Raw genomic sequence first — 115,343 nt, forward strand, 5'->3', positions numbered from 1 at the left:
CAGGGGGTCGTCGAGGTCGCCGAAGAGCGCGTCGACGCGCTGGCCGTCCCGGAACCAGGCCTCTTGGATCTGGGCGGGGGTGAGCCGGGAACCGTGCCCGGGCAGTTCCTGGCCACCGGAGTGCGCGGTGTCCTGGTGCGGCGCCGGCGTGGTCTCCGCAGTGCCGCGGACCGGGCTCGGGACCGGGGTGTCCGGAGGGGAGCCGGGGTGGACCGGGCTCGGCAGCTCCTTGCCCCAGGACGTCGGTGTGGGGAGGGAGCTGAGCAGTTCGTTGTTGTGCAGGACGTGGCCGCGCAGGTCGGCGGCGAGGTCGTTGAACCCGGTGCCGCTCCACTCTCTGGTGAAGGTGCGCTCGCCGCCGGTGATGGTGACGGAGACGGCGTTGTCGTCCACCTTGTGGGTGACGGTGACGGTCATCTCGTCCGCGTAGCCGGGCCGGCCCACGGTGAACGTCTTCACGTTCGGGCCGTCATCGCCCTCCCGTACGATCGCGTCGCCGATGCCCTCCCAGCGGCGCATCGCGTCCTGCCCGAAGGCGCGGCCGAAGTCCTCGAACGCCTCGCCCGAGGGCAGCCCGGACCACTTCTCGTTGATCAGGTTGTCGAGCTGGCCCTCCGGGATCTGCTCGGCACGCACCGGCACGATCGTGATGCCGTCCTCGACCCGGGCGGGGCCGGTCCGCACCAGCCGGGTCGGCGAGAGGGTGACCTCGCGCTGATCCTGGTTGAGGGCGATGGCGTCGTCGGCGGACTTCTCGTACCCCGGCGGATAGGCCATGGAGAACTTGCCGTGGTCGGCCGGAACATCGATCTCGAAGACGACCCGGTTGCTGTTGACGCCGTTCTTCGCCCATTCCGCCTGGAAGGTGAAGTCGTTGGAGGTCGAGGCGGGCAGCCGCTCCACGAACACGTCGGCCTGGGCGGCCCGCGGGTCCATGGACACGCCCCGCCACACCGTCATGCGCTGGTTGGGACCCTCGAACATCAGCTCGCCGGCGACCTTGTTGAACTGCTTGACCTTGCCGGCCAGGCCGCCTTCCAGGGCGCTCGGGTTGACGAAGCCGCCGTAGCCCTTCTTCGAGGTGAAGGCGCCGCCGATGACGCCCTGCATGAACAGCTTGACGTCGTTGTCGGCAGCGGCCCTGGCCATGTGGCCGCGGGTCGCACGGGCGGCGGAGTCCCAGCTGTCCGCGGCCGGCCCGGTGAGGCCTTCGGGGCGCGGGGGCAGCGGGACGTCCGGGGCGGAGTGCAGCAGTTCGCCGGTGGACCGGCTGTACACGTGGCTGCCGGAGGCGGAGGCGACGACGATCTCGTCCTCACCGCCCAGTTTCGCCGGCCAGGTTCCGGCGCCGTCGGACACGGAGTCCACGGACTTGCCCGCGACCTTGACGCTCACCCCGCCGAACGGGCCGTCGCCGAACCGCACGGTCTCCTCGGCGAGGCGAAGGCCGCCGAGCCGCTTGAAGGTCCAGCTGTGCACCACGGCCCCGCCGGCGACGTCCAGCTGCCGTACGACGAAGCCCGTGCCCAGCTTCTCCACGGTGAACAGGCCCGACTCTACGGCGCCGCCGTGGAGTTCGGGGGTCCCACCGCGCGGCGCCTTGACCGCGAGCTCGTGGTTGCCCGGGACCTTGACGACGTTCGGCTCCTTGAGCAGGTCGTCGAAGGCGGCGGTGGTGTCGGCGGTGTGCGCGCCCGGTGCGGGAGAGGAGTGACCCGGCAGCGGGGTGTGGGTCCCGGGCGGGGTGGGCGCGATGTGGGCCGGCAGGGTCTCGGGGACGTGTGCCGAGGTGCCGTTCGCCGATCCGGCCAGGCCCTTGTCGGTGTCCGTGTGGGCGGGCGTGCCGGCGAAGGCGGGGCTGTCGGTGGGCCGGGCGCTGCGGCCGGTGTCGACGAGGTCGAGGGCGGCGCTGTTGCCGTGCCCGTCCGGGTGTCCGGAACCGCCGGGGGAGAGGGGCGCCGGGTCGTGCGGGGCACCGTTGCCGGTGAACCGGTCGGGGGTGCCCGCGTTCCCGGGGCCGGTCGTGAGCCGGTCCGGAGTCGTGACGGTCGCCGGGTTCGCGGTGAGCCGCTCCGGGCCGGCCGGGGGCGTGGTCGGCGAGTTGGGCAGCAGCTGCTGCGGGCTGCCGGGGTGCGGGGAACGGGGGCTCTGGACCAGTTCGTCCAGGTGCAGTCGGGTCTGGTTGGCGGACAGGGCGCTGGTGGTGCGGTCCGCCAGCGCGTTGCCGGTACCGGGGGCCACCGCGGTGTTCGGCGTGCCGTGGCGGCTGCCCGCGAGGAGGTCGAAGGCCGAGATCCCGGTGTCGAGACTGCCGGGTCCGCCGTGCCCGAGCCCGGCCGGGGACGGGTGGGTCACGGTGGCGGGGCCGGTGAGCAGGCTGTTGGGGGCGGTCACGTCGTGCGGGGCGCCGGGCGTCGGGGCCGAGTTCGAGGCGGTGTGCGACACGCTGGTACCGGGGGTGCCGGTCAGGGTCGTGTGGGCGGTGCCGATGCCGGGTGTGCCGGGCGCGTGGACGGTACCGACGCCGGGGTTGCCGGTGAGCGCGGAGTGCAGGGTGCCCGCGGACGGGTTCGCGGTGGACAGATCGCCGAGGGTGGCGGTGACCGGCGGCGGGGTGGCGTGGGTGCCGGTGAGGACGGTCGTACCCGGCGCGTGGGTGGCGTTGTGCGCGCCGCCCGGCAGCAGTACGTCGGCGCTGGACGTCAGGTTCGCCGGCGTCGCGTGCAGCCCGGTGAGCGTGGTGTGGGCACCGCCGGTGACGCCTGTGACCGGGGTGTTGGTGAGTCCCTGCGTGGCGCCGGGGACACCGGCCGACGCGGGCACGTGCAGGCCGGAGGCGGTGGTGACGGTCGGTGTGACGGCGCTCACTCCGATCTCCGAACGGCCGCCCAGCGCACCGAAGTTCTCCACGTGGACGTTGCCGAGCTGCACATGGGGCATGTCGACCAGGGCGTCCACCGTACGTGCCGCGTGCACACCGAAGTTGCCGCGGTGGGCGATGGCCCCCACGTCCCCCAGGTTCAGGGACGGCGGCCGCAGGGTGGAGGTGAGGTCCAGATGGGTGCTGGGCAGGTTGAGGTCGAGGTTGCGGATGCTGCTCTGACCCGAACCCGCCCCGAAACGTACTTCGTTCAGCTGGATGCGCGGCATGTCGACCAGGGCGTCGACGGTACGGGGGTCGACCGGGACCGAGCTGATCGTGCGGCCGATGCTGCTGGTGATCGGGGCGCCGAAGACGTGCTGGCCGAGCACGCCGCGGTCGAAGAGGCTGATCCGCAGGGCGCGCGCGAAGCCGTACTCGCCGATCTCGGCCGCGTCCACCGGCAGGAAGATCCGCAGCCACTTGGTGCCGCCGAACTCCTGACCCACCCAGGTCTTGGTGGCCTGCCAGCCCTTGGAGAAGGTCGCGGGCAGCCCGCGTACGAACCCGGGGATCCCCTTGATGCCCTGCACGATCGTCAGGCCGGCCGAGTTGACCCCACGGCCGATGACACCGGGCAGGTTGTGGATGCCGTCCAGCACCCACAGGCCGCCCTTGTAGACCCAGGTGCTGCCCAGCTTGACCAGGTCCCTGAGGCCGAGCAGCAGGGTGGTGGGACGGAAGCCGTTGGTGAACAGGTTCCGCAGGGCCTGGAACGTGCCGCGGGCGATGTTGGCGAAGCCCTTGGCGAAGGCGGTCGTACCGACGCCCTTGATGATCTGGAAGATCGGCAGCGCCTTGGTGGTGGGCGCCAGGATGCCGAGCCCGGCGAGGAAGAGGTCCAGGAAGCTGGCGTCACCGTTGGCGAAGTCGACGATCGTCTTGATGAAGAGCGTCAGGTTCACGCCGAGGGCGAGCAGCGCGATCGGGCCGCCGAAGATCAGCGCGGGCACGATCAGGATGATCGCCAGCCACTGGAACGCTTCCCAGAACAGCTGGCACTTGGAGATCGGCAGCTGGATGTTGGAGACGCCGGAGATGCTGCCTGCCGCCGCCGAGGCGCCCTCGCCGTGCTCGGTGCCGGCCTGCCGGGCCGTGGAGGCGTAGGTCTCGCGGTCCGGGTCGTCCTCGGACAGGCCACGGCCCGAGTTGAGGGCGCCGTCCGCGCGTGACTGGAGGTCGACGAGCTTGTCCGCCCAGGTGGTGAGTGCCGTCGCCGCGCTCTCGAAGGACTGCGCCACGTCCTCGATGTGCCCGCGCAGCCGGTCGTTGACCTTGGCGCGCAGGGCGTTGGCGGCCTCACCGACGAAGACGCTGTCCCCGGCGGTGTTCATGACCGCGTCGATGGCCGTGCTGATGCGGCGGGCCTCCGAGCCCAGGTTGTTCAGCTCGGTGGACAGCGTCCGGATCTGGTCGGGGTCACCGGGTGTGGGGTCGCTGTCGAGCCCGATCGCGTTCCAGTCGGTCGGGCGTGGCATACGGGTTCCTCCCGGAAGCTGCGGGGCTCGGGGCGGTCACTCCCCAACTGACCACGCCACAGCACCCGCCGTGGTTCACGTGATCTGGGTTACACCCGCCGTCGGCGGTGAACCGGCGGGCCGCGTGCGGCGTGGTCCAACTGACCGGAGTCTCGACTGGGAGGCCCTCGCATGGCCGATAGCCTGAAAATCGAATACAACGTCCTCAACGACGCCAAACGGGACCTGGAGAGCCTGGCCGGAGACATCGGCCCGCTGCTCGACAACAGTCTCTTCTCCCAGGTGGGGCAGCGGGACTACGACGGGTACACCTCCAGCGACGCCTTCACCATCCTCGGGGACCAGACCCTCGCCGACGCCGTCGCGGGCTTCTACGACAACGCCAGCAGCACCATGAGCCACGCGGACAAGGGCCTCAAGGAGCTGGCCGGCGCCTTCGGGTCGGTGGGCGAGGCGTTCCTGTCCTTCGACTCGGAACTGGCCCAGGGCATGGGCATCACCGGCAGCAACCTGGGTCTGCAGAACTACTTCCGGGACAAGGACCTGTGGGACTACAAGCAGTCCCACCTCGACCAGTGCGTGCCCGGCCCGGACGGCACGATGCCGGACTTCTGCTCCGCCACCGACCCGGGCGACCCGCCGCTGGACCAGACGATCAACACCGAGCGGGGCAGCGTCCACACGCACCTCACGCTCGACGACCAGCATCATGTGATCAAGGAGGAGTCCACCGTCACCTACGACGGCAAGACGTACACCTCGGTCACCAACTACTCGAGCGACGGCAACCACTACACCACGGACACCTCCTACCCGGACGGCTCCACCGTCCACTCGGAGACCAACCTCAACTCCGACGGCAGCGGCACGATGGTCACCACCGGCAGTGACGGCGACCGCACGGAGTACACCCGTGGGCCCAAGGACGCCAACGGCAACCAGCCGGACTGGCAGCAGGTCGGCGGCAACACGGACGACGACGGCGGTTCGGGCGGCGGCGGTTCCGGCGGTGGCGGCTCGGGCCACGGCTCGGGCGGCGGCACCCGGCCCGTCATGTAGCCCGACCACCCCCCTCAGAGAACGACCCCTTCGAGAGCGACAGGAACGAAATGGCCAGCTACAACGGCATCAACCTCGACTACCACAAGATCGAGGAGGTCGTGAGCCTGCTGCACGACGCCCACGAGAACCTCCTGCCGGTCCTCAGCAACCTGCGCAACCGGGTCAACACCCTGGTCGACGACGGCATGGTGTTCCAGCAGTCCAGCGAGGTCATCCGGACGACCTACAACAACTTCGACACCAGCCTGCTGGCCGCCGTGAAGGGCATCAACGACTTCTCGGAGATGTTCAACGGCATCAAGGAGAACGCGATCCAGTTCGACCAGGGCATCAGCAGCAGCCTGCAGAACAACTCGTAGCTCCCGCACGGAGACGTACGCAGAGGGCCTCCCCGGAATCTCCGGGGAGGCCCTCTGCCTGTGCTCGCCGGTGCCGGTCAGGTGCGCAGCGGCGTCAGCGGCACCTGGACGGCCAGCAGGGTGCCGCCGGGGCCGGCCGTCCAGGCCCGTCCCGGATGCGTGGCCGCCCGCACCACGCTGGGCAGCAGGCGCAGCCCGACCAGGTCACCCTCGGACAGGTTCTTCGGCGCGAGCAGCAGACCGCTCCGGGCCCGCCGGGCGGCCAGCGTCCAGCCGCTCATGCCGCTCTGGAAGCCCTCCGCCGAGGCCGCGTAGACCAGGCCGAGACCCTGGTCGCGACCGGAGACGGCGAGGTCCTTGAGGAGCTTGTCGGCCGCCGAGTTGGTGAGCAGGTCGGCGTCGTCGATCATCACCACCTTCGGTCCGGGCAGCGCGTCCAGCGCCGCCCGCACGGTGTCGGCCGAGGGGTCGCTCTCGGTGAGCACCGTGGCGGTGGCATGCCTGTCCAGGGCGCGCAGCGGCGACTCACGCGGGGTGAGCACCACCAGCGAGGTGCCGCCGGCCAGCAGCGACACGGCGATCGACGCGAGGGTGTTGCTGCGCCCGGACCCGGCCGGGCCGAACACCCCGAACGCCGAGGCGGTGCCGGCCAGGTCCGTGCCGACCGCGCCGCCGTCGTCGCCGCCGACGCCGAGCAGACCCCACAGCGGCCGCCGCCGGTCCGCCTGCACCTTCTTGTAGGCCTCGGCGAACTCCACCGAGCGCGGCAGCACGGCCACCTGGAACGGCCGCCGCGCCTCGGGCACCTGGGCGTCCCGCTTGCGGGCGTTCTCGCCGATCGAGCGCAGCGCCTCCGCCTGCTCGGTGCCGCCGCCGGTGGCCAGCAGCGCCACCTGGGTCTCGGTGCCGCTGAGGACGTGCCAGCCACGGCCGGGCGGGATGTCGGCCGGGATCTTGTTCGGCATCATGCCGACGGCCTGGTAGTCGCTGCGGTCGCCCTGGCGGAGCAGCAGCTTGTGGTCGTTGTGCGCGGCCATCCGCCCGCCCAGCAGTGAACGTTCCGAGGTGGCGACGACATGGATGCCGGCGGCGGCACCCTCGCGCATCAGCCGGACCACCTCCTGGAGCAGCTGGCCGTGGTCGTGCTCGTCGAGGAGGATCTGCAGGGAGTCCCAGCCGTCGATCAACAGCATGATGTGGGCCGGCCGTTCGGCCTTCGGCAGCAGCCGGCGCAGCTCCGCGATACCGGTCGCGCTGTGCGTCTGGGCCAGGTCCTGCCGTTCGGTCAGTTCCCGGTTCAGCCGGCGCAGCATCCGGCCGAGGCGCTCCAGGTCGTGCCGGGAGACCACCCCGCCGCAGTGCGGGAGCGCGCCGACCGCGGTGAGGCCGCCGCCGCCCGCGTCGATGCCGTACAGGTGCACGTCGGCGCTGCTCGCCACCCGGGCCGCCGAACCGGCGATGGTGCGCAGCACCTGGGTACGTCCGGAGCGCGGCGCGCCGATGATGTACAGGTGCCCGAAGGTGGTGAGGTCGGCGACGGCGACCCGGCGCTGCTGGAGCTGCGGGACGTCCTCCAGGGCGTAGGGGACGACCAGGCGGCCGTCGCGGGTGGCGCCGAGCTCGTCCAGGTCGTCCAGGACCAGCTGGCGCTGGAGCGGCGGGAGCCAGGGGCTGGGCTGCTGGGTGAAGTCGTCGAGCAGGTCGGCCGCGGAGCGGACCTCCTCGACGAGGACCTGGAGGTCGGTCGGCGCCGGGCCCTGCGGGGCCGGGGCCGACACCGTCCGGGTCTCCGCGGGGAGTCCGGCGGGCCGGCCGAGGGCGTCCCAGCCGATGTCCAGCGACCGCACGGGCTTGCGCGGACCGGCCTCCGCCTCGGTGGCCGCCGCGGCCGGGTTCTCCCGGGGGCGTTCGGCACCCACCCAGGCGGTCTGGAACGGATCCGCCTGCCGCGGTCCGCGCCGCACCAGGGCCCGGCCGGGCGTCGCCGAGGAGATGTCGACGGCGTCCTTGACGTCGATGATGTCCTGGCTCTCGGTCTGGTCGGTGACCCGCAGCGCGATCCGCAGGTTGGTGTTGGCGCGGATGTCACCGGTGACCACACCGGCCGGACGCTGCGTGGCCAGGATCAGGTGGATGCCGAGCGAGCGGCCCCGCTGGGCGATGCTGATCAGGCCGGGGACGAAGTCGGGGACCTCGCGGACCAGGGTGGCGAACTCGTCGATGACCAGCAACAGCCGGGGCAGCGGCGCCAGCGAGGGATCGGCGGCCCGCTTGGCCCGGTACTCCGGGTGGTCCTTGGCGTCGGCCGCGGCCAGCACCTGCTCCCGGCGCCGGAGTTCGGCGGCCAGCGACTCCAGGGCACGCTCCACGAGGTGCGCGTCGAGGTCGGTGACCATGCCGAGGGTGTGCGGCAGGTTGGCGCACTCCTTGAAGGCGCTGCCGCCCTTGTAGTCGACCAGCACGAAGGTGAGTTCGTCGGGCCGGTTGGCGGCGGCCAGCGAGGCCACGAACGTCTGCAGCAGCTCCGACTTGCCGGAACCGGTCGTACCGGCGACCAGGCCGTGCGGACCGTCCTGCACGAGGTCCAGGGAGAGCGGCCCGTCGAAGCCGGTGCCGATGAGGAACGAGGTGCTCGCGGGCTGGCGCTGCCAGCGCTCCAGCAGGCCCTCGGCGTTGGGCGGTTCCTGGTCCAGCAGATCCAGGAGGCGGACCCGCTGGGGGAGTCCGGCGTCGTGCTCGGGGCTGACGTCCCGGATCGGGGCCAGCGACCGGGCCAGCTGCTCGCACCACTCGGGGGAGACCCGGTCGGCACGGACGGCGGGCAGGTCGGGCGCGCCGGGACGCTTCACGGTCAGCCGGCCGTCGGCGGCGAGGACCACACCGGTGCTCTCCTCGGGCAGCAGCCGCTCCTGCTCGTCCAGGCAGACGCTGAAGATCCGCACCCGCGGGCCCTCGGTGAGCACCTGGACCATGCCGGGCACGTCCCGCAGCCGCCGGGCGCCGTCCGCGATCACCAGCACGTCGGGGTCGGTGAAGACCACGTCACGGTCGTTGCCGGCCTGCCGGCGGCGTGCCTGCACCTGTGAGACCAGCTCGCTCATCCGGGCCGCGGTGGACTCGGGGTCGTTGCCGATCAGTACCATCGGGCCGCCGGCCGTGCCGGGCTTGAGATGCGGCAGCCAGCGCGTCCACGCCCAGTCCGTCACCCGGTCCGGCTCGGTCAGGATGACGATCCTCAGGTCGCGCGGGCTGTGCAGCACACCCGCCTGCGCCACCAGCCAGCGGGCCAGCGGCTGCACCTCGGCCGCCGGACCGGCGACGCCGACCACACCGTGCGCGGTGATGTCCACGCCGATCGGGGTGTCGGGGATGTTCCAGCGGATCGAGCGGTGGTTCTCGTCCCGTGCCGGGTCCTCCAGCTCCCGTACCGACGGCTGGTCGACCGTGCCCAGGCGCAGCACCAGGTGGTCGGGGTCGCGGCGGCGCCGCTCCCACAGCCGGCCGCCCGGGCCGGTCGCGATGAGGGCGACGGCCGCCGGGTCCGGACCGGTCTTGTCGCGGACCCGCCGCTCGCCGACGACCGCGTCCCGGACCTGCCTCTCCATGACGTCACGGCGCTGTTCGTAGGCCCGCTCGGACTCCAGGAACTGCTTGCGGGCCGCACGCCGGCCGGTCGCCCAGTTCGACAGCATCATCATCGGGCTGAGGAACAGGAACACCAGGAAGTAGTACGACTTGAAGATGCTGACCATGAACAGGCCGAGGACGATCGGGGAGATCATCATCACGGTCGGGAACGGCCGTTTCTGCGGCGGTGACGGCGGCTGCGGCAGCCGGACCCGCTCGGCGTCCAGGTGCGGGGCGATCCGGGGTGGCCGGTTGTAGTCCACGCCGTACCCATCGGCGGACGGGGTCACGGCCGCGTCCGCCTCGACAGGCGCGCTCATCCGCAGCAGCACCGGACCGACCGTCAGATCCTCACCGGCCGGCCAGGGCACCGGGCCCGGCCCCGCCGGGCGCTCCCGCGGCGGCTGGGGGCGCGGCCTGCGCAGCTGGGTGATGGCGTCGTCGGGCGGCGGCGAGGCGAGCCGGGCCCGGACGGTCGCCTCGGGCTCGTCGTCGATGCGGAGCCAGGCGGCCGAGCCGTCCGCGCCGACCGTCACCCACAGGCCGCGCTCGGGCACCCCGGTGCCGGCGTCGAGGCGCAGGGCGCACAGCGGGTCGGTGCCGATCTCGTGGCTGCCGGCCCCGAGCCGCCAGGTGCGCCCCGCGCCCGGCCCGGAGACGATGTGCACCTCGGCGAGGACACCGTCCTGTTCGCCGTCGTCGTGCACCCGGACCAGGTCGGCCGGGCGGGCCGGGCCGCCGAGCCCGAGCAGCCCGCCGTCGCGGATGCCGCTGCCGGAGACCCGGGCGGCGGGGTCGAGCCGGTGGCCGTCGGCGTAGAGGTTGCGGGCCTGCGGGGCGCCGGCCGTGGCCCAGTCGGCGCCGCCGGCGGCGGCCTCGTCCTGGGTCAGGGCGGCGGCGAGATCGCCGACGGTCGCGTTCGAGGGCAGCCGGACCTGGTGGTCGCGGCGCTGTCCGTCCGTGGCGTCCACGGTGGTGATGGTGAGGTTCACGGCTCCCAGCCGGGCGGTCGTTCGTGCGGAATCAGGGGACGGGTACGGCGGTTACGGCGCCGGTGGCGAGCTCGCGGAGACACCGGCCGCACCGGAGGTGCTCGGTTCCGCGAAGTCGTCGTCGCTCTCGGCCGCCGGGGCCGGAACGGGCACCGGCGCGGGCTCGGGTCCGGCGACCGGCCGGGTGGCCGAGACGCCGGTGGGCTCGGCCACCGGCAGCGCGCCGGCGTCGAGGCCGGGCTCGTCCGGCAGCAGGTCGGGGTCGGGGTCGGAGGAGGCGTCGTGCGGCCGCACGACCTCGTCGCCCGGGCGGTCGGGGCACGGCGGCAGCGCGGTCAGGGTCCGGGCCACCGCCCGAGACAGCGGCAGTACGTCGACCCGGGCGGCGGCGGGCGCACCGTGCACCGTGAGGGTCGAGTCGGGCGCGATCTCCAGCAGCCGGGTCCGGCCCCGGGCCACCCCGAGGCTCAGCAGCCGCACACCGGAGGGCAGCGGCCGCTCCAGCGGGTCGGCGCACACCGCCACCTCGATGCCGGGCTGTCCGACGGTCGCGGTGGCCGTCGCCCCCGGATGCCGGGGATGCACCCCGCCGGCGATGGCGACCCGGCCGTCGGGCAGCCGGGCGTCCACCTGGGCGGCGAGCGCCTGGAGCACGGCGCGTGCGGTACGGGCGGCGCGCGGCGGCCCGTACACGGACAGCGCGGGCGGCCCGGAGCGCACGTCGAGGAGCACCGCGTGCCCCATGTCGTGCCCCACGCACACCAGCAGCGGTGCGGCCGGGGCGTCGGCGTCGTCCGTCAGATCGCTGCGGTCGATCCACCACAGCCGCGGGTCGGTCTCGTCGGCCGCCCACGGCTCCGGCGGCTCGCGCAGCGCGTCGCCGTCGGCCGCGACCAGCACGGCCATCCACTCGGGCCCGGCCAGCACGCCGTAGGGACGGACCCCGGGGCGGACGCCCGCGGCCATGGCCGCGGCCCGCTCGGCGTCGGCCCACACGGCCGGCTCGCGCAGCAGCCGGACCAGCAGCCGCAGCCCGCGCCGGTAGCGCAGTTCGGTGCGGACCGGACCGGTGAACGCCCGCACGGTGAGGGTGGTCTCCCGCCGGAGGCGGCGCCACAGGGCCTTCCAGCCGCCGCCGCGCCGCACCAGCCAGCTGGTGACGGCGAGGACGAGGACCAGCAGGCCGACCAGGCCGAGCAGGGTGGTGATGGTGTCGGAGGTCATCGCGTCTCTCCCCGGAGTTTCTCTGCTCCGGCCGGGTGGCAGCCGTGGGATTCGAGGGTGGTGCGCAGGGCGCGGACGCCGTGGTGGGTACGGGATTTGACCGTGCCCGGCGGCAGCCCGAGCTGGCGGGCCACGTCGTCGCCTGCCTGGCCCAGCAGATGGACCCGGGCGACGGCTTCGCGGTGGGCGGGGTTGAGGGTGCGCAGCGCGGAGACCAGCATCCGGCGGTCACCGACCTGTTCGGCGTGGTCCGGCACGTGCGCGGGTACGGCGCTGCCGAAGTCCGTCGCGAAGACCCCCACCGGCACGGTCCGGTCCCGGCGCCGGGCGTCGACCACGAGATTGCGGGCGACCCGGAACAGCCACATGCGGATGGGCCGGTCGCGCCAGTCCAGCCGGCCGGCCGACTGCCAGGCCCGCAACAGGGTTTCCTGGACGACGTCCTCCACGCCGTGGGGGTCGCGCCCCATCATGCCGGTCACGAAGCGGCGCAGGCTGTCGCGCTCCGCGAGCAGGAGGCCGAGCGTCCGGTCCGCGCCGTCGGCGCGGTTATGGTCGATGAGGCTCAATGCCTCCGCCTTCCGGTGTCGGGTGTTGCTGTTGTGCTGTCGTGCGGTGTTGCTCTGTGTCACTGTGAAACGCCTCAGGCACGAACGCTAGCGCGAAAAACTGAACTTCCCGAAGCCACCATTGCTGCGAACTTCAACAACTTGGTCACAGGCAATCGGGTATAGGTGGACGGAAGGTGTCGTTCGGCAGGATCTTCGTGGGCGGGCGTCCGGAGCTGGGCCCCGCCTTGGTTACTGTTCCGGTGTCCCGCTCGTTCCGGGCGTTCCGAGAACTTCACGAGACCTTCAGGAGACGACGTGCCGCCCCTTCGCAAACCCCGGCCCTCGGCGGAACGGCCCGGCAGTCCGGCGGGACGTTTCAGTGACACCTTCGCCCATCGCCCCGCCATGCCCCGCCGCGGGCTGGTGCCGGGGGTACGGGTGTGGGCCACCGTCGGCGCGGCGGCCGGACTGACCGTCGTCGCGGCCCTGGCCGTACCGCTGCTCAGCCGCGTCGACCTCTTCCCGGACCCGGACACCACACCGGCCGCGGCGGTGGCGCCGGGGGAGCCGACAACGCTGTCCAGCACGTCGCAGTCGCCGTCCCCGTCCTCGTCGTCGATGCCGTCCCTCAACCCCTCCCACAAACCCGCCAGGACGGATCCGGGCGGCGGCTCCGGGTCCGGCGGCGGCACGGGTGCCGGCACCGGCTCGACCGGGCAGCAGTCCGGCGGCGGATCCGTCGGCTCCGGCTCGGACCCGAACCCCGGCACGACCTCGGGGTCCACCTCGTCCGGTTCGAAGTCGGGCGGCACCAAGTCGTCGTCCTCGGGTGGGAAGACCTCCTCCGGCGGCTCCTCCTCCGGCGGGGGCACCAAGACGACCACCGTCCCCGGGGTGGCGCTGATCGGCAACGCGTCCGGCCGCTGTGTGGATGTCACCAACGCGGGCGGGGACGGCACCCGGCTGGAGATCCTGGACTGCTCGGGAGCGGCCAAGCAGAAGTGGGTCTTCCAGTCGGACGGCACCATCCGCTCGCTCAACCTGTGCATGGACCTGGCCTGGGGCAACACCTCGAACGGCACCGCCATCCAGGTCGCCAAGTGCAGCGGGAACCGCGCCCAGCTGTTCTACCTCAGCACGGCCGGGGACCTGGTCAGCTCCCTGGCCGACAAGTGCGTGGACGTCGTCGACAAGGGCACGGGCAACGGCACCAAGCTCCAGCTGTGGACCTGCGCCGGCACTTCCAACCAGAAGTGGCACAAGGGCTGAGCCGCCCGTCCCCTCATCCGTCGGCCGCGCCCGGTCACGCTCTGCGCCGGACTGGGCGGTGCCGTCTGAGTGCCGACGCCGTCGCCGACGGCGGCCTCGCCGGGCGGCACCAGCCGCTACCGCTGAGCACGCGCCGCTCCGCGGCGGGCACCCAGTACCAGTCCGAGGGTGCCCACCGTGGACGGTGACGCCGAGCCGCGCAGCACGTCCGTGCCGGGCGCGAGGACGGCGTCGGCGGTGAGCAGTTCGATCTCGATCAGCGTGCCGACGAGCGGGCGGTGGGCGGCCGGGATCAGTTCGAGCAGTTCCCGGGCCGACCGCAGGTCGGTCCGGGCGGTCTCGGCCTCGTGCGCCACGAGCGAGCGCAGACCGGGCGAGGCCTGGCCCGCCGCGAGGTCCTCGGCCGTGACGGAGAAACGCTTCAGGGTCTCCTCGGGGATGCCCGGTCGGCCCTCCCGCAGGTCCTCGGCGAGGTCGTTGACGAAGTCCAGCCGCTGGCTGCCGTCGATGAGCCTGCGGCAGCCGGCCAGGAACCGTCCGCCGGGATCGGTCTCGGGGCCCAGTAGCGCGCCTATCAGCAGGAAGGCCGGCATCGAGTAGGCGTCGAGATAGTCCTGGTAGTCGGCCTCGGTCGCGAAACCGGTGAACTCCAGCTCGGTGGCGACGGTGTCGAGATAGGCCGCCACGACCTGCCGGTGCCGGGGGCGGGCGGTGACCGTGTGCAGGAGGGCACGGACCAGGGGATCGTCACTGGTCCCCGTCTCCAGCCCCGCACGCACCCGCCGCTCCCAGTCGGCCCAGGCCCGCGCCCGGCCCGCCTCGGGACCGCTGTCCAGCAGGTCGTCCCCGTGGTGCATCACGGCCGTCGCGGCCACCACATGGGGCTGCACGGCGGGCGGAAGCAGCATCCTGCAGGCCAGATAGGCGCTCCGGCGGTACCGGCGGACCGTACGCCGTTGGGCGCTGTAGTCGCGCCGCAGCTCGGGATCCCGGATCCCGGCCGCGGTCAGGCTCTGATTCCACGCGCTCACGAGAAGATCGTAGAGGCAGCCGCGGAGAGCGGAGCCCGACCGTGCCTCGGCGCTCAGGAAAGGGACGTGAGGAAGTCGACGAGCGCCGCGTTCACCTCGTGGGGGCGCTCCTGCTGGGTCCAGTGGCCGCAGCCCGCCAGCTCGACGGGCTTACGCACCAGGTTGGGCATCAGGGCGGGGAGCCGCTCGATGAGTTCGGGCGTGCCGGGGAAGGCCGGGACCACGTCACGGTCGCCGTAGACGTACAGCGCGGGCGAGGTGACCCTGGCACCCTGCCAGGGCGCCGTCAGTTCCCAGTTGCGGTCGAGATTGCGGTACCAGTTGAGCGCCCCGGTGAACCCCTGGGAGAAGCTCTCGGTGAGGGCGTCCAGGTCCTGCTCGGTGAACCACTCGGGCAGCCGCTCGGGATCCGGCATGTCGGCGAGCCAGCCGCGCTCGGGGTCCACCAGGGGCTGCCCGGCCGAACCGCCCTCACCGGAGGCCGAGAAGAAGAACTTCCGCAGCGTGGTGCGCGTGTCGCGGGCGAACTCGGCGTCCGCGACACCCGGCCGGTTGAAGTAGTTCCAGTAGAAGCGGCCGCCGAACATCTCGTCCATGGCCCGCAGCGGCGGCCTGGTCCCCCGGAACGGCGGCGGCACGCTCAGCCCGGCCACCCCGCGCACCAGATCCGGGCGGAACAGCGCGGTGTGCCAGGCCACCGGCGCACCCCAGTCGTGCCCGACGACGAACGCCTGCCGCGCACCCAACTCCCCGATCAGCCCGACGACATCGCCGACCAGGTGGAAGATGCTGTACGCGTCGACGTCCTCGGGGTGGTCGCTGCTCCCGTACCCCCGCTGGTCCGGGGCGACCACGTGGAAGCCGGCCGCGGCCAGCGGGCCGAACTGGTGCTGCCAGGAGTGCCATGACTCGGGGAAGCCGTGCAGCAGCACGACCAGCGGGCCGGAACCCTCTTCGGCGATGTGCAGCCGGATTCCGTTCACGTCGATCATTCGATGCTGGACCATGCGCACGAGCGTACGCGCAGCGATCTTCGGCCACCGTGATCCGGTGAACCGGTTCGGTGATCCGGTGGCCGACGGGCGTTCAGGTCGCTCTGCCGGGGGCCATGCCGGTGGTGTCGAAGGCGTGTGTGATCTCCGGCTCGGTGCCGGGCAGCAGCAGGGACCGGGCCCTCGTCTCGAAACGGCGGTCGGTCTCGGTCAGCCGGGTGTGGTGCTGGGCGAGGTGCTCCGCCCAGGAGCCGATGAGGTAGTTCTCGATGAAGCGGCCGGCTGCGTTGCCGTCCTCGTAGAGGCCCCAGGTGAGTGCCCCGGTGCGGCGCCGGGAGCGGGCCACGTCCGCCATGGCCGCGGTGAAGGCGGCGCGGTCGGCGGGGGCGACGTGGTAGACGACGGAGACGAGGACCGGTCCGTCGGCCGGGCCGGGCTCGTAGACCAGGGGCGGGACGGGCCAGTGGTCGGACGGGGTCGGGTCGATGCGGGCGGCGTCGTACAGCGGCCACAGCCGGACGCTCGCCGCGGCGAGCAGCAGCAGCGCCGCCGCGATCAGCAGGGCGGTGGTCAGCCCGAGCCACTGGGCGAGCGCGCCCCACAGCGGTGCGGCCAGCGCCTGCCCGCCCTGGAAGACCAGGAGATAGACGGCCAGGCCCCGGGCCCGCACCCACCCGGGCAGCCGGGTCTGGGTGGCGGCGCTGAGGGTGGACAGGACCCCGATCCAGGCCAGCCCGGCGGGCAGCAGGGCGAGCGCCACGACCCAGCTGACGTGGACGGTGGCCAGGACGGCCAGCACCACCGCGAACGCGGCGGCTCCGGCGGCGAGCGTGCCGTTGGCACCGAGCAGCCTGCGCATCCGGGGCAGCAGGAAGGCCCCGCTGACCGCGCCCACGCCCACGGCGGCCAGGAGCAGGCCGTAACCGCCGGAACCCAGGCCGAGCGAGTCGCCGGCGACCAGTGGCAGCAGCGACCACACGGCGGCCGCGCCGGGGATGAACAGGGCGGTGCGCAGCAGGACACGACGGACGCCGGGAGCGTTCCACACGTAACGGCGGGCCGCGTACAGGGCGGTGAGGAACCGTTCGCGTTCGGCGGCCGGGACGGGCTTGGCCGGCGGCCGTTTCCACAGCAGCAGGACGATCACGATGCCGAGGAACGAGACCGCGTTGAAGGCGAATGTCCAGCCCGCGCCCGCCGCCGCGACCAGCACACCGCCGGCGGCCGGGCCGATGGCCCGGGCCAGGTTCATGTTGACCGCGCCCAGCGCGGACGCCTCCGCCAGCTGGCTGCGCGCGACCAGTTCCGGCTGGATCGCCTGCCAGGCCGGCCCCATCAGGGCGGTGCCACAGCCGAGCAGGAACGTCAGGGCGAGCAGCGGTCCGGGGGACAGCGTGCCGCCGAAGGCCAGCACGGCGAGGACGGTGGCCACCGCGCACATCGCCAGCTGGGCGACCACCAGCAGCCGGCGCCGGTCGAAGCGGTCGGCGAGCACCCCGGAGGGCAGCGCCAGCAGGACGACCGGCAGGCTGGAGGCGGTCTGGACGAGGGTGACCAGGGTGGCCCCGTGGCCGAGGAGCAGCCACTGGGCGCCCACGGTCTGCATCCAGGTGCCCACGTTCGACACGAACTGCGCGATCCACAGGGCCCGGAAGACCGGGAGGGCCAGGGGCGCCCAGGACGACTCCGACCCGGAGGAACCGCCGCCAGGGCCGGGTTTCGTGCTCACTGCCATGTCACCGTTCCGCGAGAGTTGGTCCCGGTCGCCCGGCCCACGCGCGCCGCCGGCGGACCGGAACGGCGTAAGCCTGTCAGAAGCCGCTCCGTAGATCATCCGTCCAATGACCGGGAACTCACCAGGCCGCCGCTCGGCATCGGCAAGACGCATGAATTGACCTCGACCGATCGTTGCGGAAGATTGACGTTCATGGAGCTGCGGCATCTGAGGTACTTCCTGGCGGTGGCCGAGACCCACAACTTCACCCAGGCCGCGGCGCGTTGTTACGTGGCGCAGTCGGCGCTGAGCCAGCAGGTCGCCCGGTTGGAGAAGGACGTCGGCGCCCCGCTGTTCAGCCGCACGAGCCGGTCGGTACGGCTGACCGCCGCCGGCGAACTGCTGGAGCCGCTGGCCCGGCGCATCCTCGCCGACGTCGACAACGCCCAGGCCGCCCTCGACGCGCTGGCGGGGCTGCGCCGGGGCCGGCTGCGGCTCGGCCTGGTGCAGACGATGGCCGTTCCCTTCGACATGGTGGAGGTGCTGGCCGACTACCGGGTCCGCCATCCGGGCGTGGACCTGCGTGTGTCCAACGCGCCCAGCTCCCGGATGGCCGACGCCGTCCTGGCCGGCACCCTCGACCTCGCGGTGGTCGGACTCGACGCGCGGCAGGCGCCGCAGGGGCTGGACCGCCGGACGCTGGGCAGCGCCCCGCTGGTCGTCGTCGTACCGCGCGAGCACGCACTCGCGGACCGGGACGCCGTCGATCTCGCCGAGCTGCCGGACAGCCACCCGCTGATCCAGTTCAGCCGGGGCAGCGGCCTGCGCCGCCAGGTCGAGGCGGCCTTCACGCGGGCGGGAGCCGAAGCGGGCCTGCACTTCGAGGTGGGCCAGATCCGCGACATGATCCGGCTGGCCGCGCGCGGGGTGGGCGTCACGGTCGTGCCCCGTTCCGCGGTCGTCGGTCCCGGTTCCGTGGTGGGCTTCGACACCGCCGACGACCTGCCCCACGGCGCGCGGATGCTCCGCCTGACGGATGCCGAGGCCGTGCACCACATCTGTGTCGTGTACGACGGCACGCGCCTGGCGCCGGCCGCCGAGGCGTTTCTCGACGTCCTCGACCGTCATGGCGGCGATCGATCGGCCTGAGCGATCGCTGCGCCCGGATCCATATGTTGGACAGGGGAGCCGGGGCGGCCGGAAGCTGGAATGGAGGCGGCGCACGAGGTGCGGTCTCCTGCCAGTCCCGAAGGGGCAGCCATGTCGATCAAGAATGCCGTCCACCCCGTGTTCCGCGAAGCTCGGGCGACCGTGCTGCCCCACCCGGCGGACCGCCATGGCCCCCTGCCTCCGCTGATGCTCGCCCTGACGGTCGTCACCGGCCTCGTGGACTCCTTCAGCTACCTGGTGCTCGGCCATGTCTTCGTCGCCAACATGACCGGCAACGTGGTCTTCGCCGGGTTCGCGATCGCGGGCGCCGCGGGCTTCTCCCTGGCCGCCTCGCTGGCAGCGCTGGCCGCCTTCGGCGTGGGCGCCCTGCTGGGCGGCCGGATCGCGCACCGGGCGCGCGCCCACCGTGGCCGCGTCCTGCATCTGACGCTCGTCGTGGAGACGGTCCTGTTCCTGGCGGCCTACGTCCTCGCCCGGTACGGCGCTCCCCTGGACGACACCGCGACCCGCTACCAGCTGATCGGGCTGCTCGGCCTCGCGATGGGCATCCAGAACGCCACCGCCCGCGCTCTGGCCGTACCCGACCTCACCACCACCGTCCTGACCCTGACCATCACCGGCATGGCCTCCGACAGCAGGGCCGCGGGAGGCAGCGGGGGCAGGACCGGCCGGCGTGCCCTCGCGGTGCTGGCGATGTTCGGCGGCGCCCTCGTCGGCGCCTTCGCGGTCCGCCACGGCAGCCCCGCCCTGCCGCTGCTGCTCGCCACCGTGCTCCTCGCGGGCAGCGCGCTCGACGCGTTCGCCCTGACCCGCTCGGACGCCCGCTGGACCGCCCCGCTGTGACCTGCGCCGCCGACGGCAGCCCCCGTCCCGGCCGTGCGGGAAGCGTCCGTCCGGCCGTCGGCCGGGGGACCCGGTGCGCTCGTGGGGCATCCGCCGTCCCGCGGTGGGTACCCGGAGCCGATGTACATGACTCATGAACGACTGGCCGCCGCCGGTTCGGCGGCGGGGATGATCGTGATCGTCGTCTGCGGTCTGCTCGTCGCGGCCGCGCTGGTGGGGGCGGTCCGGCTCGGTATCGGGGTACGGCGGCGGGAGTCCGCGCCGCCCCGGCGCTCCGACCACCCCACCCTGCCGCGCACCGGACCGGTGCGCGAGGAGCGCGAGATGCGCGAGCCGGACGAGGTGCCGCAGGCCGGGAGCGACGGTGACCGTCTCACCCCCCACCAGCTCGGCAACGCGCCCAGCAAGCCCAGTGAGGACCAGTCCCGCCGCCGCTGGTAGCCCTTCGTCCGCGGCTGCTTCCGGACGGCCGACGACCCCGGTCCCGGGACCGGGGTCGTACGACTGCGCTCGGGGGTCTCGGCCGATTCCTCAGAGAGGTGAGCCGGGATCGCCGGGGCGGATGCGGCCGCGCCAGGCACCGCTCTCGCCGCCGTGCTGCTCGATGTAGTCCTTGAAGCGCCCGAGGTCCCCGTCGACGCGGCGGTCGATCAGCCCGAGCGCGTCGGCACCCTTCTCCGCCATACCGCTCGGCTCGATGTCCATCGTGAGCTCGACCCGGGTGTGCGTCTCGTCCAGCGGCTCGAAGCGGACCGATCCACGCTGCCGGGTGCCGCCCTCGATCGCCCGCCAGGTGATCCGGTCGTCCGGCAGCTGGTCGACGATCTCGGTGTCGAACTCGCGCCGCACCCCGCCGATCCTGGTGGTCCAGTGGGTGTGCCGGTCGTCGAGCTGCCTGACCTCCTCGACCCCCTCCATGAAGTTCGGGAAGTCCTCGAACTGGGTCCACTGGTTGTAGGCCGTGTGGACCGGGACGGCGACGTCGACGGCTTTCCTGACCGTGCTCATCTGTTCCTCCTCGTCGGAAACGGCTCATCACCGGGATGCTGTCGGGGTCCCGACTCACGCTCCCGTGGCCGCCGGGTACCCGGTCCCACCGGGCACACCCGTCTTCGCGGGCCTGGGCTTGGCCCGGTGGCGGTCCGGTAGCGTGCCGGACCCCGCCTCCCCGTGACGGGCCTCTGTGAAAGTCGTCGTCTCCGGCGCGTCCGGCATGGTCGGACAAGGCGTCCTGCGCCGTCGCGGACCGGCGGACCGGTCTGGACGCCCGCTTCTACTGCCTCGGTGTCTCCTGCGCGGGCATGAGCGAGGCCGACTGCACCCGCGTCACCCTCGCGGCCGCCCGCGCGCCGGTCGCCGCCGGCCCCGGACCGACCTTCACCTGTGTCTCGGGCGAGGGCACCGACAGCACCGAACCGTGCCCACCATGTGGGCACGGGCGAAGGGACGCACCGAGAACGCGCTGCCGGCGATGGAGATGAACGCGTACATGTTCCGCCCGGGCTGCATCCAGCCCCGCCACGGAGCGGTCTCCCGGACCCGCTCGTACCGCGTCATGTACTTCCTCGCGTCCTGGCTCTGCCCGCCGCCGCACCGCCTCGTACCCGCCCATACGACGACCACCGGCCACCTCACCCGCGCCGGCCCGCCCCGGCGTGGCCGAGAGCCGGGTCCTGTCCAGCAAGCACATCGACCGCCTGGGCGCCTGACGGTCACCGGCCCGGCGGGAGCCGACGAGCCGGTGGAACCCAGGGGCCGTAAACCCGGTGGACGGGCCGGGCTCCGGTGCGTAGCGTCCGTGGGGCCGTGACGTCGTACGAGGAGGTGAGACCCATGAACGCTGTAGCAGAGTGGGTGCTCCCCCTCCCCGTCACGGTCGGGCGATCGACGTAGGTGTCGCCGGGAGCGCCTGTACGAGAAGGCCCTTCCGAAAGGCAACCACCCATGCAGTCTCTCCGTTTCACCGCCGGGACGACGTCGGAGGGCGTAGTCGAACGCGACTTCACCCTGGGCGAGATCCCCGGGGTGCTCTGGTCACCCGAGTCCGGCCCCGGTCGCGCACCCCTGGTGCTGATGGGCCACGGCGGCGGCACCCACAAGAAGTGGCCCGCGATGACGGGCCGGGCCCGCCTGCTGGTGACCGGCTGCGGCTTCCACGTCGCCTGTATCGACTCGCCCGGTCACGGTGACCGGCCGCGCACCGCCCACGACGAGCGGGAGATCGCCGAGTTGTACCGGGCGAGGGCGGCGGGCGAGCCGGAGGGTCCCGTCGTCGTCCGCTACAACGCCCACCTCGCCGAACGCGCCGTGCCCGAGTGGCAGGCGACCCTCGACGCCCTCCAGGAGCTTGCGGAGATCGGCGCCGGGGGACCGGTCGGCTACTACGGCCTGAACATGGGCACCGCGATCGGGGTGCCGTTGACGGCGGCCGAACCCAGGATCACCGCCGCGGTCTTCGGCCTGCACTGGCCCGACGCCCTGGCCGAACCGGCCCGGCGGATCACCGTCCCGGTCGAGTTCGCGCTCCAGTGGGACGACGAGCACATCCCGCGTGCGGCCGGGCTGGCGCTGTTCGACGCCTTCGCCTCGAAGGAGAAGACGTTGCACGTCAACACGGGCCGGCACAAGGAACTGCCCAGGTTCGAGGCCGACAGCGCGGTCCGATTCTTCGCGCGGCATCTGGTCCCGGCCCCCGTGCCGCCCGCCCTGACCTGACGGACCGCCGGTGCCCGGCCGTCCCTGCCGTACCCGTGACCACCGGTCGGCCGCACGGCCCGGGCGCCGGCACCGCCTGGCCCCGAAACCCTTTCTTCACGCCTTGACTTAACCTCAGGGACATTGCTTGGATCTCAACTCGGCGTCTTCTGTGGTCCGTTGGTGACGCAGCGGCCACGCGCCTGCGGTTCGGCACGGCAACACCCCCCGACCCACCAGAGTCCAGGAGCAGCTGTGAGACGTACGCTCACCACGATCGCCGCCGTGGCTGTCATGACACTGCCACTCATCGGTGCGGGCCCGACCGCGCGGGCCGGGCACGGCCAGGTCGTGACCGGTACCTACGCCTCCGACGGCGTGCGGGCCTGGCGCCCGCTGCCCGTCGTCAGGACGGGCACGGACACCGGCGGTCCCGTCGACGCCACCGTGGTCGCCGACCCCAGCGCCCTGCGGCAGGAGTACACGGGCATCGGCTTCTCCCTGGACGAGACGAGCGTCTCCAACCTGTGGAAGCTCACCCCCGGCGAACGTGCCAGAGCCGTCCGGCTCCTTGTCGACCCCGAGCACGGCGCCGGACTCGACCGTTTCCGGCTGACCATCGGCAGCCCCGACCTCATCGAGCACCTGCCGTTCTGGTCGGAGGACGACCTGCCCGCCGGAGTCACCGAGGACTTCGGCCTGAAGCACTTCTCCATCCGGCGCGACCTCGACCTGCACATCGTCGACACCATCAAGCTCATCCAGCGCTACAACCCCCGTGCCACGTTCTTCGCGTCGGCGTGGAGCGCGCCGGCCTGGATGAAGACGAACAACCGGTTCCTCGGCGAGGTCGCCCTCAAGCCGGGGAGCAGCACGGACTACTACCAGGCCGGCAAGTTGCGGGACGACTGCATCGAGGTGTTCGCCCGGTACTACGTCAAGTTCGTTCAGGCGTACGCCCGTCAGGGCATCCGCGTCGACGCGCTGACCCTGCTGAACGAGCCCGGCATGGACGTCGTCTACCCGGCGATGGACATCAGCGTCGCGCAGCAGCAGAAGCTCGCACTGGCGATCAAGCGTGAGCTCCGCGACGCCCGTCTGGGCACCCGGCTCTATGTGCACGACTTCAACTTCTGGGACTGGCGCGACCCCAACAGCACGGCGACGAAGAACTACCACCGCATCTTCGATGACGCACCGGACGGCTCGGTGACCGGCGCCCAGGTCCGCAGGGCGGCGGACGCCATCGCCTTCCACCCCTACTGGGGCGACCCGACCGTCATGCGCGACGCCTACGAGCAGACCGGGAAGCCGGTCCAGCTCACCGAGACGAGCGACCTGTCGCCCTCGACCGTCCTCGACGACTTCCGCCTCGACGCCGGTTCCTACATCCTGTGGGCCCAGACCACCGACCAGGACGGCGGCACCCTGCACTGGACGCCGTCGCGGGACAACGACATCGACTGGGACCAGGTCGCGGCCACCACCAAGTGGCCCGACCGGCTGGTCACGGTGAACACCGCCACCAAGCGGTTCACCGTCCGCGACGAGCTCTACCGGCTGGGCCAGTTCGCGAAGTACCTGGCACCCGGAGACGTACGCCTGGAGTCCAGCGCGGCCGCCGACGGCGTCAGCAACGTGGTCTACCGGACCCGCGACGGCGGCTACGTGGCGGTCCTCGGCAACGGCGCCGGGTCCGACCGCAGGGTCCGGGTGGCCGTCGGCGACCAGACGTTCGTGGTGACCGTACCTGCGGGCTCCTTCGCCACCTACCGGTGGCAGGGCAAGGCCCGCACGGACTCCCGCGACCACGCCCCGGTGCTCGCGCCCGCCGCCGACGTGGTCGCCGACCAGTACGGCACCGCACAGGTGCCGCTGAAGGCCACCGACCGGGACGGCGACCGGCTCTCCTACTACGCGACCGAACTGCCCGACGGCGTCACCCTCGACCCCGGAACCGGCCTGGTCACCATCCGTCCGACGGCCACCGGTGAGCGGGACCTGACCTTCTACGTCACCGACGGCCGGGCGCACGACCAGGTGACCTTCCACCTGACCGTCCGCCCGCACGCGGCCCCCGTGGGCGAGCCGATCGAGGCCGAGGGCTACACGGGCCAGCACGGCTGGCCCGCCGACGGCGCCGACTTCATCGAGAGCAACCCGGCCGCCAGCGGCGGCAGGAACGTGGGCTGGACCGCCGCCGGCAACTGGCTGACGTACCGCGTCGAGGTGGCGCGGTCCGGTTCGTACGATCTCGAACTGCGCGTCGCCAACGGCACGGGCACCACCGCCGCGAACGCCGTGTCCTTCCGCGACGACAACGGCACCACCCTGGCGACGGCGTCCGTGCCGCCCACGGGCGGCTGGGCGAGCTACCGGTCGGTGCACGTACCCGTCGCCCTCCGGGCCGGGGAGCAGACGGTCACCGTGTACTGCGAGACCGGCGGCTTCAACCTCGACTACCTGCGCCTGAGCGCCTCCTGACAGCGCTCACGACAGCCCCGTCCCCGGCGCCGGGCCGGCCGTGTGCCCCCGGCCCGGGGTACGGCCGACCCCACGCCGTGGCCACCGGCCCGCCGGATGGTCGCGACCGGTTACACCCACGAAGCTGACAGGAGTCGCCGAACAACCACAGCCCCAAAGGCCCGCCTTGCTCACTCGCCGCGCCGCGGTCCTGTCGGCCGTCGCCGCCGTCCCCCTGTCCGCCGTCGGCACGCGCGCGGCGCCCTCGGCGACGCCACGCAGAGCCGTGCCGGCCCGGCTGGGACTGCCCGCGCCCAGTGGTCCGCACCCGGTGGGGTCGGCCGCCCTGCACCTCGTCGACACCTCACGTGCCGATCCCTGGGTCACCACCCGGCCGTACCGGGAACTGATGATCGGCATCCGCTACCCGGCACGTGCCGTCCGTGGGCACCCGAGGGCGCCGCAGATGCTCCCCGGGGAGGCCGCGGGGTTCGCCGCCGTCAACAACCTCGCCCAGGTGCCCGGCGACAAGGTCGACTGGGCCGCCACCCGCACCCATGCGCACGGGGGCGCCCCGGCCGTCCAGTTCCCCGGCGGCCGGGTCGAACGCACCGTGCTGCCGGCCGAGTTCGACAAGGCGTACCCGGACCCGGTCCGCATCAGGGCCCTGCTCAGAAAGACGACGGCCGTCCGGGTCGCCGACACCCGTTTCCTGCTCGACGCGCTGCCCGACGGGCTCCCCGAGGAACTGCACAGCCTGCCGGACTGGCACCGGCTCGGCATGTTCGGCGACTCGGCCGGCGGAGTACCGCGTGCCGTCCCCCCGGACCGATGACTCACCGCACTCCTCGCACTGCTCTCGGTCCCGGGCGGCGGGGGGCCCGGGGGCCCGGGGCGCACGGTCCGAGCGGACGATCCGCCTCCGGGGGTTGCAGCGCCTGCGGGACCGGCGTCCACTGGAAGTGTCCGATGGTGAAACACGAGCGCCTAGGGCTGCGGCATGGACCGGGGGCCCCGTTTGGACCTGTTTCTCCTGGCCGGAGCCTCGGTCTGTGCGGTCCGTCGTCGTGTCCCGGCGTTCGACGCGGAGGTGAACCAGGTGAAAGCCGTTGTGTACGAGAAGCCCTTCAGCGTCGCTGTCAGGGACGTCGACGATCCACGCATCGAGCATCCGAACGACGTGCTGGTACGTGTCACGTCGACCGCCATCTGCGGGTCCGACCTGCACATGTACGAGGGCCGTACGGCCGCTGAGTCGGGCATCGTCTTCGGACACGAGAACCTCGGCATAGTCGAGGAGATCGGCAGCGGCGTGACCTCGTTGTCCCAGGGCGACCGCGTGGTCATGCCGTTCAACGTCGCCTGCGGATTCTGCAAGAACTGCCTGGCCGGCAAGACCGGCTTCTGCCTCACGGTCAATCCGGGCTTCGCCGGCGGAGCCTACGGCTATGTGGCCATGGGCCCCTACGAGGGCGGGCAGGCGGAGCTGCTGCGGGTGCCGTTCGCCGACTTCAACTGTCTGAAGCTGCCGCCGGGCGAGGAGTTCGAGACCGACTTCGTACTGCTCGCCGACATCTTCCCGACCGGCTACCACGGCTGTGAGCTGGCCAAGGTGATCCCCGGCGAGAGCGTGGCCGTCTTCGGCGCCGGCCCGGTCGGCCTCATGGCCGCGTACTCCGCGCTGCTGCGCGGCGCCGCCAAGGTGTTCTCGGTCGACCGGGTGCCCGAGCGGCTCGCCAAGGCCGAGGAGATCGGGGCGATACCGATCGACTTCTCCAAGGGCGACCCGGTCGAGCAGATCAAGGAACAGACCGGAGGTGAGGGCACCGACAAGGGCGTCGACGCCGTCGGCTACCAGGCCCAGTCGCCCGACGCCAGCCACGAGGAACCCGCCGTCGTCCTCAACACCCTCGTCGAGACGGTACGGCCGACCGGCATGCTCGGCATACCGGGTCTGTACGTCCCGTCCGATCCGGGCGGACCCGACGAGCACGCAAAGCACGGCCAGCTGCTGGTCTCCATCGGCAGGATGTTCGAAAAGGGTCAGCAGATGGGCACCGGGCAGTGCAACGTCAAGCAGTACAACCGCCAGCTGCGTGACCTGATCATCGCGGGGCGGGCCAAGCCCAGCTTCGTGGTCTCCCACGAACTGCCGCTGGAGGACGCCCCGGGCGCGTACCAGAAGTTCGACCAGCGGATCGAGGGCTACACCAAGGTGGTCCTGCATCCCGGTCACGCCCTCGCGGCGTAGCACCGCCCCGCGGGGGTTCCCGGCGGTGACAGGACCCACTCCCAGGCGCGGCGGGCCGGCTCCCGTGACCGGCCCGCCGCGCACCACGCCGCGTCGGCCCGGTGGCCGGGACGGACGCGGTATCCCGCATCCTGCACGGCCGTCATGCAGCGTCGACGCGTCGGCCGTGGTGGTGCCCGAGGAGCAATGCTCAGGACCTGTGGATCAGTTCCGGAGGGCACACGAAGGGCGTACCTTCCCGAATGATCCTTTGATGGTCACCGAGTAGGCTGGCATTGCGAGTGCCGGTCGGCAAGGTGCGCCCGTGCTCACCGTAGTGAATGACGATGCCTCCATGCGAGACGGCTCCCTGATCGATGAGATCGTGCGCGAGGGCGCCCGCCGGATGTTGGCTGCGGCGCTTGAGGCGGAAGTCAACCAGTACATAGCCGAGTTGGCTGCCGAGCGAGACGAGCGCGGGCACCGCATGGTGGTTCGCAACGGCCATCACCGGGCTCGCACCGTGGTCACCGCGGCCGGGCCGGTGGAGGTCACCGCGCCCCGGGTCAACGACCGGCGTGTGGACGAGGCGACCGGGGAACGCCAGCGGGGTTCTCCTCGAAGATTCTGGCCCCGTGGTGCCGCAAGTCGCCGAAGATCTCCGAGGTGCTGCCCCTGCTCTACCTGCACGGACTGTCGTCGGGGGACTTCGTGCCCGCGCTGGAGCAGTTCCTCGGCTCGGCGGCCGGCCTGTCGCCGGCAACCGTGACCCGCCTGACCCGGCAGTGGCAGGACGACCACACCGCCTTCCAGGACCGGGACCTGTCGGAGCGCGACTTCGTCTACGTGTGGGCCGATGGAGTACACCCCAAAGTCCGGCTCGGCCAGGCACACAGCTGCGTGCTGGTCCTGCTCGGGGTGCGCCTGGACGGCACCAAGGAACTGATCGCACTCGCCGAGGGCCTGCGGGAATCCACCGAATCGTGGGCCGACCTGCTGCGCGACTGCCACCGCCGGGGCATGCGCGACCCGGAACTGGTGGTCGGTGACGGAGCGATGGGCCTGTGGAAGGCACTGGCCGAGGTATTCCCAGCAGCTCGGCATCAGAGGTGCTGGGTTCACAAGGCCCGCAATGTCTCGAATGCCATACCGAAGTCCGCACAGCCGGGCGCGACGAAGGCGATGCAGGAGATCTGCAACGCCGAGGACCGCGCTCATGCCGAGCGGGCGATCGAGGCGTTCGTGAAGACCTACAACGCCAAGTGGCCCAAGGCCGTCGCGAAGATCACCGACGACCGGGACGAGTTGCTGGCGTTCTACGACTTCCCGGCAGAGCACTGGATTCACCTGCGGACCACCAACCCCATCGAGTCGACGTTCTCCACGGTCAAGCTGCGGACCAAGGTCACGCGCGGCGCTGGCAGCCCAGCCGCAGCCCTCGCCATGGTGTTCAAGCTGGTCGAGTCCGCCCAGGAACGCTGGCGCGCGATCAAAGGCGCCCACCTGGTCCCCCTGGTCCGCGCCGGCGCCAGATTCGAAAGCGGCGTCCTCGTCGAGCGACAGGAACAGGCAGCATGAACCACCAGGACACACCGCAGGAAGGGCCGGCCGAGCACCTTCGCTTCTGGGCCTACCTGAGGATGCTGGAACAGGTCACCGATGCCGACGAGGCCGACATCGTCAGCGAAGTTCTCACCGACTCGGACCAGAACGTGGGCCAGTCCGCGGTCCTGCGGCACCTTGACCGCCGAGCCGACGAACTTCACCCCCAACCGGCTTACGAGCCCTGGGCCGAGATGATGACGGGGGTCACGATCCGCTACCCGTTCCTGATCCAGCACCTGCGAGAGTGGGACCTCTTCCGAGCCGTCACGCTCGGGCAGCCTTGGAATCCGGACGCCTTGCTCGAGTCATCCAACTGGCTCCAGCTCAAAACTGCCGGAGCATCGGCTGCCGCCGCCCTCGAGATTCTCGTCGACAGCGGTCGCACCAAGCGGATCCGGAACACCGCCAAGACCAATATTCAGCACCACGGCTCACCGTGAGTCGCAGCTCAACTCATTCACAAGTCTTGACTATTGCTCACATCAGCGCCATCGGCGAGGCTGTCGCGAGGCAAGGTGGGCCGACTGTGGGGGCCGATCCCGGCGAGCTGGAACGGCTGATCGGCCACCGGCCGCGAACCATGGCTGAGTTCGTACGCGAGCAGCGTCAGCTGTTCGAACCCGTCCGCGGGGCTGCGGGAGCCTGAGGACCCTGGTCGGGCAGCGCTCCCGGAGGAGTAATAGGCGTTGATCGAGCCGGTGATCACCGCGTGGAAGGGCTTCCGGGCTGGGGTCGCGGGTCGGCGTTCCCGGCATGGCGGACTACGCGGCCTCGAAGGCGGGCGTTGTGAGGTACACCATGGGCGTCGCCCGTGACCTCGGGTCCCGCGGCATCACCGCCAACGTCGTCGAAGCCGGACTGATGGACACCGGCATGGCCCCGGACCCCGAGCCCCTCAAGGGCCTGGTCAGTTCGCTGTCGCTGCAGCGCATGGGCCGGACCGAGGAGGTCGCCGCGGCGATCTGGTTCCTGGCGAGTCCCGCCGCGTCGTACGCGGGGAAGCTTCAGCTTCCTCGTACCGCCCCTGCCCATTCAGGCTGCGCACCAGGCCGCAGTGCCACCCGGCCAGGCCAGGCCACCCTCCAAGGCGAAGGCCTCGGCGCATGGGTCCAAGCACAACGGCTCGGCTGGGACCAGCTCCTGCCCGCACAGGCCTGGATGCTGGAGAATCAGACGGGGTTGGACGAAGCGTTCTCGGCGAAGACGGACAAGGCGACCTGGTATGTCTCGAAGGCGCGGGCCGCTCCTGCGTAGACGGCGAGATGGATGAAGAGGTCGACGATCTCGTCTTGAGTGACGCCGTTGTTGAGCGCGATGCGCAGCTGCCCGCGCAGCGGTTCGAACGCGCCCAGCGTCGCGGCGATGGCGACGGAGACCAGGGATCGGTCGTGCGTCGACAGTGCGGTACGGGTCCATGAGTCCCCGAACGTGTGCACAGTCGCGACCTTGCGAAAGTCGGCTCCGGAGGCCGGTTCGCCGGGGCTCATCGGGAGTTCCAGGCGCTGTCCCAGGAGTTCGCTTGCGGTGTCCAGCGCCTGCTCGTAGACGTCGTCAGTACTCATCTCTGCTCCTTGTCGGTCGGTCGTGCGGGGTGGTGGGCTGGCGGTCCTGGCCACCACGCGCCGTTCAGGGTTCGGATGCGGGTCAGGGTGGTTCCCCACTCGCTGGGGTTGCTGCTCGCCGGGCCGGCGGGACGGCTGTTCGTCGCACGAGGCTGATTTCCACGCTCGCACCGTGTGCAATTGGTCTGCTCGGTCGGGTGAACCGTCCGGGCTACAGGGCGTGGATCGAATGTCCCGTCCGGACTGCGACGGCGGGGATCCCCCATGGTCTTCGAGCGGCCCCTGGGTCGTGGGCGGATCGGGGAGCCGTGCGGGACGGGCCCTTCGTTCTCCGGCAGTCCGTCCCGCTGGGGTGTGACTACCGGGTGCGGGTGATCGACTTGTGCTCGACGTAGCCGGTCAGACCGGCCTTGCCGTACTCACGGCCGAGGCCGCTGGCCTTGTAGCCGCCGAAGGGGCCGTCGAAGCTGATCGGCGATCCGTTCAGCGTGACGGTGCCGGTGCGCAGCCGGCGGGCGGTGGCCAGGGCGCGGTCGGGATCAGAGGTCCAGATACCGCCGGACAGGCCGTACTGGGAGTCGTTGGCGATGCGGACGGCGTCGTCATCGTCGTTGTAGGCGATGACGACCAGGACCGGGCCGAAGATCTCCTCCTGCGCGATGCGCATGCTGTTGTCGACGTCGGCGAACACGGTGGGGGTGACGTAGTTGCCCTTCTCCAGGCCCTCGGGGACGTGCGGGCCGCCGGTCACCAGGCGCGCGCCGTCCTCGATACCGATGTTGATGTAGTCGATGACGCGCTGCTGCTGGTCGCGGCGGATCATCGGGCCGATGAAGGTGTCGGGAGCGGAGGGGTCGCCGACCTTCAGCGACTCGACCATTTCCTTCACCGCGGCTACGACCTCCTCGTAACGGCTGAGGGGTGCCAGGATGCGGGTCTGCAGGATGCACGCCTCGCCGTTGTTGCCCAGGGAGCCGAACCGCAGACCTTGCATAGCGGCCGTAAGGTCCGCGTCGTCCAGGATGAGTGCGGCAGACTTGCCGCCCAGCTCCAGACCCACCCGTTTCAGCTGCTCGCCGGCGATGGAGGCGATACGGCGGCCGGCCCGCGTCGAACCGGTGAAGGAGATCTTGTCCACCCCGGCGTGCGAGACGAGGTACTCGCTGGTCTGACGGTCTGCCGGAAGGACGCTGAGCACGCCCTCGGGCACGCCGGCCTCGTGCCAGAGGTCCGCCAGCAGGGCCATGCTCAGCGAGTTCTCCGGGGAGACCTTCAGCACGACGGTGTTGCCGGCCAGCAAGGCCGGGATCAGCTTGGCGGTGGCGGCGGAGAAAGGCGAGTTCCAGGGTATGACCGCGGCGACCACACCGATCGCCTCACGGCGGACGATGGTGTCGAAGGCCACCGACGGGTCGGACGGCGCGACGACCTCTTCCCAGCCGAACTCCTCGGCCGCTTTGAGGTAGGCGTTCACCTGGCGGGTCAGGAAGGGCTGGCCGACCTTGGTGAACCAGCCGGCTGAACCGTTCTCCGCGGAGATCGCCGCGGCGATCTCGTCGGCGCGGGCGGTACGCAGCGCGTCGTAACGACGCACGACTTCCTGACGTTCTGCCGGCGTGGTGTGTGGCCACGGACCGTGGTCGAAGGCGGCGCGGGCCGCGGCGACGGCCTTGTCCACGTCGGCCGGTGCGGCCTGCGCCACGCGGCCGAGCACCGACTGGTCGTGCGGGGAGAGGATGTCGAGCGTCAGCTCCGGGGCGCTGGGAGCGACCCAGGAACCACCGATATACAGACGGTCACGCACAGTCATGTCTGTCATTCCTTCAAGTTCAGTGTCGGGTGAGGAAGGGGGAGGGATATGGGGAGGCGCGCAACGCAGGTGCGCGCCCCGATCGGTGCTGCGCCGGCAGACGAGCTGCGGGTGCGGCCGGGGAATACGCTGCCATTGGCCGTGGCCGCACGCTCTGGGGCGTGCGCCCGGCAGCTCGCGGAAGTTCGTCGTGGTGATGTCGCCGGCAGGCGGGCAGGGGCTGACGCGGCCCGGTATCGGGCTGGCAGGCGGATCGCTCCCGGTCAGCCCTTCTTGGGCGGGCGGACCATCTGGGCGACCGCGGAGTCGGCGAAATCATCGAGTCCGTCGCGGTCGGTGGACACGCTGAGCTCATGCCACTCCGCGTCCTCCACAGCGCGTGCCCGGGCGATCTGCGGGGCGAGCCAGGCCGCGTCGGAGCCCAGAAGAAGCCGCGTCGGCGGGGCCGGCTCCTCGGTGAGACGCAGGATCACGGCGGCCATCTTGGTCGGGTCACCACGCTGCACGTCGGGGTTGTTGTTGTAGGTTCGAGCGAAGGCGCCGACTGTTTCCTCGTACTCGTCGTGGATGTCCGGTACCGGCATCGGGGCGGCTGCCCAGGGGGTGCGGATGCCGCCCGGCTCCACCAGCGTGACGCGGATCCCGATGGGGCCGACCTCACGCGCGAGGATCTCGGTGAACCCGCCCAGCGCCCACTTCGACGACTGGTAGGCGCCCAGACCGGGCTGGTTGCGCCGACCTCCGATGGTGGAGAGGTTGATGATGCTGCCCGAACGACGCGGGCGCATCACCGGAAGCACGGCGCGGACCGTGTTGACCGCGCCGAAAAAATTGACGTTCACATCGCGGTGGAACTCGTCCTCGGGCATGTCCTCGATCGAGCCGACACTTCGGGCGCCGGCGCTGTTCACGAGCACGTCGACGGCTCCGAACTCGGCGACCGCGTGGGCGACCGCGTCACGCGCGGAGGCCGGGTCGGTCACGTCCAGGGCGCGTACGCGCAGCCGGTCACGGTGCTCCTGGGGGACGGGCACCGCGTCGGGCGCCAGGTCGGTCGCCACCACGTTGTGGCCGGCGGCGAGCGCCACCGTGACGACACGGCCGCCCAGGCCCCCGGCGGCACCGGCTATCAGAAAGGTCTTGGTCATTGTTTCTCGCTCCTCCTGGAATCGGTGGCCGGCGGGGCGGGGCGGGGCGGTCGGTCGGCGCGGGCGGCCCGGGGATCCGGTGCTTCGACCGGCCCGCTGCCGCGCCCGCACAGTGCCGTCAGGTGGTGGGGTAGTCCGTGGAACGGCTGACCTCGGCCCACTTGCTGGCCTCGGCCAGACGGCCTTCCTCCGAGCTGATCGCGATCCCCAGGGCGTCGCTGCCGAGCAGCAGCCGGCGCGGGGGCTCCTCGGCGTCCACGGCGCCGATGATCGCGCGGGCCATGCGGTCCGGGTCACCGGGCTCGTTGCCGGCGTAGTCCGCGAACCGGGCCAGCCACAGGCCCACGGTCTCCTCGTAGTCGGGGGTCACGGGACCGGAAGGCTCCGCGGCACCCGCGGCCCAGCCGGTGCGGATACCGCCCGGCTCGACGATGGTGACCTTGACACCGAACGGTGCCACCTCTTTCGCCAATGCCTCGGAGAACCCCTCGACGGCGAACTTCGCGGTCTGGTAGGCGCTCAGACCCGGCGTACCACCCACACGTCCGCCGATTGAGGAGATCTGCACGATGTGCCCGGACCGCTGGCGGCGCATGACGGGAAGGACCGCCCGGGTCATGTTGACCACGCCGTACAAGTTGGTATCGACCTGCGCGCGGAACTCGTCCTCGGGAAAGTCCTCGATCGAGCCGCTGGTGGCGTAGCCAGCGTTGTTGACGACGACGTCAACTGATCCGAACCGCTCCACCGCCGCGGCCACCACGCCCCGGGACTGGAACGCGGAGGTGACGTCCAGCGCCACCGCTTCCAGCTGGTCCGGGTGCTCGGTCCTCAGGGAGGCCAGCGCCTCCGGCTTGCGGGAAGTCACCACAACGTTGTCGCCGGCCTCCAGGGCCGCGAGCATCAGGGCTCTGCCCAGGCCCTGCGAGCCCCCCGTGATCAGCCAGGTTCGTGCCATGACGCGTGCCTCGTTTCGTCACCTGCTTCACCGCCCCGAACGGGACAGCAACTTCAGCGTAGACAAAATTGGCCTAATTGCAACAGCGATGATGCAGTAATCACCGGTGTCACATCTCGCATCGGGATGTTAGTCAGACAAGTGAAGCCCACGCGTAGAATGGCGGCATCATGAGAGCTGACGCCGCGCGTAACCTGACTGCCGTCCTCCATGCCGGAGCTCGACTCCTGGCGGAGGACCCGGGCGCCTCCATGGCGGCCATCGCCGGCGCCGCCGGAGTGGACCGGACGACCATCCACCGTCGCTTCGCAAACCGTGAAGCCCTGCTCAGCGCCGTTTTCCAGGCCAAGCTCGACTCCGCCGAACGCGTTCTGGACGAAGCCCGCCTTGTCGAGTCCCCCCTGCCGGTCGCCCTCCACCGCTACCTGGAGGGGATCATCCCCGTCAGCCGCGAATGGCCGGTCGACATGCGCCTGATGATGCAGAAAGACCCCGCCGCCCGGGCCCGCCGGGAGGAGCAGAGTGCGCGCCTCGACGCCTTCATCCGCCGCGCGCTAGACGAGGGCTACCTGCGAGCAGGCATCGACGCGGCCTGGGCACGGACGATCTTGGACGAACTCGTCGACACCGTCGCCCACCGGTTCCCCGACCTGGAACCCCCGCAGGCCGCCGATCTTGTCGCCGCCACCCTCCTGAACGGCCTCGGCGCGACCTGACACCATCACCCACCGCGGAACAGGACAGGCCCGACGACCGCGACACCAGCATGCGGCTCCCCGCGTCCGACGGCGGCGTCGACCACCCCCGGATCATCGATCCCGAAGAGGCCCGTGCCGTCCTCCCGACTGAAACCCGGGCCGGAGGGTCGCCCGCACCGCGTGCCCGCCAACGGCGGCATGCCCGCGAACGGGTATGCCGCCCGTGCCCTGGATGAGCGGCACGCTGCCACGCCGCAACACGGTGGCCGTCGTGCCGCTTGGCAGGCCTACAGCTCAGCAAGAAGTGCGTGGCGAGGTGCGGCATCAAGGTTTGTTGCCGGCGGCCTGGATGAAGGCGTCGGTGACCAAGTCGGCGCCGGGGCCCGGAGGTGATCGGCACCGACGGCGATGTGGCCGTGACCCGGGCCAGGCGGCCTCGGCGAAGCGCGCAACACGGTGTGCCGCGCCCGCCTCACCCGAAGCCGAACCCGGACACGGACCCGGACACGGACACGGGCACCGGAACGTGAACGGGAAAGGGCCGCCGGGCCACATCGGCCCGGCGGCCCGCACCGTCGCGGCGCCGCTAGCCGTGGCGCCCGGCGGCCTGGTACTCGTCGTCCTCCGCCGCGGGAGAGGAGCCGGTGTCCGATCCCGGCTCCGCCCGGTCGGCGTGGCCCGGCCACCAGGCGGCGTGACCGATGAGCGCGGTGAGGCTCGGGGTGAAGAACATCGCCATGACGAACGCGGCGACCGCGATACCGAAGGAGACCGCGAAGCCCATCTCGGTGAGCAGCGCGTTGCCCGCCAGCATCATCGTGGCGAAGGTCGCCGCCAGGATGAAGCCCGCCGCGGCCACCGTCGGCCCGGCGTGCCGCAGCGCCATCCCGGCCGCCTCGCGCGGCTCACGGCCCTCACGTGCCTCCTCGCGGAGCCGGGCGATCATGAGGATGTTGTAGTCCGTGCCGATGGCGACCACGAAGAGATACATGATCACCGGGAGCATGAACATCAGCCCGGGCTTGTTCTGTGCCTCCTGGAAGATCCAGACCGTGGCACCGAGCGTGGCACCGAAGCCCAGCCCCACCGAGGCGATCAGGTACCAGGGTGCGACCACACTGCGCAGCAGCAGCCCCAGGATCACCATGATCAGCAGGGCGGCGACGGGGAACACCGTCCGGTAGTCGTGGTTGACCGCGGAGTCGATGTCCTTGTAGATCGAGGACATGCCGCCCACGACCGCCTCGGTGCCCTCGGGGGCGCCGGCGTGCGCGACGTCCCGGACCCGGCCCACGGCCTCGATCGCCTTGTCCGTGGACGCCTCGTACTTGAGCGTGACGGTGAAGTCCGCGGTGGTGCCGGCCTTGTTCACCTGACTCATCCGGGCGTTCGCGACCCCGTCCACGGCCCCGAGCCTGGCCGCGTAGGTGTCGAACGCGGACGTGTCCAGCGGCTTGCCGTCGGTGCTGGAGAGGTAGACGTCGGTGGGCGCGGCGGCACCCGCCGAGTACGCCGTCTGCATCTGGTCCTGGACGACCATGGACTCCTTGGTCTTGGGCATCGAGCCCGACGCCAGGTCGAACGTGGCCTTGAAGTTGAGCATGCCGAGCGAGAGCACGACCAGGACGAGTCCGGAGACCGCCGCGGTCAGCGCCGGACGGCGCTGCACACCCCGGCCCAGCGCCGCGAAGCGCGCGTTGGACGGCTCCTGCTGCCAGGACTTCGAGGGCCAGAACACCTTCGGGCCGATCAGCGAGACCACGGCCGGGATCAGGGTCAGCCCCGCGATCAGGGTGACCGTGACCGAGATGGCCAGTGCCGGGCCCATCTGCTTCAGGAAGCCCAGCGTGGACAGCACCAGCGCGAGGAAGGCGATGATCACCGCGCCGGCGGCCGAGGCGATGGCCTCGCCGACCCGGTCGACCGCGTTGATCATGGCCTGCTTCGGCTCGTCACCCGCGCGCAGGCGTTCGCGGTAACGGAACATCAGGAACAGGAAGTAGTCCGTGCCCACGCCGAAGAGCACGACGATCAGGATCGAGGACACCGAACTGTTGGCCTGCAGACCGAACAGCTTGGTGGCGTACGCGATCAGCCCGTTGGCGATGGCCGAGACCACACCGATCAGCAGCAGGGGCAGGAACGCCAGGATCGGCGCCCGGAAGATGATCAGCAGGGTGACCAGGATGATCACGAAGGTGCCGATGCCGATCAGCGCCTCACCGCGCTTGGACGAGTCCTGCTGGTCCAGGGCCTGGGCCGCCGAGCCGCCGAGCTTGACCTCCAGGTCCGTGCCCTTGGCCAGTTGCTTGACGTCGTCGCGCAACACCTTGGCCGCGTCGGCCTGGACGGGCTGGCCCGCCTTCTTGCTGTCCATCTGCACCAGGGTCAGGGTGTACCTGCCGTCCTTGGACGGCTGGCCGGGGACGACCTTCTGCACCTGATCGATGTGCTTGTCGCCCAGTTCGGTGGTGATCCGGGCGACGTCCTTCAGGTCGGCGTCGCTGAGCTTGCCACCGTCGGTGCGCTGGTACAGCGCGATCGCGGACGGTGTGAAGGCGCTGGGAAACGCCTTCTGCTGGAGATCGGCTGCCTTGATCGACTCGTAACTCTTGGGCAGGAAACTGCTCTCGTCGCTGTTCGAGGGCAGGCTCGGGGCGGTGGCGACGATCGCCACCGCCGCGATCAGCCATGCCACGATCGTCCAGACAGGATGCCGGACGACGGCAGTGCCAATACGTCGGAACATGCGGAAGGTCCTCCTGAGTAGGAAGATCACCGCAGCCCGGGGAGCGGACCCTGGCATCGGCGACCCCGACCGGCCCGCGTCCAACGGACCGGTCGCATAGTTGTCTTGCGTTCATATGGTAGAGATCACGGGTGGAGATCGGTCCAGTGGGTTTCCGGCAGCGCCCCGGCCGGCTCGCGCCCGGCCCCGTCATCTGTACGGCAGGCACCCGGTCGGCGACCATCTGGGAAATGATCGCCGACCTCTCGCCCGCCCGGAGGGCCGAACCATGTCAACCATCAGCCAGTGGCGGCTGCGGGCCGCGTTCGCGCAGCGGCTGTCCGAGATGTACGGCCGGGAAGTGCCCGCGTACACCACGCTGGTGGACGTCTCGCGCCAGGTCAACGAGGATGTGCTGCGGGCCCGCGGCGCCGACGCCGAACGCCTCGGATCCATCGGCCGGGTGACCGCCGAGCGGCACGGAGCGATCCGCGTCGGCACCCCGCGCGAACTGCGCGAGGTCGCCCGGGTCTTCGGCGCCCTCGGTATGCACCCGGTGGGCTTCTACGACCTGCGGGAGGCTGCCGCCAGCGCCGTCCCCGTCGTCTCCACCGCCTTCCGGCCGGTCGACGGCCCGGAACTCGCCCGCAACCCCTTCCGCGTGTTCACCTCCATGCTCACCGTCGCCGACCCGCGCTTCTTCGGCCCCGACCTGCGCGCCCGCCTGGAGACCTTCCTGGCCGGCCGGGAACTCTTCCCCCCGGAACTGCTCACGCTGGCCGACCGCGCCGCGGCCGCGCGTGAACTCCCGGCCGACGACGCCGAGCGCTTCCTCACGCTGGCCGTGCGGGTCTTCGAGCTGTCGCGGGAACCGGTGGACCGGGCCTGGTACCGGACCCTGGAACGAGTCTCCGCCGTCGCCGCCGACATCGGCGGGGTCCGCGGCACGCACATCAACCACCTCACCCCGCGCGTCCTGGACATCGACGAGCTGTACCGCCGCATGACGGACCGCGGTGTCGAGATGATCGACACCATCCAGGGACCGCCGGCCTGGAAGGGCCCCGACGTCCTGCTCCGCCAGACCTCCTTCCGGGCCCTGGCCGAGTCCCGCCCGATGCGCACCGCGGACGGCAGCGTCGTCAGCGGTTCCCTGCGGGTCCGCTTCGGCGAGGTCGAGGCCCGCGGCATCGCCCTCACCCGTGCCGGACGGGCCCACTACGACGACCTGCTCGGCCGTGTCGACGAGCAGGCGTCCCGGAACCCCGCGGCGGCACGCGGTGACCTCGCCCGCGCGCTCTGGGAGCGGGACATGCCCGGCAGCGAGGAGGAACTCGCGGCGCGCGGCCTGGCGTACTTCACCTACCGGCTCGCCGACGGACGGCCCCGGGACGGCGCTGCGCCGCCCCCCGGCGTCGCCGAACTGGTCCGGCAGGGCTGGGTGCGGGCCGAGCCCGTCGTCTACGAGGACTTCCTGCCCCGCTCCGCCGCCGGCATCTTCCAGTCCAACCTCACCGGCGAGGGCACCCGGGACAACAGCCGGCAGGGCACCTCCTACGACGCCGACTGGCTCTCCGGCGCCCTCGGCCGCGAGGTCCTGGACCCCTTCGCCCTCTACGAGCAGCAGCAGAACGGCTCCCTCGCCCAGGTGGCCCGTGCCCTGGGTCTCCCCGGCACCCTCCGCTGACCCCTCACCCCTGGAGGTCCCACGATGACCAGCACCGAGCTGCCCACCACGGACGACCTGCGCGACCGCGTCCGGGCCTGCCTGCGGACCATCGGCGTGCGGATCGTGGAGGGCGACGGCCTCCCGGCCCGCACCCCCGTCACCGGCGAGCACCTCTTCGGGCTGCCGGCCGCGACCGGCGACGACGTCGAGGAGGCCCTCGCGGCCGCCCGTACCGCCTTCCTCACCTGGCGTACCACCCCGGCCCCGCGCCGCGGTGAACTCGTGCGCAGACTGGGGGAGTTGCTGCGTGAGCACCAGAGCGACCTGGCCGATCTCGTCACCGTCGAGGCGGGCAAGATCCGCTCCGAGGCGCTCGGCGAGGTCCAGGAGATGATCGACATCTGCGACTTCGCGGTGGGTCTGTCCCGGCAGCTGTACGGCCGGACGATCGCCTCCGAACGCCCCGGCCACCGGCTGGCGGAGACCTGGCACCCGCTCGGTGTGGTCGGCGTCATCTCGGCCTTCAACTTCCCCGTCGCCGTGTGGTCCTGGAACACCGCCGTCGCACTGGTCTGCGGCGACACGGTGGTCTGGAAGCCCTCGGAGCTCACCCCGCTGACCGCCCTGGCCTGCCACCACCTGCTCGCCCGGGCCGCCGAGGAGACCGGCGCACCCCGTGACGTGCACCGTCTGCTGCTGGGCGGCCGCACGGTAGGCGAGCGGCTCGTTGACGACCCCCGGGTGGCGCTCGTCAGCGCCACCGGCTCCACTCGCATGGGCCGCGCGGTCGGCCCGCGCGTCGCCGCCCGGTTCGGCCGCAGCCTGCTGGAGCTCGGCGGCAACAACGCCGCGATCGTCACCCCCTCCGCCGACCTGGACCTGGCCGTGCGGAGCATCGTCTTCGCCGCGGCGGGCACGGCGGGCCAGCGGTGCACCACGCTGCGTCGGCTCATCGTGCACCGGGACGTCGCCGACGCCCTCGTGGAGCGCCTGACCGCCGTCTACGGCAGGCTGCCCGTCGGCAGTCCCTTCGACGAGACGACGCTGGTCGGCCCGCTCATCTCCACGGCCGCCCTGGACGCCATGCACGACGCCCTCACCCGCGTCCAGGCGCAGGGCGGCAAGATCCTGGCCGGCGGAAACCGGCGGCTGGCGGAGGCGGCGCCCGCGGCCGCCTACACCGAGCCCGTCCTGGTGCGCGTCGACGACCAGAGCGACGTGGTACGGGAGGAGACCTTCGCGCCGATCCTGTACGTGCTCACCTACGCCACCCTCGACGAGGCGATCGCGCTGCACAACGACGTCCCGCAGGGGCTGTCGTCCAGCATCTTCACGAGGGACCAGCGGGAGGCCGAGATCTTCCTGTCCGCGGCCGGTTCCGACTGCGGTATCGCCAATGTCAACATCGGCACCTCCGGAGCGGAGATCGGGGGTGCCTTCGGGGGCGAGAAGGACACCGGCGGCGGCCGCGAGTCGGGTTCGGACGCCTGGAAGGCGTACATGCGCGCGGCCACCAACACGGTCAACTACTCCGGCGAACTCACCCTGGCCCAGGGTGTCAGCTTCCTGTGACCCGTCACGGGCGCGGGTCCGCGGGCCCCTCGGCGTCCGGCTCGTCGGGGCCGGCGTCCGCGGTCCCGGCCGCTTCCGACGGCAGCAGGAAGGCGGTGAGCGCGGCCGTGTCGTCCTGCAACTGGTCGCCGCTGTAGGTCTGCAGATCCTGGTGGAGCCGTGCCAGCAGCTCCGGGGGCGGCATCGGGCCCCAGGAGCGCAGCCGCTGCAGCAGCGGGTAGAAGGAGCCCTCCGGGTCGCGGGTCTCGGTGACGCCGTCCGTGTACAGCAGCAGCTGGTCGCCGGGGCCGAAGGGGTAGGTGTCGACGCGGTAGGGGTCTCCGACGAGCATCCCGAGGTTCAGGGGCGGCCCCGACCGCCCCCGGTCCAGCTCACTCACCTCGCCGGGGCGGATGAGCAACGGCGGCGGATGACCGCAGTTCAGGACGCGGACCACTCCCTCGTCCTCGCGGATCTCGGCGAAGACGGCGGTGACGAACCGCTCGCCCGTCTCGCTGCCGCCCAGCTGGTGGGCCCGGCGCGTCATGCTGATGTCCACCCGCTCCACCAGGGCGTTGAGTTCGGGTTCGTCGTGCGCGGCCTCCCGGAACGCGCCCAGCATCGCCGCCGCGGTCTCCACCGCGAGCAGGCCCTTGCCCCGTACGTCGCCGATGAGCAGCCGTACTCCGTACGCGGTCGGTACGGCCTCGTAGAGGTCGCCGCCGATCCGCGCCTCCGCGGCGGCGGACAGGTAGAAGCTCTCGAGGAGCAGGTTCCCGATCCGGTGCGGGACGGGTCTGAGCAGGACGCGCTGGGCGATCTCGGCCACGAACCGGACGTCGGCCAGGGTGCGTTCCCGGCGGATCCGGTGTGCGGCGAGGATCGTGCCCAGGGCACCGACCAGGGCCGTGCACACGTAGGCGGCGACATAGTGCCGTTCCCAGATGTAGCCGACATCGCGTCCCGCGCAGCAGGGGGTTCCGGCCAGTAAAAGTTCGAGGCCGATGCCGAAGACGGTGGCGCCGACGACCACGAGGGGCGGGTGTGCGAAGGCGGTCACCAGCGGGAGGGCGATCAGCACGAAGCTGACCGGCCACTGCACGGGGGTGACCGGTTCGAGCAGCAGCACACCGATGACGTACAGGAGCGGAAGCCAGCGCATCCACGCGGGGGGCGCGGGCAGTGCTGAGTGGCGACCGTCGTGCCTCACCCGTGACTCCTGGCATACGAATCTCGACAAGACGGCCAGCCTGGCGTGCGGTCTCCCGCCGCGCCGGTGATTGCTCCGGTCAGCGGCATGTTCGGGTACCGCCGACGGCGTTCGCACGATATTCCGAAACATTCGATGATTTGAGCATCTGAATCCGATCTTGGATTGGCTGATTCTCGACAGGGCTGATCGGTAAAGCGAGTTGCAGTCATGCGACGTGCCGAGATAGCCGAAAAGGCTCAGCGAATCTTTCGAAAGAATTACCGAAACTGTTGACAGATGGCATGCACAGACCAACACTCCACCAAGCCGCACCCGCAACGGCCGAACAAGAACAAGGAGGCACCGCATGAACCCGCTCGACCGCGCACTGAGCCGCCGGAGCGCCGGCGCCCTGCTGCTGGGCGCCGCCGCAGGCCTGGCGCTGCCCGGCACCGCCCGCGCCGCCACCGTCGTCACCACGAACCAGACCGGCACGGACAACGGGTACTACTACTCCTTCTGGACCGACGCGCAGGGCACCGTCTCCATGACCCTGGGCTCGGGCGGCAACTACAGCACCAGCTGGCGCAACACCGGCAACTTCGTCTGCGGCAAGGGCTGGAGCACCGGCGCCCGCCGCAACGTGACCTACTCGGGCAGTTTCAGCCCGTCCGGCAACGGCTACCTCTCCCTCTACGGCTGGACGTCCAACCCGCTCGTCGAGTACTACATCGTCGACAACTGGGGCACCTACCGGCCCACCGGCACGTACAAGGGCAGCGTCTCCAGCGACGGCGGCACCTACGACGTCTACCTGACGACGCGGTACAACGCGCCGTCCGTCGAGGGAACCAGGACCTTCAACCAGTACTGGAGCGTGCGCCGGTCGAAGCGCACCGGCGGGACCATCACCACCGGCAACCACTTCGACGCCTGGGCCAGGGCCGGGATGCCCCTCGGCGGCTTCAGCTACTACCAGATCCTCGCGACCGAGGGGTACCAGAGCAGCGGCAGCTCCACGATCACGGTGGCCTGACGGGTACCGTACCGCCGCGTTCGGCACGCCCCCTGCCGGTGCTCGCCGCGGCCCTCGCGCCGGCCGCCGTGGGCACGCTCACCGTCGGCGCCGGCCCGGCCCACTCCGCGGCCTGTGCCGGCTACGTCGGCCTCACCTTCGACGACGGCCCGTCCGCCGCCCACACCCCGGGACCGCTCAGTGCCCGCCGGGCGAACGGGCTGAGGGCCACCCTCTTCAACGAGGGCCAGTACGCGGCCGCCTACCCGGCCCAGGTGAGGGCCGAGGTGAACGCGGGCATGTGGGTCGGCAACCACAGCTGCACCCACCCGCACCTGACCCGGCAGAGCCAGGCGCAGACCGACTCGGAGATCTCCCGCACCCAGACGGCCGTCGCCGCCGCCGGTGGCGGTACTCCGGTGCTCTTCCGGCCGCCGTACGGCGAGACCGACGCGACCGTGCGCACGGTCGAGGCCAAGTACGGGCTGACCGAGATCATCTGGGACGTCGACTCGCAGGACTGGAACGGCGCGAGCACCGACGCGATCGTGCAGGCCGTCTCCCGGCTCACCGGCGGCCAGATCATCCTCATGCACGAATGGCCGGCCAACACGCTCAACGCGATCCCGCGCATCGCACAGACCCTGGCGGCCAAGGGTCTGTGCTCCGGACGCATCTCCCCGCAGACCGGCCGCGCGGCCGCTCCCTGAGAACAGCGGCACGAGTGGCGCGGCGGTGAGTCAACCGCCGCGCCACCATCACGAGTTCGGATGAACGGGGACCCTCCGCGCGGGCCCCGCCAGTAGGTTCGTCGGCGTGGACTACTACGACCTGGGCAGTCACCGCAGGCCCGTGACGACGTCGTCCCCCGAGGCGCAGACGTGGTTCGACCGGGGGCTCATCTGGACCTACGCCTTCCACCACGAGGAGGCCGTCCGCTGTTTCGAGGCCGCCGGCGCGGCGGATCCCGGATGCGCCATGGCCGACTGGGGCGTCGCCTACGCCCTCGGCCCCAACTACAACAAGCCCTGGGAGTTCTTCGACCAGGAGGACCTGGCGCACACGGTGGAGCGCACGCACGCCGCCGTGGAGCGCGCCCACGCCAAGGCCGCCCACGCGACCCCCGTGGAGCGCGCCCTCGTCGAGGCGCTGCGCGCCCGCTACCCGCAGGCCGCGGCCCCGGACACGGAAGCGTGCTCGGTGTGGAACACCGCCTACGCCGACAGCATGCGCCAGGTGTACGAACAGGCGCCGGACGACCTCGACGTCGCCACCCTGTACGCCGACGCGCTGATGAACCTCACCCCCTGGCAGCTCTGGGACATCCGCAGCGGCCGGCCGGCCGAGGCCGCCCGCACCCCGGAGGCCAGGGCCGTGCTGGAGCGCGCCCTCGGCACCGAGGCGGGCACCCGCCACCCCGGCCTGCTGCACCTCTACATCCACCTGATGGAGATGTCACCGACGCCCGAGGCCGCCCTGCCCGTCGCCGACCTGCTGCGCGGCCTCGTCCCCGACGCAGGGCACCTCCAGCACATGCCCTCGCACCTGGAAGTCCTCTGCGGCGACTACCGGCGCGTGCTCTCCGACAACGCCGCGGCCGTCGTCGCCGACGAGAAGTACCACGCCCGCGCGGGCGCGATGAACTTCTACACCCTCTACCGCTGCCACAACCTCCACTTCCGGATCTACGGTGCGATGTTCCTGGGCCGCCTCCAGGACGCCCTCACCACGGCCGAACGGCTCGAAGCCGCCGTACCGGAAGAACTGCTGCGGGTGACGAGCCCGCCGATGGCCGACTGGCTGGAGGGCTTCCTGGCGATGCGGGTGCACGTCCTGATCCGGTTCGGCCGCTGGGACGACATCCTGCGCCTGCCGCTGCCCGCCGACTGCCGGCTGTACTGCGTGACCACCGCGATGCTGCACTACGCGCGCGGGGTCGCCCACTCCGCCACCGGCCGGACCGCAAAGGCCGAGGCGGACCGCGCCCGCTTCCGGGAGGCGGCCGCCGCCGTACCGGCGACCCGCATGCTGTTCAACAACACCTGCACCGACATCCTGGCCATCGCCGGCGCCATGCTCGACGGTGAACTCGCCTACCGCAAGGGGGACTTCGACACCGCCTTCGCCGAACTGCGCCGGTCGACCGACCTGGACGACAACCTCCCCTACGACGAGCCCTGGGGCTGGATGCAGCCCACCCGGCACGCCCACGGCGCACTGCTCCTGGAACGCGGCCGGGTGGCGGAGGCCGAGGCCGTCTACCGGGCCGACCTCGGCCTGGACGACACCCTGCCCCGGCCGTTGCAGCACCCGGGCAACGTCTGGGCCCTGCACGGCTACCACGAGTGCCTGCGCCGGCTCGGCAAGGACGGCGAGGCACGGATCGTGGCCCAGCAGCTGAAGCTGGCCGCGGCGACGGCGGACGTACCGATCAGCGCGTCCTGCTTCTGCCGTACGGACTGCTGCGCGCCGTAGCGGGCTCCGGGCCGTCCGTGCCCCCTCAGAGGGTCCGCGCGACCAGCAGGGCCACGTCGTCGTGGTCGTCCGGGTGGCGCAGGCCGTGCAGGAGCAGGTCGCAGGTCTCCTCCAGCGGGCGGTGCGGTTCGTCCAGGAAACCGAGCAGGACGCCGAGGCGGTCGTCGATCGAGTGGCGTCGGGTCTCGACGAGCCCGTCGGTGTACAGGACGAGGAGGTCGCCCGCGGCGAGGTCGACGGTGCTGGTCTCGAAGGGGATGCCGCCCACGCCGAGCGGCGCGCCCGGCGGCAGCCTCAGCAGGTCCGGTGGCCGCCCGGAGTGCACGAACGCGGGCGGCATGTGGCCCGCGTTGGCGATCTCGCAGGTCCGCAGGTGCGGGTCGTACACCGCGTACAGACACGTGACGATGTAGTGCTCCAGGTCGCAGGTGATCTTGTCCAGGTGCTGGAGCACCGAGGCCGGCGGCAGTTCCAGGTCCGCGTAGGCACAGGTGGCGGTACGCAGCCGGCCCATGGTGGCGGCCGCGTCGATGCCGTTGCCCATGACGTCGCCGACGACCAGCGCGGTCCGGTCCTGCGACAGCGGGATCACGTCGTACCAGTCGCCGCCCACCTCGCTGGTCGCCTGGGCGGGCTGGTACCGGGAGGCCAGTTCGAGGCCCGTGTGGTGCGGCGGGTGGTCCGGGAGCAGGCTGCGCTGCAGGGTGAGGGCGGTGTTGCGGACGCTCTGGAACCAGCGGGCGTTGTCGATGGCCACGGCGGCCCGCCCGGCCAGCTCGGTGGCGAGCACGACGTCGTCCTCGTCGAAGGGCACCGGATTGCGGGTGCGCTTGAGGTCCAGGGCCCCGAGCACCTCCCCGTGCGCGATCAACGGCACTGCGAGGTAGGAGTGCACGCCGGCCTGGGCCAGCAGCTCGCCCGCCTCGGCGTTGCGCGCGATACGCGGGAGGTCCTTGGTGCCGACCTTCGGGACCAGCACCGGCCGCCCGGTGTGTACGCACAGCGTGACCAGCCGGTCGCCCTCGTAGGACGTGAGGTCGCCCGGCGGGTCCGCGGCCCGCAGCGCCACCGTGGGGTGATCCGCCTTCAGGGCCAGCGCACGGAACAGCTCCGGACCGTTCTCCGGCCGGCGGGAGCGTCGCAGGGCCAGCGCCGAGTCCAGCACGTCGACGGCGACCACGTCCGCGAGGACCGGCGTGGCGATATCCGCCAGCTCGTGCGCCGTGCGCTCCACCTCCAGCGAGGTGCCCACCCGGGCCGAGGCGTCCGCGATCAGGGCGAGCCGCCGCCGGGCCCGGTCGGCCTCGGCGGCCGCCCGGTGCCGCTCGGTGACGTCGACGACCGAGGTCGCCGCGCCCAGGACGCGGCCGCCGGGATCCTCCAGCCGGTAGAACGACAGCGACCAGGCGTGCTCGTGGTCGGGATCGGTGGGCGGACGGCCGACGTGGTACTGGTCGAGGAGCGGGGTGCCGGTGGTGAGCACCTGGCGCAGGGCCGATTCGACGCTGTCGATGTCGGGCAGCGCCAGGGTCTCCCGCAGCGGGCGGCCGATGTGCTCCCCGGCGGGGACGCCGTCGATCCGCTCCAGCGCCGGGTTCACCAGCAGATAGCGCAGGTCCGGGTCGAGGAGGGCGAGCCCGATCGGGGACTGGTTGATCAGCCGCTCGCACAGCGCCAGGTCGGTCTCCACCCGCTGGAGCAGGGAGTGGTCGGCCACGATGCCCAGCGCGTACACGTCGCCGAGATCGTCCAGCAGCCGCATGGTGCGGAACTCCATCAGCCGGCTGCCCCCGTCCTTGCGCCGGACGGGGAAGGCGCCGGCCCAGCTGTTGCCGGTCTCCAGCACCTCCATGAACATGTTCACCGCGGCCTTCAGATGCTCCGGGTGCATGAGCAGTCGCGCAGCGTTCTGCCGCAGGGCCTCCTCGGCCGTGTAGCCGAAGAGCTCCTCGGCCTGCGGGGTCCAGAACACGATCCGGCCCTGCGAGTCCAGCGCCACCGCGGCCACGCTGAGCACGTCGAGCAGACCGGTCGGACGCGTTCGGCCGGGGCCGTACTCCTCCCCGCTGGGGTCCGGGCCACCGGACCGCAGGAATCCCACAGCCATGCCTCCACCACCTCCACCGGCCGGCGGGCCGACAGCGCTGCCACGGCACTTCCATGCTCCCCCGGGCCGCCGGCGCGTGCCGACCCGGGCCGAGTACCCCGTCCGCGCGAGGTTCCCCGGAGCGGGAGCCGTCCGGTGCCCGCGCGGGCCCGAAGGCGCCGACCGGACTCCGCCGGCGGGCTGTGCGCATCCGGTGGACAAGCAGGAACATTGGGGTACGTAGAGGATGTAGCCAATGGATTTTCCGCGAGAAGAATTCGACGCGCCGCCCGCCACGGGCCGGCGCGACCTCCTCGACGCCTCCAGCGACGCGGCGGCGGTGCTGTCGTCCGGGGGTGTCGTGCTCGCCTGGACCCGGGGCGCCCAGGACCTGCTCGGGCATCCGGCCGCCGAGGTGGTCGGCCGTTCCGCGGCCCCGCTGCTCGCCATGCGCGCCGACCCGGCGCGGGCCGCCGGCGTCGCCGAGCGCTGCCGTTCCGGCATGGGATGGAGCGGACTCATCCCGGTACGGCACCGCGACGGCCACACCCTCGACGTGGACCTGCGGGTCTCCGCCGCCTTCGACTTCGACGGACAGGAGTGCTTCCTCCTGTCCGCCCGTGAACGACGGCCGCAGTGGACGATGGAGCAGTCCGTCCTCGACGGGTTCCTGACCCGCTCGCCGATCGGCATGGCGGTGATGGGACCGGAGCTGCGCTACGTGTGGCTCAACGACACCCTGGAACGCTTCGGCGGAGTACCCCGGGAGCAGCGCCTGGGCCGACGGCTGAGCGAACTGCTCCCCGGTCTGGAGGCGACCGCCATCGAAGGCCTGATGCGCAAGGTGCTCGCCACCCGGCAGCCGGTCACCGACTACGAGTACCTCGGCTGGAGCTGGGCCGATCCGCACCGCCAGCGCGCCTACTCGACCTCGTTCTTCCCGCTCGTCGACGCCGACGACTCGGTGACCGGCGTCTGCTACATGGTCGCCGACGTCACCGAGCGGTGGAACGCCCGCCAGCGGCTGTCGATGGTCAACGAGGCCGGCACCAGGATCGGGACCACCCTCGACGTGCTGCGCACCGCGCAGGAACTCGTCGACTTCGCCGTCCCCCGCTTCGCCGACTTCGTCGTCGTCGACCTCCTGGAGCCGGTCCTGAGCCCCGAGGGCCACGGCACCTGGCTGAGCGACACCGGCCCGGCACCCGACGGGCCGCTGATGCGCCGGGCCGCGCTGCGGACCGTCCGCGAGGGCAGCCCGGAGGTCGTGGCACGCGTGGGCGACCCGGTGCAGTTCCTGCCTCCGGGTCACGGCATCGACCTGCTCGTCACCGGCGACCCGGTCCTCATCCCGGAGCTCGACCCGGACGACCCCCAGTGGTTCGCCGAGCAGCCCGAACGGGCCGCGACCCTGAGGGAGTTCGGACTGCACTCCCTCATCTCGGTGCCGATGCGGGCCCGCCGGAACGCCCTGGGCCTCACCACGTTCGCCCGCTCGCTCAACCCGGTCTCCTTCCAGCCCGACGACGTCATGCTCGCCGAGGAACTGGTCGCGCGCGCCGCCGTCTGCGTCGACAACGCCCGCCGCTACACGCGGGAGCACACGGCGGCCGTCACCCTCCAGCGCAGCCTGCTGCCTCAGGCCCTGACGGGCGGTACGGCCCTGGAGGTGGCGTCCTCCTACCTGCCGGCCGACGCGACGGACGGCGTCGGCGGTGACTGGTTCGACGTCATCCCGCTGTCCGGCGCCCGGGTCGGCCTGGTCGTCGGCGACGTGGTCGGCCACGGTCTCGCCGCGGCGGCGAGCATGGGCCGGCTGCGCACCGCCGTCCAGACCCTCGCCGACATGGAGCTGCCCCCCGACGAACTCCTCGCCCACCTCGACGACCTGGTGCTGCGGCTGGGGGAGGAGGAGAGCGGGAGCACGGCCTCCCAGGGCAACACGGCCACCTTCGTCGGAGCGACCTGTCTGTACGCCGTCTACGATCCGGTGACCCGGCGGTGCGCCATGGCCCGGGCCGGACACCCGCCGCCGGTCGTCGTGGCACCCGACGGGCGGGCCTGGTTCGCCGAGATGCCCGCGGGACCGCCGCTCGGACTCGGCGGCATGGCCTTCGAGGCCACCGAGATCGAACTCGCCGAGAACAGCCTCCTCGGCCTCTACACCGACGGCCTCATCGAAGGCGCGGACCAGGACGTCGAACGCGGCATGGCCAGGCTCCGCGCGGCGCTGGCCGACCCGGACGCCGACCTCGCCGCCCTGTGCACGGCCACCGTGCAGCAGTTGGTCCCCGTTCCCCAGCCCGACGACATCGCCCTGCTCCTGACCCGCACCCACGCCCTGGGCCCCGACCACGTCGCCGACTGGGAGGTGCCCGTGGACCCGGCCGCCGTCGCCGACATCCGGGCCCGGGCGGCCCGCCAGGTGGTGGCGTGGGGCTTCGACGAGCTGGCGGTGACCACCGAACTCATCGTCAGCGAACTGGTCACCAACGCCATCCGCTACGCCGAGCCGCCCATCCGGCTGAAGCTCCTGCGGGACTCCTGGCTGACCTGCGAGGTCGCCGACGCCAGCAGCACCGCCCCTCGCCTGCGGCACGCCCGCAGCATGGACGAGGGGGGCCGCGGCCTCTTCCTGGTGGCCCAGCTGGCCCACCGCTGGGGGGCCCGCTACACCGGCGAAGGCAAGATCATCTGGGCCGAGCAGGAGATCCCGCCGGGCTAGGAGGCCCGGCCCGTGCCGCTGGTCACTTGCCGGACGGGTCCTCGCCGGGCGCGACGAGGTCCAGGACCGCCATCATGCCCATGTCCTCGTGGTTGAGGATGTGGCAGTGCAGCACGGTCCTTCCGGTGAAGTCGGAGTAGCGGATGCGGATGACCGCCTTGCCGCGCACCGGCACGTCGATGGTGTCGTACCAGGCGTGGGCGGGGTCCTGCGACCTGCCGTCGACGCTCATCAGCTGGAAGCCGTTGGTGTGGATGTGGAAGGAGTGGGTCTCGTCCGTGTCGTTGCGGACGGTCCACTCGTCGACCGTGTCGAGCGTGCCGGTGAAGTCGACCCGGCGCGGGTCGTACTTACGGCCGTTGATGTAGAACTCCGTGCCCGCCTTGTTCTCCGTGAAGACGACGGTCTTGCGGGCCGTGATCGTCGCGTGGCTCAGGTCCTCGTGCGGGGCGATGCCGGTGGGGAGGGCGGCACGGCGTACGGGCGTGCCGCCGGTGACGACGGTGGCGAGGTCGGTCCGGGGGAACTTGTTCCCGGCCGGGCCGGTGTCGTACGCGAGGGTCTCCAGCGCTGCCGTGCCGGGCCTGCCGCCCTGGACGAGGACGTCGAAGCGGGCCCCGGCCGCGATCACCAGGGAGTCCTGGTCGTACGCCGTGCGGACGGGGATGCCGTCCTGGGCGATCACCCGGAAGCGGGAGCCGGGGAGATGGAGCTTGTAGTAGATGTTGGCCCCGATGTTGGCGAGCCGCCAGAGCTGGGTCTCGCCCGGCCGGATGCCGATCACCGGGTTCTGCTGGCCGTTGACGGTCCGGTTCGTGGGCGCCCCGATGCTGAGCGGGTGCGTCCTGACCGCGTCGCCCGCGACCTGGAAGTCCTTGAGCGCGATCGTGTGCTCGGTGATGCCGCGCAGGGCCGGGGGCAGGTGCTGCCGGAGGCCCTCGACGACGATGACCCCCGACTCGCCGCCGGCGACCTGCGGCGCGGACGTCATGTCCGCGTGCGAGTGGTACCAGAACGTGCCGGTCGGATGGTTGAACGGCAGCCGGTACGAGTAGTGGTACGACTGGTTGTACTTGATGGCGACGAAGACGTCGTCCGAGGGGGAGCGCGGCGAGACGTGCAGGCCGTGCGTGTGCACGTTGGTGTCGTCGGCGATGCGGTTGGTCAGGGTCAGGTCGATGCGGTCGCCGGGCCGCACGCGCAGGGTGGGGGGCATGAACGCGCCGTTGTAGACGGTGGCGTACAGGCGACGGTCACCGACTCGCACCTTGCGGCGCTCCACCACGACGGTGGCCTTCAGGACGCCGTCGCGGCTGACCAGCTCCGGCGGGTCCTGCAGCCGCGGACCGTCCGCGGCGGGGTGGCCGGCGTGCGGCGCGGGCCGCCGGGCGGAGGGGGAGTCTCCCGTCGCGGTCCGGTCCCCGCACCCGGCCAGCCAGCCGGTGGTGAGGAGCAGGCCGGCGACCGGCCAGGCCAGCGTGGCACGGATGCGGGACGGGGTCACATCTCTCCCAGGGAAGCCGGGCGACCGGGCGGCGGTTCCACGCCCGGAGGGTCGACGTCACGACGGTCCGGCCGACGGTCCGCCAGCCGGAATGTAAGAGGGAGCCACCCCCTTGCTCGACGTGCCACGCTCACGAAGCGGCGGCAACCACCCGAGCCGCCAGGGCTTTCACACGGATGGCGGCCGGGCGGCCGTCCGGGGACAGGACGCCTGTCCCGGGCCCTGTCGAATGCGCACGCTTGGCCGTACGCTGTCAATTGCGAAGGATTCGGCAGCAATTGGGGGAGCCGCCATGTCCGGAGACGCGTACGGCCCGTTTCAGGGACCGCCGAACCAGGAGCCGCCGCGTCAAGGGCCGCCTCGTCAGGCGCCTTCCGGCCACGGCTTCCCGATGCCGGGTCCGCTCGTGCCGCCGATGCCGTCGAGCCCGCCGCCCGCGCCGCCGGACGGCCTGCGCGCCGCCGCCGTGGCCCTGCTCAACCTGACCGGGCTCGGCCTCGGCTATCTCCTGCTCCGGCGATGGCTCCTGCTCGCCGGATGCCTGGCGGCGACCGCCGTGCTGCTGCTCGTCGCGCTGCCCGCGGACGCCGACGGCGTGCCCGGATCCGGGCTGGTCGTCTACGCCGTGTTCCTGCTGCTCGCGGCCGTCCACGGAGCGTTCGTCGGCCTGCGCACCCGGCTGTCGTGGCCGGGGCGGCGACCCGTCGCTCTCGTGCTCGGCGTCGTGCTCCTCGCCGTCCCGGTGGGCGGCGCCCTCTGGTACGACGGCGCCCGGAAGGAAGCCGTCGAACGCGCGCTCCTCGAGCGTCTCGACGGCGCCGACAAACGCGTCGACGCGGCCGGGCAGAAGGACTTCGCCACCGCCAGGTCCGACTACCGGGACGCCCTGGCCGTCTACCGCGACCTCGCGGTCCACCACTCCGGCTCCCGGGCCGCCGCCCAGGTCCCCGACCGTATGAGGACGTACTACACGACGGTCGCGGCGGCCTACGGCCACCGGGACTACTGCACGGCCGTCGAACCGCTGAAGTACCTGCGGACGGTGCCCAACTCCATGCCCAGGGACCAGCTCGGCACGCTCACGCACTGGCCCGACGACCGGCTGGCCACCTCGCTGTACGAGTGCGGAGCCGACGGCCTCACCGGCGTCGGCGGCGACTGGGTCCCGCAGTTCGGCTACCTCCTGGACACCTTCCCCGACTCCGATCAGGCCGCCAAGGTCGTCCCCGCCGTCGACGCGGCCGAGAAGACGGCGGCGAAGGCCGTCGCGGGGAAGGATCCCTGCGGTGCCGTCGAGCAGCTGCGCACGCTGAACACCCAGATCGTCCAGCTGTCGAACGGTTCCGCCGCCCAGGCCGACGGCCTGGTCAAGGTCGCCGGCCGGGCCGACCACAGCGGTGACTCGGGGGAGTACGCCTGCGGCGTCAGGCAGTACAAGGACGGCGACTTCGCCAAGGCGCAGGAGACCATGCGGCAGTTCGTCACCGACAGCCCGCACGACAAGAACCGCGACCGTGCGCGCAAGATCGCCATCGGAGCCGAGGTCGCCCAGACCCTCCCCGCCGCCGGCAAGAAGCTGCCCACCACGGCATCCGGCGGCGGCATCTCGGTGACCGTCAGGAACGACAGCCCCGACGAGATCACCGTCCTCTACACCGGCCCGGTCACCGGCAGCTTCACCCTCGGGCCGTGCGGAAGCTGCGAGGCGTACTCGTTCGCCAGCTCGCTGCTCCCCGGCTGGGAGCCGTGCGGCGACAGCGGCAAGCACTACCCGCAGCACACCATCAGCCTTCCGCCGGGAACCACGTACTTCGTGCACAGGCCGAAGAACGACAGCACGGCCACCCCCGGCTCCGACACCGCCAAACTGCGCTACGGCTACCTCTACACGGAGTGCGCGTACACGACGCAGTCGCTGGGGTCGACCTACTAGGTCGTGTTGCGAAAGTCCCGTCGTTCGCCCGAAGGGCGGGCCGTGCGGCGAGCGTGCGTGCATGGCGTCGCACGGCAGACGGGACTTTCGCAACACGCCCTGGGCGGGCGGCCGCGGGGCGCGCGGCGGGGCAGGTGGCAGCGGCGTTCACCTCAGGTTGCAGGTCCAAGGGCGCGGGCGGCCGACGGGAGACCTGACCGGGTCCGCGCTGTCGGACCGGCGGTAGAGCCGCGGTGCGCCAGTCGATCGGGAGCCGACGGGCCACCGGTCACCGCCCCGCACGTCGCCCTGTCACTCCACTGCTTCGAAGTGCCCTGTGCCCATGTCCTCTCCCGCCTCGTCCCCGTCCGCGCCGCCCGACACGGGCACCCGGCACATCACGGCCACCGTCCCGCCGGCCTGTCCGGGAGTGTTCGCCTCCTACCTGCCGGCCGTCGGCGTCTCCGTCGCGCTTCCGGTCATGCAACAGGCGCTCGACGCCTCCACCGCCGGGCTGCAGCGGATCACCGACGCGCTCATCCCGGCGACCGCGGCACTGCTGCCGACTGCGGCATGGTGGGTGACCTGTACGGCCGACCTGGGTCTGGGACTCACCCTCGGCCCGGTGGCCAACGACGTGAGGGCGGCAGCGACGGCTGGTCGTCGGCCCGGGCCGTGATCGCCTTCGTGGTGGCCGCCGGCGGCGCGGTCGGCTTCGTGTCCGTGGAACTCCGTTCCCCTGCCCGATGCCGGACATGCGCCTGTTCGCGTCGCCGGCGTTCTCGGGGGCGGCGCGAGTCATGGCCGTCACCCTGTTCGCCCAGGTCGGCCTGGTCTCCGCGCTGAGCGAGTACTTCGGGCTCGTGCACCACGCCTCGACGGCGGACATCGGCATCCGCCTCATCGCCATCAACGGCTTCACGGTGGTGCTCGGCCCGCCGGCGGGACGGCTGATGAACCGGGTCACGCCCGGCCTGCTGCTGGTCACCGGTCTGGTGATCGGCGGGATCGGCGCCCTCGTCATGAACGTCTTCCAGGCCGACACCGGCACCGGTGAGGCCGCCCTGGTCATCGCGGTGCTCGGCATCTGCATCGGCATCGCGCTCGCGATGGCGCTGATCACCACCATCTGCATGAACGCCCTGCACACCCGCGCCCTGGTCGGCGGGATCGGCATACCGGTGGCCGCCGTCGTCGCCGTCACCCTGATGGCATCCGCCCGGACCGCGCCGCGCAGGCCGTGGCGGAGGCGACGGAACATCCCGCCGGGCCGCGAGCTGACGTCGACCGCGAAGCGGCCGGCCGTCCGTCCGTCACGGACGGCCGGCCGGCCGCTTCGCCGGGCCCGCTAGCGTGCCAGCAGTTCGAGGGTGTCGATCACCCGGTTCGAGAAACCCCACTCGTTGTCGTACCAGGCGACCACCTTGACATGGCGGCCGTCGACGCGGGTGAGGGCCGAGTCGAAGATCGCCGACGCCGGGTTGCCCGTGATGTCCGAGGAGACCAGCGGGTCGTCCGAGTACTCCAGGACGCCGGCGAGCGGTCCCTGTGCGGCGGCACGGTACGCCGCCAGCACGTCGTCGCGCGTCACGTCACGGGCGACCGTCGTGTTGAGCTCGACGATCGAGCCCACCGGCACCGGCACCCGGATCGAGTCACCGGACAGCCGGCCGTCGAGGTTCGGCAGCACCAGGCCGATCGCCTTGGCGGCCCCGGTCGTGGTCGGCACGATGTTGACACCGGCGGCACGGGCCCGACGGGGGTCGCGGTGCGGACCGTCCTGCAGGTTCTGCTCCTGCGTGTAGGCGTGCACCGTGGTCATGAACCCGTGCTCGATACCGGCGAGTTCGTCCAGGACGGCGGCCAGCGGCGCGAGAGCGTTGGTCGTGCACGAGGCGTTGGAGACGACCGTGTGCGTGTCCGGGTCGTAGGCGTCGGTGTTCACGCCGTACGCGAGCGTGACGTCCGCACCGTCCGAGGGCGCGCTGACCAGGACCTTGCGGGCGCCGGCGTCGAGGTGGGCGCGAGCCGCCTTGGCCGACGTGAAGCGGCCGGTCGACTCCAGCACGATGTCCACGCCGAGCTCCGCCCACGGCAGCTGCGCCGGTTCCCGCTCGGCGAGCACCTTGATACGACGGCCGTCCACGACGAGGACGTCCCCGTCCACGGACACCGGGCGCCCCAGACGCCCTGCCGTCGAGTCGAAGGCCAGCAGCCGTGCGAGAGCGGTCGGCTCCGTGAGGTCGTTGACGGCAACGATCTCCAGGTCGCTTTTCCGCTCCAGCAGGGCACGCAGCACGTTGCGTCCGATGCGGCCGAATCCGTTGATGGCGATACGAGTCATGAGAGGCGTCCCTTCCTTCGTTACGCCACCAGGTTCGCGGGCCGCGGCCGGACCCGACAGCGGCGACAACGCCATGGTTCACAAGGATCCCGCCAGGGACTCGTGGCGGGATCCGGCCGCTACTCGCCCTTGGTGAAGGTGCGCCGGTAGTCGCTCGGGGTCGTACCGAGAATGCGCTGGAAGTGCAGCCGCAGATTCGCCCCGGTGCCGAGACCGGCGTCGCCGGCGATCTGCTCCACGCTCCGCTCCGAGCGCTCCAGCAGTTCCCGGGCCAGGTCGATCCGGGCGCGCATCACCCACTGCATCGGGGTGTACCCGGTGTCCGCCACGAAGCGCCGCGAGAACGTGCGCGCCGAGACCCCGGCGTGCCGGGCGAGTGCGTCCAGGGTGAGCGGCTCCCCCAGTCGGTGCAGTGCCCACTCGCGGGTCGCGGCGAACCGCTCGCCGAGCGGCTCGGGCACGCTGCGCGGCACGTACTGCGCCTGGCCGCCGCTGCGGTAGGGGGCCGCGACCAGTCGCCGGGCCGCGTGGTTGGACGCGGCCACGCCGAGGTCGCCGCGCAGGATGTGCAGGCACAGGTCGATGCCCGAGGCGGCACCGGCCGACGTCAGCACGCTGCCCTCGTCGACGAAGAGCACGTTCTCGTCGACCCGGACCAGCGGGTGCTTCTCGGCGAGCGAGCGGGTGTAGTGCCAGTGCGTCGTGGCGCGCCGGCCGTCGAGCAGCCCGGTCGCGGCGAGCGCGAAGGCCCCCGTCGAGATGGCGGCCACCCGCGCACCGCGCCGGTGTGCCGCGAGCAACGCGTCGACGACCGCCCGCGGCGGGTCGTTACGGTCCGGGAACCGGTAGCCGGGCACGAACACGATCTCCGCCCACTCCAGGGCGTCGAGACCGTGCGCGACGTGGTACGACAGCCCGTCGCCGCCGGTGACCAGACCGGGCGCCGCCCCGCACACCCGCACTTCGTAGGGCATGCTCGCGCGGGTCGTGAACACCTGCGCGGGGATACCGACGTCGAGGGGCTTCGCCCCCTCCAGGACCAGGACGGCGACACGGTGCAGACGGGTGGGAGACACGTCGGACAGGGTACGAGTGGCCCACCCGGCCGGCCACGACCGAGGACGACAACACGCCCCCGGCGGTCCGCCGCTCACCGGCGGCTTCCCGCGCCCTGGCGCCCGGACTCGGCGAGGTCTCCGCCCTGGCGGCCCGCCGCCGAGGCGAACCCCAGCCAGGTGCGCCGGTTGCCGGCCCGACACCAGCCCACCTTCGGCGCGTTGCGCCGCTCCCGGCCGTCCCGTCCGGTGCCGTTGCTGATCCAGATGGCGGGAGTGCGGAGTCCAGGGCGCCGCCCGGCTTGCGCAGCCGTGAACCCATGGTCATGAAGCAGCGATTGCGCTCCAGGACGTCAGGCTGTTGCAGCACCCGGTGGACGCCCTCGCTGGGCAGCCTCGGAGTGCGGCCCTCGGCGGTGAGCGCGCGCAGCGCCTCGTCCGGGCTCCGGTTCGCCATCCGGTCGCCCCGGTGGGGACCCGCGAGGACGAGGAGCGGGTCCGGCAGGGTGATCGTGCCGAGCGGGGTGAAGAGGTCGACGCCGGTCATGTCGCCGACCACGAACCCCGGCCTGCCGCCGAGCCGCAGCAGCGGCGCGAGCGCGGAGGCGGGGGCGAGCTCCGGGTGTACGGCGAGCAGGCCACCCTGCCCGGCACGGACCTCGGCCGAGGACAGCCCGGCGATCTCGTGCCCCCCGCCGCGACGAGCCGGTCGGCCTGTGCGGCGAGGGACGGGAGCACGGGGAGCACGGGGAGCACGGTGGAGGCGACGGACGCGGATTCGGCCACGATGCTCCCGGGGTCGGGGACGAAACCGGCGTCGGACCAACTGGGCGGCGCACCGGAACGTTCCCGCGCGTCACGGCAGATGCCGCAGATACGTCAGACCGGGATGGCCCGACAGCCGGGTCTCCCCGGTGACGGTGAAGCCGGCCCGGGCCAGTACGGCTCGGGACGCCTGGTTGTCGAGCCTGGCCGCGGCCCGCAGGAAGGTCAGTCCGTATCCGGTGGCGAGAGCGCAGATCTCCCGCACGGCCGAGGTGGCCAGCCCCCGGCCCGCGGCCCGCTCCGCGATCCGGTAACCGAGGTCGGCGCCGCCGTCCGCCACGTCCACCAGGTTGACCCGCCCCAGCACCTCGCCCGCGTCGCCGACCACCACATGGAAGTAGCAGACCCCGGCGTCCTGTTCGGCCAGCAGGGCACGGTGCCGCTCCTCGAAGCGGGCGAAGTACTCGTCACCGCGGTCGGGGATGGTGGCCGCGAAGTAGGCGCGGTTCTCCTTCTCGAAGGCGAGGACCGCCGGGGCGTGGTCCGGACGGAGCAGCTGCAGCTCGGGCATGGCGAGGACAGTAGGCACTCCGGCCGTCCGGCCGCCAGCGCATTACGCCTCGCGCAGGTCCTTGACCCGGCGCAGTTTGCCGAGCGAACGCTCCAGGGTCTCCGGGTCGACGACGGCCACCTCCACCGTCACCCCGACACCGTCCTTGATGCCCTGCGCGATCGTCCTCGCGGCGGCCTCACGGTCGGCGGGACCGGCGTCGGGCCGGGCCTCCACACGGACCGTCATGTGGTCCATCCGGCCCCGCCGGCTGAGCTGGATCTGGAAGTGCGGAGCCACGCCGGGCGTACGCAGCACGATCTCCTCCACCTGGCTGGGGAAGACGTTGACCCCGCGCAGGATGATCATGTCGTCGCAGCGGCCGGTGATCTTCTCGATCCGGCGCAGGCCGGGACGGGCGGTGCCGGGCAGCAGCCGCGTCAGGTCCCGGGTGCGGTAACGGACGATCGGCAGCGCCTCCTTCGTGAGCGAGGTGAAGACCAGCTCACCACTGTCGCCCTCGGCCATGACCTCGTCGGTCAGCGGGTCCACCACCTCGGGGAGGAAGTGGTCCTCCCAGACGTGCAGTCCGTCCTTGGTGTCCACGCATTCCTGCGCGACACCGGGGCCGATGACCTCGGACAGCCCGTATATGTCGACCGCGTGGATGTCCAGGCGCTCCTCGATCTCGCGGCGCATCTCCTCGGTCCAGGGCTCGGCGCCGAAGATGCCGACCTGGAGGGAGGTGGAACGGGGATCGACGCCCTGACGCTCGAACTCGTCGAGCAGGGTCAGCATGTAGGAGGGCGTGACCATGATGATCTCGGGGCGGAAGTCCTGGATGATCTGCACCTGACGCGCGGTCATGCCGCCGGAGGCGGGGATGACCGTGCAGCCGGCGCGTTCCGCGCCGTAGTGGGCGCCCAGACCGCCGGTGAACAGGCCGTAGCCGTAGGAGATGTGCACCTTGTGCCCGGGCCGGCCGCCGGCGGCACGGATGGAGCGGGCGACGACGTCCGCCCACATGGACAGGTCGTTGTCGGTGTAGCCGACCACGGTCGGGCGGCCGGTGGTGCCGCTGGAGGCGTGTACGCGGCGCACTTCGGACATCGGGACGGCGAACATCCCGAAGGGGTAGGTGTCGCGCAGGTCCGCCTTGGTCGTGAAGGGGAAACGGGCGAGGTCCGCGAGGGTGCGGCAGTCCTCGGGCCGGACGCCGGCCGCGTCGAACTTCTTGCGGTACAGCTCCACGTTGCCGTACGCGTGCCGCAGTGTCGCGCGCAGCCGGGTGAGCTGGAGTGCCGTCAGCTCCTCGCGGGACATCCGCTCGGCGTCGTCCAGGAGCGCTTCGGGAAGCGGCTCCCCCCGGCGGGTGGCCCGTGGCCCGGGCGCGATCACTTCACTGCTCATCACGGCTCCTCAATCTGCGTGCGGAGGGTGCGGCTGCGGCCGCGGAACTCCGCGATCACATCGTCTCCGCGCACCACGCTCACGTCGTAGACACCGCTGCGGCCGAACCGGACGCGCTCGCGTGCCGTGGCCACCAGCACATCGCCCTCGTAGGCGGGCGCGACGAAGTCGATGTCGGCGCCGGCGGCGACGGTCACGGGACCGTGACTGTTGCAGGCACAGGCGAACGCCGTGTCCGCGAGGAGGAAGAGAAAGCCGCCGTGGGCGATCCGATGCCCGTTGACCTGGGCGGAGGTCACGGTCATCCGCAGCACGGCGGTCCCCTCACCGTGCTCGACCAGCTCGATGCCGAGCCCTCGTGACGCCTCGTCCGCGGCGAACATCGTCTCGACGGGGCCAGGCGTCGTATCCGGTACCCGGGTCGTCATTTCCACCACCTTGTGGACCGACCGAACATTCGGTTAGCGTGCGGTGTGGTCAAGTAATCCAGCAAGCCCTCCCCATGTCAAGAGGTCCCCACCGCAGCCGAGGAGGCCGCCCGATGCCGGACGTCTACCTGATCGACGGGGCCCGCACCCCGCAGGGCCGCTACGGCGGCGCCCTGGCCGCGGTACGCCCCGACGACCTCGCGGCACTCGTCGTCGGCGAGGCCGTCCGGCGCGCCGCGGTGCCCGGCGAGGCCGTGGACGAGGTCGTCCTCGGGGCCGCCAACCAGGCGGGCGAGGACAACCGGGACGTGGCCCGGATGGCGGTGCTGCTGGCCGGTCTGCCGCACACCGTGCCCGGCTACACCGTCAACCGCCTGTGCGCCTCGGGTCTGACGGCCGTGGCCTCGGCGGCCCAGGCGATCCGCGCCGGTGAGGCCGGCCTCGTGGTCGCCGGGGGAGTGGAGTCCATGACCAGGGCGCCCTGGGTGACGGAGAAGCCCGGCACCCCGTGGGCCAAGCCGGGCCAGGTGTACGACACCGCTCTGGGCTGGCGGTTCACCAACCCGCGCTTCACCGACGCCGACCGCGCCGTCCCGGCGGACGCCGGACCGGAGGCGGTCAAGGTCACGCTGTCCATGGGCGAGACCGCCGAGGAGGTCGCGGCCCTGGACGGCATCACCCGCGCGGAGTCCGACGCCTTCGCCCTGCGCAGCCATCGGCGGGCCGTGGCCGCCCAGGAGGCCGGCCGCTTCGACCGCGAGATCGTCCCGGTCCCCGTGCTTGACGGCGAGGTGACCCGGGACGAGGGCCCACGCCCCGGCACCACGCTGGAGAAACTGGGCTCCCTGCGGACCGTCTTCCGTGCGGACGGCGTCGTCACCGCGGGCTCCTCCTCCCCGCTGTCCGACGGTGCCGCGGCCCTCGTGGTCGCGGGTGCCGAGGCGGTGCGGCGCCACGGCCTCACCCCGAGGGCCCGGATCGTCGCCTCGGCCTCCGCCGGGGTGCAGCCCAACCTCATGGGTCTGGGCCCGGTCCCCGCCACCGAGAAGGCGCTGGCCCGGGCCGGCTGGGGGATCGGCGACCTGGACGCAGTGGAACTCAACGAGGCCTTCGCCGTACAGGCCCTGGCCGTCACCCGCCGTCTCAAGCTCGACGAGGACAGGGTCAACGCCGACGGCGGCGCCATCGCCCTCGGGCATCCGCTCGGCTGCTCCGGCGCCCGCATCCTGCTCACCCTCCTCGGCCGTCTCGAACGTGAGAACGGCCGCCGCGGCCTGGCCACGCTCTGCGTGGGAGTCGGCCAGGGTGTCGCACTGCTGGTGGAGCGGGTGTGACCACTCCCTGGCCGCGGGGCACGCCGCCGGTGAGGGAGCCGGCCGACCCGGTCGGCGTCGCCCCGTACCGCCCGGTGCCCCGCGGCGCCCGGGCCGCGCCCGCCGCGGGCCCGGTCATCGACTTCGTCCCCGCCGGGGAACCGCCGGCCGGTGCCCGCGCCCTGCCCGACCGCGTGGCACGGTCCCCGGTCACGGCCCCACGTCCGGCGATACCGGTCCTGGACCCGCCGGGGCCGCGTCCGGTCGACGACGGCCCGGCGCGGGCCGCGCGGTACGAGAACGCGGCGAACCCGGACCGCGGGACACGTCGCCCGGAGAACCCGGAGAACCCGGAGAAGAGGAGCCACGCATGACATCGGCACCCGGCACCGTCGCCGTCATCGGCGGCGGCCGGATGGGCGCGGGGATCGCCCAGTCCTTCGCCACCGCCGGTTCCACCGTGACCGTGGTGGAGAGCGGAGCGGAGGCCGCCGCCGCGGCGCTGGAGCGGATCGGCGGCAGCCTGCTGCGGGCCGAGGAACGCGGTCACCTGAACGAGCCCGCGGAGCGGGTGGCCGGCCGGGTGAGCGTCGTGCCCGCGGTGGACGCCCTGCCGGCGGGGGCCGAACTGGTCGTGGAGGCCGTACCCGAGGACGCGGCGCTCAAGGCCCGTCTGCTGCGGGCCGCGGAGGAGGCCGTGGGTGACACCGCCGTGCTGGCCACCAACACCAGCTCGCTGTCGGTCACCGACCTCGCCGCCGTCCTCAGGCGCCCGGACCGGTTCCTGGGGATGCACTTCTTCAACCCGGTGCCGGCTTCCGCGCTGGTCGAGATCGTGATCGCCCCCGACACCGCCGAGCGCACCGTGCGGGCCGCGCTGGGGTGGACCAGGGCGCTCGGCAAGCAGGACGTCATCGTCAAGGACTCGCCCGGCTTCGCCAGCAGCAGGCTCGGCCTGGCCCTGGGGCTGGAGGCGATCCGCATGGTCGAGGAGGGCGTCGCCGCGCCCGAGGCCATCGACGACGCGATGCGGCTCGGCTACAGGCACCCCATGGGGCCGCTGCGGCTGACCGATCTGGTCGGGCTGGACGTCCGGCTCGCCATCGCCGAGCACCTGCACGCCACCCTCGGTGACCGCTTCGCACCGCCGCGGCTGCTGCGCGAGAAGGTGGTCCGCGGCGAACTCGGACAGAAGACGGGCCAGGGCTTCTACAGCTGGTGACCTTGGGGTGGCCGTGCGCGGGCGGCTTCCGATTGCCGGGTACCGGTCCGGTGCGGCCCTTGCCAGATCCGGGAGGGCATACCTTATGATGAACCGAACGAATGGTCGGTAGGGAGTGGGTGGAGATGACTGAAGCGGCCGGAAGGGACGCCGAGCACGACCTGGAGTCCCTTTTCGAGACGACGATCTCGCGCGACCAGCGGATCGAACCGCGCGACTGGATGCCGGAGGGCTACCGCAGGACCCTGGTCCGGCAGATCGCCCAGCACGCGCACTCGGAGATCATCGGCATGCAGCCGGAAGGCGAGTGGATCACTCGGGCGCCCTCGCTGCGCCGCAAGGCGATCCTGTTCGCCAAGGTCCAGGACGAGGCCGGCCACGGCCTGTACCTCTACTCGGCCGCCGAGACCCTGGGCGTCGACCGGGCGGACCTCACCCAGCGACTCCTCGAAGGCCGCCAGAAGTACTCGTCGATCTTCAACTACCCCACGCCGAGCTTCGCGGACGTCGGGGTCATCGGCTGGTTCGTGGACGGCGCGGCCATCTGCAACCAGGTCCCCCTGTGCCGCAGCTCGTACGGGCCCTACGCCCGCGCGATGGTGCGGATCTGCAAGGAGGAGTCCTTCCACCAACGGCAGGGCTACGAACTGCTGATGACGATGATGCGCGGCACCGACGCCCAGCGGGAGATGGTGCAGGACGCGGTGAACCGCTGGTGGTGGCCGTCCCTGATGATGTTCGGACCGCCCGACGACGACTCGCCCAACTCCGCGCAGTCGATGGCCTGGAAGATCAAGCGGCACAGCAACGACGAACTGCGCCGGCGATTCGTCGACATGACCGTGCCCCAGGCGGCACGGCTGGGCGTGACCCTGCCCGACCCCGAACTGCGCTGGAACGAGGAGCTGGGCCGCCACGATTTCGGCACCCCCGACTTCTCCGAACTCAAGGAAGTCATCAGCGGCAACGGCCCCTGCAACGCGGAGCGGATGCAGCGCAGGCGCGACGCCCACGAGGAGGGCGCCTGGGTGCGTGCGGCCGCCGGCGCGCACGCCGCCAAGCAGGCGGCCCGGGCACGTAAGGAGACCGTCGCATGAGCGACTCGGAGAACTGGCCCCTGTACGAGGTGTTCGTCCGCGGCAAGCGCGGGCTCAACCACGTCCACGTCGGCTCACTGCACGCGGCGGACGACGAGATGGCCCTCACCCACGCCCGCGACCTCTACACCCGGCGCAACGAGGGCGTCAGCATCTGGGCCGTGCGCTCGGACCACATCGCCGCCTCCACCCGGGACGAGAAGGACCCCTTCTTCGCCCCCAGCGCCGACAAGGTCTACCGGCACCCGACCTTCTACGACGTCCCCGACGATGTCCCGCACATCTAGGAGCCGGTGATGAGCGACGACCACGTCTACCTTTCGCTGGCCGAGGGCCACGACGACGGCGACGCCCGCTGGGCCTTCGGCACCGGCTTCGAGGACCCGCTGCACGGCGTCGACACCGCCGTGCCCGAGGGTGTCGACGCCGCCGCCCTGGCCGCCCTGTGCCTGGCACTCGGCGACGACGCCCTGGTCCTGGCCCAGCGGCTCGCCGAATGGGTCACCCGGGCCCCCGAGCTGGAGGAGGAGGTCGCGCTGGCCAACATCGGGCTCGACCTGCTGGGCCAGGCACGGCTGCTGTACGCGCGTTGCGGCCAGACGGACGGCACCGGCCGCACCGAGGACGCCTACGCCTACTTCCGCGACGCCGGTGACTTCCGCAACGTACGCCTCACCGAACTCCCCAACGGCGACTTCGCCTTCTCCGTGCTGCGGCTGCTGGTGTTCGCCTGCTGGCGCCTCGCCCACTTCACCGAACTGGCCGCCGCCCCCGACCCGGTGCTCTCGGCGATCGCCGCCAAGGGCGTGAAGGAGCTGACCTACCACCGGCAGTACGCCGCCGAATGGGTGGTACGCCTCGGCGACGGCACGGAAGAGTCCCACAGGCGGATGTTGACGGCCCTGGAGTCACAGGCCCCCTACTGGGAGGAACTGTTCGCCGCCGAGGACACGCGCGACGCGGTCCTCGCCGACCTCCGGCAGGTCCTGGACGCGGCCGGACTGCCCGTGCCGCGCACCGCACCCCTGCCCGGCCACGGCCGGCACGGCGGGCACACCGAACACCTCGCCCCGCTCCTGGCCGAGCTGCAGAGCGTGGCCCGCGCCCACCCGGAGGCGACATGGTGACCGTCCTGCCCGACGTCCGGCGGGCCCGGCACCTCGCCGAACAGGTCCCCGACCCCGAGCTTCCCATGCTCACCCTGGCCGACCTCGGGGTGCTGCGGAGCGTGACGATCGAGGCCGACGGCACGGTGGTCGCCGGTCTCACGCCCACCTACTCGGGGTGTCCCGCCATGGCCGAGATGCGGGCCGGGGTCGCCGCACGTCTGCGCGAGGCCGGCTTCGACCGCGTCGAGATCCGTACGGTCCTCGACCCGCCGTGGACGAGCGACTGGATCACCCCCGAGGGGCGCCGCAAGCTCGCCGCGCACGGCATCGCACCACCCACGACGGCGCCCCGGCACCCGGCCGGTCCCGTCCCGCTGAACCTGTCACCGACCCGGCGCACGGTCGCCTGCCCGCGCTGCGGATCGGCCGACACCGAGGAGACCTCGCGCTTCGCGGCCACCTCCTGCAAGGCGCTGTGGCGGTGCCTGGCCTGCCGCGAGCCGTTCGAGTACGTCAAGGAGATCTGATGGCAGAGCTGATGGCACCGGCCGCCGGTGCCCCCGCGACGACTGTCCGCCGGCGCCGCCCAGCCTTCCATCCCCTGCGCGTCGCCGGCGTCCAGCGCCTGTGCGAGGACGCCGTGGCGGTCACCTTCGACGTCCCCGCCGCCCTGGCGGAGGAGTTCGCCTTCGGCCCCGGCCAGTCGCTCACCCTGCGGCGTGAGATCGACGGGCGCGACGAGCGGCGCTCCTACTCGATCTGCTCACCGGCCGGTGCAGCGCCCCGCATCGGCGTCCGGGAGGTGCCCGGCGGGCTCTTCTCCTCCTGGCTGGTCCACGAGGTGCGGCCCGGCGACACCGTCCAGGTGATGGCCCCGACCGGAGCCTTCACCCCCGACCTCACGGTGCCCGGCCACCATGTGCTGATCGCCGCGGGCTCCGGCATCACCCCCATGATGTCCATCGCCGAATCCGTCCTGGCGGCCGACGACCGCTCCCGGGTCACGCTGTTCTACGGCAACCGGCGTACCGACACCGTGATGTTCGCGGACGAACTGGCCGACCTCAAGGACGAGTTCCGCACCCGCTTCCACCTCGCCCACGTGCTGTCCCGCGAGCCCCGCGAAGCCGAACTGCTCTCCGGCCGCCTCGACGGCGACCGTCTCGCCGCCCTCGTCGCGGGACTCGTCGACGTCCCCGGCGCCGACCACTGGTGGCTGTGCGGCCCGCACGGCATGGTGCTCGACGCCCGCCGGGTGCTGGCCGGACTGGGTGTCCCCGACGGGCGGATCCACCAGGAGCTCTTCTTCGCCGACGAGCCGGTCGAACCCGTCCGCCACGAGGAGGCGGCGGCGACGGGCCCGGCCAGCGAGGTAACCGTCACCCTCGACGGCCGCTCCACCACCGCCCGACTGCCGCGCGGCACCGCACTCCTCGACTCGGCCGCCCGTATCCGCCCGGACCTTCCCTTCGCCTGCAAGGGCGGCGTCTGCGGCACCTGCCGGGCACGGATCACGGACGGCGAGGCCGACATGCGCCGCAACTACGCCCTGGAACCGGCCGAGGTGGAGGCCGGCTACGTCCTCACCTGCCAGACGTATCCGGTCTCCGAGAAGCTGACGGTCGACTACGACAGCTGAGACGGTGGCGGCCCCCGGCGGCCCGGCCCGAGCGGGCTGCCCGGGTCCCGGCCGCGAGCGGGACGCTCCTAGGACAGTGTCCGGCGGCGGCCCGCTCGACCGGGCCGGCCACCGCGTCCGGCCACGAGACGTACCCGGACGTGCTGCCGGGAACCCCGACGACCGTCGAGCCCGCCCGCTCCGACGTCGCCCGCTGCGCCGGCGGCGGGATCACACGGTCGTCGGTGGCGACCAGGTACCAGCTCGTCTTACGCCGCCAGGCCGGCTCCGGCACCGCGCCGTTGGGGGCGTCGACGCCCCACGGAACCTGCGAGTGGGCCATGAACGCCGCCGGTTGGGCGGGCACGTCGGCGGCGAAGGAGTCCGCGCACTTCTCCCGGTCCGGGAACAGGAAGCCGTCCCCGGGCGGCAGGACGGGCGGCACCGGGGCGTCGGGCGGCGGGCCGGGACGGGTGGGTGTGCTCACCGACGCCCTGGCCGGGCGCGAACGCGGCGACGTGCACCAGCGCCGCGACCTTGAGGTGACCGCCCGCCTGGGAGCTCACGGCACCGCCGCAGGAGTGCACACGAAGCCTCCGTGGGCGAGGACGACGTTCCGTGATTCCGCGCTCATGGCTTCTCCCCTTGGCATGTCTGGCCTCACGGCCACGCGAAGCAGGCCAGAGGGCCGCCGCCGGGACCGAATCCGCCCATTGACGTAGTTCGTGGGGGAGAACCGCACCCGTGTCCGTGCCCTTGCGGCTTCACCCGGATGTTGCCACGCTGGTCGTTCACGTTGCCTGCTCCAGCTCTCGGCGCGGCGTTCGCGAGTTCGCCGGCCCGACCAGTTCCGGCCCGACCGTTCGTGCGCGCTGCTCTCCGCCCCGGCGCCGACGCGCGTGCACCGCGCCCGCACCGCAGTGACCGGCCGGACCGCCGCCGCCTCATCTGGGGAGCACACCATGGACACGAACGAGGAGGCCGCCCGCGGCCTGACCGACATCCAGGACTTCCTCTACCAGCAGGCGCATCTTCGGGCGGCCCGGCGGCGGGTCGCGGACTTCACCGCGCGGGAACCGGGACTGACGCAGAGCCAGAGGGCGGACATCGAACGCTGGTATCTCGCGGAACAGACGTATGTGGCCCGCATGGTCACGGAGCACATCGCGGCGAGCATCGACGTGGTGGAACAGCGGCATCGCGCCCGCTTCGGACACTGGCTGCGCGGGACCCTGACCGCGATGATCCTGATCACCGTGGTGATGGCGCTGTGCGTCACCGCGGTGCTGGCCGGCGCGTCGTAGCCCGGGACGTGGCCCCCGTCCGCCGTCGCACGGGGGCCACGTCGGTCCAGGGCTACCGCTGCCGCGTGAGCCAGTCGGTGAACCTGACCTCGCCGAGGCTCGCGTCCGGACCGGGCAGCAGCGTGTCCTCCCGCAGCTCGGCACCCCAGTAGCGCGCCTGCGGGTCCGTGACGACCTTGCGGGGGTCGTGCGCCGCGTCCAGCGCGATCCGGATGAACTCCTCCAGCTGGAAGGCCTCGGGACCGCCGACCTCCACCACGCCGTCGACCGGCGCGCCGACCGTGGCGCGGGCCACGGCGGCGGCCACGTCGTCGGAGACCAGGGGCTGGATCTTGGCGTCCGGCAGGCGCACGGTGTCGCCCTCGGTGACCCCGTCGGCCAGCCCCTTCGCGAACTCGAAGAACTGGGTCGCGTGGACGATGGAGTACGGGATGCCGGACGCCTTGATCAGGTCCTCCTGGGCCTTCTTGGCCCGGAAGTATCCGCTCTCCTGGAGCCGGTCGGTGCCCACCACGGACAGTGCGACATGGTGCCGCACGCCGGCGTCGGCCTCGGCCCGCAGGAGGTTGGCCGTGGAGGTGCGGAAGAAGTCCAGGACGGCACGGTCCTCGAACGAGGGGGAGTTGGACACGTCGACCACGACCGAGGCGCCCTGGAGGACCTCGGCCAGACCCTCGCCGGTGAGGGTGTTGACGCCGGTGCTGGGCGCGGCCGCGACCGCCTCGTGCCCGTGCTCACCGAGCCTGGCGACCAGCTTCGAGCCGATGAGCCCGGTGCCACCGATCACGACGACCTTCATGACGGAATCCTCTCGGAGATGTTCTGGTGTCTTGCACCAGAACAGACCGGGCACGTCCTCAGCCTGTGACAGCCGGTCCGGGAGACCGTCCGGGTTCCCGTTCCCACCGCCGCGCATCGATGTCCTCCCGAGTTGGATCGTCATGCTTCAAGCTGGCATCGCGCAGAACGGTACGGACCGGTGCGAACCATTACGGAATGGTGCGGACCGGTCACACCGTGCCGAGGTCCACCGCGTGCCCGGCCATCAGGGGTGAAGGCCGATGCCGGGGGACGACGAATCCATGGAGGTGCCAGACCATGTCGGACAGGAACACGGCGCAGGGGCCCGGCGGGCAGCCCCGTGCGGAGGGGTGGAGGACGGCGGTGACGGTGCTGCAGGAGGCCGCGCCGATCACCGTCCCCGAGGGGGCCTCGGCGATGACCATCCAGGTCGAGTGGGAGCCGGGCGATCCGGGAACCCCGCCGCACCGCCACTCGGGGCCGGCGTTCGGGTACGTCCTCGAGGGCGCCGTCCGCTTCGAGCTGGAGGGCGAGCCCGAGCGGGTGGTCGAGGCCGGCGGGACGTTCTGGGAGCCCGGTGGTGACGTGATCCACTACCAGGACGGCAACGCCCTCACCGACGCGCGGACCCGGTTCGTGGTGACCATGATGTGCGCGCCGGGCCGGCCGATGCTGGAACTGGCCGACGAGAGCGAACTCACCGAGCGGGCCCACCTGAGGGCGCCCCGGCCCACCGCGGGCTGACGGTTCGCCGGCAGCGGGACCAGGGCGACGAGCCGGTCCTCCGAGATCGCCGGACCGGGCCGCGATGTGCGACAGGACATCGTGCGTGACGTGGGTCTCACCCGGTTGCTCCGGTGTGCGGGACCGGTCAGGACCAGGGCAGCCGTCGGCAAAGGCGAGGGCATGGGCCGGTCTGCGCGGCCTGATGCCTGACCGGTGCTGGCCGTGTGGCCATGTGGTGTTCATGTGCGGGCAGTTGGGCTGGGCAAGGGTGCGGTCGTTGTCAGCTCAGCTGTTCGCCGGGAGGGCGTCATGGCCACACAGGCAGACTCGACACAGGACAGATCGGCGCAGGGCTCGGAGGGGTTCAGCCGTCGTCACGCGCTGGGCCTGCTGGGGAGGGCGGGGGCGGGCGTCGCCGCCACCGGGCTGCTCGGCACGGGTACCGCGCAGGCCGCGCCGGACACCGCCCCGGCCTTCCGTCTCACCGCGGACGCCTCCGGCGCGCCCCCGTCCAGGGCCTGCACCTGACCTTCGGGGCCGACCCGCGCACCCAGATGACGGTGTCCTGGATCACGGACCGGCCGGTGAGCGAGCCCGTCGTGCGCTACGGCACCCTGGAGCACGGCCTCGGATCCAGCAAGCAGGCCCGGACCGCCAGCTACGTGGACGGCACCTCGAACCGCACCGTCTACGTCCACCACGCCCCGCTGAAGGGGCTCACCCCCGACACGGACTACCTCTACCTCGCCACGCACGAGGGGGCGGCCCCCGACAGCGGTACGTTCCGTACGGCTCCGCAGGGACGCCGGCCGGTCACCTTCACCAGCTTCGGTGACCAGTCCGCCCCGCAGGTCACCTGGGCGGCCGACGGCACCGTCGCCCTGGACGCCAACTCCACGCCCGCGACGAAGGACATCGTCACCGGAATCGAGCAGGTCGCCCCGCTGTTCCACCTCCTCAACGGCGACCTCTGCTACGCCAACCTCGATGTCGACCGGGTGCGGACGTGGAACAACTTCTTCACCAACAACACCCGTTCGGCGCGCTTCCGCCCCTGGATGCCGGCGGCCGGCAACCATGAGGCCCGCTCCTCGACGGACGTCGACAGGGTGGTCGTGGCCATGCACCAGGTCATGGTCAGCTCCTCGGACGCCAACGGCGCGGATCTCGGCCTGCGCGAGAAGTACGGCCCGCTGTTCGACCGCTACGGCGTCGACCTGGTGCTCTGCGGTCACGAGCACAACTACGAGCGCTCGCTGGCCGTGCGGGGTGTGGTGGCCGGCAGTGAGACCCTCACCCCGAATCCGGTCTCCAGGGCCACCGACGACATCGACGCCGACCTCGGCACCGCGCACATGATCCTCGGCGGCGGCGGTGTCTCGGGCACCACGAACGAGAAGTTCTTCACGGACGGCACCGGCAAGGTGATCACCGCCGTGTCGGCCACCGCCGGCTCCAACGGCAGGCGCACCTCCACCTACGTGAAGGAGCAGGCCGTCTGGGTGGGCGTCCGGGACGTCGAGCACCCCTACGGCTTCGCCGCCTTCACCGTCGATCCGGGCCGGCACCCCGGTGACACCACCCGGATGCGCGTCACCTACTACAACGTCGACGAGCCCCACGGCGAACTGTCCGTCTTCGAGAACTTCACCCTGCACCGCAAGCGGTCCGACGGCCGCGGCCGCTGATCCCGCGCGGGCCGGGCGGCATCCGTCCGGCCCGCTGCACGGCTTCGACCCCCCGTCCGCAATGGCCGAAAACCGACGAACTCCCGTCAGATCGGCAGGGATTATACCGAAGCGTGCACTGGAAATACTTGGTTAAGCAAGTATATGCTCCCCGGTGGGGCGGTCGGCGGACAGACGCGTGACCGGTGTCCCGGTTCAACAACATGACAAGCTTGTGGAAGGAAGTGCCGTGGCACCGGTGCTGGTCGGACTAGAAGGTCTGCTGGCGGGGGAGCGCATCCCGGTCCTGGACACCCGCGTCACCTTCGGACGCAACTCGGAGAACACCGTCGTCATCTCGAGCCTCAGCGTCTCCCGCTTCCACGCGGAGATCGTCTTCGACGAGGACAAGGGTTACGTCCTGCGTGACCTGGAGAGCAGCAACGGCACCCTGGTCAACGGAGAGGAAGTGGAGTCCCGGCTGCTGCAGCCCGGTGACGAGATCTCCCTGGGTGACCAGGAGTTCCGCTTCGAGGTCGCGGACGCCATGGAGACGCTGATGGCGCTCTCCCTGCCGCGCTCCGTGACGCACGGCGCCAAGGAGAGCGAAAGCGGGCCCGTCCTGCGGGTCACCGTGGCCGGCGGCGGCCCGGTCGGCCTGTCCTTCGCCCTGCTCCTGGAGCACTTCCTCGGACCCCAGGCGCAGATCACGGTCTACGACGGCAGGTGGCGCAAGCAGGGCCGCACCATCGTCTGGAAGAGCCCGGAGGAGGGCAACGTCCGGCGGCTGCAGGTGGTGACCGTGCAGAGCCGCCAGTACCTCGCCTGGCCCGAGGAGGTCCGGGAGCGACTCTTCGACCCGGAGCACTACACCGAGATGTGGCCCTCCGGCCCGGACTCGGTCGGCGACAACCACCCGCGCAACATGCGCATCGCCTACATCGAGGACCGCCTGCTGGAGCTGGCGAACGAGAAGCGGGACCGGATCCGGCTCATACCCGCCCGGTTCGACGCGGAGGAGCAGCAGGAGGCTCTCGCCACCCAGCACGTGCTCGCGATCTGCGACGGCGGCCGCTCGCGCACCCGGGAGCGCTTCGCCGCCCGCTTCGGCAAGGCCGACGAGTCGATCTACTCCCTCGACGGGCGCCACCTCCAGGACGTCGTCCTCGGCCTGCGCGTCAAGTCCGGCCTGACCGACCCCATGGCGGTGCTGCTGACCGTCGCCCAGAACCGCTTCCTGCTCAACTCGCTGCGTGGCGAGGGCTTCCTCAACATGCGCCTGACCGACACCGAGGCCGCGGAGGTCATCGGCCTGGACCCGGTCCGCCGCGTCTTCGAGGAGTGCATCGCCTCCCGGCCGTGCCTGATGGACCGCGACCAGTACGGCGACTTCCAGTGCGCGACCCACGGCACGCTGTTCCTGCCCGCCCTGGTCAAGGGCTCGCCGCTGTGGCGCCGGGTTCGCGAGGGGCTGCTGCTGTTCGGCGTCGAGTCCGACGACCTGTCGGCGGTCACCAGCTTCCGCCTCGACATGGTGCAACGCCCGCGCTTCTCCGCCGAGTTGCTGCCACCGACCGCCAACTCGCCGGGCACCTACGGCTTCCTCCTCGGCGACGCCGCCAACGCCATCCACTTCTGGCCGGGCCGCGGCCTGAACAGCGGCCTGGCGTCCGCCATCTCGCTGGCCCGGTCCCTGAACGGGGCGTGGAACGGACGGCCGTTCCGGGACGCGGACTTCCTGCGGCACGAGGCGGCCATGTCGATGCTCCAGTACCGGCACAAGAGCCGGGCCTGGAAGGCGATGGTCACCACCGACGACCAGGGTGTGACCTGGGCCATCAAGGACATCATCGGCCACGGCATCGACGGGATCCCCGACGAGCCCGACCGCGAGGCGGACACCAAGACGCTGCTGGAGCGCATGCAGGCCATCCGCGCGCGGCTGGCCCTGCGGCTGGAGGGAATGCCGGACGACGAGGCGATCCTGGAGCGCCTGCGCACCCTGCAGCCCGCCACCCTGCGGATGCTCGTCCTCAGCGGCGCCTGGGACACGCTGACCATGGGCGGTGAAGAGGTCGACATCGACATCTTCTACGGCGAGGACTCCTCCGCGGCGGCCGCGGCGGTCGGCGCGCTCGAGCCGGCGGCCAAGCCGTAGGACGGACCGTCCGGCGGGCACCCGCCGCCGCTCACCGCGGCGGCGGGCGTGCCGGAGGTCAGGTGCGGGGGCGGTGGCCCTTCTCCTGGTGCGGGTAGCTCTGGTCGGCCTGCGGGAGCGAGGGCTTGGGGAGCGTGGCGACCTCCTCCTTGGCCTTCTCCAGCTGCTCGGCCGTGTCGTGCGGCAGGCGCGGCGGGCGCGGACGGCCCTCACGGAACCGGAAGGCGCTGGTGAGGTCGCCGAAGGTCTGGCGGCGCCAGTCGGTGACGTTCGGCTCCTCGACGCCGGTGAAGCGTTCGAGGAACTGCAGCGCGGAGGTGTGGTCGAAGGCCTCGGTGGCGACCCAGCCGCCCACCGTCCATGGCGAGACGATGATGGCGGGGACCCGGAAGCCGCCGCCGATCGGCAGGCCCTGGATGAACTCGTCCTTGGTGCCCGCCGGCGGGGTCGGCGGCGCCACGTGGTCGAACAGGCCGTCGTTCTCGTCGTAGTTGAGGATGAACGCGGTCTTGCGCCACACCTTGGGGTTCGACGCGATCGCCTCGATCTTGGAGGCCACATAGTCGGCGCCCGCGGCCGGCAGGTAGTTCGGGTGCTCCGACTGGTAGCTGGTGGGGCAGATCCAGGACACGGTCGGCAGACGGTCGTTGCGGGCGTCGTCCTCGAAGGTGCCCTGCGGCTGCGGGCGTACGCCCCGTTCGTACAGGTCGGAGCCGGGCTGCGCGTTCTTGAACGACGCGAACTGCTCCAGCATGTTCGTGCCGTAGTCGTCCTCCTCCTGGTACACCTTCCAGCTGACGCCGGCCGCCTGGAGGCGCTCGGCGTAGGTGGTCCAGCGGTAGGGAGTCGGTGCGACGTTGCTGATGATCGGGCCGCCCAGGGTGCCGCCGGGGTCGATGGACCCGGTCATCCACATCAGCCGGTTCGGCCAGGTGGGGCCGAAGACGGAGCAGAAGTAGTTGTCGCAGATGGTGAAGGTCTCCGCGAGGGCGAACTGGAAGGGGATGTCCTTGCGGGTGTAGTAGCCCATCACATACGGGCCGTTCACGCCGTCGGCCTTGCGGTGGGCGGGCAGCCACTGGTCCATCTTGCCGTTGTTCCAGGCCTGGTGCTGTACGGACCAGGCGTGGCTGGTGGAGGGGATGGCCTGGGCACTGGAGGTGTGCGTGTCGAGGTGGAAGGGCAGCAGGTAGCCCTTGGGGTTGACGGCGTCGGGCTGGTAGAAGACGGACTGCCCGTTGTCCAGCTTCAGCGCGTGCGGGTCGGCGAAGCCGCGGACGCCGGAGAGAGTGCCGAAGTAGTGGTCGAAGGACCGGTTCTCCTGCATCAGCATGACGACGTGTTCGATGTCGCGCAGCGAGCTGTTCCTCGGCGGTCCGGCGGCGACGGCCTGCTGGACGCTGGGCGGCAGCAGGGAGAGGGCCGCGGCGCCGCCGAGCGCGCCGGCGGCGGAGCCCAGGAGTCTGCGACGGGTCAACTCGGCCATGGATGCTCCTTTTCTCAAGTTCTCGGGGGGCGAGAACCTTTGCGGGAGTGACGGCAGGCCCGGCCGCGAGGACGGGCCGCCGTTCACTGTGGGCCCCGGGAGGTGGGGTGCATCAGGGGCGGCTGATGAACTCCGGGCCAACGCACGGAAGGAGTTGGCCAGGTGTTTGCCTCCAACACCCGCTCTTCGCGCGGGTGTTGCCGAGCGTTGAAGAACGTCGGCTGTTGCGCGAGTCGTCTCACCGGCCCGGTGCGAGGACGTAGGTGTTGAGGGTGCCGACGGTCGTGAGCGGCGCGGGCGAGCCGGTGTCGTATCGGTCCACGGCGACGTAGTTGGGCTTCTTGCGGGCGGCCGGAGTGCAGAAGTTCTGGGCCCGGTTGAGGAGCTTGCCGTTGTCGGTGGCGGCGGTGGAGCCGATCGGGTAGTCCCGGAAGTGGTTCATGACGAAGAGCGGGTGGAAGGCCGCCGAGTCGGTGGTGAGGGGTCTGTCGGTGCCCCAGCGGCTGTAGCAGGACCAGTCGGAGCCGCCTATGCCGCCGCCCATGGACCAGTAGTTCTCCACGGTCCATTCGCGCTGGTACATCACGCCGAAGGTGTCACGGGTGGCCCAGCCGCTCGCGGTGTCGCTCGCCCGGGTCCGGTCGCTGAAGATCAGCAGCTGTCTGCCGCGGGCGGCCAGGTCGGCCATCGTGGGCCAGCCCCTGGCCGCGACACCCTCCTGGTCCGGCCGGTACAGCACGTCGGAGAGGCCGTTGACCGAGGCCAGGGAGGACTTCAGCACGTCGGAGGAGGCGTAGTCCTCCAGGAAGACCGTGGCGAACCGGCCGGGGTCGGCCTTCAGGAAGTCGACGATGCGCTGGAGGTCGGTGGCGAGCGGGACGGGGCTGCTGACGCCGTCGCAGCTGTTGTGACAGAGCACAGCCCGGCCGGAGACCGCGTAGTCGTCGAGCATGAAGCCGCGGACGCCGTCGGACAGCTGCCGGCTGATGCCGTAGTTCTGGTTGGGGAACAGGCTGACCGGGAACGACGCGAAGTTCCCGTCGGAGCCGTTGGCGAAGGCGTTGTGCGCGGTCAGGAAGGTGACCTGGTCCAGGGTGCGGGTGTCGGCGGAGGGCATCGCCGTGGTGGCGTAGGAGGTCGGGGTCAGGTACCAGCGGGCCGGGTCGCCCGCGGGGCCGAGCTGTACGGCGCCGGAGGCGGAGCCGGTGAGGTACTGGGAGGTTCCGGGGACGGCGACGGTCCAGGTGCTGTCGGCGCCGGCCGTGAGGGTCCAGGTGGTGCCGTCCGCGCCGCAGGCCGCGGTCACCGCGGCGGTGGCGCTGCGTCCCAGGCAGGTACCGGACTCGTCGGAGTTCCGGAGCTGGTAGCCGCCGGCGGCCGCGACGGCTGTCCACTGCTGGTGGTCTTCGTTGCCCTTGGGGTTGTGGGCCGCCACGGTGCCACCGCTGTCGGCGGCGTTCAGGCCGGTGACGACGTTCTGCAGGTAGACCGGTGCGGCGGGGACGGCCGCCGAAGCGGTCCCCGGCAGCAGGGCGGGCACCGGCAGGGCGAGGAGGGCGGAACAGCACAGGACGCGCAGGGGGCGCAGTCGCACGGGATTTCCCTTCACTCCGACACGGGATACCAACGCTGTCAGAGGCATGAGATACCGGGTGGGACGTGTGCCGCGCCAGTGCGACGGACCGAATTCCCGCCGCTGTGACGTAATGTGATGACTCATCAGATGAGTTTCGGCCGTGCGTCGTCGTGGAGCCGCGCGTCCGCCGGCGCGGACTCGAACGGGTACTCCACGCGGGCCTCACCCGCGAAGCACCGCTCGGAGTGCCCTGGCATCCGGGGCCCGCAGGTCCCGTGGCCCATGAGGTCCGTGCGGATCGGCGCGGCCCGCGCCGCGGCCGGTGGGCTCTCCCGGCAGGGCCTCTGCAACGTCCTGGACGATCCGGCCGAGGCGGAGCTCGTCCGCTGCATCGAGTCCGCCGGTTCACCCGCCCGGTACGAGCTGCGGGCCGGCGACAACCACCATCACCTCGTCTGCCGCCGCTGCGGTCTGATCGAGGACGTCGACTGGAGCGTCGGCGCGGCGCCGTGTCTGACGCCCGGAAAGGATCTGGGCTTCGCCGTCGACGAGGCCGAGATCACCTGGTGGGGCCTGTGCGCGGAGTGCCGGCGGGCCACCGGCGCCTGACCCCGTTCAGCGTGCGCGGGGGAGCTGTGCCACATGGTGGCGCGGGACCGCGCGGACCGTGTCCGCATCCAGCCGGTCCGGGTGGAGTGCCGCACTGAGGGCGAGGCCGTCGAGGACGGCGGCGAGGTGTTCCGTCGCACCGGGTCGTCCACGCCCAGGCGGCGCAGCAGCCGGCCGCCGATGTCCCGCAGTCCGTCGTGGAGTTCGACGGCGATCGGGCCCAGCGTGGGGTGTGATCGCGGCCACCGAGAACTCCAGCCAGACCACCGCCTCGTCGGCGCGTGCCGGGTCGAGGGGCAGGAACTCGCCGGCGATCCCCTCCACTAAGCGGCGCGGATCGCGGTCGTGGCTCTGTTCCTCCAGCCGTGCCGGCACCCGTGCCGCCACGCGGTGTGCCGTCTCTCGCGCCGCGGCGCCGAGCGGATCGGCGAGAGAGAAGCCATGGAACCGTCCCGCACCCGCCGCACCGGACGCCTGGCGCGTCTGATCCGGCTCGCCCTCGACCTCGGCATCGCCTCCTTCGCCTGCTACGGCCGCGTCCTCGCCGGACTGGACACCCTGCCCGCCCTGCCCGCCGCGTCGGTGGTGGCCGCTGTCTGGGTCGGCGCCACCGCGCTGCACGACCGCCGGGGCGACGCCCCGGCCGTCGCCGTGCTGCTGATGCAAGGCCTCTCGGCGGCCTCCGCCGCGCTCACCGCCGAACCGCGCGTGCTGCTCCTGCGGGACCCACTGGGTGAGCGGCCTCGCGGTCCTGGTGTTCCTGAAGCCGGGTGCGCGGCACACCGGCCACCTGACCGGCCGGCTGCGCGGGCGCCCATCCGCTGAGGCCCGGCTGCGCCGCGCACACCGTACCCAGACCCTCGTCCTGGGCGCCGGGCTGACAGCCGAGGCGCTGGCGCGTGTCCTGCTGGTGTTCGCGCTGCCGGTGTCCACCGCCGCCGCTGGAGTACGTGGTGCTCGCACCGCTCGTCGCCTGGGCCGCGCTCCGGCGCCGCCGGATCCTGGCCGACGCGACACCGGGCGCCCCGGCCCGGCCGGGCGCGGTCGCACCCGCCCCGGGAGAGGCGTGCTGTGGCTCCGACCAGGGTTGGCAGTGACGCAGGTCACCCCGGAGTTCCGGCCGATCGAGGAATGCGCATCCGGTCCAGCTCGCTGCAACGTTGACGGGGGTGTGCTGGGCAAGGGCGCTCGGCGCGACCGGTCCCGGAGGACGAAGACATCTCCCGGACCCGTCCCGCTCCCCGTCCCCGGACCGCCGTCCCCGAAAGGTTCGCTCACCCACCATGCCTTTGGCCCTGCTTGCCCTTGCCGTCGTCACGTTCGGTATCGGCACCACCGAGTTCGCCACCATGGGCCTGCTGCCCCAGATCGCCGACGGGGTCGGTGTCTCGGTTCCGCACGCCGGCAACCTCGTCTCCGCCTACGCCCTGGGCGTCGTCGTCGGCGCGCCCGTGCTGACCGGCATCGGAGCGCGGATTCCCCACAAGCGGCTGCTGCTCCTGCTGACCGGGCTGTTCGTGGTGGGCAACACGGCGTCCGCGCTCGCCCCGAACTTCGGCCTGCTCTTCGCCGCGCGCTTCCTGGCCGGACTGCCGCACGGCGCGCTGTTCGGCGTGGGCGCCGTCGTCGCCTCCCGGCTGGTGGCTCCCGAGCGTGCGGCACGCGCCGTCTCCAGCGTCTTTCTCGGACTCACCGTCGCGAACATCGTCGGCGTCCCCGCCGGTACCGCCCTCGGCCAGCACCTGGGCTGGCGGTACGCCTACTGCGCGGTCGCCGTCATCGGCCTGGTGGCGCTCGCCGCGCTCGCTCTCCTCGTGCCCCACCAGCCGCGCGGCCCGCAGGCGGGGGTCCGGCGGGAACTGCGGGCGATGGGCAACCGGCAGGTCTTCATCGGCCTCGGCACCGCCGTCGTCGGGTTCGGCGGCTTCTTCGCCGTCTACAGCTACCTCGTCCCCATGCTGACGCACCTGACCGGGATCTCCGACGCCTCGACCACCTGGGTCCTCGCCCTGTACGGCGTCGGCATGACCCTCGGCACCCTGGCCGCGGGTCCCCTCACCGACCGGGCCCTGCGCCCGACGCTGTACGCCGGGATCATCCTGCTGGCGGCCGCGCTGGTGACGTTCTACTTCACCGTGCACAGCACGGTCCCGGCCCTGGTGACGGTCACCTTCATCGGCGCGATGGGCGCGCTGATCACCACGCCCGTCCAGATGCTGCTGATGATCAACGCGAAGGACGCCCCGACGATGGCGGCCGCCTCCAACCACTCCGCCTTCAACCTGGCCAACGCGGCCGGCGCCTGGCTCGGCGGCGTGGTCATCTCGGCGGGCTGGGGCTGGGCGGCCCCCAACCTGGTCGGCGCGGCCCTGGCGATGGCGGGCCTGGCGCTGGCTGTCACCGGTGGTGTCCTGGACCGCGGCAACCGCCCCTCGAAGGTGATCACCTCGCAGGAGGGACACGCTTCGGTGGCCGTGGGCGAGGACGCCGGGGACCGCGCCGTCGAGGACCACCGCCCGGCCGGCTGAGCGGTGCCGGGCCGGCCGAACCGCCGGATCATGCCGGGGTGTCGCGCAGTTCCACGAGGGTGGACGCCGTCAGCCGCACGGGCGCGTCGGCCGGGTCGACGAGTACGACCGTGCAGGTCGCGGCGTGGGCGAGCGCGGTGGTGAGACTGCCGTCGGTGAACTGGGCGAGCGGACCGCGCGGCGAACGTCCGACGGCGACCGCACGGGCGTGGACGTCGGCGGCGTGCCGGGCCAGCACCCGCCCCGCCGCGGCGTGATCACCGACGCTGTCCAGGACCTGCCCGGTGGCGGGGAACCCCTGCGCGGCCAGCCGGTCCAGATGGGCGGTCACGGCCGCCCGGGCCTCCTCGGCGGTCTCGGTGTCCGCGGCCTGCTCCTCGACGACGGCGGTCCGCTGGACGTGCACCACCTCCAGCGGGCTGCCGGTGTCCCGGGCCAGCCGGGCGGCCGCGTCGACGATGGCCGCGGCCCGCTCGTGGCTGCCGACGGCCACGACGACCGGTCCGGTGCCGTCCGCGACCCGGCGCCCGACGGGCGTCAGGGCCGGGGCGACCGGCTCCCCGCCGCCCAGGCGGGACTCGGCCTCGCTCAGCAGCCGGTGTCCGCTGGCCAGGACAGGAATCGCCAGCAGGAAGGTGCCGGCGCCCAGGTAGAACGGCACGCTCAGATCGGTGGCGTCGGCGAGCTTGCCGGCCACGTACGGGGCCAGGCCGCCGCCGATGAACCGCAGGAACCCGTACGCGGAGGAGGCCACCGGTCGTTCCACCGGGGAGACCACCATCACCGCCTGCGTGGTCAGGGTGTTGTTGATGCCGATGAAGATCCCGGACGCGATGACGGCGACGATCACGACCGTCGGCGTGTCGACCCCGGAGGCGATGACGGCCATCACCGCGCCGAGGCCGACGAGGTTGGCGTACAGCACGGGCGCGGTGCCGAAGCGGGCCTGCAGGCGCGGCGCGAAGAAGACGCTGAAGGCGGCGACCAGCAGACCCCAGCCGGTGAAGACGAGTCCCAGCTGATGGGCGTCCAGCTCCATCGGGTAGGGCGCGTAGCCGAGCATCGTGAAGAAGCCCCAGTTGTAGAGCAGGGCCATGATGCCCATGGTGAGCAGACCGCGGTGACGCAGTGCCGCGATCGGTGCCAGGGGCGAGGTGCGGCGTTCCGGCTTGGGCGGCGCCGGCACGAAGGCCAGCGTGGCGACGAGCGCGATCGCCATCAGGACGGCCACCCCGAAGAAGGGACCCCGCCAGCTGATGGCGCCCAGTTCGCCGCCGAGCAGGGGGCCGACGGCTATGCCGAGGCCCAGGGCGGTCTCGTAGAGGATGATCGCGCCGCCGAATCCGCCGCTCGCCGAGGCGACGATGACGGCCAGCGAGGTGGCGATGAACAGGGCGTTGCCCAGCCCCCACCCGGCGCGGAAGCCGACGATGCCGTTGATCGAGCCGGACGTGCCGGCGAGGGCGGCGAACACCACGATGATCGCCAGCCCGGTGACCAGGGTGCGTTTGGCGCCGATCCTGCTGGACACCCAGCCGACGATCAGCATCGCGACCGCGGTCACGATCAGATAGCTGCTGAACAGCAGCGAGACCTGACTGGGGGAGGCGTGCAGACTCGTGGCCAGGGCGGGCAGGATCGGGTCCACCAGACCGATGCCCATGAACGAGATCACACAGGCGAACGCCACGGCCCACACGGCCTTCGGTTGCCTGAACGGGCTCGCGGTCCTCGGGTGCGAAGCACTCATCAACGGTCCTCTCTCCGGATGCGGACGGACGGGACAGCCTGGGGGAGGCGTCGGGGGGTTCAGCCGCGGGCCCGGCGCTCCTCGATCGCCCGGGCCAGGGCGGGCAGGGCGAGGCGGACGGCCCGCTGTTCGGGCTCGGTCAGCTCCCCGATCAACTCCCGCAGCGCGTCGGCGCGTTCGGCGCGCCGCTGCCGGAAGACGTCGAGGCCGGCAGGGGTGATCTCCACGAGGACGCCGCGGCCGTCGGTGGCGTCGGCGCTGCGCGTCACCAGCCCCGCGCGCTCCAGCCGGCCCACCAGTTGGGTCATCCCCGGCTGTGAGACGCCTTCCGCGCGGGCCAGTTCGGTCAGCCGCAGCGGACCCTCGCGGCCGAGCCGGGCCAGCGCGGAGGAGGCGGCGGTGCTCAGCCCGCCGGCCGTGGCGCTGTGCCGCACATGGCGCACCAGCTGTTCCACGGCGATCATCAACTGCTCCGGCGACCCCGCGACGCTCTCCATAACGGCATTATGCATCTAGGTGTAGTGTGAAATAAAGGCTGTGGGGCGGGGGATTCCCGCCGAACGCCGGGGCTGCCGTCCGGCCCGTCACAGGTCCACGCGCACGCCCCAGCCCTGTTCGAGTGCCACCTCGTAGGCCACCCGGACCGCCGCGACGTCGAGAGCCGCGTGGCCTGTGGACTTGAAGACGGTGAGCGCGTCGGTGTCACCGTCCCGGCCGGGACGGGTGCCGTCCAGGACGGACCCGAGGAGGGTCAACGGCCGTCCGGGGGCGAGGTCCTGGAATTCATGGGCGCCCGCCGGCGGGGGCGAGCCGGCCGCGCCGGTCCACTCGGCGAACAGGATCGCGTCCCGCACGGTCCCCGCGTCCAGTTCGGGTCCCCCGGAGCCGCCGACGGACGAGACATGGGTGCCGGGAGCGAGCCACTCGCGGCGGATGACGGGCGCGGTAGCGCCGGTGCAGCAGAACACCACGTCGGCCGCGCGCACCGCGTCCTCGACACCGGGGGCGACCCGGGCGCCGGGAAACAGCGCGGCCGCCGCGCGGGCCCGCAGCGGGTCACGGCCGGCCACCGTCACCCGGGCCCCCGGCAGCACCGCCGCGAGCAACGCCAGCTGAGCGCGTGCCTGCGCGCCGGTCCCGACCACGGCCACCCGGCCGAGGCCGGGCCGTACCGCCAGTGCCAGTGCGCCGCGGGTGGCGACCGCCGCGGTGCGGACCTCGGTCAGCGGCTCGCCGTCCACGAGCGCCAGCGCCCGTCCGTCGTGCTCGTCGAACAGCGCCACCAGACCCCGGTGGAAGCTGCGTCCGGGGTGGCCGGGATCGGCGGTCACGGTCACCAGCTTCGCGGCCGCCCCGAGCCCCGGGACCCAACCGGGCATCGCGCCCAGCAGGCCGGTCGGGGTGAGTGCGGCGATCCGCGGCGGGACGGAGACCTCCTCGCGGGCGACGGAGACCAGGGCCCGGCCCACCGCGTCCAGGACGGCGTCCGGGCGCAGCGCGGCGGCCGTCTGGCGGCGGTCCAGAACCAGCATGCCGCTCACCGGCCCGCCTCCGGCGCCCCGGCGGTCAGGGCCGTCACCAACTCGTCGGTGGCCGCGCGCAGCTCCCGCTCCACAAAGGCGAGTCCCGGCCCGTCGAACTCGGCGTCCGGCCCTACGACCGTCACCGCGCAGACCGGCGCGCCGGGGTCGGCCACCACCGCCCGGCTGACCGAGGCGACCAGCTTGTCGTTACGGCCGCGCTCCACGGCCGCACCGGTCCGCTCCACCTCGGCCAACTCCCTCGCCACGTCGGCGGCGTTCTCGGCAAGTCCGGCCAGCCACCTCCTCCTCGCGTCCGGTTCCAGCGCGGCGACCAGGGCCAGCGGCCCGGCGAACCGCCGGAGCGGCAGCAACTCGTCCCGCAAGTGGCTGATCATGGCCAGCCGCTCGGGCCTGACCACGTCGATCACCCGGGCGCCGCCCTCCTCCAGCACCTGGAGGTTGACCATCATCGAGGTCGCGGCGGACAACCGTTCCAGTACCGGACGGGCCAGCGCGGTCAGCGAGTTACCCGCGGCCGAGGCGGACATCCGGAGCACGGCGGCACCGGGCAGATAACGGTCACCGGCCCGCAGTACCCAGCCCCGCCGGACCAGGTCCAGCAGGATCCGGTAGGCGGTGGCGCGGTGCAGGCCCACCTCGGCGGCCAGATCGGTCAGCCGCACCGGGTGCGGTGCGCGGGAAACGGCCTCGACCAGGTCGAGCGCCTTGTCCACGGCGGACCTGGACGGTGCCGCGGCATGGGGTGAGACGGGCATGACGGCGGTTCTTCCCTCTCGTCCACGGTGCGGCCGCGGGCCGCGGCGTCCGGGCGCTGACCTGTCCGGTCCGGGTCCTTGCGGTGATCCGCCGGTCACGGAGTACAGTACTTTGCGTTTTCATCACACGAAACAGCTGTTACGTAGAGCGTAACAGCACACGATCTCGCGGACCGAAGGTGACCATGACCGACCTGCCCCCGGGTGCCCCGACCCCCTGGGCCGCACCACCCGCCGGAACCGTCACGGTCTACCGCGGCGCCACCCTCTTCGACGGCACCGGTGCCCGGCCCCGCCCGGACACCACGATCGTCACGGACGGCGCCCGGATCCACACCGTCACCGGGGACGGCGACCCGCTGCCCCCGGTCGCGGCCGGCGCACCCCGAGTCGACCTCGCCGGGCGGTTCGTGGTCCCCGGCCTGATCGACACCCACCAGCACCTGGCCACCCCGCCGGACCGGCCCGTGGCCGAGGCGGTGCTCCGGCGCCTGGTGCACAGCGGGGTCACCGCCGTCCGCGACATGGCCGACGACCTGCGGCAGATCGGCGACCTCGCCCGGGCCGCCCTGGTCGGCGAGATCCCCGGCCCCGACATCCGCTACGCGGCGCTCATGGCCGGGCCCTCCTTCTTCGACGACCCGCGCACCCACGAGGTCTGCCGGGGTGCCGTGCCCGGCGCCGTCCCCTGGATGCAGGCCGTCACCCCCGGCACCGACCTCACGATCGCCGTCGCCCTGGCCCGTGGCACCCACGCCGCCGCGATCAAGGTCTACGCCGACCTGGACGCCGCGACCGTCGCCGCCGTCACCGCCGAGGCTCACCGGCAGGGCATCGCCGTCTGGGCGCACGCCGCCGTCTTCCCGGCCGGGCCCGGCGAGGTCGTCGGCGCGGGCGTGGACAGTGTCTCCCACGTCACCCTGCTCCCCTTCGAGGACCCCACCGAGCCGCTGAGCAGCTACCGGACCAAACCCCCGGTGGACCACGACCGTTTCGCCGCGGGCGACGACGCGAAACTGGACGCCCTCTTCGCCGAGATGCGCCGCCGCGGGACCGTTCTCGACGCCACCGCGTCCATGTGGACCAGCGACGAACTCCGGGGAGACACCGCCGAGTCCGCCGAACGCGCCCGCCGTAACGCCGAGTTGGCAGCCGCGGTCACAGCACAGGCGCACCGCGCCGGAGTCGGCGTGTGCACCGGCACGGATGTCGAGACCGACCTCGCCGACCCGTTCCCCGCGCTCTACGGCGAACTCGCCTTCCTCGTCGACCGATGCGGCATCCCGGCCGCCGACGTCCTGCGCTCGGCGACCCTGGTCGGCGCCAGGGCCGCCGGCACCGAGGCGGACATGGGCAGCGTCGAAGCCGGCAAGCTCGCCAACTTCGCGGTCCTGGACGAGGACCCGCTCAGGGACATCGCCAACCTGCGCACCCTCACCCTCACCGTGAAACGCGGCCGCCGCTTCGACCGCGCCGACTTCGAGAAGGACGCCCGGTGACCGCCCTCGCCCACCCGATGATCGTCAACGCGCTGGGACAGCTCGACAACCCCAACACTCCCGCCGCCCGGGCCGCCGCCACGCAGCTCAACCCCGACAGCGGTCAACTCGCCGTCGACGCCCGGGCGATCGCCGAGGCCAGGGCCTCCGGCCTGACCGCCGTCAACATCACCCTCGGCTACACCATGGGCGACCTGCCGCCGTACGAGCACACACTCGACGAGATAGCGGTCTGGGACGCGATCCTCGACGCCCACCCGGCCGACCTGCTCAAGGTCCGTACGGCCGCCGACATCCGACGCGCCCACCGTGAGCGGCGGATCGGCGTCATCTACGGCTTCCAGAACGCCGTCGCCGTCGGCGAGGACCCCGCCCTCGTGGACAGCCGTGTCGCGGGCTTCGCGGAGGCCGGTGTGCGGATCGTCCAGCTCACCTACAACCAGGCCAACCACCTCGGTGACGGATCCATGGCCGCCGCCAACCGGGGCCTGACCCCGTTCGGCCGCCGGGTGGTCGACGCCCTCAACCACCACCACCTGATGGTCGACCTCTCGCACAGCGGGGAGAACACCTGCCTGGACGCGGCCCGGTACTCCCGGCAGCCGGTGTCGGTCAACCACACCGGCTGCCGTGCCCTGGCCGACCTGCCGCGCAACAAGACGGACGAGGAACTCCGCCTGGTCGCCGACCGGGGCGGGTTCGTCGGCATCTACTTCATGCCCTTCCTCAACCCGACCGGGCACGCCACCGCCGCCGACGTCGTGGACCACATCGTGCACGCCGTCGACGTCTGCGGCGAGGACCACGTCGGCATCGGCACCGACGGCAGCGTCACCGCCGTGGACGACCTCGACGCCTACCGCGCGGCTCTCGCCGAACACGTCGCCGCCCGCCGGGCGGCCGGCGTCGGCGCGGCCGGCGAGCGGGCGGACACCTACCCCTTCGTCGTGGACCTGCGCGGCGTCGAGCAGTTCCGCGACCTGATCCGCCTCCTGGAGAAGCGCGGCTACCGCTCCGGACGCATCGAGAAGATCCTCGGCCGCAACTTCCTCGACTACGCCGACCGTGTCTGGACGGCCTGAGGACCGGCCGCTCGGCGGAGCCGGGGGACGGCCCGACCGACGGCGGCTGCGTCACCGCTCCCGCTCCGGGCGACGGCGGCGGCCCACGCCTTCGGGTGGCCGTCGGCCGGCGCGTTCCCCGACGTCTTCCGGCGGCCCGCCGGTCACACCCCGGGGTCCTGTCCGGCGCGTGACGGTCACGGTGACCCGCGCGGTGGCGGCGGGCCGCTCCGGCCGTCACCGGCGAGGGACCGGTGGCCGGCTCCGGTACGGGCGTTCACCCGCGGGCCGGCTCCACCTCCCGTGCCTCCCGTGCCTCCCGCGACGAGCGGGCCGCGGGGGTGGCGAACACGGCGGCCACCACCAGGGCGAGCACCAGGATCAGCGCGTGCCGCAGCCCGAAGCGCTCACCGAGGTAGCCGAGGGAGGGCGGCCCCACCAGGAAGGCGACATAGCCGACGGTCGCGGCGAGCGCGACGCGGGCGGCGGAGTCGGTACCGGAGTCGCCCGCCGCGGAGAGCGCGACGGGGAACCCGAGCGACGCCCCGAGACCCCACAGGACAGCGGCGGCAGCCGCCACGGCCTGGTTGTCGACGAAGATCACCAGGGCCAGTCCCGAGGCCCCCACGAGCGCGCTCCCGCACAGTGCCGCCGCCCGTCCGAACCGGTCGACGAAGCGTCCGCCGACGAAGCGTCCGAGGGTCATCGCGGCCGCGAACACGGCGTACACCGCCGAGCCGAGTGCGGCGTCGAAACCGTGACCGTCCACCATGACCAGCGGCAGCCAGTCGTTCGCGGTGCCCTCGGCCATGGCGAGGGCCAGGATCACGCAGCCGATGAGCAGCAGCGCGGGGTCCTTCCACACCGCGGCGGCCCGTGCCGTGCCCCGCTCGCGGCGCTCGGCAGCCGTCCGCCGGCCCACCTCGGCGGGGACGCTCCGGATGACCAGGGCGAGTGCCGCCAGGACCACGGCCGCGACCGTGACGAGGTGGACGAGCACCGGGAAGCCGACAGCCGTCAGACACATGCCGGCGACCGCGCCGACGACGGTACCGAGGCTGAAGAAGCCGTGCATGGCGGGCATCGTGGAGCGGCCGAGCAGCCGCTCCACCTCCGCGCCCTCCACGTTGAGGGCCACCTCGCCGCCGCCCATGCCGAGACCGAACAGTCCGAGGCCCAGGGCGACACCGAGGTCCGCGCCGGCGCCGGCTCCGACGCCGATCAGGGCGGCACCCGCGGCGATGGCCGCCGTGCCGGCGAGTACGACGAGCCGGGCACCCCAGCGGGCGACCAGCGCGCCCGAGCACAGGATGCCCGCCATGGAGCCGACCGAGAGCCCGGACAGGATCAGCCCCATCTGCGCGGTGGAGGCACCGAGCAGGTCCCGCACGTCCGGGGTGCGGGTGACCCAGGAGGAGATGGTCAGGCCGGGTGCGAAGAACAGGACGAAGACGGCGGTACGACGCCGGGCGGGGTCGGCGGTCATGGGTGGTGGCTCCAGATGTGCCCGATGGGTCCCTGCATGAGTCTGTACGAATGTACACACTGCGCTGTACGACCGTACACACCCGGGGCCGGTCGACCCGTGGCAGATTGAGGGCGTGACCGGCACACGACGCGAGATCCCGAACGACCCCGGACGCAAGGAGCGCATTCTGGATGCGGCCCTCGACGTGATCGCCGAGGGCGGGGTGCACACGACCACCCATCGCAAGATCGCGGCGCGGGCGCAGGTCCCGCTCGGCTCGCTGACCTACTACTTCGACGGCATGGCGGACCTGCTGGCGCAGGCCTTCGCCCGCCTGTCCGACACCATGTCCCAGCTCTACCGGCGGAGTCTGCAGTCGGCCGCCTCCAGGGCCGACGCCGAGGCGGCCGTCGTCGAGCTGATCTGCGGACCGGCGTACGCCACGGAACGCGACATGACGCTCATCTTCGAGATGTACGCGTACGCCAACCACAACGAGGCGGTGTCCGCGACCACCCGGACCTGGCTCGAACGCAGCCGGGACAGCCTCGCCCTGCACTTCACGCCCGGCGTGTCCCGGGCGCTCGACGCGCTCATCGAGGGCTGGCCGATGCACCGCGCCTTCGACGAGGCACCCCTGGACCGGCGCCTGGTCGCCGAGACCGTGCACGCGATCGTCACCGCCGCCCCGAGGCTCACCGCCGACGGCACCTGAACCGGCCCCCACCCCACGGCCTCTCAGTGCACGACGTCCGCCAGGTGAGGGACGACGCGGGTCAGCCGGACCACGCCCCACGCGATCAGCCCGGCGCCGAGCAGCTCGGGCAGCAGCCACCAGCCGGTGCGCACCGACTCGCCGAACAGGGCGACGCCCAGGAGCAGGCTCACCGCCGCGTCGCCGATCGTCAGCGCGGGCTGGGAGGCGACGAGCGGACCGGCCTGCAGCGCGTTCTCCAGGAGCAGCAGTGCCGCGACGCCGGCGAGCGCGAAGCCGTAGGTCTGCCAGGTGGTGAGGAAGGCCCGCAGGCCCGAGTCGGCGAGCCGGCCGGTGGCCGACTTCATCAGCGCCGCCGTCAGCGCGTTGCCGACCGCCGCACCCGACGCCAGGGCCGCCGCCCGGAACAGCGGCGACGACGAGGACCGTTCGAGGACCACGGCGCCGACGATGACGCCCACGGTGAGCGCCAGGGCCGGGATCCAGCGCTGCATGGACGCCTGCTCCCGGCCGCCGGACGGGGCCGCCGCGCCGAGCAGGAGCGCCAGGCCGGCCACCACCACCGCGACCGCCCACCAGCCCTGCGGGTTCGGCCGCCGGTGCAGCAGCGGCACCGCGATCAGCAGGGCGAACGGCAGCTCCAGCATGAACAGCGGCTGGACCAGCGCCATCGGTCCGTTCACCAGCGCCAGCGCCTGGAACACCGCCGCCCCCGTGACACCGGCGATGCCGATGGCCCAGGCGGGTCGCCGTGTCAGGGCGAGCAGCAGGCGCACCCCGCCCCTGCCGGGGAGGGCCGATGCCGCCTTGCGCTGGAAGGCCGTGCCCGTCGCATTGCTGACGGCACCCAGGACGGCGAAGAGCACGGCGAGCACCATCATGTTTCCAGCATGCCGTGAGCGGGCGCCGCGCTCTCTTCGAGTCCGTCACCAGAGCCGCCCGCGGTCGCCCCGGTCTCCCGCATGCCGGTAGCCGGATTCCGCGGACCAAAACGCCGGGACCGCGCGTCCCGGGCTCCTCCGGTCAGGCCACCTGGCCACCGTGCAGTGCGCGGTAGGCACCGCCCCGGTGCAGCAGTTCCTCGTGGGTGCCGATCTCGCGGATGCGGCCGTCGTCCATCACCACGATGCGGTCGGCACCGCGCACGGTGGACAGCCGGTGGGCCACCACGAAGGTGGTACGGCCGCGCAGCAGACGGGTAAGGGCCTGCTGCACCAGCGCCTCCGAGCGGGTGTCCAGCGCCGAGGTGGCCTCGTCCAGCACCAGGACCCGCGGATCACGGATCAAGGCCCGGGCGATGGCCAGACGTTGGCGCTGCCCACCGGAGAGCCGGGCGCCGCGCTCGCCGACCACGGTGTCCAGACCCAGCGGGAGCTCGTCCACGAACTCCAGCGCGTTGGCGTCGCGCAGCGCCGCGCGAACCGCCCCTTCGTCGGCCTCGTCCTCCATGCCGTAGGCGACGTTCTCCCGGACCGTGCCGTCGAAGAGGATCGACTCCTGCGGGACGACCGAGACGAACCGCCGGTAGGTGCGCAGATCCAGGCCGCTCATGTCGGTGCCGTCCAGGAGCAGCCGGCCGGCGGTGGGCCGGATGAACCCTATGACGAGGTTGAGCACGGTGGACTTGCCGGCGCCCGAGGCGCCCACCAGGGCGACGGTCTCGCCCGGCACCACGTCGAGGGTGAAGTCCGCGACGGCCTCGCGGCCGGAGTCCTCGTAGCCGAAGCCGACCCGGTCGAACACGACGGCGCCGCGGACGGCGGTGACCTCCGCCCGGCCCTCGTTGTCCTCCAGTTCGGGCGCCTGCAGCACCTCGCCGACCGAACGCACCGACTCCAGTCCCTTGGTGACGACCGGGGCCAGACTCGTGAGCGTCGTCGTGGAGTTGGTGAGGGTGGTCAGAAAGGCGCTGAGCATGACGACGTCACCGGCGGAGACACCCCACACGCCGTAGTACGACACCAGCGCGGCGGCGGCGAGCACCGCGACGCCGATCACGTTGAGGACCACCCAGGCCAGCGAACCGAACCGGCCGTTGACCAGGTCCAGACGCATCCCGGAGGTGAGCAGCCTGCTGAGGGTGCCGTCCATGCGGCGCAGCGCCTTGCCCTCCAGGCCATGGGCGCGGGTGACCGGGATGAGCCGCGTCATCTCGGTCACCCGGGAGGACAGCGTCTCCACCTCGTGCCGGAAGTGCTCGTTGTGCGCCCGCAGCCGCGACCGGAGCCGGGCCACGAGCACCGTCGCGCCCGGCACCACGACGAGGAAGACGGGCAGGAACTCCGGTGTGCGGACGCCGATGATCACCAGCCCGCCGGTCAGCACGGTCAGCGCGCCCAGACCCTGTTCGGCGGTCTGCTGGACCATCTGCTCGACGGTCTCGACGTCCCGTACGACCTTGGCCTGGAGGACACCGGCACTGACCCGGGAGTGGTAGCCGATGGACAGCTGCTGCATGCGGGTGCACAGCGCGGAGCGCAGCGTGGTGCCCATACGGCGGACGCTGCCGTAGAGGAGCCGCACGTACAGCACGTGCAGCGGGTAGTTGACCAGCAGGATCGCCATGATGGTCCCGACGGCCGTCCAGAGCCGGGAGATCTCCCGGTGCTGCACGACCGTGTCGACGACCGACGCGGTGATCAGCGGCAGGAGCCAGACGGGGCTGTGCTTGACGGTGAACACGAGGACCGCAGCCGTCAGGCTGCGGCGGTCGGCGCGCAACAGGTACAGCAGGGTGCGGACGGGATGTTCGCCCCGGTAGCGGTGGTCGAGCGGTCGTTCCGACGTCGACGCCATCGGCGATGGTCCTCCCTGCGCTTCCGGCTCTCGGCAACCGCTTTCCGCCGGTCACCGTACACCCGGCACCCGCCGGCCACACAGATACGGTCGACCGACCGATGCGGGTGGGGGCCGAGTGGGAGAAGGTGGGGGAGAGGGGCGGACCGAACGGCGTGCGCCCTGTCGTTGTCGCGATCCACTCCGTCGTCCGGAAAAGAGGCAGCCATGACGGGATCAGAGGCCGAGGCCGAGCAGCGGATACTCGGCCGCATCACGGAAATGATCAGCCAGGAGAGGGACCTGCGTGAGCGCCTCGCGCAGGAGGAGACCGACGGGACGATCGAGCACGCCCGCCTGGCACACCTGGAGACCGAACTCGACCAGTGCTGGGACCTGCTCCGGCAGCGCCGGGCCAGGGTCGCGGCGGGACAGGACCCGACGGAGGCGACTGTCCGTCCGGCGTCCGAGGTGGAGGGCTATCTGTCCTGAGGGCCGCCCGGGCCGGGGCCCGAGGGGAGACGGCCGCACGCGGCACCGTCTGACGGGCCGTGCGGACGGTGCCCCGCGCGACGGGGTGCCGTCCGCACGGCGGAACGGACGTGGCCGGAACCGGGCCGGACCGGGGCTGGACTCCGCGTTCACCAGCACCGATCGTGGCGGTATGAACGATCACCGCACAGCACCGGTCGGCCCCGCGGAGGCCGCCGAGGTACGCCGGTTCCAGGAGCGGCTCGGGCTGCCCGGACTGGTCGACGTCCACACGCACTTCATGCCCGAGCGGGTTCTGCACAAGGTCTGGAACTACTTCGACACCAACGGGCCCCTGCTCGGGGGACTGGAGTGGCCGATCACCTACCGGCAGGAGGAGGCGGAACGCACCGCCCTGCTCCGGGAGTTCGGCGTCCGGGCCTTCACCGCGATGCTCTACCCGCACAAGCCCGGCATGGCGGCGTGGCTGAACGCGTGGGCGGCGGACTTCGCCCGGCGTACCCCGGACTGCCTGCACACCGCGACCCTGTACCCCGAACCGGGCGTGGAGACCTATGTCCGCGAGGCCGTCGAAGGGGGCGCCCGGGTCTTCAAGGCGCATGTACAGGTGGGGGCGTACGACCCGGCCGACGAACTCCTGCGGCGGACCTGGGGACTGCTGGCCGACGCCGGGATTCCCGTGGTGATCCACTGCGGTTCCGGTCCCGCGCCCGGCAAGCACACCGGCCCCGACGCGATCGCGCGGGTGCTGGCGCGGCACCCGAGGCTGCGGCTGATCGTGGCGCACATGGGGATGCCCGAGTACGCGGACTTCCTCGGCCTCGCCGAGCGGTACGAGGAGGTGCGGCTGGACACGACGATGGCGTTCACCGACTTCACCGAGGAGTTCATGCCGTTCCCGCACGGCGACCTGCCCCGGGTCGCGGACCTGGGCGACCGGATCCTGCTCGGCTCCGACTTCCCCAACATCCCCTATCCGTACCTCCACCAGCTGCACGCGCTGGAGCGTCTGGACCTCGGCCGGGAGTGGCTGCGGGCGGTGTGCCACGACAACGCGGCCCGGTTGTTCGGACTGTGACCGGCCCACGGACACCGCACCCGGTCAGGCCTGCGGAGGCAGGGGGCACGGGGGCTGCGACGACGGCGACGCCCGCCTCCTGCCTCCCGCAGAGGGAGATCGGCTCCGTCGGGGTGACCGGCCCGCCGCTGTGGTCGGTCAGGGCGACGGGCTGCCGATGACCCTCCCGCTCTGCGGGCACGAAGTCGGGTGACGGTCTCGCGGCTCAGCAGGACGACACGGTCGTCGTGCGAGGCATCGGGCGGGAGCGCGGCGAGGAACTCCCCTCACGGCGTGGGGATGTTCGCCGAGATCGGCGGCGAGGGTCCTGCGGTGGGCCGGCAGGGAGACGAGGAGCCGGTCTCCGGCCCGGTCGTACCGGGCCCGGAGATCGTCGGGCTGCAGGTGGAACACGCCGGCCTCGCCTTCGTGCACCCGGCTCAACAGCACACAGACCATGCGCTCGGACGGGTCGGCGGACATCTGGTCGACGTCCGGGACCACGTGCCGAATCCGGGTCGTGCGAGGGAATCGCGCTGATCCACATGCGGGCGGAGCCGTCCAGGGCGGGCCTTGGAACACACGGCTCCGCCCATGCCGCCGGCCGACCGGCGGTTGCGCCGAACGCCGAAGTCGCCCGTTTGGGGGACGCCCGGATGCGATACGTACACGCTTGCGTACGGTCGGTTACAAGGCCGGGATGTGCCGGCCTGCCAAGCCGGGAGGTTCGTCATGCGTCGCATCGGCTCGACACTCGCCACCCTCGCCGCCGCCGGAGTACTCGCACTCGCCGTTCCTGGCTCCGCCTTCGCCGCGAACGGGTTCCTCGCGATCGACGGAGTCCATCACGACAACCCGAGGGGCTGCTTCGAGATAACTCATCTCTCGACCGTCCTCAACTTCACGGACACACCCGCCTTCGTCCACAACGTCCCGGGCTGCGCGGACGGGCCCATCCAGATCATTCCTCCGGGGCTGGCAGTGCAGGTGCCCGGCACGCACAGCATCTTCATGGGCTGACCGGTCGCAGGTCTTCCGTCCTGCCTGTCGGCGGAGCCCGTCACCAGGTGCTTGAACGCGCGTGAACCGGGTTGATCGAGACGGGGGAGCGAGACGGGCCCGTCGGGCGCCCGTAGTCAGTGCTCTCGCCCGATCTCCGGCCGTGAGCATGATCGGTGAGTACCCGCGCGTCACGGCTCGGGTGATCCGCGATCCCGGCTGGGCCCTGCACTTCTCGGTCCCGGTGGTTACCGTCCGCGCTGGATCTCGTGCGTGGAGTGACGGGCTTCGTGGGGTCGAAGTGACGCCAAAGTCCCTGTCCCCGGAGGATCGTGGCAAGCTTCCGTACCCGTCTGACCCTGGTCGGCTCCGCCGCCGCTCCCGCCGCCCTGGCCCCCGCACGAGTCGTCGGCGCGCAACGGGCCGCCGCGGGCGGGCTTCCAGTGGGTTGCCCTGGGCGATTACTGCACCGCCGGGGTCATCCCGGCCGCAGGTGACACCTTCGAAGTCCCCCGCGACGGCTGCGAGCGCACCGACCAGTCCTGCCGACGGCCAGGATGCTGGCGTGCGGGCCCTTCTCATGGAGATGGGCGAGCATCTGGTCGTACTCGCGGCGGCCTTGACCAGCCTGCCCAGGACGCCGCCGGCTTCGTCAACCTCTACGACTCCTCCGGGACCGCCATCGCCCCGAACCGACCCGCGCGTTCCCACCGTCGGGCGAACCGCCGGGGCTAGGGCAGTTCGACGCTGATGAGGCCGCGCAGCAGCTTGCGCAGGTGGTCCGGCATGTCGATGGCGTCCGGGCTGAGCAGCCACTGGATCTGCAGGCCGTCGATGAACGCGATCAGGTCCGCAGCCAGCCCCGACGCGTCCACGTGCGGGCGCAGCAGACCGCGTCGCACCAGGTCGTCGACGGCCAACTGCATCTGCCGGCGGGTGCGTTCGTAGCGTGCGACGAAATACGGACGCGCCGGGTGGTCCGCCGCGGTCGCCTCGCTGGACAGCACGGCGAACAGGCTCACGATCAGCGGGTTGGCCTGATTGTGCGCGAGCAGCCGGATCATGCTGGCGAAGTACTCCAGGCCGTCGCGGTTGACCGCGCCCGACCCGAAGAAGTGCGCGTCGTCCTGGCGTTCCCGTTCCTCCAGGACCGCTTCGAGCAGCGACTCCTTCGTCGGGAAGTGGTGGAGCAGCCCGGCGCGCGACACGTCGCAGGCCGCGGCGAGCTGGACCATGCTCGCGTTGCGGTAGCCGACCTGCCCGAACGCGGTGAACGCGGCCTCGATGATCTGGGCGCGCCGGCGCTCCCCCTTGGGGTAGTTCCGTGGGGCCGTCCCCTGCCGAGCGGTCGCCTTTGCCATACGGAAATGTTAGACGCCCTCTAGAAACCAGCACCCCTGTCGGTATTCTGTTGTGCGGCCGTCCGCCCCGAGAGGAGTCCAACATGTCGACACCACGGTTGTCGGTGCAGCTCTACTCCGTCCGCCACGCTCTGGAAGCCGACGAAGACGCGGCCCTGGGCCGCCTCGCCGCCCTGGGCCTGAGGAACGTCGAGGCCTTCGGCTTCGTGCGGCGCGCCGGTGAACTGGCCGACGCACTCGCCCGGCACGGCCTGTCCGCCCCGACCGGACACGCCGGCTTCCTCTCCCCGGAACGCGCCACCGCCGAGGGGGCACCCGCACCCACCCTCGACGAGACCTTCCGGGCCGCCCGGCGACTGGGCGTGGAGATTCTCTTCGACCCGTTCGTCGCCGCCGACCGGTGGGCCGACGAGACGGAGATCGCCCGTACCGCCGGGCTGCTGAACGAGGCCGCGAAACGCGCCGCCGACCACGGGCTGCGCGTCGGCTACCACAACCACTCGCAGGAGTTCGTCCACACCGTCGCCGGCGTCAACGCCTTCGACCGCTTCGCCGACCTGCTGGCGCCGGAAGTCGCCCTGGAGATAGACCTGTTCTGGGCCTCGGCCGGCGGCTACGACGTCGTGTCGCTGCTGAACCGGCTGGGCTCCCGGGTGCGCGCCCTGCACGTGAAGGACGGCCCGGTCATCGAGGACCCGTTCACCTCCGGCGCCCCCTTCGACGCCGCCGACACCCGCCAGGTCCCGGCAGGCCGGGGAGAGATACCGCTCGACGCCTCGCTGGCCGCCGCCCCGGACGCCGAGTACGCGATCATCGAGTTCGACCACTACGACGGTGACATCTTCGAAGGCGTCGCGGCGGGCGTCGCCTACCTCAACGGGAAGGGCGTCGCCTGATGGCCGCACAGCACCCGGTCGGCGTCGGCCTCATCGGCGCCGGCAACATCAGCGACCAGTACCTGACCAACCTCACCCAGTTCCCCGACCTTCGCGTCGCCGTCGTGGGCGACCTCGACACCGGGCGCGCCGAGACCCAGGCCCGCAAGTACGGGATCGAGGAGTGGGGCACCGCCGCGGACGTCCTCGCCCACCGGGACGTCGACATCGTCGTCAACCTCACCGTCCCCGCCGTCCACGCCGAGGTCAGCTCGGCGATCGTCGCCGCGGGCAAGCACGTCTGGTCCGAGAAGCCCATCGCCGTCGACCGGGGCGACGCCCGCGCCCTGCTCGACCGGGCGGAGGCGGCCGGGCTGCGGGTCGGCGTCGCCCCCGACACCGTGCTCGGCCCCGGACTCCAGACCGCCCTGCGGGCCGTCACCCGCGGGGACATCGGCACCCCGCTGTCCGCCCAGACCGTCATGCAGTACGCGGGACCCGATCTGTGGCACCCCGACCCCGAGTTCCTGTTCGCCAAGGGCGCCGGGCCCCTCTTCGACATGGGGCCCTACTACATCACCGCCCTGGTCTGCCTGTTCGGCTCGGTCGGCCGGGTCGCCGCGGTCGGCTCCACCGCCCGGACGGTGCGCACGGTCCGGAGCGGCCACCGGATGGGCACCGAGTTCGCCGTCGCCGTCCCCACCCATGTGTCCGCGCTCGCCCAGTTCGAGAACGGCGGCGTCGGCCAGAGCGTGTTCAGTTTCGACTCCCCGCTCACCCGCACCGGGTTCGTCGAGATCACCGGCACCGAGGGCACACTGGTGCTGCCCGACCCCAACACCTTCGCGGGCGAGGTGCGGATCACCCGGGTCCAGCAACGCGGCAAGGATCCCGTATGGGAGACGGTCACGCCGGTCGGCATCGAGGCCGGACGCGGACTGGGCGTTCTGGACATGGCCCGGGCCATCCGCGGCCAGGCCCCGCACATCGCCTCCGGCGACCTCGGCTACCACGTCCTGGACACCATGATCTCCATCGACGAGTCCGTCACCTCCGGCGAGACGGTCCAGGTCGCCAGCTCGGCCGGTGAGATACCGCTCGTCCCCGAGGACCGGGACCCCTACGGAGCCACCCTGTGAAGCGGCCTCCGCGTGCCGGGTTCATCGGCGGCGGCTTCATGGCCGCCGTGCACACCCGGGCCAGCCGGGCCGCCCGCGGCCACCTGACCGCTCTGGCGAGCTCGACCTCCGAACGCGCCCAGCGGGCCGCCGAGACCCTCGGTGTCGAACGCTCCGCACCGGACGTCCGCAGCCTCATGGCCGCCGGTGACCTCGACGTCGTCCATGTGTGCAGCCCCAACCGCCTGCACACCGAACACACCCTGGCGGCGCTGGCCGCGGGCGCGCACGTCATCTGCGAGAAGCCCCTGGCCACCACCGTGGCGGACGCCGAACGGCTGGTCCGGGCCGCGCGGGAGGCCGACCGGGTGGCGGCGGTCCCCTTCGTCTACCGCTACCACCCGATGGCCCGCCAGGCCCGCGCCCTCGTGGCGGACGGACAGCTCGGCACCGTTCTCACCCTGGACGCCGGCTACCTCCAGGACTGGCTCCTCGACCCGGAGGACACCAACTGGCGGGCCCACCCGGAGGCGGGCGGCGCCTCCCGTGCCTTCGCCGACATCGGCTCCCACCTCTGCGACCTCGTCGAGTTCGTCTCCGGACAGCGCATCCACCGGCTGGCCGCCCGCACCCGCACCGTCTTCCCCGAGCGCGGCGGCGTCCGCGTCACCAACGAGGACACGGCCGCCCTCCTCGTCGAACTCGGCAACGGGGCACTGGGCACCCTGCTCGTCAGCCAGCTCGCCCCCGGCCGCAAGAACAGCCTCACCCTGGAACTCCACGGCACCCGGCGGAGCGTGCGCTTCGAACAGGAACGCCCCGAAGAACTGTGGATCGGCGCACGGGACGGATCGCGGCTGGTGCTGCGCGACCCGGACACCGCCGCCCCCGACTCGGCCCGAGTGTCGGTACTGCCCCCCGGCCACGCCCTCGGATACCAGGACGCCTTCACGGCGTTCGTCACCGACGTCTACGACGCCGTGCAGGGCGCGAACCCCGAGGGCATGCCGACGTTCGCCGACGGACTGCGCGCGGCACGGCTCACCGAGGCCGTGCTGGCCTCCGCCGCCGGCCGCGGCACCTGGATCGAGACCGCACCCGCGACGGAGGACCGCACATGACCGCAGCCACCCACCCCGTCACCCTGTTCACCGGTCAGTGGGCCGACCTCCCCTTCGAGGAGGTCGCCCGCCTCGCCGCCGAGTGGGGCTACGACGGCCTTGAGATCGCCGCTTCGGGCGACCACCTCGACCTCAGGCGCGCCGACGAGGACGACGCCTACGCGGCATCCCGCCTGGAGATCCTGGACCGGCACGGGCTCACGGTCCACGCCATCTCCAACCACCTGGCGGGACAGGCCGTCTGCGACGCGCCCATCGACTTCCGCCACCGGGCGATCCTGCGCCCGTACGTGTGGGGCGACGGAGACGCCGAAGGAGTACGGCAGCGGGCCGCCGAGGACATGAAGCGCGCCGCGCGGGTCGCCCGCAAGCTGGGCGTGAACACCGTCGTCGGTTTCACCGGCTCCGCCATCTGGCCCTACGTCGCCATGTTCCCGCCGGTGCCGGCCGCCGTCATCGAGGCCGGGTACGAGGACTTCGCCACCCGCTGGAACCCGATCCTCGACGTGTTCGACGCGGAGGGAGTGCGCTTCGCCCACGAGGTGCACCCCGGTGAGATCGCGTACGACTACTGGACCAGCGTCCGGACACTGGAGGCGATCGGTCACCGTGAGGCCTTCGGCTTCAACTGGGACCCCAGCCACATGATGTGGCAGAACATCGACCCGGTCGGGTTCATCACCGACTTCAAGGACCGCATCTACCACGTCGACTGCAAGGACACCCGGCTGCGCCCGCGCAACGGCCGGGCCGGCGTCCTCGGCTCCCACCAGGCGTGGGGCGATCCGCGCCGGGGCTGGGACTTCGTCTCCACCGGTCACGGCGACGTCCCCTGGGAGGACGCCTTCCGCGCCCTGGAGTCCATCGGCTACGACGGACCCATCTCCGTCGAATGGGAGGACGCGGGCATGGACCGCCTGCACGGGGCCGCGGAGGCGGTGACCTTCGTCCGCTCGCTGCTGTGGCCCGTGCCGAAGGCGTCCTTCGACGCCGCCTTCAGCAACCAGTAGCCACCGGGTCAGGACGGTTCGGAGCGCACGATCACCACCGGGCAGGAGGCGTGCTGGGACACGTGCTGGCTGACGGAACCGAGCAGGGCGCGGGCGAACCCGCCGCGCCCCCTGCTGCCGACGACCAGCGCCTCGGCGCCCTGCGCGGCTCGCAGCAGGACGTCCGCGGCGTTGCCGTGCACCAGGTGCGCGGTGACCTGACCGGCGGAGTCCGGGCCCAGCACTCCGGTCAGCTCCTGCCGCATCCGCTGCCGGGCCTCGTCCGCGTCGAAGTCCATGTCCACGGCGGGCCCGGACCAGTTCTGCAGCCCCGGCAGCTCCCAGGCGGCGATCGCCTCCACGGCGCCGCCGACGAGACCGGCGTAGCGGACGGCCCAGCGCAGGGCGGCGTACGAGGCCGGTGAACCGTCGACCCCCACGACGATCCTCGCCACGGCCGCCTCCCCGTCCATGTGTCCCACCTCTCCGCCGGCTTCGTGCCACCGGCCGTGTGCCTCCACGCTGCGGGAGGCGCAGGTCTCCCGCCAGACATGCACCGCCAGGCGCATGACCCGCGACCGGGCGCGCCGGAGTCCGGGGGCACGGTCGTCTATCCGGCCGCGCTCCCGTCGGCCGGAGGCGGCTGCCATTCGAGGAGCACGATCGTCGCGTCGTCCTTCAGCCGGCTGGTCTCCGCGTCGAGGATCGAGTGGATCAGCCGCCGCAGGGTCTCCGGAGCCAGTTCCCCGGCGGCGGTGGCCCGGATGACGTAGTCGGCGAACCGCCTGAGCCCGAACAACTCCCCGTCCGGCATGCGGGCCTCGGTGACTCCGTCGGTGTAGAGCAGGACCCGGTCGCCGGGCCGCAGCGCCGCCTCGTGGATCCGGCGCTCGCGGCCGGCCAGCAGATGCGGCAGCCCCAGCGGAGGATCCGGATCACGTGCCAGGGCGTCGGTCAGCAGTTGCTGGTCGCGGATGAGGAGCGGGGAGGGGTGCCCGCAGTTGCACCACCGCAGCACGCCCGTGTCGAGGTCGAGCTGGGTCAGGACGGCTGTGGAGAACTGGTCCGGCAGCCATTCGGCGAGCGCCTCGTCGACGGTCCGCACCTGCTCCGGCAGGTCGGCACCGACCCGGCGGGCGTTGCGGCAGGCCGCCAGCGAGAGGGCACTGGTGAGTCCGGAGGCGAGGTTGTGCCCCATGGAGTCGAGGACGCTCGCATGCAGCGTCGCATCGGTCAGCGCGTGGTCGAAGGCGTCGCCGCCGATCTCGTAGGCGGGTTCGAGGACGGCCGTGGAGACGACGCGGGCGTCCCCGATGGTCCGCGGTGGCAGGAACGCGCGGAGCAGTTCGGACGGCAGCCGCATCCGTTCGGTGCGGGTGCGCCGGACGAAGGAGTCCTTGTAGGCGCGCCGGGAGGTGACCATCATCGCCACCAGGGTGGCCAGTGCCCTGCCGCGGGTCAGCGCGGCGGCGGAGAGGGCGGGCGTGTGCACGGCCAGGACGCCCAGCCGCTCGGCGCCGTCGATGAGCGGGAACCAGGCGGTCATCATGCCGCTCCCGGACGGCTCGACCCGCAGCGACTGCGTACGGTACGTCCATCCCGCCAGCGAGTCGTCGATGGGCAGGACCGGGGCCACGTCCGTGAGCGGGACCAGATGCCGCTGCTGGAGATCGGCGAGGTAGGCGACGGCGTGATGGAGCCCGAGAGCCCTGGCGCAGCGGGACAGGGCGGGGGCGAGGTCCTCGGTCTTGCTGACGGCGTCGGCCAGGAACTCCTGCAGCGCGTCGTCACCGGAATCCGACGTCACCACGTGCCCTCGCCTCCTTGTGTTCTCGGAGCGGCGCCCGCGGGCATCGGGGATCAGCAGTCTCACATCCGGTGACGGCGCCCGCATTCCGTGCGGCGCCGGCCGGTGACCAGGGCGGCGGGAGGCGGTCCGGCCCTGGCAGCGGCCTCTTCCCCCAGTGGCATGGGTGACACCCTGCGACGGGAGTCCGCCATGGCCGGGAAGAGGCCCCTGACCTGCGCCCGCGGTCGGCTCAGCTCAGACTGAACTTCTGCGCACCGGAGCCGTTGCAGTCCCAGATCTGCAGGCGGGTGCCGTTGGCGGTGGCGCCGCTGGGGGAGTCGAGGCAGCGTCCGGACTGGGGGTTGAGGAGGGAGCCGTCGGCCTGCTGGACCCATTTCTGGCCGCCGACGCCGTTGCAGTCCCACAGCTCCAGCCTGGCGCCGTTCGCCATGCCGTTGTTCTCGACGTCCAGGCACCGCCCCAGTGTCTTCAGCGAGTTGTCGGAGCCGTGGTACCAGTGCTGGTCCACCGCGTACGTCTGGCAGTCCCACAGCTGTACGGCGGCCCCGTTGGCGCCGGTGTCGTCGGCGGTGACGTCGACGCACTTACCGCCCGGCCCCTTGACCGGGCCGCCGCCGTTCACCGCGAACTTCTGCGCACCGGAGCCGTTGCAGTCCCAGATCTGCAGGCGGGTGCCGTTGGCGGTGGCGCCGCTGGGGGAGTCGAGGCAGCGTCCGGACTGGGGGTTGAGGAGGGAGCCGTCGGCCTGCTGGACCCATTTCTGGCCGCCGACCCCGTTGCAGTCCCACAGCTCCAGCCTGGCGCCGTTCGCCGTGCCGTTGTTCTCGATGTCCAGGCACCGCCCGAGCGTGGACAGCGAACCGTCCGGGTTGTGCGTCCAGTGCTGGTCCTCGGCGTACGTCTGGCAGTCCCACAGCTGTACGGCGGCCCCGTTGGCGCCGGTGTCGTCGGCGGCCACGTCCACGCACTTGCCGCCGGGGCCGGTGACGGTCCCCTGCGGACCGTTCGGCACGTCCGTCTGTCCGCCGTAGCCGACGGAGACGATGTTCGCCTGGACGGCGTTCTCGGCGGCGTCGGTGGGATAGCCGGAGACCATGACGCCCTCGAAGAAGGTGCCCCGGTTCCAGTTGCTGTTGTCGCCGCCGATGCCCAGGATGATCCCGCCCTCCTGGTGCATGGGCTGGTAGCCGCCGCGGGTGGGCAACGCGCCGTCCCACCAGGTGGTGAGCGCGCCGGCCTGTGAGTTGCCGCCCTTGAGCGCGTACCGGGTCTGTCCGTTGTTCTTCAGGACCGCGGTGACGAAGGTGCTCCTGTTGCCCTGGTTGGCGGTGTTGGAGCCGTTGTCCCCCTGGAACATGCCGTTCTCCAGGTCGGCCTCGACCCAGGGGCCCGTCCCGGTGCACGGGGCGAAATAGCAGGTGGTGGCGATCGACACCGCGTCCATGTGCCCGTTGCCGGTGTCGGCCGGGGTGCTCTCCGCGTTGCCGTAGTCGAAGCAGCAGGCGGAACCGACATGGGTGCCGCTGGCCACCATGTAGGCGCCCTCCGGCCGGCCGTCCACCGCGACCCCGGAGGCGACCCCGGTGTAGCGGTAGCCGACGCCCGGGGAGATCCAGACGCCGTAGACCTTGTGGCCGCCCGCGGTGACGGCGATCTCCGAGGCGTCGGCGCCCCGGTCGTCGCCCATGCCGGCGGTACCGGCCGGACCCGGCTTCAGGTCGTTGTGCCGGCCGCTCTGGTCGTAGATCTTCGTGATCAGGCAGCCCCCGCTGTTCGCGCAGAAGGCGTCCTGGGCGGCCGCGTCGGCGTACCCGCCCGGCGCCAGCAGCCCGATGTCGGCGGTGGCGCCGTCCGAGACACGGGTCACCTGGTACAGCGGGCCGGCGTAGGAGGAGAGCAGTGCGCGGGTGACGCTGTGCGCGGCCACGCACGGGGTGCCGGCCGCGGCGTAGATGTCACAGGGCAGCGAGCCCGCGGCCTGCGACACGGCCGGCACCCCGACCAGCAGCCCGAGAGCGAGCCCGAGGGAGGCCAGCACGGCGAGGGCCCGCGCCCGCCATGTCCGCGGCCCGGTCGCTAAGTTTGGTGAGTTCATGACATTCCAGACGGACAGGGCACCACGCATGGCACGTCCCTTCGAGACCGGAGTGGGGTCGGCACGGCCCGGAACCTACGACCCCTGTTCGGCCGCGTCAATATTTGTTTCCTTTTTGGTTCAGACCAAGTTCGGAAGCGTGGACTGCTGTCGGGGTGTGGGGAATCCCCTTAGGTGGACATTGCGGGAGCACACTTCGCGCATGTCAATCAGACGTTCGAGGGCAGCCGGTTCTCGTGCGGGAAGTTCGCAACCCGTCATGGAATTCGCTCCAGTGAAACATCCGATCAAACATCCCCGGCAGGTCCGCGAGGACCTCATGTGCAGGCTGCGCCGGAAGGAGGGAGCCTTGCGCAGGACCTGCCCCACGCCTCCGTCCGGCCTGCGGTGATCATTCATATCCGTTGGTGCGGTCCGGGTGTTCGCAACGGCGCCACGGGCCAAGCGGATCGCTCGGCCCGTGGCGCGGGTTGGTGTTCCGGGTGGGTCCGTTCCCTCGGACGGGATCAGGCCTTGTGCTGCAGGGAACTCCGGGCGGGGTTGCCCTGTTCGGCGGCCTTGGGGTCCTTCTCGTCGGCCTTGGCCCGTACGCCGTCGGCGATGCGCTTGCCGATCGTCTCGTCGATGTTCGACCAGTACGTGAAGGCACGCTGCAGGACCGGTTCGCTCACGCCGTTGAGGAGGTGCCCGACGACGTTGTCGACCAGGCGGTCCCGGGCGGCGTCGTCCATTACCTCCCGGACCATCGTGCCGGGCTGCCCCCAGTCGTCGTCCTCGGGGTGGGAGACGTAGGCGGCGCGGGTGATCTCACCGTCCGCCGTCCAGGTGGGCGGCGGGCCGAACCGGGCGGGGTCGGCCTTGGGGCCGCCCTTGGAGTTCGGGGCGTACACCGGATCGGACGTCTTCCGGTAGGCCATCGCCCCGTCCTTGGAGTACGTGTGGACGTCGACGACGGGCGCGTTCACCGGAAGCTGCTGGTAGTTGGCGCCGATCCGGTGCCGGTGGGCGTCCGCGTAGGAGAACAGCCGCGCCAGCAGCATGCGGTCCGGGCTGGGCCCGATGCCGGGGACGAAGTTGTTCGGCTGGAAGGCCGCCTGCTCGATCTCGGCGTGGTTGTCGGTCGGATTGCGGTCCAGCGTCATCCGGCCGACCGGGACCAGCGGGTAGTCGCTGTGCGGCCACACCTTGGTGAGGTCGAACGGGTTGAACCGGTAGCCCGCGGCGTCCGCGTACGGCATGAGCTGCACGTACAGGGTCCAGCTCGGGAACTCGCCGTCCCGGATGTGCTCGAAGAGGTCGCGTGTGTGGTAGTCGGTGTCGACGGCTGCCATCTGGTCGGCCTCGTGCTGGGTGAAGAACTCGATCCCCTGGTCGGTCTTGAAGTGGTACTTCACCCAGAACCGCTCACCCTTGGCGTTGATCCACATGTAGGTGTGGGAGGTGTAGCCGTTCATGTGGCGCCAGCTCCGCGGGATGCCCCGGTCACCCATCAGCCAGGTGACCTGGTGGGCGGATTCCGGAGAGAGCGTCCAGAAGTCCCACTGCATGTCGTGGTCGCGCAGGTTGCTGTCCGCCCGGCGCTTCTGGGACCGGATGAAGTGCTGGAACTTCATCGGGTCCTTGATGAAGAACACCGGCGTGTTGTTGCCGACCATGTCGTAGTTGCCCTCGCTGGTGTAGAACTTCACCGCGAAGCCGCGAGGGTCGCGCCAGGTGTCGGGGCTGCCCCGCTCACCGGCGACCGTCGAGAAACGTATGACCAGGTCGGTGCGGGTGCCGGGCTGGAAGAGGCCGGCCATGGTGAAGGCGCTGACGTCCTCGGTCACCTCGAAGTGACCGAACGCGCCGCTCCCCTTGGCGTGCGGTTGGCGCTCGGGAATGCGCTCCCGGTTGAACTGCGCCATCTGCTCGATCAGATAGGCGTCCTGCAGCAGGACCGGTCCTCCGGGCCCCACGGTCAGCGAGTGCTCGTCACTCTCGACGGGGGCACCGGAGTCGGTGGTGGTGAGGGGTGGTATCTCCGTCATGACTCTGCCTTTCTCCGTACAAAGCAGTGACGTGCCGGTCCCCGCGCTGTGCCGGGACCGGCCGTCCCACCCGTGGCCGTGCCCGGGAGGGTGCCGTACGGATGTGCTCGCGTCGTTCGCTTCCGGAGTCTTCGTACTCCTCCTGGGCGGGTGACCCTGCGTGTGCCGGGCAAACACCGTGCGCCCGGCGCCCGAGGATTCGGGACGGCGCGGTACGGCCGGGCTGTCCGGCATCCAGCCTGGTCCCAGCGGGCCGGTGCCGCCACTCGGGGAGCGGACCGAGGGGCCCGACCGGCTGCACGGGCCCCGCCCGTCCACGGGCGGGCGGCTCAGGACACCGGCCGGGCTCCGGCGAACATGGCGATGAGGCCGTGCGGCGCGTCGTCGCCGAACATCAGTTCGTGCAGCTGGGTGGCGTCGGCGGCCTCCTCGGCGCCGCGGGAGAACATGGCCGGTTCGTACGCGGCGAGCGCGGCCCCGGGGTCGCCGGGGTGCGCGGCCAGGGCCCTGCCGAGTTCGGCGCCGTCGTGCATGGCGAGGTTGGCGCCCTCGCCGTTGGGGATCATGAGGTGGGCGGCGTCGCCGAGCAGTGTCACTCCCGGCACCCGCTCCCAGCGGTGCCCGGCGGGCAGGGTGTGCAGGGGGCGCAGGACCGGCGCGGTGTCGCCGTCGGTGATCAGCGCGGTGAGTTCCGGCGCCCAGCCCTCGAACTCCGCCGCGATCCGGGCGGCCGCCCCCGAGGCGTCGGTGAAGTCGATTCCGGCGAACCACTCCTGGGTCCTGCGGAGTGCCACATAGGTGTGCAGGGTCCCGCCGTTCTCCCGGTGGGCCTGGATGCCCTTCCCGGGCGCGAGCGCGAACATGCCGCCGCCGCCGACCGCCTCGGCGGTGGCCGGGTGCCGGGTGTCGGCGTCGAAGAGGCAGGTCTCGACGAACGACGTGCCGGTGTAGGCGGGCACCGCGTCGGACAGCAGCGGCCGGACCCGTGACCACGCGCCGTCCGCGCCGACCAGCAGGTCCGTGGTGACGGAGCCGCCGTCGGTGAAGGTCACCTCGTGGCGCCCGTCGCCGAGGGCCCGGACACCGGCGGCCCTGTGGCCCCAGCGGACGGTGCCGGCGGGGAGCGATTCGAGCAGGATCCGCCGCAGCTCTCCGCGCAGCACCTCGGGGCGGCCGCCGGTGCCGTCGTCGGGTTCGTCGTACAGGACCGTGCCGTCCGGGGCGAGGGCCCGGGTCGCCTCCGCGCCCTCCAGGACGAGAGCGCGGAACTCCTCGGTCAGCCCCGCGGCGGCAAGTGCCGGCTGGCCGTTGTGCTCATGGATGTCGAGCAGCCCGCCCTGGGTCCGTGCCGCCGCGGACGCCTCCGCCTCGTAGACGGTGGCCGGGATTCCGTGCGTGTGCAGGACCCGGGCGAGCGTGAGGCCGCCGAGTCCGGCGCCGATGATCGTGACGTGAGTGCGCATGGCGGCTCTCCTCCGTCGCCCTCTGGTACGCCGTTCCATGATGGAACGATGCTCCATGCTGGAACGGTGCTCCAGATATGTCAAGATGAGCCATGGCAACGCGGACACGCCGGTCACAGCGGCGCACGGAGGCGCTCTCCCGGGAGCGCATCGTCGAGGCGGCCGTCGAACTGCTCGATGCGGCCGGTGCCGGCGGGCTGACCTTCCGGGCGCTCACCGAACGCCTCGCCACCGGCCCCGGAGCGGTCTACTGGCACGTGGCGAACAAGGAGGAGCTGCTGGCCGCCGCCACCGAGGGTGTCGTGGCCTCGGCCCTCGCGGCCGGCCCCGACGACCCCGAGGGATCGCCCGAGGACGGGATCCGTGCCGTCGCGCTGGGACTGTCCGGGGCGATGGAGGAACATCCCTGGCTGGCCACCCAGCTCGCCGTGCAGCTCTCCCGCAGCCCCTGGGGGACGGTGACGGCGCGGATCTTCGAAAGCATCGGCCGCCAGGTCCGCGCGCTCGGCGTGCCCGAGAGCAGCTGGTTCACGGCGACCTCGGCGCTGCTGCACTACATCCTCGGCGCCGCCGGCCAGAACGCCGTGAACGCCGCGGCCCCCGGCCCCGACACGGACCGCGCGGAGTTCCTCGGCGCGGTCGCGACGGCGTGGAAGGAGCTCGACCCCGACGACTACCCGTTCACCCGGGCCGTCGCCGACCAGATGCACGGGCACGACGACCGCGAGCAGTTCCTCGCCGGGATCGACTTCGTCCTGACCGGCATCGCCGCGCTCCACCCGCCGGCCTGAGCCGTTCGGGGAACAGGGCCGGGCCCGGACCGCTCCGCGGGCCGGGCCCGGCCACTTCGCGCGCGGCTCAGACCGCGTGCACGGTCCCCGCGTACCGCTGGGCGAACCGCGTCCCGGTCGCCGCGGTGACGGTGATGTCGTAGCGGCCCTCGTCGGTGTGCCAGGTCAGCCGGGAGTCGCCGCCCGCCTTGACCCACACGGTCTGCTCCGTGCCGGCGAAGTCGTTCGGCGTGACGGTGAACGCCACCTCGGTGCCGCCGCCGTTGCGCAGCTCCAGTTCGATCCTGGCGTCCTGGGGGCGTGTCGTGTGCGTCAGTGCGGCAAGGACGGACGGCACCGCCACGTCGTCCTGGCCGTCGCGCACCACCGTCCCGGCGAAGCGGCGGACGAACCCGTCCGCGCCGTGCACCGAGAAGTCGTAGCGGCCGTCGGTCGCGGCGGCATCCCACACGTAGGTGCGCGAGGAGTGCGGCGGAACCGTGAACGGCACACCGGTGAAGGGCGGTTCGACGTTCGGCAGCACGGTGAAGTGGAAGCCGACGGTGCCGTCGTTGGTGAGCGTGCAGGTGACCTTGCCGGTGGTGCGGTCGACGGTGACATCGGCCCACGGGCGGTACGGCAGCGGACGGTGCGGACGCTGCCCGGGCTCCTGCACGGGCATGGACTGCTGGTCGGGTATCCGCACCGCGGGCAGCGCGCCGGCCGCGTCGGCCTTCGCCATCAGCGCGACGGTGTCCGGCAGTCTCGGGATGCTGTAGTCGGGGCGGGTGAAGTCGAAGCAGCTGGTGAGGTCGCCGCAGACGGTGCGCCGCCAGTCGGAGATGTTGGGCTCGCGCACCCCGGTGACCTGCTCCAGGAACCGCAGCACCGACGTGTGGTCGAAGACCTGCGAGTTGACCCAGCCGCCGCGGGACCACGGCGAGACCGCCCACAGCGGCACCCGGCTGCCCAGCCCGATCGGCTTGCCGTCCGCGAACTCGTCCTTGGTGCCCGGCTCGGGGGACGGCGGGACGACGTGGTCGAAGTACCCGTCGTTCTCGTCGTACATGAGCAGGAAGACGGTGTGCTTCCACACCTCGGGGTTGGCGAACAGCGACTGGAGCGCGGTGTTCACCCAGTGCGCGCCGTAGTCGGGGCTGGCCGCCGGGTGTTCGCAGAACAGGTACGGCGCCACCAGCCAGGAGACGGTGGGCAGGGTGCCGTCCTTGCAGTGCCGGTCGAACGCCGTGAGGTCGAACTTCGTCATCGCGTTGACGTAGCGCGGGTCGTCCTTGGGGAACGCGTGGAACTGCCTGAAGTACGACAGCGCGTTGTCGTCGTAGTCGCCGTACCGGTCGTCGGAGCCGTCGGGGTTGTGGTACACGCGCCAGGTGACGCCGGCCTGCTCCAGGCGTTCGGCGTACGTCGTCCAGTCCGCCACCGGGTTGTCGGTGACCGGGGTGTTGTCGGTCCACGGGCCCGTGGTGCCGTCGACGCCGGGGCCCGCGGTGCCGGTCCACAGGTAGAGGCGGTTGGGGTCGGTGGGGCCGTTGAGCGAACAGTGGTAGCCGTCGCAGAGGGTGAAGGCGTCGGCCAGCGCGTACTGGTAGGGGATGTCCTCGCGGGTGAAGTACCCCATGGTCCGCTCGCCCTTGGCGGACACCCACTTGTCCATGGCGCCGCCGTCGACGGCGGTGTGCCCGGTGTCCCAGTCGTGCGGGAGACCCCCGGCGTTCTGCGCGTTGTACTTGGTGGTGTCCATGCGGAAGGGCAGCAGATAGCCCTCCTTGCGGCCCCGGTCGGGCTGGCGGAACACCGGGTCGCCGTTCGCCAGCACGCTGGCCTGCCGGTCGCCGAAGCCCCGGACGCCGTTCAGGGTGCCGAAGTAGTGGTCGAAGCTGCGGTTCTCCTGCATCAGGATCACCACATGTCTGACGTCGGCGATGCTGCCGCGCGTGTCGCGCCCGGCCGCCTCCGCGGTGCCGGGCAGCCCGGCGGTGGCGGCGACGGCGGCCGTGGCGGCGGTGGTGCCGATGAACGTGCGGCGGCTGATCTCGGTCATGGGATGAATTCCTTCGGGTCGTTCGGGTCAGCCGCGACGGGACAGGGAGAAGGTGACGACGGCGGCCGCGTGGTCGGAGGGCCAGCCGTTCGCGGCGGTGTCCGGCACCGGCCGCGGCCAGCCGGTGACCAGGCTGTGGGCCTCCAGCACCCGCAGCTTGCCCGCGTACTGGATCTGGTCGATCCGGTCCTGCGGTTCCGCACCGCCGTCCTCGCGCCGCGGTCTGACGGGGGACCAGGTGATGCCGGGGGCCCGCACCGGGCTGGAGTGGACCTCGCGGTAGGCATCGGTCAGACCCGCCGCCTCCAGGACCTCGGTGACCGGCCAGCGCACCCGGCCGGCACCCTGGTGCGTGGACGTGGTCCGGTCCGTCCAGTCGTGGTGCGAGGGCGAGGCGAGACCGGCGGCCAGCACGACGGGGGTACGGGACGCGAGGTCCGGCCGCATCGCCGCCACCAGCGCCCTGGCCTGCGCGTAACGTGCCGTCTCCCGCTCCGAGGCCTCGACCTGCGCGGCGGTCCTGCCCGCCAGCAGCGCGTAGGGGCCGTAGCCGGCCTCGTCCAACTGGGCCGCCCACACCCGCACCGCGCGGTCGCCGGGCAGGCGCAGCGTCGCCGCGGCGGCGGGCAGCGCGGCGGTCGGGGCCACGGCGTCGGTGAGCGGATGCCGGCTCACGATGCCGAGCCCACCGGCCTGGTGCGCGTGCCAGCCGAGCGCCGCGGCGAGGTCGGTGGCACCCTTGGCACCGCATTCCTGCAGCGTGACGACGTCCAGGTCCTGGGTGAGAACCAGCCGCACCTGCTTCTCCAGGAACCCCTCGACGTGGCTGCCGCCGTCCCAGAGGTTCAGCGTGGCCACCTTGAGCCGGAGCCGGTCCCGGGAGCCGCGTACCGGCACCTGGACGGTCACGGTGTCACCGCCCACGGCGCTGTCGGTGACGGAGACCACCACCCGGCCGGTCGTGCGCCGTCCGAGGGCGGGGACCCTGCCGCTGACGGTGCCGTCCGCGGTCACCGACAGCCACGCGTCACCGGACGTGCGCCGGAAGGACGGGCTCCCCGCGGCATTGCCCTCCGGTCTGATCCACAGGCCGCCCAGGGACACCGAGAAGGACGTGCCCGCGGTCTGCGCGGCGGTGGTCACGGCGTCCACGGCCGCGTGCGGACGGGGGATCACCGGGCGGACCGCGAAGCTGAACGGCTCGGTCCGGGCGAGGACGTCGTAGCCGTCCTTGGCCAGCAGATAGCCGGTGTACTGCCCGGCGGCGAGACCGGAGGTGTCGAGCGTGATGTCACCGGTGGCGGCGGGGGTGTACGCCCAGCTGAGGGAGGAGCCGTTGCCGGGCCGCCGGCCGCCGTCGTAGACGCCGATCCAGTTCTTCGCGTCGGGCGTGGCGGTCGTCCAGTGGAAGGAGACCTTGTCGCCCTCGTGCGGATCCGGCGTCGTCAGTTCGATCGAGTCGCCGGTGGCCGTCCCGGCGAAGGTGAAGGGCGCCGTCCGGGCGAGGACGTCGTAGCCGTCATCGGCCAGCAGGTAGGCGGTGTACGGCCCGGCGCCGAGCCCGGAGGCGTCGAGGGTGATCTGCCCGGAGGTGCCGGGGACGTACGCCCAGACGAGCGAGCCACCGCCGCTGCCGGGCTGCCGGTCACCGTCGTAGACGCCGATCCAGTTCTTGGGACCGGGCGCGTCGGTGGCCCAGTCGAAGGTCACTCTGTCGCCGCGGTGCGGGGACGTCGGGGAGCCGATGCTGATGCTGCTTCCGGCCTCGGCGACCTGTGAGAGGGGTTGCACGGTGTTGGGTCCTCTCCGCCCCGGACGCCGTCGTGACGACGCCCAGGTGAGCAAAGTTGTCTATATAACTTCGCTCCACAGCAAGCCGGTCCGCGGCGACGGACACGTGAACGAAGGATGGCCGCCGTCCGGGGAGCAGACGGCATTCTCAGATGCCGCGGTGTCCTGCGGATAGCCGATGGCGCGTCAGAATATGACTGTTGACCTGCGAAGTCGACAACTCTTCGGGTCTGGCGCCGAGCCGGACGGCGCGTGGGGCCGGCGCGCCGTGGCGGCCGCCCGAGGAGCCCCGCGACGTCGGCCGCCGGTAGTCGGCTTGGAGCGTGCGCTGTGCACAGCCCGGCTTCCGGGAGAGGTCAGGGCCGCGCGGACGGAGGGCTGCCGGCGGAGTCCGCCGCCCGGTCCTGCCTGGTGCCGGCGCCCCAGCCGGCGAGGAGGGTGAGGGCGTCCTCGGCGGGCGTGTCCCGGCGCGCGCTGTAGACGACCACGCTCAGGCCGCTCTCGTCGGGCAAGGCCATGGTCTCCTGGTCGAGTTCGAGGTCGCCGACCAGGGGATGGACCAGCCGCTTGGTGCTCCGGCGGAACACATGGACGTCGTGCGATCCCCACATGACCCGGAACGGGTCGCTGCGGGTGGACAGTTCACCGATCAGGTGGGACAGCTCGGGGTCGTAGGGGTTCCTGCCCGCCTCGACGCGCAGCGCACCCACCGCGAAGCGCGCCATCAGCTCCCAGTCCTTGTAGAACCGCCTGGCCTCGGAGTTGAGGAACGCGAACCGGGCGACGTTGCCCCGGCAGGCCGGGTCGGCGTACATCGGCGCGTACAGGGCCCGGCCCAACTCGTTGGCGGCCAGGGTGTCGAGCCGGTCGTTCATCACGTACGCCGGCAGCCCCGGCATGCCTTCCAGGATCCGCAGCACGCTCGGACGCACCGTCTGCCGGACCGTCCGCTGCCGTGGCCGGGCGCCGGGGGCCGGTCCGGCGGCGCGGGCGAGGTCGTAGAGGTACGTGCGCTCGGTGTCGTCGAGCCGCAACGCGTGGGCGAGCGCGTCCAGCACACTGTCGGAGACTCCTCTCAGGCTGCCGCGTTCCAGGCGTGTGTAGTACTCGACGCTCACCCCGGCGAGCGCGGCGACCTCGCCCCGGCGCAGTCCGGGCACCCGCCGCCGGCCGTAGACCGGAAGCCCCGCCTGCTCCGGGGTGATCTTCTCGCGGCGTGAGCGGAGGAAGGCGCTGACCGCGTCCCGGTTGTCCATGCGGCCAGCGTAGGCAGGCGCGGTGCGGAATGGGGGTCCCTGCCGGTACCCCTCACGGCAGGGGCTCCTCCGTGACCGCCGGCAGGGGTTGCATGGGGTGTGCCCCGAACCCGTCGGGGCACCGAGAGGACCCGAGGGGATACGCGATGGACAGCGACCGGACCAGGACGGCGACCGAGACCGCCACCGACGTGGTGGGCGGCCTGTACGAGGCGTTGGGCCGGGGCGATGTGGCGGGTGTCCTGGCGCGCCTCGCCCCCGAGGTGGTCGTCGACGAGCCGGCCCCCCTGCCCTACGGCGGTGTGCACCAGGGCCGTGAGGTGTTCGTGCGGTCGGTCCTGGGCGAGATGATGCGCCACGCGGCGGTCGCCATCACGAAGGCCGAGGTCTTCGAGGGGCCGGCCGGCGTCGTCGGAGTGCTCACCGGCACGCTCACCGCGCACACGACCGGTGAGCGGTTCGCGCTGACCATGGTCGAGATCCACGACGTCGAGGACGGGCTGGTGCGGAAGATCGACGTCTACACCAAGAACCCCCACGAGCTGGCCGCCTTCTTCGCCCGTGCGGAACCCGGACCCACCGTGTAGGAATCCGACGCAAGCCGCGCAAGAATTTGCGCGGCTTGCGTTCACTTGCGGTTCGGTGACGCAAGTGTAGGGCGTACGTCTGAGTGGCGGGCCGGGGTGTCCGGTGGTGTGAAGTACGCCTGAATGCATGCCATTTGACCGATCTTTGACCGCCGGTGTCGCCATGTCATGAGCGTTTCTGGTGAAACTTGTGTCGTCCTGCCTGTGGACCGGCTCACAGGACTCTGCAATATTTCGATGAAACAACGCAATATTCTGCGCACGAATCCGTGCGTGCCCCGCACCTTTCTGCCCCACTCCGCCAGGAACGAGCCGCCCTCGCCGCCCCCTCGGTGTGCGAGCCTCCGCAGAAAGCGACCCCCGCATGACTCGACACAAGCCGAGATCCCTCAGACGGCGCGCAGCGACCGCTGTGCTCGCCTCCGCCGTGATGGTTCTGGGCGTGCCCGCCGTCGGCGCGCACGCGGCCGGCGGGCCGAACGCCGCCGCGGACGCCAGGACCAGGGCGGGCAGTGCCCGCGCCGCCCACGCGGCAGCCAATGTCACCGACGGCGACACCGACACCTACTGGCAGGCCGGAAAGAAGTCCGCCCAGTGGATCCAGGCCGACCTCGGCCGGACCGAGCGCGTCCGGCAGGTCGTGCTGCGGCTGCCCGAGAAGTGGCAGACCCGCAAGCAGACCCTGGCCCTCCAGGTCAGCGCCGACGGGACGAGCTTCGCCACCCTCAAGTCGTCGGCGCAGTACGTCTTCAGCCCCGGCAACGACAACACGGTGAAGGTCTCGGTCCCCGCGACCCTCGCCCGCTACGTCCGGGCCGACTTCAGCGCCAACTCGGTCGCCGGGACCGCCCAGCTCGCCGAGATGCAGGTCCTCACGGCAGCCGCCTCGACCCCCAACCTCGCCCAGGGCAAGGCCTTCAGCGAGAGCGGCCACGCCGACGTCTACGGCGCCGCCAACGCCGGTGACGGCAACCGCAACACCTACTGGGAGAGCACGAACAACTCCTTCCCGCAGTGGCTCCAGGTCGACCTCGGCTCGTCGGTCAAGGTCAACCAGGTGACGCTGCGGCTGCCCAGCGGATGGCCGAGCCGCAGCCAGACCCTCAAGATCCAGGGTTCGACCGACAACCAGAACTTCACCGACCTGACGGCCTCCAAGCCGTACACCTTCGACAGTTCGAACGACCAGTCGGCGACCATCACCTTCGACACGACCACCACCCGGTACGTGCGCGCGCTGTTCACCGCCAACAGCGGCTGGCCCGCGGGGCAGGCGTCCGAGCTGGAGGTCTACGGACCGGCGACCGGCGACACCCAGGCGCCCACCGCCCCGGCCGACCTGGCCTACACCGAGCCCGCCACCGGCCAGATCAAACTGACCTGGAGCGCGGCCACCGACGACACCGCCGTCACCGGATACGACGTCTACGCCAACGGCCAGTTGCGGTCGAGCGTCGCCGGGAACGTCCTGACCTACACGGACACCCAGCCGGCCGGCAGCGACATCACCTACTTCGTGCGGGCCAAGGACGCGGCGGGCAACGTCTCCGCCAACAGCAACAGCGTCACCCGCAAGGGCGCGAGCGGCGACACCCAGGCCCCCACGGCGCCGGGCAGCCTCGCCTACACCCAGTCCGGCAGTGACGTGAAGCTCACCTGGCAGGCGTCCAGCGACAACGTCCAGGTCACCGGCTACGACGTCTATGCCAACGACCAACTCGTCAAGTCCGTGGCGGGCAACGTCACGACGTACACCGACACCCCGTCGGCGACGGCCACGGTCACCTACTACGTGAAGGCGAAGGACGCCGCCGGCAACGTGTCGGTGGCGAGCAACAGCGTCACCCGGCCCGGCTCCGGGGCCGGCTCCGACCTCGCCCAGGGCAAGCCCGTCGAGGCCTCCTCGTACACCTTCACCTACGTCGCCGCCAACGCCAACGACGGCCAGGTCGGTACCTACTGGGAGAGCGCGGGCGGTGCCTATCCGGCCACCCTCACCACCAAGCTGGGCGCCAACGCCGACCTCGGCCAGGTCGTCGTCAGGCTCAACCCGGACGCGGCCTGGTCCACCCGCACCCAGAACATCCAGGTGCTCGGCCGTGACCAGGACGCCACGGCCTTCACCAGCCTCGCCGCGGCGAAGGACTACACGTTCAACCCGGCGACCGGCAACACGGTGACCATCCCGGTCTCCGGCGCCGCCGCCGACATCCAGCTCAAGTTCACCTCCAACACCGGCGCCCCGGGCGCGCAGGTGGCCGAGGTACAGGTCATCGGCACCCCGGCCGCCAACCCGGACCTCAAGGTCACCGGGATCACCAACTCGCCGTCCGCCCCGGCCGAGTCGGACGCCATCAGCCTGACGGCGACCGTCACCAACAGCGGCAGCAAGGCGTCCAAGGCCACCGACCTGAACTTCACGCTCGGCGGCACCAAGGCCGCCACCGCGGACGTGCCCGCTCTCGCGGCCGGCGCGTCGGCGGCGGTCACCGCGAGCATCGGCAGCCGGGACGCGGGCAGTTACCCGCTGGGCGCCGAGGTGGACCCGTCGAACAAGGTCATCGAGCAGAACGAGGCGAACAACGTCTTCTCCCGCTCGGACTCCCTGGTCGTCAAGCCGGTCTCCAGCTCGGACCTCGTGGCGGCGCCGGTCGCCTGGACGCCGTCCAGCGCCTCGGCGGGCGACGCGGTCGCCTTCACCGTGGCCCTCAAGAACCAGGGGACCGTGGCCTCGGCCTCCGGGGCCCACGGGGTCACCCTGACCGTCCAGGACGCGAACGGCGCCACGGTCAAGACGCTCAGCGGTTCCTACAACGGTGCGATCGCCTCCGGTCAGACGACCGCACCGGTCTCGCTCGGCTCGTGGACGGCCGTCAACGG

The 115,343-nt window shown here is 72.0% G+C and carries 93 protein-coding genes and 4 pseudogenes (1 of these 97 running past the window's edge); 54 read left to right on the forward strand and 43 right to left on the reverse strand.

All coding sequences use genetic code 11. The annotated features are described in order from the left end of the window. Positions 1-4,398: WXG100 family type VII secretion target (locus ACZ4O3_RS37210; RefSeq protein ID WP_467726593.1), on the reverse strand; the 4,398-nt coding region annotated here is incomplete at its 3' end. Positions 4,399-4,569: 171 nt separating this feature from the next. Here ACZ4O3_RS37210 and ACZ4O3_RS37215 point away from each other — a divergent pair. Then, the gene (locus tag ACZ4O3_RS37215) at positions 4,570-5,457 is read left to right on the forward strand and encodes a hypothetical protein (RefSeq protein WP_362720557.1); all 888 of its coding nucleotides are present in this window, start codon (positions 4,570-4,572) and stop codon (positions 5,455-5,457) included. 50 nt (positions 5,458-5,507) lie between these two features. After that, on the forward strand, positions 5,508-5,819 hold the full coding sequence (locus ACZ4O3_RS37220; protein ID WP_046730425.1) for a hypothetical protein: 312 nt from the start codon (positions 5,508-5,510) through the stop codon (positions 5,817-5,819). Positions 5,820-5,896: 77 nt separating this feature from the next. On the opposite strand, the gene ACZ4O3_RS37225 is transcribed toward ACZ4O3_RS37220, so the two are convergent. The 3 genes from ACZ4O3_RS37225 to ACZ4O3_RS37235 are packed head-to-tail and all read right to left on the reverse strand — an operon-like array spanning position 5,897 to position 12,231. Then, positions 5,897-10,438 carry an FtsK/SpoIIIE domain-containing protein gene (locus ACZ4O3_RS37225; protein ID WP_467726594.1) on the reverse strand — a complete coding sequence of 1,514 codons (4,542 nt, stop codon included), beginning with the start codon at positions 10,436-10,438 and terminating at the stop codon, positions 5,897-5,899. 51 nt (positions 10,439-10,489) lie between these two features. Beyond that, a complete protein-coding gene (locus ACZ4O3_RS37230) occupies positions 10,490-11,662 on the reverse strand; it encodes a hypothetical protein (RefSeq protein WP_467726595.1) in 1,173 nt (390 codons plus the stop codon). Next, positions 11,659-12,231, reverse strand: coding sequence for a sigma-70 family RNA polymerase sigma factor (locus tag ACZ4O3_RS37235; RefSeq protein ID WP_467726596.1), 573 nt, complete (start codon positions 12,229-12,231; stop codon positions 11,659-11,661). Before ACZ4O3_RS37235 ends, ACZ4O3_RS37230 begins: the two co-directional genes overlap by 4 nt. Before the next feature lie 387 nt (positions 12,232-12,618). Here ACZ4O3_RS37235 and ACZ4O3_RS37240 point away from each other — a divergent pair, with 387 nt between their 5' ends. After that, positions 12,619-13,482, forward strand: coding sequence for an RICIN domain-containing protein (locus ACZ4O3_RS37240; protein ID WP_362726112.1), 864 nt, complete (start codon positions 12,619-12,621; stop codon positions 13,480-13,482). A gap of 116 nt (positions 13,483-13,598) precedes the next feature. On the opposite strand, the gene ACZ4O3_RS37245 is transcribed toward ACZ4O3_RS37240, so the two are convergent. From ACZ4O3_RS37245 to ACZ4O3_RS37255, 3 genes are all read right to left on the reverse strand, one after another. Beyond that, the gene (locus tag ACZ4O3_RS37245) at positions 13,599-14,513 is read right to left on the reverse strand and encodes a phytoene/squalene synthase family protein (protein ID WP_467726598.1); all 915 of its coding nucleotides are present in this window, start codon (positions 14,511-14,513) and stop codon (positions 13,599-13,601) included. A gap of 53 nt (positions 14,514-14,566) precedes the next feature. Beyond that, positions 14,567-15,520: an alpha/beta fold hydrolase gene (locus ACZ4O3_RS37250; RefSeq protein ID WP_467726600.1), complete on the reverse strand. Its 954-nt coding sequence runs from the start codon at positions 15,518-15,520 to the stop codon at positions 14,567-14,569. 79 nt (positions 15,521-15,599) lie between these two features. Continuing rightward, positions 15,600-17,240, reverse strand: a complete 1,641-nt coding sequence (locus ACZ4O3_RS37255; RefSeq protein WP_467726602.1) for an MFS transporter — start codon at positions 17,238-17,240, stop codon at positions 15,600-15,602. 192 nt (positions 17,241-17,432) lie between these two features. Between ACZ4O3_RS37255 and ACZ4O3_RS37260 the strand changes: the two genes are divergently transcribed. From ACZ4O3_RS37260 to ACZ4O3_RS37270, 3 genes are all read left to right on the forward strand, one after another. Further along, positions 17,433-18,368: a LysR family transcriptional regulator gene (locus ACZ4O3_RS37260; RefSeq protein ID WP_467726604.1), complete on the forward strand. Its 936-nt coding sequence runs from the start codon at positions 17,433-17,435 to the stop codon at positions 18,366-18,368. 111 nt (positions 18,369-18,479) lie between these two features. Further along, on the forward strand, positions 18,480-19,232 hold the full coding sequence (locus tag ACZ4O3_RS37265) for a YoaK family protein (RefSeq protein ID WP_467726606.1): 753 nt from the start codon (positions 18,480-18,482) through the stop codon (positions 19,230-19,232). 126 nt (positions 19,233-19,358) lie between these two features. After that, the gene (locus tag ACZ4O3_RS37270) at positions 19,359-19,673 is read left to right on the forward strand and encodes a DUF6479 family protein (RefSeq protein ID WP_467726608.1); all 315 of its coding nucleotides are present in this window, start codon (positions 19,359-19,361) and stop codon (positions 19,671-19,673) included. Between the two features lie 90 nt (positions 19,674-19,763). Here ACZ4O3_RS37270 and ACZ4O3_RS37275 read toward each other — a convergent pair whose 3' ends face one another. Then, the gene (locus ACZ4O3_RS37275) at positions 19,764-20,240 is read right to left on the reverse strand and encodes an SRPBCC family protein (RefSeq protein WP_467726609.1); all 477 of its coding nucleotides are present in this window, start codon (positions 20,238-20,240) and stop codon (positions 19,764-19,766) included. Positions 20,241-21,176: 936 nt separating this feature from the next. On the opposite strand from ACZ4O3_RS37275, the gene ACZ4O3_RS37280 reads away from it, so the two are divergent. The 7 genes and pseudogenes from ACZ4O3_RS37280 to ACZ4O3_RS37310 all read left to right on the forward strand — a co-directional run bounded on the left by ACZ4O3_RS37280 (position 21,177) and on the right by ACZ4O3_RS37310 (position 29,478). Continuing rightward, the gene (locus ACZ4O3_RS37280; RefSeq protein ID WP_467726611.1) at positions 21,177-21,947 is read left to right on the forward strand and encodes an alpha/beta fold hydrolase; all 771 of its coding nucleotides are present in this window, start codon (positions 21,177-21,179) and stop codon (positions 21,945-21,947) included. A 234-nt stretch (positions 21,948-22,181) separates the two neighbouring features. Further along, positions 22,182-24,410, forward strand: a complete 2,229-nt coding sequence (locus ACZ4O3_RS37285; protein ID WP_467726613.1) for a carbohydrate-binding protein — start codon at positions 22,182-22,184, stop codon at positions 24,408-24,410. A gap of 166 nt (positions 24,411-24,576) precedes the next feature. Continuing rightward, complete coding sequence (locus ACZ4O3_RS37290; RefSeq protein ID WP_467726615.1) at positions 24,577-25,224, forward strand: hypothetical protein; 648 nt, start codon at positions 24,577-24,579, stop codon at positions 25,222-25,224. A gap of 264 nt (positions 25,225-25,488) precedes the next feature. Further along, a complete protein-coding gene (locus tag ACZ4O3_RS37295; protein ID WP_362721884.1) occupies positions 25,489-26,640 on the forward strand; it encodes a glutathione-independent formaldehyde dehydrogenase in 1,152 nt (383 codons plus the stop codon). Positions 26,641-26,944: 304 nt separating this feature from the next. Next, a pseudogene (locus tag ACZ4O3_RS37300) lies at positions 26,945-28,197 on the forward strand (IS256 family transposase). Beyond that, the gene (locus ACZ4O3_RS37305) at positions 28,194-28,664 is read left to right on the forward strand and encodes a hypothetical protein (RefSeq protein WP_467726616.1); all 471 of its coding nucleotides are present in this window, start codon (positions 28,194-28,196) and stop codon (positions 28,662-28,664) included. Before ACZ4O3_RS37300 ends, ACZ4O3_RS37305 begins: the two are co-directional and overlap by 4 nt. A gap of 286 nt (positions 28,665-28,950) precedes the next feature. Continuing rightward, the gene (locus tag ACZ4O3_RS37310) at positions 28,951-29,478 is read left to right on the forward strand and encodes an SDR family oxidoreductase (protein WP_362721896.1); all 528 of its coding nucleotides are present in this window, start codon (positions 28,951-28,953) and stop codon (positions 29,476-29,478) included. Here ACZ4O3_RS37310 and ACZ4O3_RS37315 read toward each other — a convergent pair. The 4 genes from ACZ4O3_RS37315 to ACZ4O3_RS37330 form a co-directional block, all read right to left on the reverse strand. Next, a complete protein-coding gene (locus tag ACZ4O3_RS37315; protein WP_362721889.1) occupies positions 29,394-29,786 on the reverse strand; it encodes a carboxymuconolactone decarboxylase family protein in 393 nt (130 codons plus the stop codon). The genes ACZ4O3_RS37310 and ACZ4O3_RS37315 overlap by 85 nt on opposite strands. Before the next feature lie 358 nt (positions 29,787-30,144). Further along, on the reverse strand, positions 30,145-31,596 hold the full coding sequence (locus tag ACZ4O3_RS37320) for an aldehyde dehydrogenase (RefSeq protein ID WP_467726618.1): 1,452 nt from the start codon (positions 31,594-31,596) through the stop codon (positions 30,145-30,147). Between the two features lie 263 nt (positions 31,597-31,859). Beyond that, positions 31,860-32,744: an SDR family NAD(P)-dependent oxidoreductase gene (locus ACZ4O3_RS37325; RefSeq protein ID WP_148008064.1), complete on the reverse strand. Its 885-nt coding sequence runs from the start codon at positions 32,742-32,744 to the stop codon at positions 31,860-31,862. Between the two features lie 118 nt (positions 32,745-32,862). Continuing rightward, complete coding sequence (locus tag ACZ4O3_RS37330) at positions 32,863-33,702, reverse strand: oxidoreductase (RefSeq protein ID WP_358749162.1); 840 nt, start codon at positions 33,700-33,702, stop codon at positions 32,863-32,865. A gap of 170 nt (positions 33,703-33,872) precedes the next feature. On the opposite strand from ACZ4O3_RS37330, the gene ACZ4O3_RS37335 reads away from it, so the two are divergent. Next, positions 33,873-34,418: a TetR/AcrR family transcriptional regulator gene (locus ACZ4O3_RS37335; protein ID WP_362731551.1), complete on the forward strand. Its 546-nt coding sequence runs from the start codon at positions 33,873-33,875 to the stop codon at positions 34,416-34,418. A gap of 568 nt (positions 34,419-34,986) precedes the next feature. On the opposite strand, the gene ACZ4O3_RS37340 is transcribed toward ACZ4O3_RS37335, so the two are convergent. Further along, entirely contained in the window at positions 34,987-37,149 is a 2,163-nt protein-coding gene (locus ACZ4O3_RS37340) for an MMPL family transporter (RefSeq protein WP_467726621.1), read from the reverse strand. Positions 37,150-37,417: 268 nt separating this feature from the next. Here ACZ4O3_RS37340 and hglS point away from each other — a divergent pair, with 268 nt between their 5' ends. Continuing rightward, positions 37,418-38,815, forward strand: coding sequence for a 2-oxoadipate dioxygenase/decarboxylase (gene hglS / locus ACZ4O3_RS37345; protein ID WP_467726623.1), 1,398 nt, complete (start codon positions 37,418-37,420; stop codon positions 38,813-38,815). A 24-nt stretch (positions 38,816-38,839) separates the two neighbouring features. Then, positions 38,840-40,369: an L-piperidine-6-carboxylate dehydrogenase gene (gene amaB, locus ACZ4O3_RS37350; RefSeq protein ID WP_362721613.1), complete on the forward strand. Its 1,530-nt coding sequence runs from the start codon at positions 38,840-38,842 to the stop codon at positions 40,367-40,369. Between the two features lie 4 nt (positions 40,370-40,373). Here the strand turns inward: amaB and ACZ4O3_RS37355 are convergent, their stop codons facing one another. Continuing rightward, complete coding sequence (locus tag ACZ4O3_RS37355; RefSeq protein ID WP_362721616.1) at positions 40,374-41,558, reverse strand: PP2C family protein-serine/threonine phosphatase; 1,185 nt, start codon at positions 41,556-41,558, stop codon at positions 40,374-40,376. Positions 41,559-41,907: 349 nt separating this feature from the next. Between ACZ4O3_RS37355 and ACZ4O3_RS37360 the strand changes: the two genes are divergently transcribed. The 3 genes and pseudogenes from ACZ4O3_RS37360 (at position 41,908) to ACZ4O3_RS37370 (ending at position 45,030) form a co-directional block, all read left to right on the forward strand. Continuing rightward, positions 41,908-42,576 (forward strand): glycoside hydrolase family 11 protein, encoded by a 669-nt coding sequence (locus tag ACZ4O3_RS37360; protein WP_467726625.1) that lies wholly within the window; start codon positions 41,908-41,910, stop codon positions 42,574-42,576. 38 nt (positions 42,577-42,614) lie between these two features. Continuing rightward, positions 42,615-43,262, forward strand: a pseudogene (locus tag ACZ4O3_RS37365) (polysaccharide deacetylase family protein); the annotation flags it as partial. Positions 43,263-43,371: 109 nt separating this feature from the next. Continuing rightward, positions 43,372-45,030 (forward strand): hypothetical protein, encoded by a 1,659-nt coding sequence (locus ACZ4O3_RS37370; protein ID WP_467726627.1) that lies wholly within the window; start codon positions 43,372-43,374, stop codon positions 45,028-45,030. A gap of 25 nt (positions 45,031-45,055) precedes the next feature. Here ACZ4O3_RS37370 and ACZ4O3_RS37375 read toward each other — a convergent pair whose 3' ends face one another. Continuing rightward, entirely contained in the window at positions 45,056-47,137 is a 2,082-nt protein-coding gene (locus tag ACZ4O3_RS37375; RefSeq protein WP_467726629.1) for a SpoIIE family protein phosphatase, read from the reverse strand. A gap of 235 nt (positions 47,138-47,372) precedes the next feature. Here ACZ4O3_RS37375 and ACZ4O3_RS37380 point away from each other — a divergent pair, with 235 nt between their 5' ends. Continuing rightward, complete coding sequence (locus ACZ4O3_RS37380; RefSeq protein ID WP_467726631.1) at positions 47,373-49,841, forward strand: SpoIIE family protein phosphatase; 2,469 nt, start codon at positions 47,373-47,375, stop codon at positions 49,839-49,841. A 22-nt stretch (positions 49,842-49,863) separates the two neighbouring features. On the opposite strand, the gene ACZ4O3_RS37385 is transcribed toward ACZ4O3_RS37380, so the two are convergent. Continuing rightward, on the reverse strand, positions 49,864-51,345 hold the full coding sequence (locus tag ACZ4O3_RS37385) for a multicopper oxidase family protein (RefSeq protein WP_467726633.1): 1,482 nt from the start codon (positions 51,343-51,345) through the stop codon (positions 49,864-49,866). A gap of 391 nt (positions 51,346-51,736) precedes the next feature. Between ACZ4O3_RS37385 and ACZ4O3_RS37390 the strand changes: the two genes are divergently transcribed. The 3 genes from ACZ4O3_RS37390 to ACZ4O3_RS37400 all read left to right on the forward strand — a co-directional run bounded on the left by ACZ4O3_RS37390 (position 51,737) and on the right by ACZ4O3_RS37400 (position 54,609). Continuing rightward, on the forward strand, positions 51,737-53,278 hold the full coding sequence (locus ACZ4O3_RS37390; RefSeq protein WP_467726634.1) for a hypothetical protein: 1,542 nt from the start codon (positions 51,737-51,739) through the stop codon (positions 53,276-53,278). A gap of 322 nt (positions 53,279-53,600) precedes the next feature. Beyond that, entirely contained in the window at positions 53,601-53,936 is a 336-nt protein-coding gene (locus ACZ4O3_RS37395; protein WP_467726636.1) for a hypothetical protein, read from the forward strand. Positions 53,937-54,012: 76 nt separating this feature from the next. After that, complete coding sequence (locus tag ACZ4O3_RS37400; RefSeq protein ID WP_467726638.1) at positions 54,013-54,609, forward strand: hypothetical protein; 597 nt, start codon at positions 54,013-54,015, stop codon at positions 54,607-54,609. Here the strand turns inward: ACZ4O3_RS37400 and gap are convergent. From gap to paaI, 7 genes and pseudogenes are all read right to left on the reverse strand, one after another. Beyond that, positions 54,606-55,601, reverse strand: a complete 996-nt coding sequence (gene gap, locus ACZ4O3_RS37405) for a type I glyceraldehyde-3-phosphate dehydrogenase (RefSeq protein WP_467726640.1) — start codon at positions 55,599-55,601, stop codon at positions 54,606-54,608. The two genes, ACZ4O3_RS37400 and gap, sit on opposite strands and share 4 nt — an antisense overlap. A 119-nt stretch (positions 55,602-55,720) precedes the next feature. Beyond that, on the reverse strand, positions 55,721-56,677 hold the full coding sequence (locus ACZ4O3_RS37410) for a GlxA family transcriptional regulator (protein ID WP_467726642.1): 957 nt from the start codon (positions 56,675-56,677) through the stop codon (positions 55,721-55,723). Between the two features lie 74 nt (positions 56,678-56,751). Continuing rightward, positions 56,752-56,868, reverse strand: coding sequence for a hypothetical protein (locus tag ACZ4O3_RS37415; protein WP_467726644.1), 117 nt, complete (start codon positions 56,866-56,868; stop codon positions 56,752-56,754). 59 nt (positions 56,869-56,927) lie between these two features. Continuing rightward, positions 56,928-57,482: pseudogene (locus ACZ4O3_RS37420) on the reverse strand (DUF5701 family protein); the annotation flags it as partial. Positions 57,483-57,512: 30 nt separating this feature from the next. Further along, positions 57,513-57,992, reverse strand: coding sequence for a GNAT family N-acetyltransferase (locus ACZ4O3_RS37425; protein WP_467726645.1), 480 nt, complete (start codon positions 57,990-57,992; stop codon positions 57,513-57,515). Between the two features lie 42 nt (positions 57,993-58,034). Further along, positions 58,035-59,381: a phenylacetate--CoA ligase PaaK gene (gene paaK, locus ACZ4O3_RS37430; RefSeq protein ID WP_384997314.1), complete on the reverse strand. Its 1,347-nt coding sequence runs from the start codon at positions 59,379-59,381 to the stop codon at positions 58,035-58,037. Continuing rightward, entirely contained in the window at positions 59,381-59,809 is a 429-nt protein-coding gene (paaI, locus tag ACZ4O3_RS37435; protein WP_362728379.1) for a hydroxyphenylacetyl-CoA thioesterase PaaI, read from the reverse strand. Before paaI ends, paaK begins: the two co-directional genes overlap by 1 nt. 113 nt (positions 59,810-59,922) lie before the next feature. Here paaI and ACZ4O3_RS37440 point away from each other — a divergent pair, with 113 nt between their 5' ends. From ACZ4O3_RS37440 to ACZ4O3_RS37480, 9 genes are all read left to right on the forward strand, one after another. Then, positions 59,923-61,143 carry a thiolase family protein gene (locus tag ACZ4O3_RS37440; RefSeq protein WP_467726648.1) on the forward strand — a complete coding sequence of 407 codons (1,221 nt, stop codon included), beginning with the start codon at positions 59,923-59,925 and terminating at the stop codon, positions 61,141-61,143. Then, the gene (locus ACZ4O3_RS37445) at positions 61,140-61,496 is read left to right on the forward strand and encodes a hypothetical protein (RefSeq protein ID WP_467726649.1); all 357 of its coding nucleotides are present in this window, start codon (positions 61,140-61,142) and stop codon (positions 61,494-61,496) included. The genes ACZ4O3_RS37440 and ACZ4O3_RS37445 overlap by 4 nt, the downstream gene beginning before the upstream one ends. Continuing rightward, a complete protein-coding gene (locus ACZ4O3_RS37450; RefSeq protein ID WP_467726651.1) occupies positions 61,493-62,344 on the forward strand; it encodes a 3-hydroxyacyl-CoA dehydrogenase family protein in 852 nt (283 codons plus the stop codon). Before ACZ4O3_RS37445 ends, ACZ4O3_RS37450 begins: the two co-directional genes overlap by 4 nt. A 125-nt stretch (positions 62,345-62,469) precedes the next feature. Next, positions 62,470-63,441 (forward strand): 1,2-phenylacetyl-CoA epoxidase subunit PaaA, encoded by a 972-nt coding sequence (gene paaA, locus ACZ4O3_RS37455; RefSeq protein WP_362720306.1) that lies wholly within the window; start codon positions 62,470-62,472, stop codon positions 63,439-63,441. Next, positions 63,438-63,728, forward strand: coding sequence for a 1,2-phenylacetyl-CoA epoxidase subunit PaaB (paaB, locus tag ACZ4O3_RS37460; RefSeq protein WP_467726653.1), 291 nt, complete (start codon positions 63,438-63,440; stop codon positions 63,726-63,728). Before paaA ends, paaB begins: the two co-directional genes overlap by 4 nt. Positions 63,729-63,737: 9 nt before the next feature. Next, positions 63,738-64,568, forward strand: coding sequence for a 1,2-phenylacetyl-CoA epoxidase subunit PaaC (paaC, locus tag ACZ4O3_RS37465; protein ID WP_362720300.1), 831 nt, complete (start codon positions 63,738-63,740; stop codon positions 64,566-64,568). Continuing rightward, complete coding sequence (gene paaD / locus ACZ4O3_RS37470; protein ID WP_467726655.1) at positions 64,562-65,077, forward strand: 1,2-phenylacetyl-CoA epoxidase subunit PaaD; 516 nt, start codon at positions 64,562-64,564, stop codon at positions 65,075-65,077. The genes paaC and paaD overlap by 7 nt, the downstream gene beginning before the upstream one ends. A gap of 11 nt (positions 65,078-65,088) precedes the next feature. Beyond that, positions 65,089-66,189: a 1,2-phenylacetyl-CoA epoxidase subunit PaaE gene (gene paaE / locus ACZ4O3_RS37475; protein ID WP_467726722.1), complete on the forward strand. Its 1,101-nt coding sequence runs from the start codon at positions 65,089-65,091 to the stop codon at positions 66,187-66,189. A 941-nt stretch (positions 66,190-67,130) separates the two neighbouring features. Then, on the forward strand, positions 67,131-67,472 hold the full coding sequence (locus ACZ4O3_RS37480) for a hypothetical protein (protein WP_362724695.1): 342 nt from the start codon (positions 67,131-67,133) through the stop codon (positions 67,470-67,472). A gap of 52 nt (positions 67,473-67,524) precedes the next feature. Here ACZ4O3_RS37480 and ACZ4O3_RS37485 read toward each other — a convergent pair whose 3' ends face one another. After that, positions 67,525-68,271 carry an SDR family oxidoreductase gene (locus ACZ4O3_RS37485; protein WP_362724692.1) on the reverse strand — a complete coding sequence of 249 codons (747 nt, stop codon included), beginning with the start codon at positions 68,269-68,271 and terminating at the stop codon, positions 67,525-67,527. 299 nt (positions 68,272-68,570) lie between these two features. Here ACZ4O3_RS37485 and ACZ4O3_RS37490 point away from each other — a divergent pair, with 299 nt between their 5' ends. The 4 genes from ACZ4O3_RS37490 to ACZ4O3_RS37505 all read left to right on the forward strand — a co-directional run bounded on the left by ACZ4O3_RS37490 (position 68,571) and on the right by ACZ4O3_RS37505 (position 72,824). Beyond that, the gene (locus ACZ4O3_RS37490; RefSeq protein ID WP_362724689.1) at positions 68,571-69,017 is read left to right on the forward strand and encodes a cupin domain-containing protein; all 447 of its coding nucleotides are present in this window, start codon (positions 68,571-68,573) and stop codon (positions 69,015-69,017) included. Positions 69,018-69,308: 291 nt separating this feature from the next. Next, entirely contained in the window at positions 69,309-69,527 is a 219-nt protein-coding gene (locus ACZ4O3_RS37495) for a hypothetical protein (protein ID WP_467726658.1), read from the forward strand. 26 nt (positions 69,528-69,553) lie between these two features. After that, a complete protein-coding gene (locus ACZ4O3_RS37500; protein WP_467726660.1) occupies positions 69,554-70,687 on the forward strand; it encodes a purple acid phosphatase family protein in 1,134 nt (377 codons plus the stop codon). A gap of 229 nt (positions 70,688-70,916) precedes the next feature. After that, the gene (locus ACZ4O3_RS37505) at positions 70,917-72,824 is read left to right on the forward strand and encodes an FHA domain-containing protein (RefSeq protein ID WP_467726661.1); all 1,908 of its coding nucleotides are present in this window, start codon (positions 70,917-70,919) and stop codon (positions 72,822-72,824) included. A 58-nt stretch (positions 72,825-72,882) separates the two neighbouring features. Here the strand turns inward: ACZ4O3_RS37505 and ACZ4O3_RS37510 are convergent, their stop codons facing one another. Next, complete coding sequence (locus tag ACZ4O3_RS37510; RefSeq protein WP_467726663.1) at positions 72,883-74,310, reverse strand: alkaline phosphatase family protein; 1,428 nt, start codon at positions 74,308-74,310, stop codon at positions 72,883-72,885. Positions 74,311-74,548: 238 nt separating this feature from the next. After that, the gene (locus ACZ4O3_RS37515; protein WP_467726665.1) at positions 74,549-75,904 is read right to left on the reverse strand and encodes an RICIN domain-containing protein; all 1,356 of its coding nucleotides are present in this window, start codon (positions 75,902-75,904) and stop codon (positions 74,549-74,551) included. Between the two features lie 300 nt (positions 75,905-76,204). Between ACZ4O3_RS37515 and ACZ4O3_RS37520 the strand changes: the two are divergent. Further along, a pseudogene (locus ACZ4O3_RS37520) lies at positions 76,205-76,495 on the forward strand (Fur family transcriptional regulator); the annotation flags it as partial. Positions 76,496-76,501: 6 nt separating this feature from the next. Here the strand turns inward: ACZ4O3_RS37520 and ACZ4O3_RS37525 are convergent. After that, entirely contained in the window at positions 76,502-76,882 is a 381-nt protein-coding gene (locus ACZ4O3_RS37525) for a TetR family transcriptional regulator C-terminal domain-containing protein (protein ID WP_467726666.1), read from the reverse strand. Between the two features lie 54 nt (positions 76,883-76,936). On the opposite strand from ACZ4O3_RS37525, the gene ACZ4O3_RS37530 reads away from it, so the two are divergent. The 3 genes from ACZ4O3_RS37530 (at position 76,937) to ACZ4O3_RS37540 (ending at position 79,023) form a co-directional block, all read left to right on the forward strand. After that, positions 76,937-77,320, forward strand: a complete 384-nt coding sequence (locus ACZ4O3_RS37530; protein WP_467726668.1) for a hypothetical protein — start codon at positions 76,937-76,939, stop codon at positions 77,318-77,320. A 128-nt stretch (positions 77,321-77,448) separates the two neighbouring features. Continuing rightward, positions 77,449-77,592 (forward strand): hypothetical protein, encoded by a 144-nt coding sequence (locus tag ACZ4O3_RS37535; protein ID WP_467726669.1) that lies wholly within the window; start codon positions 77,449-77,451, stop codon positions 77,590-77,592. A gap of 186 nt (positions 77,593-77,778) precedes the next feature. Then, complete coding sequence (locus tag ACZ4O3_RS37540; protein ID WP_467726671.1) at positions 77,779-79,023, forward strand: MFS transporter; 1,245 nt, start codon at positions 77,779-77,781, stop codon at positions 79,021-79,023. Between the two features lie 28 nt (positions 79,024-79,051). Here ACZ4O3_RS37540 and ACZ4O3_RS37545 read toward each other — a convergent pair whose 3' ends face one another. The 4 genes from ACZ4O3_RS37545 to ACZ4O3_RS37560 form a co-directional block, all read right to left on the reverse strand. Then, positions 79,052-80,773 (reverse strand): MFS transporter, encoded by a 1,722-nt coding sequence (locus ACZ4O3_RS37545; protein WP_467726673.1) that lies wholly within the window; start codon positions 80,771-80,773, stop codon positions 79,052-79,054. Between the two features lie 59 nt (positions 80,774-80,832). After that, positions 80,833-81,285, reverse strand: coding sequence for a MarR family winged helix-turn-helix transcriptional regulator (locus ACZ4O3_RS37550; RefSeq protein ID WP_384997349.1), 453 nt, complete (start codon positions 81,283-81,285; stop codon positions 80,833-80,835). Positions 81,286-81,357: 72 nt separating this feature from the next. Next, positions 81,358-82,305 (reverse strand): ornithine cyclodeaminase family protein, encoded by a 948-nt coding sequence (locus ACZ4O3_RS37555; protein ID WP_467726674.1) that lies wholly within the window; start codon positions 82,303-82,305, stop codon positions 81,358-81,360. 5 nt (positions 82,306-82,310) lie between these two features. Then, entirely contained in the window at positions 82,311-83,072 is a 762-nt protein-coding gene (locus ACZ4O3_RS37560) for an IclR family transcriptional regulator (protein WP_362729349.1), read from the reverse strand. 185 nt (positions 83,073-83,257) lie between these two features. Between ACZ4O3_RS37560 and ACZ4O3_RS37565 the strand changes: the two genes are divergently transcribed. Beyond that, entirely contained in the window at positions 83,258-84,571 is a 1,314-nt protein-coding gene (locus tag ACZ4O3_RS37565; protein WP_467726676.1) for an amidohydrolase family protein, read from the forward strand. Beyond that, the gene (locus tag ACZ4O3_RS37570; protein WP_467726678.1) at positions 84,568-85,653 is read left to right on the forward strand and encodes a dipeptidase; all 1,086 of its coding nucleotides are present in this window, start codon (positions 84,568-84,570) and stop codon (positions 85,651-85,653) included. Before ACZ4O3_RS37565 ends, ACZ4O3_RS37570 begins: the two co-directional genes overlap by 4 nt. 256 nt (positions 85,654-85,909) lie before the next feature. Here ACZ4O3_RS37570 and ACZ4O3_RS37575 read toward each other — a convergent pair whose 3' ends face one another. Continuing rightward, on the reverse strand, positions 85,910-87,118 hold the full coding sequence (locus tag ACZ4O3_RS37575) for an MFS transporter (RefSeq protein ID WP_467726679.1): 1,209 nt from the start codon (positions 87,116-87,118) through the stop codon (positions 85,910-85,912). 115 nt (positions 87,119-87,233) lie between these two features. Between ACZ4O3_RS37575 and ACZ4O3_RS37580 the strand changes: the two genes are divergently transcribed. Continuing rightward, complete coding sequence (locus ACZ4O3_RS37580; protein ID WP_362732581.1) at positions 87,234-87,815, forward strand: TetR/AcrR family transcriptional regulator; 582 nt, start codon at positions 87,234-87,236, stop codon at positions 87,813-87,815. A 23-nt stretch (positions 87,816-87,838) separates the two neighbouring features. On the opposite strand, the gene ACZ4O3_RS37585 is transcribed toward ACZ4O3_RS37580, so the two are convergent. Together ACZ4O3_RS37585 and ACZ4O3_RS37590 are read right to left on the reverse strand one after the other, a co-directional pair. Further along, a complete protein-coding gene (locus ACZ4O3_RS37585; protein ID WP_467726681.1) occupies positions 87,839-88,696 on the reverse strand; it encodes a DMT family transporter in 858 nt (285 codons plus the stop codon). Positions 88,697-88,838: 142 nt separating this feature from the next. Continuing rightward, positions 88,839-90,611, reverse strand: coding sequence for an ABC transporter ATP-binding protein (locus ACZ4O3_RS37590; protein ID WP_362715169.1), 1,773 nt, complete (start codon positions 90,609-90,611; stop codon positions 88,839-88,841). Positions 90,612-90,818: 207 nt separating this feature from the next. Between ACZ4O3_RS37590 and ACZ4O3_RS37595 the strand changes: the two genes are divergently transcribed. The 4 genes from ACZ4O3_RS37595 to ACZ4O3_RS37610 all read left to right on the forward strand — a co-directional run bounded on the left by ACZ4O3_RS37595 (position 90,819) and on the right by ACZ4O3_RS37610 (position 93,159). Then, complete coding sequence (locus ACZ4O3_RS37595; protein WP_362715166.1) at positions 90,819-91,082, forward strand: DUF2630 family protein; 264 nt, start codon at positions 90,819-90,821, stop codon at positions 91,080-91,082. Positions 91,083-91,254: 172 nt separating this feature from the next. Beyond that, the gene (locus ACZ4O3_RS37600; RefSeq protein WP_467726683.1) at positions 91,255-92,160 is read left to right on the forward strand and encodes an amidohydrolase family protein; all 906 of its coding nucleotides are present in this window, start codon (positions 91,255-91,257) and stop codon (positions 92,158-92,160) included. Positions 92,161-92,433: 273 nt separating this feature from the next. Then, positions 92,434-92,679, forward strand: a complete 246-nt coding sequence (locus ACZ4O3_RS37605; protein WP_362715160.1) for a hypothetical protein — start codon at positions 92,434-92,436, stop codon at positions 92,677-92,679. A gap of 192 nt (positions 92,680-92,871) precedes the next feature. Next, a complete protein-coding gene (locus ACZ4O3_RS37610) occupies positions 92,872-93,159 on the forward strand; it encodes a hypothetical protein (RefSeq protein WP_362715157.1) in 288 nt (95 codons plus the stop codon). Positions 93,160-93,869: 710 nt separating this feature from the next. Here the strand turns inward: ACZ4O3_RS37610 and ACZ4O3_RS37615 are convergent. Then, the gene (locus ACZ4O3_RS37615; protein ID WP_362715154.1) at positions 93,870-94,499 is read right to left on the reverse strand and encodes a TetR/AcrR family transcriptional regulator; all 630 of its coding nucleotides are present in this window, start codon (positions 94,497-94,499) and stop codon (positions 93,870-93,872) included. Positions 94,500-94,582: 83 nt separating this feature from the next. Between ACZ4O3_RS37615 and ACZ4O3_RS37620 the strand changes: the two genes are divergently transcribed. From ACZ4O3_RS37620 to ACZ4O3_RS37635, 4 genes are read left to right on the forward strand one after another with little or no spacing between them, the layout of a single operon-like run. Then, a complete protein-coding gene (locus tag ACZ4O3_RS37620) occupies positions 94,583-95,395 on the forward strand; it encodes a sugar phosphate isomerase/epimerase family protein (RefSeq protein ID WP_362715151.1) in 813 nt (270 codons plus the stop codon). Beyond that, positions 95,395-96,513 carry a Gfo/Idh/MocA family protein gene (locus ACZ4O3_RS37625; protein ID WP_362715148.1) on the forward strand — a complete coding sequence of 373 codons (1,119 nt, stop codon included), beginning with the start codon at positions 95,395-95,397 and terminating at the stop codon, positions 96,511-96,513. The genes ACZ4O3_RS37620 and ACZ4O3_RS37625 overlap by 1 nt, the downstream gene beginning before the upstream one ends. Further along, positions 96,510-97,613, forward strand: a complete 1,104-nt coding sequence (locus ACZ4O3_RS37630) for a Gfo/Idh/MocA family protein (RefSeq protein WP_362715145.1) — start codon at positions 96,510-96,512, stop codon at positions 97,611-97,613. The genes ACZ4O3_RS37625 and ACZ4O3_RS37630 overlap by 4 nt, the downstream gene beginning before the upstream one ends. Next, a complete protein-coding gene (locus tag ACZ4O3_RS37635; protein ID WP_467726686.1) occupies positions 97,610-98,623 on the forward strand; it encodes a sugar phosphate isomerase/epimerase family protein in 1,014 nt (337 codons plus the stop codon). The genes ACZ4O3_RS37630 and ACZ4O3_RS37635 overlap by 4 nt, the downstream gene beginning before the upstream one ends. Before the next feature lie 8 nt (positions 98,624-98,631). On the opposite strand, the gene ACZ4O3_RS37640 is transcribed toward ACZ4O3_RS37635, so the two are convergent. The 5 genes from ACZ4O3_RS37640 to ACZ4O3_RS37660 form a co-directional block, all read right to left on the reverse strand. Beyond that, entirely contained in the window at positions 98,632-99,075 is a 444-nt protein-coding gene (locus ACZ4O3_RS37640) for a universal stress protein (RefSeq protein ID WP_467726688.1), read from the reverse strand. A 137-nt stretch (positions 99,076-99,212) separates the two neighbouring features. Further along, positions 99,213-100,412: a PP2C family protein-serine/threonine phosphatase gene (locus tag ACZ4O3_RS37645; protein WP_362715136.1), complete on the reverse strand. Its 1,200-nt coding sequence runs from the start codon at positions 100,410-100,412 to the stop codon at positions 99,213-99,215. 229 nt (positions 100,413-100,641) lie between these two features. Further along, positions 100,642-102,507, reverse strand: coding sequence for an arabinofuranosidase catalytic domain-containing protein (locus ACZ4O3_RS37650; RefSeq protein WP_467726690.1), 1,866 nt, complete (start codon positions 102,505-102,507; stop codon positions 100,642-100,644). Between the two features lie 506 nt (positions 102,508-103,013). Further along, positions 103,014-104,534 (reverse strand): catalase, encoded by a 1,521-nt coding sequence (locus ACZ4O3_RS37655; protein WP_467726692.1) that lies wholly within the window; start codon positions 104,532-104,534, stop codon positions 103,014-103,016. Between the two features lie 329 nt (positions 104,535-104,863). Further along, on the reverse strand, positions 104,864-105,997 hold the full coding sequence (locus ACZ4O3_RS37660; protein ID WP_467726694.1) for an FAD-dependent oxidoreductase: 1,134 nt from the start codon (positions 105,995-105,997) through the stop codon (positions 104,864-104,866). A gap of 92 nt (positions 105,998-106,089) precedes the next feature. On the opposite strand from ACZ4O3_RS37660, the gene ACZ4O3_RS37665 reads away from it, so the two are divergent. Then, entirely contained in the window at positions 106,090-106,788 is a 699-nt protein-coding gene (locus ACZ4O3_RS37665; RefSeq protein ID WP_467726696.1) for a TetR family transcriptional regulator, read from the forward strand. Positions 106,789-106,855: 67 nt separating this feature from the next. Here ACZ4O3_RS37665 and ACZ4O3_RS37670 read toward each other — a convergent pair whose 3' ends face one another. The 3 genes from ACZ4O3_RS37670 to ACZ4O3_RS37680 all read right to left on the reverse strand — a co-directional run bounded on the left by ACZ4O3_RS37670 (position 106,856) and on the right by ACZ4O3_RS37680 (position 111,876). Further along, on the reverse strand, positions 106,856-108,829 hold the full coding sequence (locus tag ACZ4O3_RS37670) for a phosphocholine-specific phospholipase C (protein ID WP_362731225.1): 1,974 nt from the start codon (positions 108,827-108,829) through the stop codon (positions 106,856-106,858). A 27-nt stretch (positions 108,830-108,856) separates the two neighbouring features. Then, positions 108,857-110,620 (reverse strand): endonuclease/exonuclease/phosphatase family protein, encoded by a 1,764-nt coding sequence (locus tag ACZ4O3_RS37675; RefSeq protein ID WP_467726698.1) that lies wholly within the window; start codon positions 110,618-110,620, stop codon positions 108,857-108,859. 356 nt (positions 110,621-110,976) lie between these two features. Next, positions 110,977-111,876 (reverse strand): helix-turn-helix transcriptional regulator, encoded by a 900-nt coding sequence (locus ACZ4O3_RS37680; protein WP_467726699.1) that lies wholly within the window; start codon positions 111,874-111,876, stop codon positions 110,977-110,979. A gap of 146 nt (positions 111,877-112,022) precedes the next feature. Here ACZ4O3_RS37680 and ACZ4O3_RS37685 point away from each other — a divergent pair, with 146 nt between their 5' ends. Further along, positions 112,023-112,463, forward strand: a complete 441-nt coding sequence (locus ACZ4O3_RS37685; RefSeq protein ID WP_467726701.1) for a nuclear transport factor 2 family protein — start codon at positions 112,023-112,025, stop codon at positions 112,461-112,463. A gap of 364 nt (positions 112,464-112,827) precedes the next feature. Beyond that, positions 112,828-115,343: the 5' portion of a discoidin domain-containing protein gene (locus ACZ4O3_RS37690; protein ID WP_467726702.1), read on the forward strand. Its footprint extends 1,756 nt past the window's final position; only the first 2,516 of its 4,272 coding nucleotides appear in the window; it begins with the start codon at positions 112,828-112,830; the stop codon falls past the right edge of the window.

Source organism: Streptomyces sp. NPDC026515 (genome assembly GCF_055567595.1).

Bases quoted from the DNA above. Each gene is read 5' to 3' on its own strand.
- ACZ4O3_RS37305 (WP_467726616.1), top strand. From the start codon at position 28,194: ATGAACCACCAGGACACACCGCAGGAAGGGCCGGCCGAGCACCTTCGC.
- ACZ4O3_RS37240 (WP_362726112.1), top strand. From the start codon at position 12,619: ATGCCCCGCCGCGGGCTGGTGCCGGGGGTACGGGTGTGGGCCACCGTC.
- ACZ4O3_RS37555 (WP_467726674.1), bottom strand. From the start codon at position 82,305: ATGCTGGTTCTGGACCGCCGCCAGACGGCCGCCGCGCTGCGCCCGGAC.
- ACZ4O3_RS37490 (WP_362724689.1), top strand. From the start codon at position 68,571: ATGTCGGACAGGAACACGGCGCAGGGGCCCGGCGGGCAGCCCCGTGCG.
- ACZ4O3_RS37640 (WP_467726688.1), bottom strand. From the start codon at position 99,075: ATGGACGGGGAGGCGGCCGTGGCGAGGATCGTCGTGGGGGTCGACGGT.
- paaK (WP_384997314.1), bottom strand. From the start codon at position 59,381: ATGAGCAGTGAAGTGATCGCGCCCGGGCCACGGGCCACCCGCCGGGGG.
- ACZ4O3_RS37395 (WP_467726636.1), top strand. From the start codon at position 53,601: ATGTCCTCTCCCGCCTCGTCCCCGTCCGCGCCGCCCGACACGGGCACC.
- ACZ4O3_RS37375 (WP_467726629.1), bottom strand. From the start codon at position 47,137: ATGGCTGTGGGATTCCTGCGGTCCGGTGGCCCGGACCCCAGCGGGGAG.
- ACZ4O3_RS37325 (WP_148008064.1), bottom strand. From the start codon at position 32,744: ATGACCAAGACCTTTCTGATAGCCGGTGCCGCCGGGGGCCTGGGCGGC.
- ACZ4O3_RS37530 (WP_467726668.1), top strand. From the start codon at position 76,937: ATGGAACCGTCCCGCACCCGCCGCACCGGACGCCTGGCGCGTCTGATC.
- amaB (WP_362721613.1), top strand. From the start codon at position 38,840: ATGACCAGCACCGAGCTGCCCACCACGGACGACCTGCGCGACCGCGTC.
- ACZ4O3_RS37615 (WP_362715154.1), bottom strand. From the start codon at position 94,499: ATGGCAAAGGCGACCGCTCGGCAGGGGACGGCCCCACGGAACTACCCC.
- ACZ4O3_RS37625 (WP_362715148.1), top strand. From the start codon at position 95,395: ATGGCCGCACAGCACCCGGTCGGCGTCGGCCTCATCGGCGCCGGCAAC.
- ACZ4O3_RS37650 (WP_467726690.1), bottom strand. From the start codon at position 102,507: ATGAACTCACCAAACTTAGCGACCGGGCCGCGGACATGGCGGGCGCGG.
- ACZ4O3_RS37575 (WP_467726679.1), bottom strand. From the start codon at position 87,118: ATGACCGCCGACCCCGCCCGGCGTCGTACCGCCGTCTTCGTCCTGTTC.
- ACZ4O3_RS37255 (WP_467726602.1), bottom strand. From the start codon at position 17,240: ATGGCAGTGAGCACGAAACCCGGCCCTGGCGGCGGTTCCTCCGGGTCG.
- paaD (WP_467726655.1), top strand. From the start codon at position 64,562: ATGGTGACCGTCCTGCCCGACGTCCGGCGGGCCCGGCACCTCGCCGAA.
- ACZ4O3_RS37315 (WP_362721889.1), bottom strand. From the start codon at position 29,786: ATGAGTACTGACGACGTCTACGAGCAGGCGCTGGACACCGCAAGCGAA.
- ACZ4O3_RS37230 (WP_467726595.1), bottom strand. From the start codon at position 11,662: ATGACCTCCGACACCATCACCACCCTGCTCGGCCTGGTCGGCCTGCTG.
- paaE (WP_467726722.1), top strand. From the start codon at position 65,089: ATGGCACCGGCCGCCGGTGCCCCCGCGACGACTGTCCGCCGGCGCCGC.
- ACZ4O3_RS37265 (WP_467726606.1), top strand. From the start codon at position 18,480: ATGTCGATCAAGAATGCCGTCCACCCCGTGTTCCGCGAAGCTCGGGCG.
- ACZ4O3_RS37595 (WP_362715166.1), top strand. From the start codon at position 90,819: ATGACGGGATCAGAGGCCGAGGCCGAGCAGCGGATACTCGGCCGCATC.
- ACZ4O3_RS37685 (WP_467726701.1), top strand. From the start codon at position 112,023: ATGGACAGCGACCGGACCAGGACGGCGACCGAGACCGCCACCGACGTG.
- ACZ4O3_RS37545 (WP_467726673.1), bottom strand. From the start codon at position 80,773: ATGAGTGCTTCGCACCCGAGGACCGCGAGCCCGTTCAGGCAACCGAAG.
- paaA (WP_362720306.1), top strand. From the start codon at position 62,470: ATGACTGAAGCGGCCGGAAGGGACGCCGAGCACGACCTGGAGTCCCTT.
- ACZ4O3_RS37320 (WP_467726618.1), bottom strand. From the start codon at position 31,596: ATGACTGTGCGTGACCGTCTGTATATCGGTGGTTCCTGGGTCGCTCCC.
- ACZ4O3_RS37260 (WP_467726604.1), top strand. From the start codon at position 17,433: ATGGAGCTGCGGCATCTGAGGTACTTCCTGGCGGTGGCCGAGACCCAC.
- ACZ4O3_RS37270 (WP_467726608.1), top strand. From the start codon at position 19,359: ATGACTCATGAACGACTGGCCGCCGCCGGTTCGGCGGCGGGGATGATC.
- ACZ4O3_RS37670 (WP_362731225.1), bottom strand. From the start codon at position 108,829: ATGACCGAGATCAGCCGCCGCACGTTCATCGGCACCACCGCCGCCACG.
- ACZ4O3_RS37610 (WP_362715157.1), top strand. From the start codon at position 92,872: ATGCGTCGCATCGGCTCGACACTCGCCACCCTCGCCGCCGCCGGAGTA.
- ACZ4O3_RS37275 (WP_467726609.1), bottom strand. From the start codon at position 20,240: ATGAGCACGGTCAGGAAAGCCGTCGACGTCGCCGTCCCGGTCCACACG.
- ACZ4O3_RS37565 (WP_467726676.1), top strand. From the start codon at position 83,258: ATGACCGACCTGCCCCCGGGTGCCCCGACCCCCTGGGCCGCACCACCC.
- ACZ4O3_RS37660 (WP_467726694.1), bottom strand. From the start codon at position 105,997: ATGCGCACTCACGTCACGATCATCGGCGCCGGACTCGGCGGCCTCACG.
- ACZ4O3_RS37280 (WP_467726611.1), top strand. From the start codon at position 21,177: ATGCAGTCTCTCCGTTTCACCGCCGGGACGACGTCGGAGGGCGTAGTC.
- ACZ4O3_RS37250 (WP_467726600.1), bottom strand. From the start codon at position 15,520: ATGGTCCAGCATCGAATGATCGACGTGAACGGAATCCGGCTGCACATC.
- hglS (WP_467726623.1), top strand. From the start codon at position 37,418: ATGTCAACCATCAGCCAGTGGCGGCTGCGGGCCGCGTTCGCGCAGCGG.
- ACZ4O3_RS37540 (WP_467726671.1), top strand. From the start codon at position 77,779: ATGCCTTTGGCCCTGCTTGCCCTTGCCGTCGTCACGTTCGGTATCGGC.
- paaB (WP_467726653.1), top strand. From the start codon at position 63,438: ATGAGCGACTCGGAGAACTGGCCCCTGTACGAGGTGTTCGTCCGCGGC.
- ACZ4O3_RS37590 (WP_362715169.1), bottom strand. From the start codon at position 90,611: ATGGCGTCGACGTCGGAACGACCGCTCGACCACCGCTACCGGGGCGAA.
- ACZ4O3_RS37600 (WP_467726683.1), top strand. From the start codon at position 91,255: ATGAACGATCACCGCACAGCACCGGTCGGCCCCGCGGAGGCCGCCGAG.
- ACZ4O3_RS37380 (WP_467726631.1), top strand. From the start codon at position 47,373: ATGGATTTTCCGCGAGAAGAATTCGACGCGCCGCCCGCCACGGGCCGG.
- ACZ4O3_RS37330 (WP_358749162.1), bottom strand. From the start codon at position 33,702: ATGGCACGAACCTGGCTGATCACGGGGGGCTCGCAGGGCCTGGGCAGA.
- ACZ4O3_RS37585 (WP_467726681.1), bottom strand. From the start codon at position 88,696: ATGATGGTGCTCGCCGTGCTCTTCGCCGTCCTGGGTGCCGTCAGCAAT.
- ACZ4O3_RS37495 (WP_467726658.1), top strand. From the start codon at position 69,309: ATGGCCACACAGGCAGACTCGACACAGGACAGATCGGCGCAGGGCTCG.
- ACZ4O3_RS37400 (WP_467726638.1), top strand. From the start codon at position 54,013: ATGCGCCTGTTCGCGTCGCCGGCGTTCTCGGGGGCGGCGCGAGTCATG.
- paaC (WP_362720300.1), top strand. From the start codon at position 63,738: ATGAGCGACGACCACGTCTACCTTTCGCTGGCCGAGGGCCACGACGAC.
- ACZ4O3_RS37560 (WP_362729349.1), bottom strand. From the start codon at position 83,072: ATGCCCGTCTCACCCCATGCCGCGGCACCGTCCAGGTCCGCCGTGGAC.
- ACZ4O3_RS37390 (WP_467726634.1), top strand. From the start codon at position 51,737: ATGCCGGGTCCGCTCGTGCCGCCGATGCCGTCGAGCCCGCCGCCCGCG.
- ACZ4O3_RS37215 (WP_362720557.1), top strand. From the start codon at position 4,570: ATGGCCGATAGCCTGAAAATCGAATACAACGTCCTCAACGACGCCAAA.
- gap (WP_467726640.1), bottom strand. From the start codon at position 55,601: ATGACTCGTATCGCCATCAACGGATTCGGCCGCATCGGACGCAACGTG.
- ACZ4O3_RS37550 (WP_384997349.1), bottom strand. From the start codon at position 81,285: ATGCATAATGCCGTTATGGAGAGCGTCGCGGGGTCGCCGGAGCAGTTG.
- ACZ4O3_RS37425 (WP_467726645.1), bottom strand. From the start codon at position 57,992: ATGCCCGAGCTGCAGCTGCTCCGTCCGGACCACGCCCCGGCGGTCCTC.
- ACZ4O3_RS37500 (WP_467726660.1), top strand. From the start codon at position 69,554: ATGACGGTGTCCTGGATCACGGACCGGCCGGTGAGCGAGCCCGTCGTG.
- ACZ4O3_RS37480 (WP_362724695.1), top strand. From the start codon at position 67,131: ATGGACACGAACGAGGAGGCCGCCCGCGGCCTGACCGACATCCAGGAC.
- paaI (WP_362728379.1), bottom strand. From the start codon at position 59,809: ATGACGACCCGGGTACCGGATACGACGCCTGGCCCCGTCGAGACGATG.
- ACZ4O3_RS37510 (WP_467726663.1), bottom strand. From the start codon at position 74,310: ATGGCCGAGTTGACCCGTCGCAGACTCCTGGGCTCCGCCGCCGGCGCG.
- ACZ4O3_RS37620 (WP_362715151.1), top strand. From the start codon at position 94,583: ATGTCGACACCACGGTTGTCGGTGCAGCTCTACTCCGTCCGCCACGCT.
- ACZ4O3_RS37635 (WP_467726686.1), top strand. From the start codon at position 97,610: ATGACCGCAGCCACCCACCCCGTCACCCTGTTCACCGGTCAGTGGGCC.
- ACZ4O3_RS37655 (WP_467726692.1), bottom strand. From the start codon at position 104,534: ATGACGGAGATACCACCCCTCACCACCACCGACTCCGGTGCCCCCGTC.
- ACZ4O3_RS37665 (WP_467726696.1), top strand. From the start codon at position 106,090: ATGGCAACGCGGACACGCCGGTCACAGCGGCGCACGGAGGCGCTCTCC.
- ACZ4O3_RS37440 (WP_467726648.1), top strand. From the start codon at position 59,923: ATGCCGGACGTCTACCTGATCGACGGGGCCCGCACCCCGCAGGGCCGC.
- ACZ4O3_RS37485 (WP_362724692.1), bottom strand. From the start codon at position 68,271: ATGAAGGTCGTCGTGATCGGTGGCACCGGGCTCATCGGCTCGAAGCTG.
- ACZ4O3_RS37220 (WP_046730425.1), top strand. From the start codon at position 5,508: ATGGCCAGCTACAACGGCATCAACCTCGACTACCACAAGATCGAGGAG.
- ACZ4O3_RS37335 (WP_362731551.1), top strand. From the start codon at position 33,873: ATGAGAGCTGACGCCGCGCGTAACCTGACTGCCGTCCTCCATGCCGGA.
- ACZ4O3_RS37450 (WP_467726651.1), top strand. From the start codon at position 61,493: ATGACATCGGCACCCGGCACCGTCGCCGTCATCGGCGGCGGCCGGATG.
- ACZ4O3_RS37360 (WP_467726625.1), top strand. From the start codon at position 41,908: ATGAACCCGCTCGACCGCGCACTGAGCCGCCGGAGCGCCGGCGCCCTG.
- ACZ4O3_RS37340 (WP_467726621.1), bottom strand. From the start codon at position 37,149: ATGTTCCGACGTATTGGCACTGCCGTCGTCCGGCATCCTGTCTGGACG.
- ACZ4O3_RS37680 (WP_467726699.1), bottom strand. From the start codon at position 111,876: ATGGACAACCGGGACGCGGTCAGCGCCTTCCTCCGCTCACGCCGCGAG.